114 protein-coding genes and 1 tRNA gene are annotated in these 112,985 nt (G+C 63.7%); 66 read left to right on the forward strand and 49 right to left on the reverse strand.

Annotation, left to right across the window (positions count from 1 at the left end; genetic code table 11):
* From NDN01_RS00005 to NDN01_RS00105, 21 genes are all read left to right on the forward strand, one after another.
* Nucleotides 1-888, forward strand: a complete 888-nt coding sequence (locus NDN01_RS00005) for a replication initiator protein A (protein ID WP_336298335.1) — start codon at nucleotides 1-3, stop codon at nucleotides 886-888.
* 208 nt (nucleotides 889-1,096) lie between these two features.
* Nucleotides 1,097-1,735: a ParA family partition ATPase gene (gene parA, locus NDN01_RS00010; RefSeq protein ID WP_272625096.1), complete on the forward strand. Its 639-nt coding sequence runs from the start codon at nucleotides 1,097-1,099 to the stop codon at nucleotides 1,733-1,735.
* The gene (locus NDN01_RS00015) at nucleotides 1,732-1,986 is read left to right on the forward strand and encodes a hypothetical protein (protein WP_272625097.1); all 255 of its coding nucleotides are present in this window, start codon (nucleotides 1,732-1,734) and stop codon (nucleotides 1,984-1,986) included. The genes parA and NDN01_RS00015 overlap by 4 nt, the downstream gene beginning before the upstream one ends.
* Entirely contained in the window at nucleotides 1,983-2,504 is a 522-nt protein-coding gene (locus tag NDN01_RS00020; RefSeq protein WP_272625098.1) for a DUF2840 domain-containing protein, read from the forward strand. Before NDN01_RS00015 ends, NDN01_RS00020 begins: the two co-directional genes overlap by 4 nt.
* Complete coding sequence (locus NDN01_RS00025; protein ID WP_272625099.1) at nucleotides 2,501-3,046, forward strand: S26 family signal peptidase; 546 nt, start codon at nucleotides 2,501-2,503, stop codon at nucleotides 3,044-3,046. The genes NDN01_RS00020 and NDN01_RS00025 overlap by 4 nt, the downstream gene beginning before the upstream one ends.
* Before the next feature lie 46 nt (nucleotides 3,047-3,092).
* Nucleotides 3,093-3,440 carry a DUF736 domain-containing protein gene (locus NDN01_RS00030; RefSeq protein WP_272625100.1) on the forward strand — a complete coding sequence of 116 codons (348 nt, stop codon included), beginning with the start codon at nucleotides 3,093-3,095 and terminating at the stop codon, nucleotides 3,438-3,440.
* A 3-nt stretch (nucleotides 3,441-3,443) separates the two neighbouring features.
* Entirely contained in the window at nucleotides 3,444-4,205 is a 762-nt protein-coding gene (locus NDN01_RS00035; RefSeq protein ID WP_272625101.1) for a lytic transglycosylase domain-containing protein, read from the forward strand.
* A gap of 244 nt (nucleotides 4,206-4,449) precedes the next feature.
* Nucleotides 4,450-6,189 carry a relaxase/mobilization nuclease domain-containing protein gene (locus NDN01_RS00040; protein WP_272625102.1) on the forward strand — a complete coding sequence of 580 codons (1,740 nt, stop codon included), beginning with the start codon at nucleotides 4,450-4,452 and terminating at the stop codon, nucleotides 6,187-6,189.
* Between the two features lie 25 nt (nucleotides 6,190-6,214).
* Nucleotides 6,215-8,203: a conjugal transfer protein TraG gene (locus tag NDN01_RS00045; protein WP_272625103.1), complete on the forward strand. Its 1,989-nt coding sequence runs from the start codon at nucleotides 6,215-6,217 to the stop codon at nucleotides 8,201-8,203.
* An 8-nt stretch (nucleotides 8,204-8,211) separates the two neighbouring features.
* Entirely contained in the window at nucleotides 8,212-8,646 is a 435-nt protein-coding gene (locus tag NDN01_RS00050; RefSeq protein ID WP_272625104.1) for a CopG family transcriptional regulator, read from the forward strand.
* A gap of 169 nt (nucleotides 8,647-8,815) precedes the next feature.
* Complete coding sequence (trbB, locus tag NDN01_RS00055) at nucleotides 8,816-9,799, forward strand: P-type conjugative transfer ATPase TrbB (RefSeq protein WP_272625105.1); 984 nt, start codon at nucleotides 8,816-8,818, stop codon at nucleotides 9,797-9,799.
* Entirely contained in the window at nucleotides 9,799-10,128 is a 330-nt protein-coding gene (locus NDN01_RS00060; RefSeq protein ID WP_427745423.1) for a TrbC/VirB2 family protein, read from the forward strand. Before trbB ends, NDN01_RS00060 begins: the two co-directional genes overlap by 1 nt.
* Complete coding sequence (locus tag NDN01_RS00065; RefSeq protein WP_109856073.1) at nucleotides 10,128-10,409, forward strand: VirB3 family type IV secretion system protein; 282 nt, start codon at nucleotides 10,128-10,130, stop codon at nucleotides 10,407-10,409. Before NDN01_RS00060 ends, NDN01_RS00065 begins: the two co-directional genes overlap by 1 nt.
* A gap of 12 nt (nucleotides 10,410-10,421) precedes the next feature.
* Nucleotides 10,422-12,878, forward strand: coding sequence for a conjugal transfer protein TrbE (gene trbE, locus NDN01_RS00070; protein ID WP_272625106.1), 2,457 nt, complete (start codon nucleotides 10,422-10,424; stop codon nucleotides 12,876-12,878).
* A complete protein-coding gene (gene trbJ / locus NDN01_RS00075) occupies nucleotides 12,875-13,645 on the forward strand; it encodes a P-type conjugative transfer protein TrbJ (protein WP_272625107.1) in 771 nt (256 codons plus the stop codon). The genes trbE and trbJ overlap by 4 nt, the downstream gene beginning before the upstream one ends.
* A gap of 10 nt (nucleotides 13,646-13,655) precedes the next feature.
* Nucleotides 13,656-14,021, forward strand: a complete 366-nt coding sequence (gene trbK-alt, locus NDN01_RS00080; RefSeq protein WP_272625108.1) for a putative entry exclusion protein TrbK-alt — start codon at nucleotides 13,656-13,658, stop codon at nucleotides 14,019-14,021.
* Between the two features lie 4 nt (nucleotides 14,022-14,025).
* Nucleotides 14,026-15,390: a P-type conjugative transfer protein TrbL gene (gene trbL, locus NDN01_RS00085; RefSeq protein ID WP_272625109.1), complete on the forward strand. Its 1,365-nt coding sequence runs from the start codon at nucleotides 14,026-14,028 to the stop codon at nucleotides 15,388-15,390.
* On the forward strand, nucleotides 15,390-16,073 hold the full coding sequence (gene trbF, locus NDN01_RS00090; RefSeq protein ID WP_272625110.1) for a conjugal transfer protein TrbF: 684 nt from the start codon (nucleotides 15,390-15,392) through the stop codon (nucleotides 16,071-16,073). The genes trbL and trbF overlap by 1 nt, the downstream gene beginning before the upstream one ends.
* Nucleotides 16,070-17,119, forward strand: a complete 1,050-nt coding sequence (gene trbG / locus NDN01_RS00095) for a P-type conjugative transfer protein TrbG (protein ID WP_272625111.1) — start codon at nucleotides 16,070-16,072, stop codon at nucleotides 17,117-17,119. The genes trbF and trbG overlap by 4 nt, the downstream gene beginning before the upstream one ends.
* An 80-nt stretch (nucleotides 17,120-17,199) precedes the next feature.
* Nucleotides 17,200-18,342: a TrbI/VirB10 family protein gene (locus NDN01_RS00100; protein WP_443025270.1), complete on the forward strand. Its 1,143-nt coding sequence runs from the start codon at nucleotides 17,200-17,202 to the stop codon at nucleotides 18,340-18,342.
* A complete protein-coding gene (locus tag NDN01_RS00105) occupies nucleotides 18,339-18,581 on the forward strand; it encodes a DUF2274 domain-containing protein (RefSeq protein WP_272625113.1) in 243 nt (80 codons plus the stop codon). The genes NDN01_RS00100 and NDN01_RS00105 overlap by 4 nt, the downstream gene beginning before the upstream one ends.
* 238 nt (nucleotides 18,582-18,819) lie before the next feature.
* Here NDN01_RS00105 and NDN01_RS25925 read toward each other — a convergent pair whose 3' ends face one another.
* On the reverse strand, nucleotides 18,820-18,987 hold the full coding sequence (locus NDN01_RS25925) for a TetR/AcrR family transcriptional regulator C-terminal domain-containing protein (RefSeq protein WP_443025177.1): 168 nt from the start codon (nucleotides 18,985-18,987) through the stop codon (nucleotides 18,820-18,822).
* The gene (locus tag NDN01_RS00110) at nucleotides 18,962-19,483 is read right to left on the reverse strand and encodes a GNAT family N-acetyltransferase (RefSeq protein ID WP_336298336.1); all 522 of its coding nucleotides are present in this window, start codon (nucleotides 19,481-19,483) and stop codon (nucleotides 18,962-18,964) included. The genes NDN01_RS25925 and NDN01_RS00110 overlap by 26 nt, the downstream gene beginning before the upstream one ends.
* Before the next feature lie 113 nt (nucleotides 19,484-19,596).
* Here NDN01_RS00110 and NDN01_RS00115 point away from each other — a divergent pair, with 113 nt between their 5' ends.
* On the forward strand, nucleotides 19,597-19,794 hold the full coding sequence (locus NDN01_RS00115) for a DUF2274 domain-containing protein (RefSeq protein WP_272625114.1): 198 nt from the start codon (nucleotides 19,597-19,599) through the stop codon (nucleotides 19,792-19,794).
* A gap of 31 nt (nucleotides 19,795-19,825) precedes the next feature.
* Here the strand turns inward: NDN01_RS00115 and NDN01_RS00120 are convergent, their stop codons facing one another.
* Together NDN01_RS00120 and NDN01_RS00125 are read right to left on the reverse strand one after the other, a co-directional pair.
* Complete coding sequence (locus NDN01_RS00120) at nucleotides 19,826-20,737, reverse strand: LysR family transcriptional regulator (protein ID WP_272625115.1); 912 nt, start codon at nucleotides 20,735-20,737, stop codon at nucleotides 19,826-19,828.
* Nucleotides 20,738-20,881: 144 nt separating this feature from the next.
* Nucleotides 20,882-21,547 carry a TetR/AcrR family transcriptional regulator gene (locus NDN01_RS00125; RefSeq protein WP_272625116.1) on the reverse strand — a complete coding sequence of 222 codons (666 nt, stop codon included), beginning with the start codon at nucleotides 21,545-21,547 and terminating at the stop codon, nucleotides 20,882-20,884.
* Nucleotides 21,548-21,668: 121 nt separating this feature from the next.
* Here NDN01_RS00125 and NDN01_RS00130 point away from each other — a divergent pair, with 121 nt between their 5' ends.
* From NDN01_RS00130 to NDN01_RS00140, 3 genes are all read left to right on the forward strand, one after another.
* Entirely contained in the window at nucleotides 21,669-22,280 is a 612-nt protein-coding gene (locus tag NDN01_RS00130) for a GNAT family N-acetyltransferase (RefSeq protein ID WP_272625117.1), read from the forward strand.
* Nucleotides 22,281-22,627: 347 nt separating this feature from the next.
* The gene (locus NDN01_RS00135; protein WP_272625118.1) at nucleotides 22,628-23,164 is read left to right on the forward strand and encodes a GyrI-like domain-containing protein; all 537 of its coding nucleotides are present in this window, start codon (nucleotides 22,628-22,630) and stop codon (nucleotides 23,162-23,164) included.
* Nucleotides 23,165-23,247: 83 nt separating this feature from the next.
* Nucleotides 23,248-24,036 (forward strand): TetR/AcrR family transcriptional regulator, encoded by a 789-nt coding sequence (locus NDN01_RS00140; RefSeq protein WP_272625119.1) that lies wholly within the window; start codon nucleotides 23,248-23,250, stop codon nucleotides 24,034-24,036.
* A gap of 7 nt (nucleotides 24,037-24,043) precedes the next feature.
* On the opposite strand, the gene NDN01_RS00145 is transcribed toward NDN01_RS00140, so the two are convergent.
* The 3 genes from NDN01_RS00145 to NDN01_RS00155 form a co-directional block, all read right to left on the reverse strand.
* Nucleotides 24,044-24,787 carry an SMP-30/gluconolactonase/LRE family protein gene (locus NDN01_RS00145; protein WP_443025178.1) on the reverse strand — a complete coding sequence of 248 codons (744 nt, stop codon included), beginning with the start codon at nucleotides 24,785-24,787 and terminating at the stop codon, nucleotides 24,044-24,046.
* A gap of 102 nt (nucleotides 24,788-24,889) precedes the next feature.
* Complete coding sequence (locus tag NDN01_RS00150) at nucleotides 24,890-25,858, reverse strand: alpha/beta hydrolase (RefSeq protein WP_272625121.1); 969 nt, start codon at nucleotides 25,856-25,858, stop codon at nucleotides 24,890-24,892.
* 112 nt (nucleotides 25,859-25,970) lie between these two features.
* A complete protein-coding gene (locus tag NDN01_RS00155) occupies nucleotides 25,971-26,969 on the reverse strand; it encodes a quinone oxidoreductase family protein (protein ID WP_272625122.1) in 999 nt (332 codons plus the stop codon).
* 91 nt (nucleotides 26,970-27,060) lie between these two features.
* Here NDN01_RS00155 and NDN01_RS00160 point away from each other — a divergent pair, with 91 nt between their 5' ends.
* Nucleotides 27,061-27,432: a winged helix-turn-helix transcriptional regulator gene (locus NDN01_RS00160; protein WP_272625123.1), complete on the forward strand. Its 372-nt coding sequence runs from the start codon at nucleotides 27,061-27,063 to the stop codon at nucleotides 27,430-27,432.
* Here NDN01_RS00160 and NDN01_RS00165 read toward each other — a convergent pair.
* On the reverse strand, nucleotides 27,421-27,723 hold the full coding sequence (locus tag NDN01_RS00165; protein WP_272625124.1) for an Lrp/AsnC family transcriptional regulator: 303 nt from the start codon (nucleotides 27,721-27,723) through the stop codon (nucleotides 27,421-27,423). The genes NDN01_RS00160 and NDN01_RS00165 overlap by 12 nt on opposite strands.
* A gap of 291 nt (nucleotides 27,724-28,014) precedes the next feature.
* Nucleotides 28,015-28,842 carry a helix-turn-helix domain-containing protein gene (locus NDN01_RS00170; protein WP_272625125.1) on the reverse strand — a complete coding sequence of 276 codons (828 nt, stop codon included), beginning with the start codon at nucleotides 28,840-28,842 and terminating at the stop codon, nucleotides 28,015-28,017.
* A gap of 97 nt (nucleotides 28,843-28,939) precedes the next feature.
* Between NDN01_RS00170 and NDN01_RS00175 the strand changes: the two genes are divergently transcribed.
* The 12 genes from NDN01_RS00175 (at nucleotide 28,940) to NDN01_RS00230 (ending at nucleotide 37,797) form a co-directional block, all read left to right on the forward strand.
* Entirely contained in the window at nucleotides 28,940-29,938 is a 999-nt protein-coding gene (locus tag NDN01_RS00175) for a threonine dehydratase (protein ID WP_272625126.1), read from the forward strand.
* Nucleotides 29,935-30,570, forward strand: coding sequence for a rhomboid family intramembrane serine protease (locus NDN01_RS00180; RefSeq protein ID WP_272625127.1), 636 nt, complete (start codon nucleotides 29,935-29,937; stop codon nucleotides 30,568-30,570). Before NDN01_RS00175 ends, NDN01_RS00180 begins: the two co-directional genes overlap by 4 nt.
* Before the next feature lie 207 nt (nucleotides 30,571-30,777).
* On the forward strand, nucleotides 30,778-31,263 hold the full coding sequence (locus NDN01_RS00185; RefSeq protein ID WP_272625128.1) for a hypothetical protein: 486 nt from the start codon (nucleotides 30,778-30,780) through the stop codon (nucleotides 31,261-31,263).
* A gap of 197 nt (nucleotides 31,264-31,460) precedes the next feature.
* Nucleotides 31,461-33,398 carry an elongation factor G gene (locus NDN01_RS00190; protein WP_272625129.1) on the forward strand — a complete coding sequence of 646 codons (1,938 nt, stop codon included), beginning with the start codon at nucleotides 31,461-31,463 and terminating at the stop codon, nucleotides 33,396-33,398.
* A 96-nt stretch (nucleotides 33,399-33,494) separates the two neighbouring features.
* A complete protein-coding gene (locus tag NDN01_RS00195) occupies nucleotides 33,495-33,971 on the forward strand; it encodes a hypothetical protein (RefSeq protein ID WP_272625130.1) in 477 nt (158 codons plus the stop codon).
* 72 nt (nucleotides 33,972-34,043) lie between these two features.
* Complete coding sequence (locus NDN01_RS00200; protein WP_272625131.1) at nucleotides 34,044-34,412, forward strand: nuclear transport factor 2 family protein; 369 nt, start codon at nucleotides 34,044-34,046, stop codon at nucleotides 34,410-34,412.
* 9 nt (nucleotides 34,413-34,421) lie between these two features.
* Nucleotides 34,422-35,042 carry an SGNH/GDSL hydrolase family protein gene (locus NDN01_RS00205; protein WP_272625132.1) on the forward strand — a complete coding sequence of 207 codons (621 nt, stop codon included), beginning with the start codon at nucleotides 34,422-34,424 and terminating at the stop codon, nucleotides 35,040-35,042.
* A gap of 142 nt (nucleotides 35,043-35,184) precedes the next feature.
* On the forward strand, nucleotides 35,185-35,724 hold the full coding sequence (locus NDN01_RS00210) for a TetR/AcrR family transcriptional regulator (RefSeq protein WP_443025179.1): 540 nt from the start codon (nucleotides 35,185-35,187) through the stop codon (nucleotides 35,722-35,724).
* On the forward strand, nucleotides 35,721-36,614 hold the full coding sequence (locus NDN01_RS00215) for a haloalkane dehalogenase (protein ID WP_272625134.1): 894 nt from the start codon (nucleotides 35,721-35,723) through the stop codon (nucleotides 36,612-36,614). The genes NDN01_RS00210 and NDN01_RS00215 overlap by 4 nt, the downstream gene beginning before the upstream one ends.
* Before the next feature lie 34 nt (nucleotides 36,615-36,648).
* Complete coding sequence (locus NDN01_RS00220; protein ID WP_272625135.1) at nucleotides 36,649-36,888, forward strand: Rdx family protein; 240 nt, start codon at nucleotides 36,649-36,651, stop codon at nucleotides 36,886-36,888.
* Between the two features lie 26 nt (nucleotides 36,889-36,914).
* Nucleotides 36,915-37,304 carry a cupin domain-containing protein gene (locus tag NDN01_RS00225; RefSeq protein ID WP_272625136.1) on the forward strand — a complete coding sequence of 130 codons (390 nt, stop codon included), beginning with the start codon at nucleotides 36,915-36,917 and terminating at the stop codon, nucleotides 37,302-37,304.
* Between the two features lie 106 nt (nucleotides 37,305-37,410).
* On the forward strand, nucleotides 37,411-37,797 hold the full coding sequence (locus NDN01_RS00230; RefSeq protein WP_272625137.1) for a hypothetical protein: 387 nt from the start codon (nucleotides 37,411-37,413) through the stop codon (nucleotides 37,795-37,797).
* Between the two features lie 719 nt (nucleotides 37,798-38,516).
* On the opposite strand, the gene NDN01_RS00235 is transcribed toward NDN01_RS00230, so the two are convergent.
* From NDN01_RS00235 to NDN01_RS00270, 8 genes are all read right to left on the reverse strand, one after another.
* The gene (locus NDN01_RS00235; RefSeq protein WP_272625138.1) at nucleotides 38,517-38,942 is read right to left on the reverse strand and encodes a LysR family transcriptional regulator; all 426 of its coding nucleotides are present in this window, start codon (nucleotides 38,940-38,942) and stop codon (nucleotides 38,517-38,519) included.
* A gap of 28 nt (nucleotides 38,943-38,970) precedes the next feature.
* Nucleotides 38,971-40,185, reverse strand: coding sequence for a chloramphenicol/florfenicol efflux MFS transporter FloR (gene floR / locus NDN01_RS00240; protein WP_272625139.1), 1,215 nt, complete (start codon nucleotides 40,183-40,185; stop codon nucleotides 38,971-38,973).
* A 475-nt stretch (nucleotides 40,186-40,660) separates the two neighbouring features.
* A complete protein-coding gene (locus NDN01_RS00245; protein WP_272625140.1) occupies nucleotides 40,661-41,824 on the reverse strand; it encodes an alpha/beta fold hydrolase in 1,164 nt (387 codons plus the stop codon).
* 292 nt (nucleotides 41,825-42,116) lie between these two features.
* Entirely contained in the window at nucleotides 42,117-42,533 is a 417-nt protein-coding gene (locus tag NDN01_RS00250; protein ID WP_272625141.1) for a hypothetical protein, read from the reverse strand.
* Between the two features lie 324 nt (nucleotides 42,534-42,857).
* A complete protein-coding gene (locus NDN01_RS00255) occupies nucleotides 42,858-43,802 on the reverse strand; it encodes an alpha/beta hydrolase family protein (RefSeq protein WP_272625142.1) in 945 nt (314 codons plus the stop codon).
* Nucleotides 43,799-44,356: a sterol desaturase family protein gene (locus NDN01_RS00260; RefSeq protein ID WP_272625143.1), complete on the reverse strand. Its 558-nt coding sequence runs from the start codon at nucleotides 44,354-44,356 to the stop codon at nucleotides 43,799-43,801. Before NDN01_RS00260 ends, NDN01_RS00255 begins: the two co-directional genes overlap by 4 nt.
* Nucleotides 44,357-44,448: 92 nt before the next feature.
* Entirely contained in the window at nucleotides 44,449-44,874 is a 426-nt protein-coding gene (locus NDN01_RS00265) for an EF-hand domain-containing protein (protein WP_272625144.1), read from the reverse strand.
* 67 nt (nucleotides 44,875-44,941) lie between these two features.
* Nucleotides 44,942-45,427 carry a hypothetical protein gene (locus tag NDN01_RS00270; RefSeq protein WP_272625145.1) on the reverse strand — a complete coding sequence of 162 codons (486 nt, stop codon included), beginning with the start codon at nucleotides 45,425-45,427 and terminating at the stop codon, nucleotides 44,942-44,944.
* A gap of 171 nt (nucleotides 45,428-45,598) precedes the next feature.
* On the opposite strand from NDN01_RS00270, the gene NDN01_RS00275 reads away from it, so the two are divergent.
* Both NDN01_RS00275 and NDN01_RS00280 read left to right on the forward strand, forming a co-directional pair.
* Nucleotides 45,599-46,315 (forward strand): response regulator, encoded by a 717-nt coding sequence (locus NDN01_RS00275; protein ID WP_272625146.1) that lies wholly within the window; start codon nucleotides 45,599-45,601, stop codon nucleotides 46,313-46,315.
* On the forward strand, nucleotides 46,312-47,670 hold the full coding sequence (locus tag NDN01_RS00280) for a sensor histidine kinase (protein ID WP_272625147.1): 1,359 nt from the start codon (nucleotides 46,312-46,314) through the stop codon (nucleotides 47,668-47,670). Before NDN01_RS00275 ends, NDN01_RS00280 begins: the two co-directional genes overlap by 4 nt.
* Before the next feature lie 47 nt (nucleotides 47,671-47,717).
* Here the strand turns inward: NDN01_RS00280 and NDN01_RS00285 are convergent, their stop codons facing one another.
* The 9 genes from NDN01_RS00285 to dapB all read right to left on the reverse strand — a co-directional run bounded on the left by NDN01_RS00285 (nucleotide 47,718) and on the right by dapB (nucleotide 55,987).
* Complete coding sequence (locus tag NDN01_RS00285; protein ID WP_272625148.1) at nucleotides 47,718-48,161, reverse strand: RcnB family protein; 444 nt, start codon at nucleotides 48,159-48,161, stop codon at nucleotides 47,718-47,720.
* A 137-nt stretch (nucleotides 48,162-48,298) separates the two neighbouring features.
* Nucleotides 48,299-49,441 carry a DUF1624 domain-containing protein gene (locus tag NDN01_RS00290; RefSeq protein WP_443025180.1) on the reverse strand — a complete coding sequence of 381 codons (1,143 nt, stop codon included), beginning with the start codon at nucleotides 49,439-49,441 and terminating at the stop codon, nucleotides 48,299-48,301.
* Between the two features lie 65 nt (nucleotides 49,442-49,506).
* The gene (locus tag NDN01_RS00295; RefSeq protein ID WP_272625150.1) at nucleotides 49,507-50,019 is read right to left on the reverse strand and encodes a hypothetical protein; all 513 of its coding nucleotides are present in this window, start codon (nucleotides 50,017-50,019) and stop codon (nucleotides 49,507-49,509) included.
* A gap of 1,197 nt (nucleotides 50,020-51,216) precedes the next feature.
* A complete protein-coding gene (locus NDN01_RS00300; protein ID WP_272625151.1) occupies nucleotides 51,217-52,410 on the reverse strand; it encodes an aspartyl protease family protein in 1,194 nt (397 codons plus the stop codon).
* A 92-nt stretch (nucleotides 52,411-52,502) separates the two neighbouring features.
* On the reverse strand, nucleotides 52,503-53,348 hold the full coding sequence (locus tag NDN01_RS00305) for a helix-turn-helix domain-containing protein (RefSeq protein ID WP_272625152.1): 846 nt from the start codon (nucleotides 53,346-53,348) through the stop codon (nucleotides 52,503-52,505).
* A gap of 429 nt (nucleotides 53,349-53,777) precedes the next feature.
* Nucleotides 53,778-53,854: transfer RNA gene (locus NDN01_RS00310), tRNA-Arg, on the reverse strand.
* Nucleotides 53,855-54,199: 345 nt separating this feature from the next.
* On the reverse strand, nucleotides 54,200-54,580 hold the full coding sequence (locus NDN01_RS00315; protein WP_272625153.1) for a hypothetical protein: 381 nt from the start codon (nucleotides 54,578-54,580) through the stop codon (nucleotides 54,200-54,202).
* A gap of 2 nt (nucleotides 54,581-54,582) precedes the next feature.
* Nucleotides 54,583-55,245, reverse strand: coding sequence for an endonuclease III (gene nth / locus NDN01_RS00320; RefSeq protein WP_272625154.1), 663 nt, complete (start codon nucleotides 55,243-55,245; stop codon nucleotides 54,583-54,585).
* Between the two features lie 13 nt (nucleotides 55,246-55,258).
* On the reverse strand, nucleotides 55,259-55,987 hold the full coding sequence (dapB, locus tag NDN01_RS00325; protein WP_272625155.1) for a 4-hydroxy-tetrahydrodipicolinate reductase: 729 nt from the start codon (nucleotides 55,985-55,987) through the stop codon (nucleotides 55,259-55,261).
* 422 nt (nucleotides 55,988-56,409) lie between these two features.
* Between dapB and NDN01_RS00330 the strand changes: the two genes are divergently transcribed.
* Nucleotides 56,410-57,387: a hypothetical protein gene (locus NDN01_RS00330; protein ID WP_272625156.1), complete on the forward strand. Its 978-nt coding sequence runs from the start codon at nucleotides 56,410-56,412 to the stop codon at nucleotides 57,385-57,387.
* Nucleotides 57,388-57,412: 25 nt separating this feature from the next.
* Here NDN01_RS00330 and NDN01_RS00335 read toward each other — a convergent pair whose 3' ends face one another.
* From NDN01_RS00335 to NDN01_RS00345, 3 genes are all read right to left on the reverse strand, one after another.
* Nucleotides 57,413-58,102, reverse strand: coding sequence for a phosphatase PAP2 family protein (locus NDN01_RS00335; protein WP_272625157.1), 690 nt, complete (start codon nucleotides 58,100-58,102; stop codon nucleotides 57,413-57,415).
* The gene (locus NDN01_RS00340) at nucleotides 58,102-60,417 is read right to left on the reverse strand and encodes a TonB-dependent receptor (protein WP_272625158.1); all 2,316 of its coding nucleotides are present in this window, start codon (nucleotides 60,415-60,417) and stop codon (nucleotides 58,102-58,104) included. The genes NDN01_RS00335 and NDN01_RS00340 overlap by 1 nt, the downstream gene beginning before the upstream one ends.
* Before the next feature lie 382 nt (nucleotides 60,418-60,799).
* Nucleotides 60,800-61,225, reverse strand: coding sequence for a hypothetical protein (locus NDN01_RS00345; protein WP_272625159.1), 426 nt, complete (start codon nucleotides 61,223-61,225; stop codon nucleotides 60,800-60,802).
* Nucleotides 61,226-61,305: 80 nt separating this feature from the next.
* Between NDN01_RS00345 and NDN01_RS00350 the strand changes: the two genes are divergently transcribed.
* Nucleotides 61,306-62,028, forward strand: coding sequence for an NAD-dependent deacylase (locus tag NDN01_RS00350; RefSeq protein ID WP_272628425.1), 723 nt, complete (start codon nucleotides 61,306-61,308; stop codon nucleotides 62,026-62,028).
* 24 nt (nucleotides 62,029-62,052) lie between these two features.
* Here NDN01_RS00350 and era read toward each other — a convergent pair whose 3' ends face one another.
* Nucleotides 62,053-62,955 carry a GTPase Era gene (era, locus tag NDN01_RS00355; RefSeq protein WP_272625160.1) on the reverse strand — a complete coding sequence of 301 codons (903 nt, stop codon included), beginning with the start codon at nucleotides 62,953-62,955 and terminating at the stop codon, nucleotides 62,053-62,055.
* A 58-nt stretch (nucleotides 62,956-63,013) separates the two neighbouring features.
* Complete coding sequence (locus tag NDN01_RS00360) at nucleotides 63,014-64,096, reverse strand: hypothetical protein (protein WP_272625161.1); 1,083 nt, start codon at nucleotides 64,094-64,096, stop codon at nucleotides 63,014-63,016.
* Between the two features lie 151 nt (nucleotides 64,097-64,247).
* On the opposite strand from NDN01_RS00360, the gene NDN01_RS00365 reads away from it, so the two are divergent.
* The gene (locus tag NDN01_RS00365) at nucleotides 64,248-65,423 is read left to right on the forward strand and encodes a GGDEF domain-containing protein (RefSeq protein WP_272625162.1); all 1,176 of its coding nucleotides are present in this window, start codon (nucleotides 64,248-64,250) and stop codon (nucleotides 65,421-65,423) included.
* A gap of 33 nt (nucleotides 65,424-65,456) precedes the next feature.
* Here the strand turns inward: NDN01_RS00365 and NDN01_RS00370 are convergent, their stop codons facing one another.
* Together NDN01_RS00370 and NDN01_RS00375 are read right to left on the reverse strand one after the other, a co-directional pair.
* Entirely contained in the window at nucleotides 65,457-65,690 is a 234-nt protein-coding gene (locus NDN01_RS00370; RefSeq protein ID WP_272625163.1) for a hypothetical protein, read from the reverse strand.
* Nucleotides 65,691-65,956: 266 nt separating this feature from the next.
* Entirely contained in the window at nucleotides 65,957-67,099 is a 1,143-nt protein-coding gene (locus NDN01_RS00375) for a CapA family protein (RefSeq protein WP_272625164.1), read from the reverse strand.
* Nucleotides 67,100-67,257: 158 nt separating this feature from the next.
* On the opposite strand from NDN01_RS00375, the gene NDN01_RS00380 reads away from it, so the two are divergent.
* Genes NDN01_RS00380 through NDN01_RS00395 form a run of 4 tightly spaced genes read left to right on the forward strand, consistent with a single transcriptional unit; the run spans nucleotide 67,258 to nucleotide 74,422 of the window.
* On the forward strand, nucleotides 67,258-70,173 hold the full coding sequence (locus NDN01_RS00380) for a TonB-dependent receptor (RefSeq protein WP_272625165.1): 2,916 nt from the start codon (nucleotides 67,258-67,260) through the stop codon (nucleotides 70,171-70,173).
* A gap of 44 nt (nucleotides 70,174-70,217) precedes the next feature.
* Nucleotides 70,218-71,630, forward strand: coding sequence for a YfcC family protein (locus NDN01_RS00385; protein ID WP_272625166.1), 1,413 nt, complete (start codon nucleotides 70,218-70,220; stop codon nucleotides 71,628-71,630).
* Nucleotides 71,631-71,632: 2 nt separating this feature from the next.
* Complete coding sequence (locus NDN01_RS00390) at nucleotides 71,633-73,489, forward strand: CocE/NonD family hydrolase (protein WP_272625167.1); 1,857 nt, start codon at nucleotides 71,633-71,635, stop codon at nucleotides 73,487-73,489.
* A gap of 9 nt (nucleotides 73,490-73,498) precedes the next feature.
* Entirely contained in the window at nucleotides 73,499-74,422 is a 924-nt protein-coding gene (locus NDN01_RS00395; RefSeq protein ID WP_272625168.1) for a LysR family transcriptional regulator, read from the forward strand.
* 155 nt (nucleotides 74,423-74,577) lie between these two features.
* Here the strand turns inward: NDN01_RS00395 and rnc are convergent, their stop codons facing one another.
* Together rnc and lepB are read right to left on the reverse strand one after the other, a co-directional pair.
* Complete coding sequence (rnc, locus tag NDN01_RS00400; protein ID WP_272625169.1) at nucleotides 74,578-75,267, reverse strand: ribonuclease III; 690 nt, start codon at nucleotides 75,265-75,267, stop codon at nucleotides 74,578-74,580.
* Complete coding sequence (lepB, locus tag NDN01_RS00405; protein ID WP_443025181.1) at nucleotides 75,264-76,115, reverse strand: signal peptidase I; 852 nt, start codon at nucleotides 76,113-76,115, stop codon at nucleotides 75,264-75,266. The genes rnc and lepB overlap by 4 nt, the downstream gene beginning before the upstream one ends.
* Before the next feature lie 209 nt (nucleotides 76,116-76,324).
* Here lepB and pgi point away from each other — a divergent pair, with 209 nt between their 5' ends.
* The 4 genes from pgi to NDN01_RS00425 all read left to right on the forward strand — a co-directional run bounded on the left by pgi (nucleotide 76,325) and on the right by NDN01_RS00425 (nucleotide 79,832).
* Nucleotides 76,325-77,821, forward strand: coding sequence for a glucose-6-phosphate isomerase (gene pgi, locus NDN01_RS00410; RefSeq protein WP_272625170.1), 1,497 nt, complete (start codon nucleotides 76,325-76,327; stop codon nucleotides 77,819-77,821).
* Between the two features lie 103 nt (nucleotides 77,822-77,924).
* Nucleotides 77,925-79,271, forward strand: a complete 1,347-nt coding sequence (gor, locus tag NDN01_RS00415) for a glutathione-disulfide reductase (RefSeq protein ID WP_272625171.1) — start codon at nucleotides 77,925-77,927, stop codon at nucleotides 79,269-79,271.
* A 35-nt stretch (nucleotides 79,272-79,306) separates the two neighbouring features.
* Nucleotides 79,307-79,549 carry a ribbon-helix-helix domain-containing protein gene (locus NDN01_RS00420; protein WP_272625172.1) on the forward strand — a complete coding sequence of 81 codons (243 nt, stop codon included), beginning with the start codon at nucleotides 79,307-79,309 and terminating at the stop codon, nucleotides 79,547-79,549.
* On the forward strand, nucleotides 79,536-79,832 hold the full coding sequence (locus NDN01_RS00425; RefSeq protein ID WP_272625173.1) for a type II toxin-antitoxin system RelE/ParE family toxin: 297 nt from the start codon (nucleotides 79,536-79,538) through the stop codon (nucleotides 79,830-79,832). The genes NDN01_RS00420 and NDN01_RS00425 overlap by 14 nt, the downstream gene beginning before the upstream one ends.
* 3 nt (nucleotides 79,833-79,835) lie before the next feature.
* Here the strand turns inward: NDN01_RS00425 and NDN01_RS00430 are convergent, their stop codons facing one another.
* Complete coding sequence (locus tag NDN01_RS00430; protein WP_272625174.1) at nucleotides 79,836-80,903, reverse strand: AbrB family transcriptional regulator; 1,068 nt, start codon at nucleotides 80,901-80,903, stop codon at nucleotides 79,836-79,838.
* A gap of 165 nt (nucleotides 80,904-81,068) precedes the next feature.
* On the opposite strand from NDN01_RS00430, the gene NDN01_RS00435 reads away from it, so the two are divergent.
* Both NDN01_RS00435 and NDN01_RS00440 read left to right on the forward strand, forming a co-directional pair.
* Nucleotides 81,069-82,499, forward strand: a complete 1,431-nt coding sequence (locus tag NDN01_RS00435; protein WP_272625175.1) for a DUF6880 family protein — start codon at nucleotides 81,069-81,071, stop codon at nucleotides 82,497-82,499.
* A 148-nt stretch (nucleotides 82,500-82,647) separates the two neighbouring features.
* Nucleotides 82,648-84,135, forward strand: coding sequence for a class I SAM-dependent methyltransferase (locus tag NDN01_RS00440; protein ID WP_272625176.1), 1,488 nt, complete (start codon nucleotides 82,648-82,650; stop codon nucleotides 84,133-84,135).
* Between the two features lie 57 nt (nucleotides 84,136-84,192).
* Here NDN01_RS00440 and NDN01_RS00445 read toward each other — a convergent pair whose 3' ends face one another.
* Together NDN01_RS00445 and acs are read right to left on the reverse strand one after the other, a co-directional pair.
* A complete protein-coding gene (locus NDN01_RS00445; RefSeq protein WP_443025182.1) occupies nucleotides 84,193-86,235 on the reverse strand; it encodes a M13 family metallopeptidase in 2,043 nt (680 codons plus the stop codon).
* Nucleotides 86,236-86,308: 73 nt separating this feature from the next.
* Nucleotides 86,309-88,249, reverse strand: coding sequence for an acetate--CoA ligase (acs, locus tag NDN01_RS00450; protein ID WP_272625178.1), 1,941 nt, complete (start codon nucleotides 88,247-88,249; stop codon nucleotides 86,309-86,311).
* A 110-nt stretch (nucleotides 88,250-88,359) separates the two neighbouring features.
* On the opposite strand from acs, the gene NDN01_RS00455 reads away from it, so the two are divergent.
* The gene (locus tag NDN01_RS00455; RefSeq protein WP_272625179.1) at nucleotides 88,360-89,376 is read left to right on the forward strand and encodes an SDR family oxidoreductase; all 1,017 of its coding nucleotides are present in this window, start codon (nucleotides 88,360-88,362) and stop codon (nucleotides 89,374-89,376) included.
* Here NDN01_RS00455 and NDN01_RS00460 read toward each other — a convergent pair whose 3' ends face one another.
* The 9 genes from NDN01_RS00460 to NDN01_RS00500 form a co-directional block, all read right to left on the reverse strand.
* On the reverse strand, nucleotides 89,377-90,081 hold the full coding sequence (locus tag NDN01_RS00460; RefSeq protein ID WP_272625180.1) for a Stf0 family sulfotransferase: 705 nt from the start codon (nucleotides 90,079-90,081) through the stop codon (nucleotides 89,377-89,379). It abuts the gene before it with no gap.
* A 3-nt stretch (nucleotides 90,082-90,084) separates the two neighbouring features.
* Nucleotides 90,085-90,723, reverse strand: coding sequence for a 2OG-Fe(II) oxygenase (locus NDN01_RS00465; protein WP_272625181.1), 639 nt, complete (start codon nucleotides 90,721-90,723; stop codon nucleotides 90,085-90,087).
* Nucleotides 90,720-91,439, reverse strand: coding sequence for a hypothetical protein (locus NDN01_RS00470; RefSeq protein WP_272625182.1), 720 nt, complete (start codon nucleotides 91,437-91,439; stop codon nucleotides 90,720-90,722). Before NDN01_RS00470 ends, NDN01_RS00465 begins: the two co-directional genes overlap by 4 nt.
* Nucleotides 91,436-92,320: an ATP-grasp domain-containing protein gene (locus NDN01_RS00475; protein ID WP_272625183.1), complete on the reverse strand. Its 885-nt coding sequence runs from the start codon at nucleotides 92,318-92,320 to the stop codon at nucleotides 91,436-91,438. Before NDN01_RS00475 ends, NDN01_RS00470 begins: the two co-directional genes overlap by 4 nt.
* Nucleotides 92,317-93,138, reverse strand: a complete 822-nt coding sequence (locus NDN01_RS00480) for a hypothetical protein (RefSeq protein ID WP_272625184.1) — start codon at nucleotides 93,136-93,138, stop codon at nucleotides 92,317-92,319. The genes NDN01_RS00475 and NDN01_RS00480 overlap by 4 nt, the downstream gene beginning before the upstream one ends.
* On the reverse strand, nucleotides 93,122-93,631 hold the full coding sequence (locus tag NDN01_RS00485) for a hypothetical protein (protein WP_272625185.1): 510 nt from the start codon (nucleotides 93,629-93,631) through the stop codon (nucleotides 93,122-93,124). Before NDN01_RS00485 ends, NDN01_RS00480 begins: the two co-directional genes overlap by 17 nt.
* An 11-nt stretch (nucleotides 93,632-93,642) precedes the next feature.
* Nucleotides 93,643-93,954 carry a pentapeptide repeat-containing protein gene (locus NDN01_RS00490; RefSeq protein ID WP_272625186.1) on the reverse strand — a complete coding sequence of 104 codons (312 nt, stop codon included), beginning with the start codon at nucleotides 93,952-93,954 and terminating at the stop codon, nucleotides 93,643-93,645.
* A 210-nt stretch (nucleotides 93,955-94,164) separates the two neighbouring features.
* A complete protein-coding gene (locus NDN01_RS00495; RefSeq protein WP_272625187.1) occupies nucleotides 94,165-95,091 on the reverse strand; it encodes a DMT family transporter in 927 nt (308 codons plus the stop codon).
* A 225-nt stretch (nucleotides 95,092-95,316) separates the two neighbouring features.
* Nucleotides 95,317-96,705, reverse strand: a complete 1,389-nt coding sequence (locus NDN01_RS00500; RefSeq protein ID WP_272625188.1) for a helix-turn-helix domain-containing protein — start codon at nucleotides 96,703-96,705, stop codon at nucleotides 95,317-95,319.
* Nucleotides 96,706-96,918: 213 nt separating this feature from the next.
* Here NDN01_RS00500 and NDN01_RS00505 point away from each other — a divergent pair, with 213 nt between their 5' ends.
* The 12 genes from NDN01_RS00505 to NDN01_RS00560 all read left to right on the forward strand — a co-directional run bounded on the left by NDN01_RS00505 (nucleotide 96,919) and on the right by NDN01_RS00560 (nucleotide 111,378).
* Nucleotides 96,919-98,445 carry an acyl-CoA carboxylase subunit beta gene (locus tag NDN01_RS00505; RefSeq protein ID WP_272625189.1) on the forward strand — a complete coding sequence of 509 codons (1,527 nt, stop codon included), beginning with the start codon at nucleotides 96,919-96,921 and terminating at the stop codon, nucleotides 98,443-98,445.
* 80 nt (nucleotides 98,446-98,525) lie between these two features.
* A complete protein-coding gene (locus tag NDN01_RS00510; RefSeq protein ID WP_272625190.1) occupies nucleotides 98,526-99,059 on the forward strand; it encodes a hypothetical protein in 534 nt (177 codons plus the stop codon).
* Nucleotides 99,056-99,481 carry a methylmalonyl-CoA epimerase gene (gene mce / locus NDN01_RS00515; protein ID WP_272625191.1) on the forward strand — a complete coding sequence of 142 codons (426 nt, stop codon included), beginning with the start codon at nucleotides 99,056-99,058 and terminating at the stop codon, nucleotides 99,479-99,481. The genes NDN01_RS00510 and mce overlap by 4 nt, the downstream gene beginning before the upstream one ends.
* Entirely contained in the window at nucleotides 99,481-100,263 is a 783-nt protein-coding gene (locus tag NDN01_RS00520; RefSeq protein ID WP_272625192.1) for an enoyl-CoA hydratase-related protein, read from the forward strand. Before mce ends, NDN01_RS00520 begins: the two co-directional genes overlap by 1 nt.
* Nucleotides 100,264-100,351: 88 nt before the next feature.
* The gene (gene scpA / locus NDN01_RS00525) at nucleotides 100,352-102,493 is read left to right on the forward strand and encodes a methylmalonyl-CoA mutase (protein WP_272625193.1); all 2,142 of its coding nucleotides are present in this window, start codon (nucleotides 100,352-100,354) and stop codon (nucleotides 102,491-102,493) included.
* Nucleotides 102,490-103,617, forward strand: a complete 1,128-nt coding sequence (gene bioB, locus NDN01_RS00530) for a biotin synthase BioB (protein WP_272625194.1) — start codon at nucleotides 102,490-102,492, stop codon at nucleotides 103,615-103,617. The genes scpA and bioB overlap by 4 nt, the downstream gene beginning before the upstream one ends.
* Complete coding sequence (locus tag NDN01_RS00535; protein WP_272625195.1) at nucleotides 103,608-103,964, forward strand: lysozyme inhibitor LprI family protein; 357 nt, start codon at nucleotides 103,608-103,610, stop codon at nucleotides 103,962-103,964. Before bioB ends, NDN01_RS00535 begins: the two co-directional genes overlap by 10 nt.
* Before the next feature lie 150 nt (nucleotides 103,965-104,114).
* On the forward strand, nucleotides 104,115-106,136 hold the full coding sequence (locus tag NDN01_RS00540) for an acetyl-CoA carboxylase biotin carboxylase subunit (protein ID WP_272628429.1): 2,022 nt from the start codon (nucleotides 104,115-104,117) through the stop codon (nucleotides 106,134-106,136).
* A 267-nt stretch (nucleotides 106,137-106,403) separates the two neighbouring features.
* Nucleotides 106,404-107,822 (forward strand): efflux transporter outer membrane subunit, encoded by a 1,419-nt coding sequence (locus NDN01_RS00545; protein WP_272625196.1) that lies wholly within the window; start codon nucleotides 106,404-106,406, stop codon nucleotides 107,820-107,822.
* Nucleotides 107,823-107,824: 2 nt separating this feature from the next.
* Nucleotides 107,825-109,216, forward strand: a complete 1,392-nt coding sequence (locus NDN01_RS00550; protein WP_272628431.1) for an efflux RND transporter periplasmic adaptor subunit — start codon at nucleotides 107,825-107,827, stop codon at nucleotides 109,214-109,216.
* Nucleotides 109,182-109,946, forward strand: coding sequence for an ABC transporter ATP-binding protein (locus NDN01_RS00555; protein WP_443025271.1), 765 nt, complete (start codon nucleotides 109,182-109,184; stop codon nucleotides 109,944-109,946). Before NDN01_RS00550 ends, NDN01_RS00555 begins: the two co-directional genes overlap by 35 nt.
* A 223-nt stretch (nucleotides 109,947-110,169) precedes the next feature.
* On the forward strand, nucleotides 110,170-111,378 hold the full coding sequence (locus NDN01_RS00560; RefSeq protein WP_272625198.1) for an ABC transporter permease: 1,209 nt from the start codon (nucleotides 110,170-110,172) through the stop codon (nucleotides 111,376-111,378).
* Between the two features lie 28 nt (nucleotides 111,379-111,406).
* On the opposite strand, the gene NDN01_RS00565 is transcribed toward NDN01_RS00560, so the two are convergent.
* Nucleotides 111,407-111,991, reverse strand: coding sequence for a nucleotidyltransferase family protein (locus NDN01_RS00565; RefSeq protein WP_272625199.1), 585 nt, complete (start codon nucleotides 111,989-111,991; stop codon nucleotides 111,407-111,409).
* Nucleotides 111,988-112,926 (reverse strand): XdhC family protein, encoded by a 939-nt coding sequence (locus NDN01_RS00570; protein WP_272625200.1) that lies wholly within the window; start codon nucleotides 112,924-112,926, stop codon nucleotides 111,988-111,990. The genes NDN01_RS00565 and NDN01_RS00570 overlap by 4 nt, the downstream gene beginning before the upstream one ends.
* Between the last annotated feature and the right edge of the window lie 59 nt (nucleotides 112,927-112,985).

The raw sequence follows: 112,985 nt of genomic DNA on the forward strand, positions 1-112,985 counted from the left end.
ATGTCGTCCCGCCACCATCATCACGACGAGCGCGCGCAACTCGATCTGTTCCGGGCGCTGCCCGGCGATCTTGCGCCGCGCGATGCGCAGGACCTGATGGCCTATCCGTTCTTTTCGCTTGCCAAGTCGAAGCGCCTGGCGCCGATCGATTTCAAGGCGGGCTCGGTGAAAATCCGTGTCGAAGCCGTGCCCGAGCACGGCATGGCGACGATCTGGGACGCCGACGTCCTGATCTGGGCCGCCTCGCAGATCGTCGAGGCGCGCGACGTCGGGCTACGCCCGTCACGCCTGATGGCGACCACGCCCTATGAGATCCTGAAGTTCATCGGACGCGGCGTCTCGCTGCGCGATTACGACCGCTTGAAGGCCGCTCTGGACCGCCTCCAATCCACCACCATCGCGACCTCGATCCGCCAGCCCACCGAGCGGCGGATGCACCGCTTCTCCTGGATCAACGAGTGGAAGGAGCGCGCCGATCACCGCGGCCGACCGCTCGGGCTCGAGTTGATCGTGCCAGACTGGTTCTACGGCGCGGTTCTCGACGACGCGCTCGTACTCACCATCGACCGCGACTATTTCGGGCTGACTGGCGGCCTTGAGCGCTGGCTCTACCGCCTCGTGCGCAAGCATGGCGGCAAGCAGGAGTTCGGCTGGAGCTTCGATTTCCTGCATCTGCACGCGAAGTCCGGCAGCCTCTCGCCGCTCAAGCATTTCGCATACGACCTGCGCGACATCGTTCGCCGTCAGCCGCTGCCCGGCTACCGGCTGACCATCGAGCAATGCGTCGGCGGTCCCGAAATCCTGTCCTTCGTACCCACCGATCCCGACGCGCTCGGCATCCCGCGCCGCCGTCGCCGCTCGACAACTCGCCCTGGGGATAAGCTGTGAATCATCTCGTGCTATCAGGGACCGGCACTATCGTGCCATCGGGGACCGGACCCTCGTGCTATCGGGGACCGGAATCGTCGATTCGTCGCGCTGAATCAGCAGCTTGCGAGCCCCGTAACTTATCTAACCTAGATTCCTACGGAATCTTTCTAACGCGACCGCGTTTTTCGGCCGCTGTGGACGAGACCCCTTTTCCCGGGCGACCGTCATGATCGTCGCGCTGCTCAACCAGAAGGGCGGCGTCGGCAAGACGACGCTCGCCTTGCACCTCGCCGGCGAATGGGCTCGCCGTGGACAGCGTGTCACGCTGATCGACGCCGATCCCCAAGGCTCGGCGCTCGACTGGTCGCAGCAGCGCAGCCGGGAGGGACTGGAGCGGCTGTTCGGTGTCGTCGGCCTGGCCCGCGACACGCTCCACCGGGAAGCGCCGGAGCTGGCCCGCGACGCCGAACACGTCGTCATCGATGGCCCGCCGCGCGTCGCCGGGCTGATGCGCTCGGCGCTGCTCGCCGCCGATCTCGTGCTGATCCCGGTGCAGCCGTCGCCACTCGACGGCTGGGCGACAGCCGAAATGCTGACCTTGCTCGGCGAGGCGCGCATCTACCGCCCGGACCTGAAAGCCCGGTTCGTGCTGAACCGCTGCGCTGCGCGCACCGTGCTCGCCCGGGAGACCGCCGAGACGCTCGCCGACCATGATCCGCCGCCGCTGGCGACGACCATCGGCCAGCGGATCGCCTTCGCCGATGTCGTGCAGACCGGGCGGCTCGCAGCCGAACAGGACGATACATCGCCCGCCGCGCGCGAGATCGCCGCGCTCGCCACCGAAGTCGCGAGGATATGCTCATGAGCGAGCGGTCGTCGAAACGCAGCTTCGCCGCTCGTCCTGCCGATCCGGAAAACTGGATCAAGTCGCCGGACCGTCCATCGCCACGAGCCGAGCCGCCCGCGGACTTCACTGCCAGGCTGACGATCGACGTCACCGCCGACATGCGCGGGCGGATCAAGATCGCCGCCTTTCAGCGCGGCCAGACCGTCGCTGACATGCTGCGCGCGCTGTTCGAGCGCGAATTCCCACCCCCGTCAGGAGAAGGACAATGACCGGCCTTGTCGCCGCGCCACATCGCGTCGGTGGTCCTACCGCCGAGCCGCCGCCTGAAGCGTTCACTCAGGTCGAACTCGTCTGGATCGAGAAGCAGACGGAGCACTGGGTCCGCTTCGGCCGCGAGCGGCGCGAGCAGATCCTCGACCGTCGCCGCCGCATCCTCTTCTTCCCTCCCGGCAGCGTCCTCGCGCTCGTGCGCTGGGCGGCGAACGAGCACGGAACTGTCCTCTCGCGACTCGACATCCTGCGCACGGTTGAGCGCGACGCAGCGTGCCAGACCGTTCCAACGGTCACGCCCGGCGCAGAGGTTCTGCTGCATGTCGATGGGTGGCCGAAGGTTGAGCGCGTGCTCCAGCTCATCGACGCCATCGAGGAGCGCGGCATAGATCCGAGCGAAGTTTCGCCAGACCATTGGCGCCACGTCCACAACCGAATGACCGTCGGCGAAACACCGCGTGCCTATGGTCCACAGCAGCACCGCGCCTTTCTTCTGCGACGGGAGATCGGCGCATGACCCGTCTCTCCTACGCCATCGTCACGACAGCGGCCGTGTCGCTTCTCGGCGTCGCCTCGATCGCTTCTTTTGCGCCGCGGCTGATCTGGAACGCCTCCGCCAGCACGCCGGTCGGCTTCTACGCGATCGGCGATGTGGGCGCGCTCGATGTGACCGATCTCGTGGCCGTCGACGCGCCCGAGCCGCTCGCAACCTTCCTGTCCGATGGCGGCTACCTGCCGCGCGGCGTGCCGCTCTTGAAGCGCGTCGCCGCGGTCCCGGGTCAGCGCGTTTGCCGCACCGGGCTCGCCATCACTGTCGACGGCGTGCCGATGGGCAATGCGCTTGATCACGATCGTCGCGGTCGCCCGCTCCCGGTGTGGCAGGGCTGCCAGTCGGTCGCGAGCGGCGAGCTGTTCCTGATGAACTGGCAAGTCCGCGACAGCCTCGACGGTCGCTACTTCGGGCCGCTTCCCGCCACCGCCGTGATCGGCCGAGCCACCCCTCTCTACACCGACGAGGACGGCGATGGCCGCTTCGTCTGGCGCGCGCCGACGCGGTGACGGCGCGCCCATGACCCTATCCACCGCAATATGAAGGAGACGACCCATGCCCGTGATCGGTCAATTCATGCGTGAAAATGATGGCTTCATCGGCCACCTGACGACGCTGTCCTTGCATCAGGACATCATCATCGTCGCGGCCGAGCCGTCCGATGCCGAGAACGCGCCGGACTACCGCGTCCATGTGCTCGACACCATGAGCAACGAGACCGGCGCGGAGATCGGCGCGGGCTGGAAGCGCACCGGCGAGAAGGCCGGCGACTACGTCTCGCTGCAACTCGACGATCCGACCTTCGACCATCCGATCCGCGCCAACCTGTTCCAGTCGGCTGACGACAAGTCCGCCTGGGGTCTGCATTGGAATCGCCCGCCGAAGCGCGGCGAGCGGGACTGAACGATGCCCGCCCCGCGCCGTCAGCGTGCCGTCGGAGGGAGGATCGCCCTCCGACGTGCAGCCCTTTTTCTCCTTGCCGGCCTGATCCTCGCCGCGCCGGGTGCGACCCCTGCCGACGCACAGGAGGTGCCGGCCGAGCGGCCGTCGCGCAACGATCCCTACGGCGCTTTCATCGCCGAGGCGGCGCAGAGGTTCGGCGTTCCGGAAGCATGGATACGCGCCGTCATGCGCGTGGAAAGCGCCGGCGATGTGCGCGCCATCTCGTCAGCCGGCGCGATGGGCCTGATGCAGGTCATGCCCGCCACCTGGGCTGAACTGCGCGTGCGCCATCGGCTCGGCGGCAATCCCTACGACCCACGCGACAACATCCTGGCAGGCGCTGCGTATCTGCGTGAGATGCACGATCGCTACGGTTCGCCCGGCTTCCTGGCGGCCTACAACGCCGGTCCGGGCCGGTACGATGAATATCTCGCAGGCCGCCCATTGCCGGCTGAAACGCGCGCCTATGTCGCGACGCTCGCCCCCATTGTCGGCGGCGATGAACTCGCCGGCCCCGTCAGCGTAGCCGCCGCCGATCCGCTGGCCTGGACGCGGGCGCCGCTCTTCGTCGTGCAGTCGGCTCGCAGCGGACCTGCTGCGCCGGTGCAGTCCGAAGGCGCGCCGGATGACACCACCGCGGCAGGCCCGGAACGCGATCAAGGCCCGGTGGCTTCGCGCACCGATGGCCTTTTCGTTGCCCGCAGCGTCTCTGGTGGCCCGCGATGATCGCGTTCGCACCCGTTCGCATTGTGGCGTGTTCTGGCGGATGGAAGGCGGTCCGGAGAGGAGGAGCAGTCAGCACAACCGCACGATGGCGAGATAAAAGCCGGCGAGGTGCGGCTTGGTGCGGTCGTGTGTTTTCAGGGACTTATGGCGCATTTGCGCGAGGTGCGCGTGATGGGCGCAGCCTGCGCATTTGCTATTTCGCCAAGGCTTTCCGCGCGATTGCGCGATGTGCGGGGCCTCGACCATGAGCGGCGAGGACGATTTCCGCATTCGGCCTGGCCGTATCCGCTCCACCCGCTCACAACAGGCACGGCCCTTCATCGCCCAGGCTCTCGCGGCCGCTCAGCGGGCCGGCGGACGCGTCTCGCGCTCCGGTCAGATCAGCAAGGGCAATCGCTCGCGGTTCGGGCGCGGGCAACGGGCGACGGTGCAGGCCAACCGGCTTCTGACCAGCCGATCGCGCAACACGGTCATCAAGACGCGCGTCGTGCGCCATACCGCGCGCGCCGCGCCGCTCTCTGCCCACCTCAGCTATCTGCGGCGCGAGGGCGTCACCCGGGACGGCGAGAAGGCGAAGCTGTTCGGGCCGGAGACAGAGGACGCCGATCCGAAGGCCTTCGCCGAACGCACCCAGGACGACCGGCATCACTTCCGCTTCATCGTCTCGCCGGAGGACGCGACGGAGATGTCCGACCTCAAGACCTTCGCCCGCGATCTGATGGGGCAGATGGAAAAGGACCTCGGCACCAAGCTCGACTGGGTCGGCGTCGATCACTGGAACACCGACAACCCGCACGTCCATATCATCCTGCGCGGCCGCACCGAGGATGGCCAGGACCTCGTCATCTCCCGCGACTATATCAAGGAAGGCATGCGCGCCCGCGCGCAGGACCTCGTCACCCAGGAGTTGGGGCCGCGCACCGATCACGAGATTCGCCGCAACCTCGAACGGCAGGTCGAGGCAGAGCGCTGGACCAATCTCGATCGCCAGATCGCCCGGGACAGCTATCGCACCGGCGTTGTCGATCTCGCGCCGCACCCCGATCGCCAGCCCGACGAATTCCACGCGATGAAGGTCGGGCGGCTGCGGAAGCTGGAAACGCTTGGTCTCGCCGATCAGGTTGGCCCCGGCCAATGGGTCGTATCGGAGAACGCCGAGGCGACCCTGCGCGAGTTGGGCGAGCGCGGCGATATCATCAAACGCATCCATCGCGGCCTGACCGAGCGCGGCATCGAGCGCGGCGCCGCGAGCTATGTGCTGGCCGGCGAGAGCCTCAACGATCCCGTTATCGGCCGGTTGGTTGATCGTGGCCTCGACGATGAACTGAAGGGCACGGCCTATGCCGTGGTCGATGGCACCGACGGTCGCACCCATCACATCAAGCTTCCCGACCTCGATGCTGCCGGTGACAGCGCGCCAGGCTCGATCGTCGAGCTGCGCAAGTTCGACGACGCGCAGGGACGACGTCGCGTCGCGCTCGCCGTGCGATCCGATCTCGATATCGAACGGCAGGTCCATGCGACCGGCGCCACCTGGCTCGACCGGCAGGCGATCGCCCGTGATCCTGTCGCGCTCGGCGGCGGCGGCTTCGGCGCGGAGGTACGCCAGGCGATGGACCGGCGGGCCGATCATCTCGTCGGCCAAGGCCTCGCCGAGCGGCAGACGCGCGGCGTCAGTTTCTCACCTGGGCTGATCGACACGCTCCGGCAGCGCGAGGTGGAGGCCCTCGGGGAGAGGCTCGCGGCCGAGACCGGCCGGTCATTCTCGAAGGCCGGAACGGGCGAGTATGTGACGGGCACTTATCGGCAGCGCTTCGCGCTCGCCTCCGGCCGCTTCGCCATGATCGACGACGGCCTCGGCTTCCAGCTCGTGCCCTGGTCGCCCTCTCTCGAACGCCAGCTCGGCCAGCACGTCTCCGGCGTCTCGCGCGGCGGCGGCGGCGTCGACTGGAGCTTCGGCCGCAATCGCGGCCTCGGCATGTAGCCCACCAAGAAAGGAGTGCCCCGCCATGTCGGCGACGAAAATCCTCTGGGGTCAGATCCTCACCGTCTTCCTGATCGTGTTGATGACGACCTGGGGCGCGACACAATGGACGGCCTATCGTCTCGGCTTCCAGCCTCAGCTTGGGCTGCCTTGGTTCGAACTGGCGGGCTGGCCGATCTACTATCCGCCCGCCTTCTTCTGGTGGTGGTATTTCTACGACGCCTATGCGCCGCCTATCTTCGTCGAGGGCGCCTATATCGCTGCGTCCGGCGGCTTCCTCTCCATCGCCGTCGCGATCGGCATGTCGGTGTGGCGCGCGCGTGAGGCCAAGAACGCCGAGACCTTCGGCTCCGCCCGATGGGCCGGCGCCGGCGAGGTCCGTGCTGCCGGCCTACTGGGCGCGGATGGCGTGGTCCTGGGGAAGTTCGATCGCGAATATCTTCGCCATGACGGTCCCGAGCATGTGCTGTGCTTTGCGCCGACGCGCTCCGGCAAGGGCGTCGGCCTGGTCGTGCCGTCGCTGCTGACCTGGCCGGGGTCGGCCATCGTCCACGACATAAAGGGAGAGAACTGGACGCTCACGGCCGGCTATCGCGCCCGCCATGGCCGCGTGCTGCTGTTCGATCCGACCAATACGCAGTCGGCAGCCTACAATCCGCTGCTCGAGGTGCGCCGCGGCGAATGGGAGGTCCGCGACGTACAGAACATCGCCGACATCCTGGTCGATCCGGAAGGCTCGCTGGAGAAAAGAAACCACTGGGAAAAAACCAGCCATGCGCTGCTGGTCGGGGCGATCCTACATGTTCTCTACGCGGAGGCCGACAAGACCCTGGCGGGCGTTGCCGCCTTCCTCTCCGATCCCAAGCGGCCGATCGACTCGACGCTGGCCGCGATGATGAGGACGGCCCATCTCGGCGAGGCCGGCCCGCATCCGGTAATCGCCAGTGCGGCCCGCGAGCTGCTGAACAAATCCGACAACGAGCGGTCGGGCGTGCTGTCCACCGCGATGTCGTTCCTCGGCCTCTATCGCGACCCCGTCGTCGCTGAGGTCACGCGCCGGTGCGACTGGCGCATCGCCGATATCGTCGGCGACAAACATCCGACGACGCTTTACCTCGTCGTGCCGCCCTCGGACATCAACCGGACCAAGCCGCTGATCCGCCTCATCCTCAATCAGGTTGGCCGGCGCCTGACCGAGGATCTGCAGGCGAAAGGAAACCGGCATCGCCTGCTGCTGATGCTCGACGAGTTTCCGGCGCTCGGCCGCCTCGACTTCTTCGAGAGCGCGCTGGCGTTCATGGCGGGCTACGGCCTGAAAGCGTTCCTCATCGCCCAGTCGCTGAACCAGATCGAGAAGGCCTATGGGCCGAACAACTCGATCCTCGACAACTGCCATGTGCGCGTCAGCTTTGCTACCAATGACGAGCGAACCGCCAAACGCGTCTCCGATGCGCTCGGCACCGCGACCGAGATGCGCGCCATGAAGAACTATGCCGGTCATCGCTTGTCGCCCTGGCTCGGCCACATGATGGTGTCCCGCTCGGAAACCGCCCGGCAACTCATGACGCCCGGCGAGATCATGCAGCTTCCGCCATCCGACGAGATCGTCATGGTGGCGGGTACGCCGCCCATCCGCGCGAAGAAGGCCCGGTATTATGAGGATCGCCGGTTTCAGGAGCGCATTCTGACGCCACCGGCATTGGTGAAACCGACCACCGCACGACCCGACGACTGGAGCACGCTACCGCTTCCAACGATACCGCCCGCGGCGACTGCCACCGGCGCCGGGAGCGGTTCGGAGGATGAGGACACAACCGACTCCGAGCGCCGGCACCAGCCCGAGCTGAGCCGCGCGAAACCAGTCGAGCGGAAGGTGCCCATCGAAAACGAATTCGAGATCGATCCCCGCGACGACGCCGATGAGGACGCGGCACGTCTCTCGCGCATGAACCAGACCATGCGCCAGGTCGCACGCCAAGCGTCGCTCGATCCCGGCGACGGCATCGATCTCTAGGAGGCACCATGACAAAGCCCCCCAAAAAGCAACGGCTATCCGTGTATCTCGAACCGGATGTCATGAAGGCGCTCGCCGCACATGCCGCCCGGCGCGATCAATCCCTCTCGCTGATCGCGGAAGCCGGCATCGCCTCGTTCTTGTCGCCCGACGCCGCGGAGCGCCAGGAAGCGGCCACGACCAAACGGCTCGACCAAATCGACCGGCGAATGGCGCGTATGGAGCGCGACCTCGGCATAGCCGTCGAGACGCTCGCCGTGTTCATCCGCTTCTGGTTGGCGACGAACCCGCCGCTGCCCGAGCCCGCTCAGGCTGCAGCACGCTCGAAAGCCGGCGAGCGCTATGAGGCGTTCGTCACCGCGCTCGGCCGGCGACTCGCTCACGGACCGAAGCTTCGCCAGGAAATTTCGGAAGACATCGCGCCCGCGCACGACGCGGATTAATCACATCCACATCCACCGCAAGTATTCCGGCATTCCGCCGTTTCCCTGTATTTGTACGCCACAGTACGACGACCACATTATGATTGTTGTCAGGCCATGATTTCTGCCTCCTCTACTCATCCCCGATCCAGGGCCGCATGTCGCGGACCCACAAAAGAACGGGGACGACGTGGCGGCAACTCACCAGAAATCCGAGGCGATCCTTCGCGGCGCGCGCATGCTGCGCACCGCGCTTGGCCCCGCAATCGCCCGGTTTCTGGAAGACCCCTCGATCGTCGAGGTGATGCTCAACCCCGATGGGCGGCTCTGGATCGACCGGCTTTCCGAAGGACTTTCTGACACGGGCGAGCTGCTGTCGCCGTCGGACGGCGAGCGCATCATTCGCCTGGTCGCCCATCATGTCGGCGCGGAGGTCCATCCCGGCGCCCCGCGTGTCTCGGCCGAGCTGCCCGAGACGGGTGAGCGGTTCGAGGGGCTGTTGCCTCCCGTGGTGTCCGCACCGGCCTTCGCGATCCGCAAGCCCGCCGTCGCGGTCTTCACGCTCGACGACTATGTCGCCGCCGGCATCATGGTTGCGGATCAGGCCGAGACCTTGCGCCAGGCCGTCGCCGATCGCCGCAACATCCTCGTCGCCGGAGGCACCTCGACCGGCAAGACCACGCTGACCAACGCGCTGCTGGCCGAAGTCGCCAAGACCTCGGACCGCGTCGTCCTCATCGAGGACACCCGTGAGCTGCAATGCGCCGCGCCCAATCTGGTCGCGATGCGGACGAAGGACGGCGTCGCCTCGCTCTCCGATCTCGTCCGCTCGTCGCTCCGCCTGCGCCCCGACCGCATTCCGATCGGCGAGGTTCGCGGCTCCGAGGCGCTGGACCTGCTGAAGGCCTGGGGCACCGGCCATCCCGGCGGCGTCGGGACCATCCACGCAGGCACCGCGATCGGCGCGCTGCGGCGGATGGAACAGCTCATCCAGGAAGCCGTCGTCACCGTTCCGCGCGCGCTGATCGCCGAGACGATCGATCTCGTCGCCGTGCTCTCCGGCCGGGGCGCATCGCGACGCCTGGCCGAACTCGACCGCATCGAGGGCCTCGGCCCCGATGGCGACTACCGCGTCATCCCCGCAAGCCAGCCCCTCACAGGAGACCCGTCATGATCAAGCATGCTTTGCGCATCCGCCGCCACATCGCGACAGCGGTGTCCGTCACCTTCGTATCGCTGGTGCTTGCGCCGGCCGCCCACGCCTCCGGTTCCTCCATGCCGTGGGAAGCGCCTCTGCAATCGATCCTCGAATCGATCGAAGGTCCGGTCGCCAAGATCATCGCCGTGATGATCATCATCATCACCGGCCTGACGCTGGCCTTCGGCGACACATCGGGCGGCGCCCGCAAGCTGATCCAGATTGTGTTCGGCCTGTCGATCGCCTTCGCCGCGTCGAGCTTCTTCCTCTCCTTCTTCTCGTTCGGCGGCGGGGCGCTCGTCTGATGGTCGACGGCGCAGATCATGGCGGCGGACTGCCGGGTTTCTCCGTCCCGGTCCACCGGGCACTGACAGAGCATATCCTGCTCGGCGGCGCGCCGCGCTCACTCGCCATCCTCAACGGCACGCTTGCCGCCGCGCTCGGCCTTGGCCTGCGCCTCTGGCTGGTCGGCCTGGGGCTTTGGGCCGTCGGGCATTTCGCGGCGGTCTGGGCCGCCAAGCGCGATCCGCAGTTCGTCGACGTCGTGCGCAAGCATCTGCGCATTCCCGGCCACCTGTCCGTCTGAGGAGCGACGCCAATGATGAACCTCGCCGAGTATCGCAACCGCAACACCCGGCTCGCCGACTACCTCCCCTGGGTCGCGCTGGTCGGCGAAGGCGTGGTGCTGAACAAGGACGGCAGCCTGCAGCGTACGGCGCGCTTCCGCGGTCCCGACCTCGACAGCGCCGTACCGGCCGAGCTGGTCGCCGTCGCTGGCCGCCTCAACAACGCCTTCCGTCGCCTCGGCTCCGGCTGGGCGATCTTCGTCGAGGCGCAGCGCCATGGCGCCGCGACCTATCCGGCCAGCATGTTCGCCGACAGCGCTTCCGGCCTGGTCGATGCCGAGCGCAAGGCCGACTTCGAGGAAGCCGGCGCGCATTTCGAGTCGAGCTATTTCCTGACATTCCTCTATCTGCCGCCCGCCGAGGATGCGGCGCGCGCCGAGACCTGGCTGTACGAAGGCCGCGACCACGCCGGCGTCGACGCGCATGAGATCCTGCGCGGCTTTGCCGATCGAACCGATCGCATCCTCCAGCTCATCGACGCTTTCATGCCCGAATGCGCGTGGCTCGATGATGGAGAGACGCTCACCTACCTGCATTCAACCGTCTCGACGAAGCGGCATCGTGTCCGCGTCCCCGAGACGCCGATGTATCTCGATGCGCTGCTGGCCGATCAACCGCTCACCGGTGGCCTCGAACCCCGGCTCGGCGACGCGCATCTGCGCATCCTCACCATCGTCGGCTTTCCGACCGCGACCACGCCCGGCATCCTCGACGAGCTGAACCGCCTGGCCTTTCCCTATCGCTGGTCGACGCGCGCCGTGCTGCTCGACAAGACCGACGCGACCAAGCTGCTGACCAAGATCAGGCGGCAATGGTTCGCCAAGCGCAAGTCGATCGCCGCCATCCTCAAGGAGGTGATGACCAACGAGGCTTCGGCGCTGGTCGACACCGATGCGGCCAACAAAGCGGCCGACGCCGACATGGCATTGCAGGAGCTGGGCGCCGACTACGCCGGCCAGGCCTATGTGACGGCGACGATCGCGGTTTGGGATGACGATTCCCGCATCGCCGCCGAAAAACTCCGCCTCGTCGAGAAGGTCATCCAGGGCCGCGACTTCACGGCAATGCCCGAAACCATCAATGCCGTGGATGCCTGGCTCGGGTCGCTGCCCGGTCATGTCTACGCCAATGTCCGGCAGCCGCCGATCTCGACACTGAATCTCGCCCACATGATCCCGCTGTCAGCGGTGTGGGCGGGACAGGAACGGGACGAGCACTTCGATGCACCCCCACTGCTTTACGGCAGAACCGAAGGCTCGACCCCGTTCCGGCTTTCCATCCATGTCGGCGACGTCGGCCATACGCTGATCGTCGGCCCGACCGGCGCCGGTAAGTCCGTGCTGCTGGCGCTGATGGCACTGCAATTCCGGCGCTATCCGCTATCCCAGGTCTTCGCCTTCGACTTCGGCGGATCGATCCGGGCCGCCGCGCTCGCCATGCGCGGCGACTGGCATGATCTCGGCGGCGGACTGACTGAAGGCGCTGACGGCAGCGTCTCGCTCCAACCGCTGGCCCGCATCGACGATGTCGCCGAGCGGGCCTGGGCCTCCGACTGGCTGATCGCGATCCTAGGGCGCGAGAGCGTAGCGGTCACGCCCGAGGTCAAGGAGCACCTCTGGTCGGCGCTGTCTTCGCTGGCCTCGGCGCCCGTCAGCGAACGGACCCTGACGGGCCTGTCCGTTCTTCTTCAGTCCAACGACCTGAAGCAGGCGCTGCGACCATATTGTGTCGGCGGCCCCTATGGCCGGCTGCTCGACGCCGAGGCCGAGCATCTGGGCGAGGCCAATGTTCAGGTCTTCGAGACGGAAGGGCTGATCGGCACCGGGGCTGCCGCCGCCGTTCTCGCCTATCTCTTCCACCGCATCGAGGACCGCCTCGACGGACGCCCGACTCTCCTGATCGTCGATGAAGGCTGGCTCGCGCTCGACGACGAGGGCTTTGCGTGCCAGCTCCGCGAATGGCTGAAGACGCTGCGCAAGAAGAACGCCAGTGTCATCTTCGCCACTCAGTCGCTCTCCGATATCGACGGCTCAGCGATCGCGCCGGCCATCATCGAGAGCTGCCAGACGCGCATCCTGCTCCCCAACGAACGCGCGATCGAGCCACAGATCACCGCCATCTATCGCCGCTTCGGGCTGAACGATCGCCAGATCGAGATCCTCGCGCGGGCGATGCCCAAGCGCGACTATTACTGCCAGTCCCGCCGCGGCAACCGGCTGTTCGAGCTGGGTCTGTCGGACGTAGCGCTGGCGCTTTGCGCCGCCTCTTCCAAGCAACATCAGGCGCTGATCGCCGCGGTCCACGCCCGTGCCGGCACGGACGATTTCCTCGCCGAGTGGCTTGCCGAAAACCGGCTCGGCTGGGCCGCCGACCTCATCGCCGACCTCACCAATGTCACCCCCCAAACCGATCCGGAGGCACGCTCATGACCCGTTCCGTTCGTTCCCGCACGCGCGCGCTGCGCATCAGCGCCGCTCTCCTCGCCGCGCCGCTCGCGCTGTCGCCGATCTTTGCGCCGCCCGCGGCCGCGCAGTGGATCGTCTACGATCCGACCAACTACGCGCAAAACGTCCTGACGGCGGCCCGCACACTCCAGCAGGTCAATCAGCAGATCACCCAGCTTCAGAATGAAGCCACCATGCTGATCAACCAAGCCCGCAATCTGGCGAGCTTGCCATATTCCTCGCTCCAGCAGCTTCAGCAGTCCGTGCAGCGGACGCAGCAACTCCTGGCCGAGGCGCAAGGCATCGCCCTCAACGTCCAGCAGATCGACCGTGCGTTCCAGACCACCTACGGCAACGCGTCGATGTCGGCCTCCGACCAAGCGCTCGTGGCAGGGGCTCGCGAGCGCTGGCAGAACACCGTGGGCGGCTTGCAGGACGCCATGCGCGTCCAGGCCGGTGTGGTCGGCAACCTCGACGCCAATCGCAGCGAGATGTCGGCGCTGATCGGCCAGAGCCAGGGTGCGACCGGCGCGCTGCAGGCGACGCAGGCCGGCAACCAGCTTCTCGCCCTGCAAGCACAGCAGCTCGCCGACCTCACCGCCGTCGTCGCTGCCAATGGCCGCGCACAGAGCCTGTCAGAAGCCGAGCGGGCGGCAGCGGCCGAACAGGGCCGCGAACAGCGCCGCCGCTTCCTGACGCCGGGGACCGGCTACCAGCCCGGCAACGCCCGCATGTTCCCGAGCGGCAACTGAGGACATGGTCATGGACGGCAAGATGCTCGCGCGGCTTGGCGCCGTCGTGTTCGTTGCGGTCGCGGTCACCGCGACCGCCATCGAGATGACCCGGAAGGAGGAAGCGCCGGCGGCTTGGCCATCCGGCCGTTCCAACGAGACTCAGGCCGATCCGCTGCGCGACGAATTGATCCGCTGCCAGTCCCTTGGCGAGGCGGGGCCACGCGATTCCGGGTGTCTCCGCGCCTGGGCGGAGAACCGTCATCGCTTCCTCGCCCCCGGCGCCCGACCGATGGAGCGGCTTCCCGAGCCGCCGCCACCTCACGCCGTCCCGAGCGAGATCCCGGAAAACCCAATCCGCCGCGAGAGCGCGCCCCAACTCGACGAAGCGAGATAGCACCATGGGCGGCACCGGCGTCATCGATCATTTCCTCGAGGTCTTCACCCGCTACATCGATAGCGGCTTCGGTCTGCTCAGCGGCGAGGTCGCCTTCATCGCCACCACGCTCATCGTCATCGACGTGACGCTGGCGGCGCTGTTCTGGTCATGGGGCGCCGACGACGACATCATAGCCCGCCTGGTGAAGAAGACGCTGTTCGTCGGCGTCTTCGCCTACATCATCGGCAATTGGAACAATCTCGCCCGCATCGTCTTCGAGAGCTTCGCCGGCCTTGGACTCAAGGCCAGCGGCACCAGCTTCACGACGGCCGACCTCATGCGCCCCGGAAAGGTTGCACAGACCGGGCTCGACGCCGGCCGCCCACTGCTCGATTCGATCTCCAGCCTGATGGGCTATTGGTCGTTCTTCGAGAATTTCATCCAGATCGCCTGCATGTTCCTCGCCTGGGCGCTGGTGCTGCTCGCCTTCTTCATCCTCGCGATCCAGCTCTTCGTCACGCTCATCGAGTTCAAGCTGACGACGCTCGCCGGCTTCGTGCTGATCCCGTTCGGCCTGTTCGGTAAGTCCGCCTTCATGGCTGAACGCGTGCTCGGCAATGTCATCTCATCCGGCATCAAGGTCCTGGTCCTCGCCGTCATCATCGGCATTGGCTCGACGCTGTTCTCCGAGTTCACATCGGGCTTCGGCGGCCAGAACCCGTCGATTGACGAGGCGATGGCGATCGTGCTCGCCGCTCTGTCGCTGCTTGGCCTCGGCATCTTCGGTCCCGGGATCGCGAGCGGCATCGTCTCAGGCGGTCCCCAACTCAGCGCCGGCGCAGCCGTCGGCACAGGTCTCGCCGCCGGCGGCATGGTCGCGGCAGGCGTCGGCGCGGTCGGCGCAGCCGCGTCCGGCGGCGCGGCGCTCGCCGGTGGCGCAGCAGCGGCGGCCCGCGGCGGTGCTGCGGTCACGGGCGGTGCTTCCACCGCCTATAGCCTTGGCTCAGCCGGTCAGTCCGGCGCGGCTGGTGTCGCTTCCGGTCTCGGCGGCGTTGCCCGCGCTGGCGGAAGTGCGGCTGTCTCTCCGTTGCGTCGAGCCGCATCGCGCGCCGCCGAAAGCATGAAGTCCAGCTTCAACGCCGGTGGCAAAGCAGCTTTCGAAGCAACCGGCGGAACTTCCACCATGGGTTCGATCGGCGGTGATGCCGCCGGCGACGGTGCTGCGCCGGCCGGTCCCGCCAATGCCGGCGGGCCACCCGCTTGGGCGCAGCGGATGCGCCGCTCCCAACACATGACCCATGCCGTGCAAGCCACGGCCCATGCCGTCCGCTCCGGCGACGCCCACGGCGGCGGCTCCTCCGTCAATCTGTCCGAAGGCGATCGCTGATGTTCAAACGACCCTCTACCCATTACGGCAAAGCCGCCGAGCCCGAAACGCCGTATCAGCGCGCCGCGCAGATCTGGGACGAGCGCATCGGATCCTCGCGCGTCCAGGCGAAGAACTGGCGGCTGATGGCCTTCGGCTCGCTGATCCTCTCGGCCGGTTTCGCAACTGCGCTCGTCGTACAGTCGGCGCGCGGAACGATCGTGCCGTGGGTGGTGCAGGTTGATCGGCTTGGCCAGGCCCAGGCCGTCGCGCCGGCCGAGGCAGACTATCGTCCGACCGATCCGCAGATCGCCTTCCACCTGGCTCGCTTCATCGAACAGGTCCGCTCCATCCCCGCCGACGCGATCATCGTCCGCCAGAACTGGCTGCGCGCCTATGATTTCACGACCGATCGGGGCGCTATGGCGCTGAACGACTACGCCAGGTCCAACGACCCGTTCACACGGGTCGGCCGTCAGCAGGTCGCCGTCGATGTCTCCAGCGTCATCCGCGCTTCGCCGGACAGCTTCCGCGTCGCCTGGGTGGAGCGCCGCTACGAGAACGGCCAGCTCGCCGAAACCACTCGATGGACCGCGATCCTGACGATCGTGGTGCAGATACCCCGCAATGCCGACCGTCTCAGGGCCAACCCGCTCGGCATCTACGTCAACGCCATCAACTGGTCACGGGAGCTTGGGCAATGAAGCCGTCTTTCCGTAAAGCCGGAAATCCGGCTTCGCAGATACTTGTACTCCCGGCTCTCCGCAGAGCCGCAATTCCGATGGTCCTGCTGGCGACAACCGCGCTTGCCGGCTGCGCCACCACGAACCCGCCGCCCGAAATCTCCTACGACAACGCAGCGCCCGCGGTACAGACCGTTGATCCGCCTGCGCCCGTCACCGTGGTCGAGCTGCCCCGGCCTCTACCGCTTCCCGGTCAGTTGCAGCGGGTGCCCGAAACGCGCCGCGCGCCCGAGCCGGCCAACCCGGCGGCGCGCGTCAATCAGGCAAATGAGGCGGCCCGCGTCCAGCCGGTGCGCGACGGCTTCATCAACTCGATGCAGGTCTATCCCTGGACACAAGGGGCGCTCTATCAGGTCTATACCGCCGTCGGGCAGATCACCGACATTGCGCTTCAGCCCGGCGAGCAGCTTGTCGGCTCCGGCCCCGTGGCTGCGGGCGATACGGTGCGATGGATCATCGGCGACACCGAGAGCGGATCGGGCGCGACGCGCCAGATCCACATCCTCGTGAAGCCGACGCGGGCCGACCTGATGACGAACCTCGTCATCAACACCAACATGCGCACCTATCACATGGAGCTACGCTCAACAGAGCGGACCTACATGGCATCCGTATCCTGGCAGTATCCGCAGGACCAGCTCATCGCGCTCCGCCGGCAGAATGCCGAGGTGCAGGCCGCACAGCCGGTGGCGAGCGGCGTCGATCTCGCCAACGTCAACTTCCGCTACGCGATCGAGGGTGATCGCGCACCCTGGCGGCCGCTGCGTGCCTTCGACGACGGCCGCCAGGTCTTCATTGAGTTCCCGCGCGGCATCGGCCAGGGCGAGATGCCTCCACTCTTCGTCGTCGGCCCCGAGGGCAATACCTCCGAGCTGGTGAACTACCGCGTGCGCGGCCATCACATGATCGTCGATCGGCTATTCGCCGCCGCCGAACTGCGGTTTGGCTCCGGCCGCGATCAGAAGCGCGTCAGAATCGTCCGCACCGACGGGAGGCCGACCTCGTGAGCCAGAACCCTCCCCGGAATGAGGAAGTGCCGGGCGACGATGCGCAGCCCCTGACCGGCGAGCCGGTCGGGCCTGCGCCGATGCGGCTGCGGGCCGAGCCACCGCGCGTCACCCGGTTGTCGCGGAAGGTTCTAGCAGGCCTCGGTCTTGTCGCCAGCGTGGGGCTCGGCGGTGCGATGATCTACGCGCTTCAGACCCGCGACGCCGGTCGGCCGAACGACGAACTCTATTCGACCGAGAATCGCTCGACCGCTGACGGGCTCGCCGGGCTACCGCGAGATTACAGTGGGGTGCCGCAGCTTGGTCCGCCGCTTCCCGGCGACCTTGGCCGACCGATCCTCAGCACTCAGGATCGCGGGCAGCCGGTGCCCACACCCGGTATCGCCGCGCCCAATCCTGGCATCAGCGCCGAAGAGCAGCGCCGCCTTCAGGAGATTGAGACCGCGCGGACCAGCCGCCTTTTCTCCGGATCGGAAAGCCGGGGGGCGCCCGTTGCGGCGGGAGGCGCCCCAGCACTCCCGCCAACGCCGGATTTGGCGAGCCTTGGCCTTGCGCCACCGCCCGCCACGCCCTCCGCACAGGATCGCCAGAACGCCTTCCTCAACGCAGCGGCCGATCGACGGACGGTGTCCCCCGATCGCGTCTTTGCTCCAGCGTCGCCGAACATCCTTCAGGCCGGAGCCGTGATATCCGCCGCACTCATAACCGGCATCCGATCCGACCTCCCGGGCCAGATCACCGCCCAGGTGACCGAAAACATCTACGACAGTCCGACAGGGCGCATTTTGCTCGTGCCGCAGGGCACGCGCGTCATCGGCCAGTACGACAACAATGTGCAGTTCGGGCAAAGCCGGGTGCTGCTTGTCTGGAACCGGCTCATCTTTCCGAATGGCCGCTCAATCGTCCTCGAGCGCCAGCCTGGTGCCGACGCCGAGGGATATGCCGGCCTGCAGGATGGCGTCGACTACCATTGGTGGGATCTTGCTAAAGCTGCAGGTCTCTCGACGCTGCTCAGCGTCGGCGCCGAACTTGCCGTGGACAATGATGACCGCCTCATCCAGGCGATCCGCAATGGCGGCCAGGACACCATCAATGACGCTGGGCAGCAAATCGTGCGTCGCCAACTAAACGTCGCGCCGACACTCACTATCCGACCCGGCTATCCGGTGCGCGTGATTGTGACGCGCGATCTCGTCCTTGAACCATATGGAGGGTCATCGTGACCAAGCTGAAACTCGGACGAATTGAAGTCGACAAGCCGGTGAAGGTCACAATCGAGCTATCGGGCGCGCTCCACAACGACCTCATCGCTTACGCTGAAGCTCTCGCTCGCCAGACAAACCAGGAGATACGTGACCCGTTGAAATTGATCGGTCCCATGCTAATGCGCTTCATGCAGACAGATCGCGGCTTCGCCAAGGCACGAAGAGCGGATCCGCAAGTGAAGGCTCAAGTTTCATAGTGTCAGAAGGTCTTAGCGGCGACCGTTTAGGCGGATGATCCCGACGCGCATTTCGCAAGTAACTGCGCGGTCTGCAGAAATCGCAAGAAAGCAGGGTTGCGGTTCTCCGCCGACCAGACAACGCTGAAAGGCGCGATGTCGGCCCTAGCGGTCAGTGGTATCAGCACCAGCCCCGGAACCTTGAGAGCGGTCCATGCTGCCGAAACCAGAGTAATACCTTGGCCAAGGCTAACGAGGTTCATAGCCAGTTGAACTGCGCAGCAGCGACTTGAGCATCGTCGATGTCTAGGTGGCCTCGACTTGACAGTCCCTGAAATAGCGTCGTCAGCGAACCGATAGTTCGGGCCGGCACGTCGTCGTAGAACGTCTTGGCTACACGATCACAACATCGAAGGAATGAACTCATCTCTCAACATGGCCATGATCGCAGTATCCCAACGCTCCCCATCGACTAGAGTCGATTCCCGACGTGTGCCTTCCAATCGGAAACCTAAACCTTCGTACGTCCGGATCGCGGGGGTGTTCCACGTAAATACGTTGAGCTCTAATCGGTGAACGACTTGGTATGAAAAGGCCTCTTGCACGACCAGTTGCAGCATTGGACGTGAGAGCCGACGGCCCCGAGCCTTTGGGGCGATGGCCACTCTGGATAGCAGCGCATTTCCATTCCTCCAATCAAAGGAGAGCTGTGCGTGCCCAAGAAGCGCGCCAGCTTCCTCTAACATCCAGCATAGCCTTGCCGGCGGCGTGGACTGACCACCCTCTAGCATTTGGCTTAACTGTTCATTGGATATCGGAAATCGGACTAGCGGTCCGCCCCACTGGACCACATTTCTCTCCGAAGAAAACCAACTCGACAGCACGGAGAAATGCTCAGGCGCGAATGGCATCAAACTCAGCATAATTGGCTACACTCCACCTTTGAGAGGCATTATCGAGACGCTTCGATCACCGCACACTTTCCTACGACCTTGGATGCGGAGCAGACCCCCCGCAATTGAAGCAGTGGGGAGTGATGCTGTTCGCAAAGCCGATCAAGCTCACGATTGAATTGCCGGCACTGCTGCATCGCGAACTCGTAGCGTATGCCGAGGTCCTGACCCGCGAAACTGGGCAGCCAGTTACAGATCCGGCAAAGCTGATCGCGCCGATGGTCCAGCGTTTCATCGCCACCGATCGCGGCTTCGCTAAGGCGCGGAGATCACGACCTTAGGCGAAGGTGCAGTTTCATTGTGTCAGCAAGCTCACCGAACGCCGTTAAGCATGGTTGATCCCGGAGCGTAATGCGCAAGTAGTTGCGCAATTTGCAGAAATCGCAAGAAAGCTGGGTTACTGTTCTCCGCCGACCAGACCACGCTAAATGGGACGATGTCGGCTCGAGCAGTTAACGGTCTCAGCACCAGCCCCGGAACCTTGATAGCGGTCCACGCTGCCGAAACTAAAGTAATTCCTTGACCAAGGCTGACTAGATTCATCAGAGTTTCTTGAAACGCCGCTTTCTCTTCAACGTCGGGGTACGTGCTGAAGTCGGCCGATCGACGGACAATATAGTCATGCACTTCGGGGCCGGGCTCGCCTCGGCTTACTATGAAGTGTTCTGCCTTGAGGTCGGACCAGTCGAGCTCACGTCTTCCGGCGAGCGGGTGGCCTTCGGAAAGAGCAACATGGACTCGTTCGCGCCAGAGCACTCGCGTTTCGCATCCTCGGACGGCGTCCGATCCCGGGACAAGGGCGGCATCCAATCGCCGAGCCCGTACGGCTCCGAGATGTTCCCGCCGGCCGCCATCGAGAACGTCGATTCTGACCTGCGGATGCCTTTCCGTGTAGTTCTTAACGAGGTGACGCAAAAACCCGCCCGCCAAAGAGGTCAGGATACCAATTCGCACAAGTCCCACTTCCGCACGGCGCGCCGCACGCGCGGACCGTTTTGCAGATTCGAGCTGCTCAAGAGCCGGAGAGACTTCAGCCAGGAATCGCTGCCCGGCCGGGGTGAGCTTCACGCCACTGCGTGCCCGTTCAAATAGCGCGACGCCAAGGGTGTCCTCGAGCTGCCTCAAAGCACGGCTGACGTTTGACTGATCGACTTGGCACATCTCCGCCGTACCTCTGAAGCTGCCTACTTGGGCCGCCACTGCAAGGTAGTGCAGTTGTCGCATCGTATGTCTCATATCGCCGCCCCCCGGCCAGCGCGGCACGATAGGAGGACCAGTAAATGATCCAGCGGCGCCCTATCCGCGTCTCGTCGCCTGTTAACCATCGAACCAAACTATCCTCCAGGAAGCTCGTCGGGGACGCCTAGATCACGCAGCCTTCGCCCGGTATGCGGCGAGAAACATTCGAACGCCTTGCTCCGCGTCCTTCCGGAGAGCCTTCCCGGTTGGGATCGCGTCGTCGCCGAGGAAGAGCGCTCGGTTCAAAGGGCTCGACATGACGAGCCAATTGAACTGCGCAGCAGCGACACGAGCATCGTCGATGTTGAGGTAGCCGCGAATCGACAGTCGCTCAAATAGTGCTGTTAGTGAATCGATAGTTCTTGCCGGTCCATCTTCGTAGAACGTCTTGGCCAAAGCGGGAAAGCGAGATACTTCTCCGATCACCAGTCGGCGGAGCTGTATAATGGCCGGCGTCATCACAATCTCTAGTTGTCGAACGGCTAAGTCGAATAAGCTGCTTTCAATATTCCCATCAAAGTCGAAATTCTGCATTCCGGCCTCAACCGTGTCAGCAGCAGACGCCACAAGGATAACTATGAGCTCTCTGAACAGGCTCTCTTTGTCGGAGAAGTGCTTGTAGACAGTTTGCTTCGAGACTCCCGCGACACCGGCAACCTCGTCAACACTAGTGCCGAGATATCCGTTTCTAAGAAAGACTTCAGCGGATGCGCGCAGGATCGCCTTTCGCTTGCGGGGAGAGCGCAGCTCGTCGTCCGTTTCCGAGAAGGCTGCTAGTAGGTTCGCAGAGCGCATCGCACAACCTAGGTCAAAATGAAGTGTCTCGACAGATCATACCATACGGTCTAGTTTGCATCAACATACTATACGGTTTAGTTCCGAAGGCGTCTGTACCTACGGGGCGATGGGAGACGACGTGGACAACCTCAGTTTAAAATCACTTACAGGCCCTCGCGTTACGCTTTGTCCCTTGGTCCCCGCGCACTGCCGCGCACTGCTAGCCGCCGCCGCAGACGGTGAGCTCTGGAACCTCAAGGTCACGAACGTTCCGGGGCCCGAGACGATTGCCAATTACATCGCTTCCGCGGTTGTAGACAGAACTGCGGGCACCGCTTTCCCGTATGTTGTGGAGGTTGGATCAACGGTGGTCGGAAGCACGCGGTTCTGGAAGTACGACCGGATCAACCGCAAAGTGGAAATCGGCCAAACATGGATTGCCTCGTCCTGGCAAAGGAGCTTCGTTAATACCGAGACCAAGCTGTTGATGCTCAGTTTCGCTTTCGAAACGCTTGGCTGCATCAGGGTGCAGTTTACCACCGATGTGCTGAATGAGCGCTCTCGCGCCGCCATTCTCCGCTTGGGCGCCTTGCAGGAGGGCATTGTCCGGTATGAGCGAATAATGCCGGACGGTAGAAAGCGGGATTCGGTGCGTTTCAGCATCATTGATGCTGAGTGGCCGGCTGTTCAGTCGAAACTCGAAGCACGGCTTGGAGAGTGTTTGGCCCCAGACGCCGACTGCGAATCCTAAAGGTTAGTCGCTGCATCGCCGTTGATAAATAGCTCACGCCTATTCGCCAAACATCAGGCTAGAAAAGAGTCGTGTTTCCGAACCGACCGTGCCCCCCAGCGCAAAAAGTGAGGTCGACGTGCTTGCCACTCCTTCGGATGCGACATAGCGGTCCCTTACAATCTGCATTCCTCTTCTTCGCTGGCGAGCTGCAATAAGGCGGCGTCACCGAGCCGTGCTCCGGGCCAGGTTCCTTCCGACCTAATTTTGCTTTGCAAGTCGAAATCGTCGCCCCTCATTCGTCTAGTTGTAGTCGGGCCGGACTTTCGTAGCACCGCTGGCACCGTCAGATTGTTCGCAACCACAATATGGAGATCGACCACATGCTTTCCTTACCCCAAATCGTCCATCGCACCACGACCCCCTACGTTGCCATTAAAGCGCAACTGACACTTCCCTTCGGTAACGAAGTGTCGACAATAATAGGTAGGTTGTTTGGTCTTCTTGAGCAGGAAAGACTTGCCGAAGAGGGTCCTATATTTTTCCGGCATAATTTGGTGGCTATGCCCCTCATCGAAATGGAGATTGGCGTGCCCACAAATCGAGTTATCGAGCAACGCGGCGACATTGTAAGCGGTCTGCTTCCCGCAGGACGTTACGCTGAGGTCACCTATTTTGGCCCGTATGACGACCTCGTAACGGTGAATGGCGTTTTGATGGGGTGGGCTTCCCACGTTGGCCTAGAATTTGATTCGAAGTCTCGGCGGGACGGTGAATGGTTCGCAAACAGGCTCGAGATTTACCACAACAGCCCGGCTGAGGAGCCGGACGCCAGGAAGCTCAAGACGAGCATTGCCATCAAGCTCGTAGATGAGCAGCAACATGGTGGGGAGATCGCTAAATAAACTGATCTTCGGCGCGCCGCCACTGTGTGTCACAGCGCAACGACATCGCTAGCTGGCAGCATTCTCCACCAAGCTTTCCCGAGATGGCGTTGAAGCTCTCGGGAACGCCGCCTATGGTGCACGGAATGTTGGCAGACCCCATGGATGCGATGAGAGACGAGAATAGCGATACAGCCCGCTCGAACGCGCTGATGCACGCGTGGGCTTCGGACACGCAAGCTGTCCGCCCCGGGCCGCGCAAGACGTTTTCCACCGGGGCGGTGGTGCAGGCGGGCGTCGTACTCTACGACATCAACGGACATCAAGGGTTCTCGCTAGCTAAGCTGGCCGCATCGCTTCGTCTCACAACCAATGCCCTTTACCGTTACGTGTCGTCGCGTGAGGAACTCGAAGCGCTGATCCGTGACGCCGCGCTGGGGCAGCCGGATCTTGAGGACAAGGGGGACTGGAAGGACCGTGTGCGGGCATGGGCGCATGCGCTCGTCCGCCGATACAGCCAGCATGCTTGGCTGGCGCAGCTACCCGTGCGAATTCCGTTTACGCCAAATGCGGTGGCGTGGCTCGATGCGCTTCTGTTGGATCTCCAGGCCGCCGGGTTCGATCGGCAGACTCAGTTGTGTGCAGCCGCGTTTCTCGACAGCCATGTACGGGCTTGCGCTATTACCGCATCGGACCAGAAGCAGGCCCGCGGATTGGCACTCCCTGATGAGTTTGAACGGCTGCTCAATGAACGAGGCCTCCACGCGGTCGCCGACCTGGTGGGTCAGGGAGAATATGTCGAGGTTGAGATCGATGCCTCCCAAATGCTTGCCTTTGGCCTCGAGACATTCCTGGCAGGGCTTGAGGTCCGAGCCGGCGCGACAACGGCCTGAGTTATTCCTAGCGAGGAAAGCCTCCCCGCTTCTCCTGCACCTCCACCGCGAAAAGCCGCCCTGAGGGTTTGCGCACGTCCACGCTGCCAGTCCATTCGTTGGCGCAGATGAAAAGGGTTCGGCCATCCCGTCCACCGAGCATGCAGGCGAATGCCATGCGGTCGAGCGGGACTTCGTCCAGCACCTCCCCACCTGCGGCAAGTCTGAGGCATCGTGGGCCGGACGTTGCCCAGATCGCGCCGGTCTCGTCGAGACATATGCCGTCGGCACCCTGGCCGTCGATCTTTGCCCAGAGACGCCGATTGGTCAGGGTGCCGTCCGGCTGGATGTCGAAGGCCGTGAGGTTCCCGTTGAAGGACTCGGCGCAAATCAATGTCTTGCCGTCGGGGGTGATCACCATGCCGTTCGGGAAGGCTAGGTCTCCTGCTTGGCGCTCCACGGAACCGTCTGGCCGGACGAGCGCGATGAAGCCCGGCCTGAAATCGCCGCCTGGGAAGGCGAAGTTGATGTTGTTGAGATAGATATGACCGGCATCGTCAACGACGATCTCGTTGTATCCATATTCGGCCTCATCGAGACTTGCGACATCGACCAGAGCGTCCGCATCTAGGGTCTGAAGACGCTTTGCGGCGGCGTTGACCACATAGCACTGCCCGTCCGGACCGAAATCGAAGGAAAGCGGCAGGGATTTCAGGCCGACGACGTCTCGCGCCGCGCCAGCCTCCGATACCGCTACGATCTTGCCGGCCACCCAGTCAGCGAACCACAACTCATCACCATGCCAGCGGGGGCATTCTCCGAGATAAATGTCGTCCAGGATGGTGCGTAAAGTCATGATCGGCTTTCCTTGGTGCTAATTGAGGGTCGACGCGAGAAAGTCCCTCACGCGTTGCTCGAATTCGTCTCGATTGGCGTTCCAGACGGCACCATGGTCGCCCCGCATCGGGAACCAAGTTGACGCGGTGCGGCCTGCCGCCTCAGCCAGGACTTCGCTGTGGGCGAAAGGTACCACCTGGTCCGACTGGCTGTGTATGAACAGCAATGGCGGTCCGTCGTAAGCCCGCATCACCTCCTCGGCCTGTGGCACGCTGGGAAACTTCCCGCGCCACGTCACAAGGTTCGCCAGCAGGCTGACCGCGAATGGCGGCATGCCTTTTGACTGCTGGGCATCGCGAAGCAGCGGCTCGAGGCCCAACATCGGATTTTCAAGAACGACGCCTTGAACATTCCTGAGTTGCGGCAAGGCACGGATGATGGAGAGAGCGCCCATGGAACTGCCCATGACCACCACCTCTCCGTAGATTCTATCCAGCGTCGCAACTGCGGCGGCCACGTCCATCGACTCTCGTGCACCGTAGGACAGGCCAGGAACGGGGCAAGGGGATAGGCCCTGACAAACGGGATCAAAGACTGCGAGATCCAAGCCAAGTTTGTCCGCAAGCGGCAGGTACCGGCTGGCTTCGCGCCTATCGCTGCCACCGCCGGGCACATAGAGTATCACCGCCGCTGCCGGCGCATCAGCGCGGCGAACAATCCACCCGGCGAGGACGTATCCGTTTGGAGACTGGATTTCGAAATCCACCCGCCGCTCCGGTGCGAATTCCGTCAATCGCCCACAGTCGTCCCCCCACATTTCGCGGGTGAGCTCGCGGCAGCCATCAAGTGAGCCGACATCCCCGGGACCCGGTGGGTTGAGGATCGTCGAACTGGCGCTCCATAGCGTAAACCCGATCATCCCAACCCCTGCGATGAGAAGAACGATGATCACTGCTGCGGCCCACCGGGCGAGTATTCTCAGTTTTAGTGCAGCCACGCGCATCATTCCGTCCAACATCTGTTTATGGAATGCACAGTTATGTGATACGGTTGTGACTTGCAAGGCGGTTCGTTGGGACGCCAGCCTGCATAGGTTGGACTGCCCCAGGGTCTCGCATTCAGGGCTTGAGGATGATCTTGCCGTTAGAGCCCCGGCTCTCAAGGAGACGATGGGCGCCGGCCGCTTCGTCGAGGGAAAAGCGATGACCGATATGGACCGTAAGTGAGCCGTCGATGATCAGGTTGTGGAGCGTCGCAAAGTGAGTGCGCAGAATGTCGGTTGTGTCTGCTCGGCTCAACATCGGCACCATGGAATAGCCGACCAGCGTCTGACCTGCCATCACGAAGGCCGGCATGGCGTCCTTCGAAACCTCTGCATAGTCGCCGCTGGCACCGCCATAGGCAACGAAATGACCGCCTCTGGCTAGTGCGGCGAGACCTTCCTGGCTCACCGTGCCCCCGATCGCGTCGAAGATAACGTCAGGAGACTTGCCTTCGGTCATTGCCATAAAGCCGGCCACCCAGTCAGAGTGCGTGCTGACCACGGAACGAATTCCTATGGATGCGAGGGCCTCGGCCTTTCGAGGATCACCGACCGAGGCGACCAGATGGGCCGGCGCTTGCGGCGCTACCAATTGGGCGAGCAAGTGACCGACGCCACCCGCGGCCGAGTGGATCAGTACGGACCGCCCTGCTACCGGCACGGCTTTCGAAAGCTCAAGAGCAGCGAGCCCTGCCACACCCACGGCGACGGCCTGGTCGAAGGCGATAGCGTCGGGTAGAACGAACACGCCTTCTGCAGGCAGTACGAGATGGCTTGTGTAGCCGCCTGTAATGCGCCCAACTGCAAACGGGGCGGCAAACACGCGCTGGCCAAGAAGGGCGGTATCGACACCAGTGCCCACGGCCGCGATCCATCCAGCGGCTTCCGACCCCAGGACCAGGTTCTCCGCGCCGGGAAGACCGGCAGCGCCGGACCGGATCATCACGTCACCGAAATTCACGCCGGCGGATTCTACCTCCACGAGCGCTTCGCCCGCAGCGGGAAGCGGCTTAGGCAGCTCTCGCAATTGCAGTTGTTCCGGGCCACCGAACCGGTCAATAATTACAGCCTTCATTCGAGGTCTCCTAGTCGAGATCTCGTTTGACTCAGAACTATTCGGCGCATCCACAGACTTCTTGGTGGGTCGCACACCGCGGGGTGAGTAGATGAACCGCCTGTCCTCATTGCCGATCGAGCGCGCACTTCAAGTCATCGGCGGCCGATGGAAGCTTTTTATCGTGTTTCACCTGCTAGAGAGGGCGCAGCGGCCAGGGCGGTTGGAGCGGCTCATCCCGGGCATCTCGCAAAAGGTGCTGCTCCAGCAGCTCCGTGAGCTCGAAGAGCATGGGCTGGTAAGCAAGACCATCTTCGCGGAAAGCCCGGTGCGCGTCGAATATGCCCTCACGCCCCTTGGCGAGACGGTGGCGCCGGTGATCGACATGCTCCATCGCTGGGGAATCGAGCAGAGCCGCGCCGTCGGCGAATTGCACCGGCTCACGCTCTGCGACAACTCGTTGGATGTGTCCTCAGCTCAATAGATCTGGCTGCCGGCGGGAAGCGATCTTTCGCTTGACGATCGCCGAGCTGGTTTCCGCCTTCTTGCCGATCTTCTCGAGCTGTTCGTCCAGATGCTCGATGGAGCGGGACAGGATTCGGGCGACAAAGCCGTCGTCTCCCGTCACCTTGTCGCATTCGGTTACCTCCGGCATCTCCCGCAGCATTTGCTCGACGACGTGTAGCTTGCCGGGCAGCGGCCGGATGCGGACGATAGCTTCCACGAGATAGCCGAGCGCCTTGGTGTCGAGGATGGTGGTGAACGCGTCGATCACCCCTACCTCCTGGAGCTTCCGCCGCCGTTCCGCAGTTGCCAGTGCCGAAGGGCCAGCTTTCCCCGCAAGCTCTTTTGTGGAAAGTCGGGCATTGGCCTGCAGTACGTCGGCGGCGCGATAATCTTGATGGCAATTGTCGGCGTTACCGTCGTTTCGGGCCGGCAAAAGACGCAGGACGCGGCCGGGAACCAAGCGCGTTGACCACCGAAAAATTCGACCGTAGACGCTAAAGAGGAGCAGGTTCGCGCTAGGTTTGAATGTTCATTCTTGCCGCTTGTGGGCCGTTTCCGATCAAGCCGTTTCTTTTGTGAAATCCCGGTTCTTCCGCAATTTCCCGGGCGCCAGTCCGAATCGACGGCCGAAAAGTGTCGTCATGTGCGCCTGGGATGAAAAACCGCATTCGGCAGCAATCATGGCAAGCGAAGTATTTGACGTCAGAACCAAGTCGCGCGCGCGTTGTAGGCGGCGCTGAATGATGTGCTCCTGAGGGGAGCGACCGGTGGCCTCACCGAACGCCCTTGAGAAAAACGGTGTCGAAAGGCCCAACTCCGTTGCGAGATCTCTCACCAGCAAGGCGCTGCCCAGCCGGGCCGCAATTATCTCCTCGACGCGGCGCATACGCACGGCGGTAATCCATCCCTTCCCGGGCCCGATCTTTGCGGTCCCCAACGAGTACAGTCGAGACGCGATTGAAGCAGAGAGGCTTTCGCAGATCAGGGGATCCATCCCGGACAACATCTCGGCCCGGAGTGCCAAGATCATTCGTAGCAAGTTTCGGTCCTCAGATTCCCCAGAGGTGATCGCCATCGAGTTGGCGCTTGACGAAACCAGCCTCAGATAATCTCCCCCTTGGTCAGATGCGGAATAGACGTCACAGCCTGCCGGAATGAATCCCACCATTCCGACCCGCGCGCGAAAGGCCTGCCGACGATCAGTGCCAATGGCGTGAACCCCCATCTGGGGGTCGACAGCCAAGCCGATGGAGGCGCGCTCGGCCCGGTACCTCACTTCATAGGGGCGGGCAGGGAGGAACTCGATGTCCCAGTCACCGGCGAAAACTGTGCCGGAAAGCGATTCTGGCGGGAGGGGCTTTTGAAAGCCGGACATTTTCGGCACCATTCGACATCTGCGTAGTATATGCACAATTCATGTGCGATGCATGAAAGTCAATTGGATGCCGCAGAGGGATAGGTACGCGTCCGCGCGGGAGGTTAAAATGAAATTCGACTGGGCCGAGATCGACAATGCTCTTGAGGTGGTGCGCCGAACGGTGCCACCCACGCCCGCGTATTTTTGGCCGCAACTGCGCCGCAAGACGGGCGTCGAGCTCGTGCTCAAGCATGAAAATCATACACCCACAGGGTCATTCAAAGCCCGCGGTGGCCTGGTGTACGTCGATGCCCTGCGTCAGTCCTTGGAGATCGGTGGGCTTGTCACCGCAACGCGGGGCAATCATGGCCAGTCCATCGCAATGGGGGCATCAGCGGCCGGGATCGAGACCCTGATCGTGGTCCCGCGCGGCAACTCCATCGAGAAAAACCGGGCGATGGAAGCCTTCGGTGGCACCTTGCTTGTCGCGGGAGACGACTTCGACGACGCGCGCCGCATCGCCGCTGAGGAAGCTGCGGAACGGGGTTGGACTTTGGTGCCCTCATTTCATCGGGACATCGCTCGTGGGGTGGCCACGTACGCGCTGGAACTGTTCCAGGGCATCGGGGAACTGGATGCGGTGTTCGTGCCGGTCGGCATGGGAAGTGGCATCTGCGCCCTGATCGGCATGCGCGACTTGCTCGGTCTCAAGACAAAAATCATCGGGGTTGTGGCCGATAAAGCGCCAGCCTTCGCCTTGTCCTACGCCGGCCGCAGCGTAAGGCTCGCCGCCGCTACCACCTTTGCTGACGGTCTCGCGTGTCGCGAGCCCCACGAGGAAGCACTGGCAGCCGTAATTGCCGGGGCTGAGGACGTCGTCCGCGTGACGGAATGGGAGATCGCTGAGGCCATCCGTGACATCTATGAAATGACCCACAATCTAGCGGAAGGAGCAGGTGCGGCTGCCTATGCCGCGGTGTTTAAGCATCGGAGCGCCTATCGCGGTAAGCGAGTCGCCGCGATCCTCACAGGTGGCAATATCGATCGAAGGGCAATGGCAACTGTATTGTCTGGTGCCACGCCGCAACCGGGTGCCCAAACGATGTCACTGGAGCCAATCGCATGAGTTACCGAACGTCCCGACCCGAATCGCTGGAGACACCCTCCGCGCGAATTCTGGGCGTTTCCCTGCTGCTGGCTGCCGCCACGGTCGCGACCTCGATGGGAGTGGCATTCGCCGCTAAAGGGAGTGTGCTGGCCACCGTTAGTGTCGACGAGTTGCACCGCTACGGTGGGTTGGCCATCGCCGATATGTCTCGGTTCGAGGTATGGCGACTGGCCTCAGCGCAGCTTGTCCACGCCAAAATGGGACATATGCTGCTCAATGTAATCACCCTGTTTATCGTCGGCAGGGAAGTCGAGCGGGTTGTCGGCGGAACGTGGGTACTTATCGTCTGGCTGGTCGGTGGGGGGCTCGCCACACTGATAAGCCCAGTTTTGGTAGAGGCACCTTGGGACATCGGCACGGGTGCCTCACAGGCGACATTTGCGTTCGCCGGCTGCGCAGCAGTCCTTGTTCTTGGCCATGCGATACGGCCCTTGCGGGGTTGGGTGCTGGTGGCGTTCACGCTCATCCCGGGGCTTGTCCTCGACTTCATGTCCGGAGGCTATCCAAAGCCTGGCCACGTTGCAGGCATGTTGCTTGGTGCCCTTTTTGGGGTGTTGTCACTGTCGCTATCGCGTCGCGCCAGGAGCTAAGGTCCACGCCCCAAAACCCGATGCATCTCTGGAGCATTTTCTGACAGGACCCCACGCGGTTACAGCCGATTAAAGGAGGTAAGAGCGTTGTCCATCCAGCTTTCCGACTGGACACCCGCGATCAGGCGGTTGGAGACGGGGTAGGTCTATATAGCCATTGGTGATGTCCATGGCCGAGCCGACCTTTTTGAGGAACGGCAAGACGCTTTGCAATCGATGCTGTCGTGGCTGGCGCCCGCACAGGCCACTGGAGTGTATCTGGGCGATCTGATCGACAAAAGACCAGAGAGCCGTCGCGCGCTAGATTTCGCCCGACGTGGTCTGGCCGGAGCGCAAAACCACCGTTTGCTCTGCATTCACGAAGACCGGCTTCTGCGTCTTCTCGATGCAGAGGATCCTCCCGCATTCAGCCGCTGGATGCAGCATGGTGGACGCGCGCTTCTCGATGAATTTGGCGTTTCCGATCTTGCAGAATGGTGCGAAGGGGTTCGAGATGGACTTGATACCTCGACCATCGAGCGGCCCCTACGAAGACAACTTGGCCTTCATCCACGGCCACGCCGGTCTCGCGGGTCGATACTGAGAACAACCACCGGATCAATTTTGACACATGTGCCGGTCGAGACGGGGATCCTTTCTGCGCTGGTCATCCACGAAAATCGGATGCGTCTCGTCCAGACCATACCGGCGTAGTCCTTTCACACCCACGGCTCTTACCAGGACTTGATTTCTGTGCATGGTTTACACAATATCGCAAAGCGCTCGGTGATGGATCGCTGTGCTGAGCCAGGCCCGCCGTCGTATGCCCCTCGTTCATATCAAGGAAAATGACATGCCCCGCGTCTCTTCTCGTCTGAGCACCCCCTGTGATTTTGAGAAGATGATGAACGATGCGCGTGTTGAATCTGGGCATTCTGGCCCATGTGGATGCTGGCAAGACCAGCCTGACCGAACGCCTACTCTTTGACGCTGGCGTTATCTCCCGCCTTGGAAGCGTCGATGGCGGGGATACGCAAACCGATTCACTTGAGTTAGAGCGTCAGCGCGGCATAACCATCAAGTCCGCGGTGGTGGCGTTTACGATTGGTTGCACCAAGGTCAACCTTCTCGATACGCCCGGACACCCCGACTTCATCGCAGAAGTTGAGCGCGCCTTATTGGTGCTCGATGCCGCGATAGTGGTGGTATCCGCAGTGGAAGGCATACAGGCGCAGACACGTCTGCTTGTGCGCGCCCTACGGCGATTGGGCGTCCCTTTCCTTTTCTTTGTGAACAAGATCGATCGCAGAGGGGCGGACTTCGCTGCGGTGGTCGAGGGTATCGGTTTGTTGTCGGGCGCGCGCCCGCTCGCCATGTGTTCCGTTGAACATGCGGGCACGGGCGCCGCGGCTGCGATTGGGCATGACTTTACGGCGCTCGACGCGCAGCAGGCACTGATAGATGTGCTTTCGGAGCAGGACGAAGACCTGCTCCACGCCTATGTGTATCGTCCTCAGGACATGACTGACCAATTCCTGCGGGAACACCTCGTCAAACAGGTCCGTCGAGGTGACGTTATTCCCGTGTTTGCCGGCTCAGCTCGCGAGGGTTCCGGCGTCCCCGCCCTGATGACTGCCATTGAGCAAATTCTGCCATCTCGAGAACCGGACGCGAATGGCCCCGTGGCAGGGCAGATATTCAAGATTGACCGAGGGTGGGGCGGGGAGAAGCAGGCCTATCTCTCGCTCACCTCAGGCACCATCGGCACCCGCGACGTGGTGGCTCTGCCCCGTGGCCCTGAACGGGTGACCGCCATACACGTTTTTGCCGGGGGCCGAGTGGAGCCCGCCAGCCTTCTGCGAGCCGGCGAGGTTGGACGCATCAGCGGCCTTGCCGGCGCGTCCATCGGGGATGTCGTCGGCCAGGACAAGGCCGACGACAGGACGCACTCTTTCGCACCGCCCACTCTGGAAACGGCGGTTGCGCCCAAGCGACCTGGCGACCGCCAACTCCTGTGGAGCGCGCTCTCACAGCTCGCAGAACAGGATCCGCTCATCAATCTGCGCCACGACGAGGAGCGAGAGCAGATGTTCATCTCGCTCTACGGCGAGGTGCAAAAGGAGGTTATCGCGACGACGCTAGAGCAGAGCTTCGGCGTGGCCGCGGAATTTGATGAAAGTACCGTCGTCTGCGTGGAGCGGTTGCTAACGACAGGCACGGCCACCGAGATCGCCTTCAGGGATGCAAACCCATTCGTCGCCACCATTGGTCTGCGCGTTGCGCCCCGCCCGGTCGGAACTGGCAATCGCTTTTCCTTCGAGGTTGATAGTGGACTTATGCCGGCCGGGTTCTATCGGGCCGTCGAGACTGCCGCGCGTGATGCACTCAAACAGGGGATGAATGGCTGGCCGGTCATCGATGCTCAAGTCACGATGGTTCTCGCGGGTCAAGTCGCTCCGATCAGCACCGCGGCCGATTTCCGGCATCTGACACCACTCGTCCTGGCAGCGGCCCTGTCCCAAGCCGGAACCGTCGTCTGTGAGCCAATCAGCCGGTTTCGCGTCGAGGTGCCGTCGGACGTGATGGGGGCCCTCATCGTGTTGCTCGGAAGAAATGGGGCGGCACTTTTGTCGACCGAGGTCCTGTCGAGTGCCGCGATCCTTCAAGGAACGCTGCCTACCGGTCGGCTCCAAGCGGTACAAAAGCAGCTTCCAAGCATGACGGGAGGCAGTGGCAGCATCGAGGCGGAGTTCGATCGCTACGACCCTATGTCAGTGCCTATTGCCCGAATCCGGACAGGACCGAACCCCTTTGTTCGAGCGCAGTACCTCACCTCAGTCCATCGGTAAGCAGGATCACGGCCGACAGAATCGCCAAGCCGACCAAGCTTGTATTCAACTCGACTCGGGGCTATCTGTGTATAGTATGAACAAATAGGAGAATTCATGAGCACCAAGCTCCAAGCCGCCGTTCGACCGGCGGTTCTTTTCATCATCGCCTACCTTCTGACAAACATCGTGAACTCCGCGGTCACGCTCTCCTACCAAGCCATAGTCAGGTTGCCGAGCGCTGACGAGATCGGCCTCTCTTGGCTCAAAGATCCCGCTTATCAGGCCACCGTGCCCTGGCATGCTCTCATCTCGTTCGTGATCTTTGTCTGCACGGCCCTCTGGTTGAACCATCACCATGCCAAGGCAAGCGCCTGGCGTGTCGGGTCGGCGTGGGCGCTGACGGCCATCGTGATCGACGCAATCGTCTACGTGGGCATTCTCGGTTCGACACGTTGGGGTCTGCCACCTTCCGACTACTATATCGGCAATCAGCCGTGGATCACGCTGACCTATCTCGGTCTATTGCTAGCGCCCGTGACTGCCCGGTTGATCAAATTGCGCGGCACGACACAGCGTCCGTCGCTGACATGAGTATGTGGGAGCGATTTTGCGTCGCTCCCATTCTGCCGGCTTTTCAATCGCAGAATGGAACGGAGAACAGTTATGGACCTGCTGGCTTATGCCGACGAATGGCGTGCTTCCTGGAATGCGCATGACCTCGAGCGCCTCTTGCAGCGCTTCGATGACTCAGTGGTGTTCAAGTCGCCTGCCGCAGCAAAATTGGTCCCGGGGTCGAGTGGGACGGTTATCGGAAAGACGGCACTCCGGGCTTACTGGAGCGAGGGCCTTCGCTTGATCCCTAACCTGCATTTCGAGGTCCTCGCGGTCTATGAGGGCGTGGACTGTATGACCATCAATTTTGTGAACCAGGACGGTCGCGAGGCGAATGAGGTTCTGATTTTTCACCGGGCGATGATCGTTCAGGGGTTTGGTACTTACCGTATCGACCCTTCCAGAATGGCATCGATTTAGGAGAGAGACATGCTCAAGCGCGCAAATCCCTGGGCTGCCAGCCTCGCCTTCGTTCTGGTCGCCTCCTTCAGCCTGACTGCTGCGGCGCAGGAGATCGTCATCTTCGGGGACAGCACGGGTAAGGGTGATGGGGCCGTAACCCGCTGGTTCGACCGGATGCTGGAAAAACTGCCAGCAGGACCGGTTATCGAAAATCACTCGCGCAGCCGCTTTTCTATCACTGCCATCCTCAAAAGCATGGAAAGCCCGCAGACAAAGTCGGCTCAGTTGGTGATCATCTATGATCGCCGAAACGCGGGGGAAACGGTAGACGCGTATCTGGAGCACCTTCATCGCATTGCCGAAACGGCCAGCCCTGCCAAACTCTTGATCCTCCCGCAGGTGCCCGTTTCAGGGGGGCGGGAAGATGGCCTGACACTGGCGGTGCTCCAGTCGATCAACACGCGGATTCTAGCGGAATTTCCTGACAATACTTTCGACCAGGCAACGCAGGAAAGCTTTCTTTCCGATCTCTCCGGCGACGACACGCGGTCGGACCACATTCATCGCAACGACAAAGGTCAGGAGATCGAGGCGGAATACATCGCTCGATGGCTGTCCACGCATCCACTCCAAGTCACGTCGAACTAGTACGCCTCGCGCTTATCTAGTTGCGCCTCCTTTCTCGGGGACGAGGAGCAAGCGGGTTGACTTTCAATACGGACGTCCGTATTAATTGTGCATGCCAAGAACATCTCTCCGTCCTGACATCGTATCCGCCGGCTTGAGGGTCATGCTGGTCAAAGGCTACTCCGCCGCAAGCGTTCGCGACGTCGTTGCCGAAGCTGGTGCCCCCCAAGGGTCCTTTACTAATCACTTCGCCTCAAAGGAGGCATTCAGCATTGCTGTACTCGATGCCTATTTCGACCACGTCATGGCCTTGGTCGGCCAAGCGCTGGACGACCGGAGCATCTCGCCGCGGGAGCGGCTTGAGCGCTATCTCGACATAATCATCGAGCAACTCGATCGAGACGGGTTGAAGCGTGGGTGTCTCATCGGCGACTTCAGCGCCGAAGCGACACAGCTCAACGAGACCATCCGGTTGCGGCTCGAAACGATTTTCCTCGAGTGGCGTGCCCGGTTCTCGGCCTGCATCGCAGAAGGCCAGGCGCAGGGCCAGATCGCCACGGCATTCACCCCGGATGATCTTGCCGACTTCCTCCTGTCTTCTTGGGAAGGCGCGATCCTCCGCATGAAAGTGGAGCGCCGTCCCGATGCCCTGGAACGCTTCAAAAAAATCGCATTCGCCACTATTTTCATGGAGCCAAAATGACGCTTGCTGATGTCACCTTGCCGCAACTGCCTGTCTTGGGATCGCATATGGCGTGTCGGGAATGCGGACGTCACACAGACGCCGTCGCTATGTTCCTTCACGGCAATCCGACTTCGTCTTTTATCTGGCGGGATATTATGCCTCTCGTCGCGCCGGTTGCCCATTGCATCGCCCCCGACCTCATCGGGTTCGGGCAATCTGGAAAACCGCATATCGCGTATCGCTTTGCCGACCAAGTGCGGTACCTCGATGCGTTTATTGAGGCTGCTGGTATCAAGTGTGCCTATATCGTTGCCCAGGATTGGGGAACGGCACTGGCTTTCCATCTCGCAGCGCGTCGCCCTGATTTCGTTCGTGGACTGGCGTTCATGGAGTTCATCCGGCCCTTCGCGCGTTGGGAAGACTTTCATCAATCTCTGACGGCGCGCGAGGCATTCAAGATATTCAGGACACCTGGTCAGGGGGAGCAGGCAATCATTGAGCGCAACGTCTTCATCGAGACGGTATTGCCCGGTTCGGTGCTGCGTCCACTAAGCGACGCCGAGATGGCGGTTTACCGCGCGCCCTTTGCCAAGCCGGACGATCGCCGACCGGTCTGGCGCCTTCCCAACGAGTTGCCCATCGAAGGCCAGCCCGCCGACGTCTCGACCATGCTTGAGCAAGCGCATGAAGCTCTCAAAGCGTCGGTATATCCCAAGATCCTCTTTACCGGCGATCCCGGTGCACTCGTCTCGCCAGCTTTCGCGCAGACATTTGCCGCGGGGCTCACCAACTGCCAACTGATAAAACTGGGTCCGGGAGCCCACTATCTCCAGGAAGACCACCCCGAAACCATCGGCCATGCGGTGGCAGACTGGATTGCCCGCAATGAAGTTTCACGAGCGGCCTGAGCCAGCCGCGCTAGCTCACAGAAAGGAACACGAAATGACCAAAGTGGACATCACCTTCTGCCGTCCATGCGGCTATGAGAAGCGCGCCCGCAGCGTCGCCCAAGCCCTAAAGCAGTCTCTTGGGCTTGACGCAGAGATTCACGCCGGAGGAGGAGGCATCTTCGAGGTACGCGTAGACAACGCGATTGTTGCAAAGCGCACCCGCGAACACTTTCCCGACGCTGCCGAGATCGTGGGCGTCGTGTCCGAGCGGCTAGCCGTGAACCAAGCGTAGTACATTGCTCGATCAGGGAGATATCGATGACGTTCGAACCCTTCGACACTGAAAGCGCGCCGCCGGATGGCCGGCGGGCTGCAAAGCTCAGGCTGTTCGACGCGATGACTGATGGTGCCTGGCGCGGGCGTGTATTCGGCGACACCCTGGGCACCAGTGTCACAGTGCTGGCCTACGGTAATGACGTGATCGGTCAGGGGCCGACGTTGCATGTCCATCCATACGACGAGATCTTCGTTGTACTCGAGGGTCATGCGCGCTTCTTTGTAGGCGACGACATTGTTGACGCCGAAGCCGGGGATGTTCTCCTCGGACCAAAGGGCGTACCGCACCGCTTTGAGAATCTGGGGCCGGGTCGGTTGCAGACCTTGGACATCCATTTGGCGTCGCGCTGGTATCAGAATAGCCTCTCGTAACGGTAGTTCGCTCACGGGGTTCAAAATGTCGACACAGACGAACGACAAAAATCAATGCAGATATGCGCAAGTTTATCTACGAAATGGCATGTGCTACGCTCACAGCTTGTCAGAGACTGACCAAGGCATCTCAGTAGCACACGCACCATTTATCGCCGTCAAGGATAGCGAAATCGAAAGCCTCGGCACCGCGATTCAGCAATGCTTGCTGGCGTCACAAGTGAGGATGCGCCAACCTAGCAATCTACGAAACCTGCTGAGCCCCTTGCTGTCTCAAGCGGGATTGAAGTCCTATACGGCTTTTGCCAGAATGGCGAAGCTCATAGAGGTTTCGACTTCAGACAATTCCAACATCTCATTCATGCCAACCAGAAACGGTGGTTCGCGGGAAGGATACTGCGATTTAACTGAAAAGATGCTCACGTCAACCAACGCAGTACACGAGATGGGCAATGCTGCTCTGAGAGCATTGGCAATATCTACGCTACCATGACGCGACAGCACGGAACCATCTCTTCGATGTCCCCTTGTGAGGTAGGTAAGTCTAGAAGCCACATCGTGTGGGATGGTCGCAGCGCGTCGCTTTAACTCGCAGCAAACAAGCGATCACAGTGGTGGGCATCGCGGCGGCGGAAGCAGAGGTGTCGCCCCGTGCTTAGCGTGTGCTGCCTCCCGCGCGCGCCTTTCGTTGCTGTGTCCAGTTTCCAGTGTCCAATAGTTCCATTTGTGCGAGCGACGCGCCGTTGATCAGTCTCCGCTATCGGGTGAGCGGGCGCATCCGCGCTGCTGTGCGTCGATGGCACGAGGCGCATGTGCAACCCCTAGCCTGGTGCCGTTCACACCTACAACATCCGACAATATTGCAAGCCAAGGGGTGAGTTCAGAGGTTTCCAAGCGCGCCGCGTTTGCTGCCATGCGCTCGTGGCGTTTCAACTGTGAAAAAGGATACCGTCAGAGTTTGAGGACGAGGCGAAATCGGTTCCCGTTCACACGGTCCCTTCTGCATTCCTTTCGCCGATCAACGCTACATTTAACGCGCGCCCCGCTTCGCGCATCCACTCAAGCCCAAGCGATAGGACGGGGTGATAGACGGTCGTGATGGGCACGGAGTATGACGGGGCCGCATAGACGATATGGCTTGCGGCCACCCGTCCCACGTGTCCCGCCAAAACGGCACCGCACCGCGCCGAGCCAGAAAGGTAGCCCACAATCTTAGCGGGTTGGCGGATTGGAATTGCGACTGGAACGGGGATGTCGCGTTCCGGGACGTATCCGCCTGTCGACGGCTTCATGAATGCCGATGTGCAAACTGCAGTGCTCGCCGCGCGCCACCATGCCAGCGGTCCTGACGGCGTGGTCGAGATGGTCGATGCCAGTCGTCACCCGCTCGACGAAATGCCGGCCGGCTTCCGTCAGTCGAACACCGCGCGCGTGACGCTCGAACAGGAGGACGCCAAGGTTTTCCTCCAGCGCCTTAATGCGCGCACTGACGCTGGATTGCGCTACGCCGAGAGCATTCGCGGCGTGACGGAAGTTCAGATATTCGGCGACGGCAATGCACTGAACAAGGGAAATGAGCGGTATCCTGCCGGACAGGATACCGCCATTCACGAGGCCGCGATGGCGGGTGCGCCGCATGGGTGCCAGCCGTCCTGCCAATCGCCGGTCAGACGACTGGCGACCTTTCGGCAGGAACGTCACGGGATCGAAGCAGCACCAGACCCGTCAATACCAGCACCGCCATCATCATCGCGTAACAGATCACGGGCCATGCCGTGTCGCCGTTCAACAGCGTTACCGCCAATGTGCCGACTATGCTGACGATCAGGCTTTGGATGCAGAAGTAGAACGCCACTGCCGATCCAGCGATGTCGTCGAACTGTGCAAGCGCGCCATTGGCGGTAACGGACACTGTAAAGACAATGCCGACCGCCATAACCCACATCGGCACGATGAAGCTGAGGAATGACGGCGAACCGAAGAGTTCGCCGATCCCCAACAGGACCGCTCCGCAAACGAGCAGGGCCATCCCGCGCGCTACGCATCCCGCGATGCCCCATCTGGTGGCAAAGGACTTCGCGAAACGGGTTGTCACGATCATGGCCAACGCGACGGTGGCGAAGGCCAAGCTGAAGCCGATTTCGGAATAGTCCGCTTGACCTATGAGCACACGGGGGGCTGTCGAGAAGAAGACGAAGAAGGTGCCCATACCGGCGCTGAAGCCGACCGTGTAAACCCAGAAGGCCGGGCTCGTGAAAATCGGCAAAATGGACCGGCGCGTCTTCGCTTCATCCAACGGGCGGGTTTCATGCCACCTGATTCCGGCATTCAGAAGCGCAAGCAATGCCAGTGCAGCCAGCGTGATGAATATCGCCCGCCATCCGAAAAACTCGCCGATCAACGCTCCAGCGATGGGGCCAAGGGCGGGGACGAATGCGAGCATCGAGCTCAAGAGGCCGTAGATGACGACACCTTCTGGCCGTTTCCCATAGACATCCCGCACCGTCGCAAACATCGCAACCAGCATTGCCGACGCACCAATGGCTTGTACGATTCGGAATGCGACGAATGCTGTAACAGTCGAGGACCAGGCTGCACCGAACGACGCAACGATGAAGAACATCGCACCCGCAAGAAGCACGGGCCGGCGACCGATCCGATCCGAGAGAGGACCAAAGATCACTTGACCCACGCCGAGCATCACCATGTAGAGGCTCAACGTAAGTTGGATCATTTCGGGCGTGGTGTTCAGGATGCTGGGCATCGCTGGAACAACCGGGAGATAAATATCCATCGCTAGTGACGCGAGGATATCGAAGGGGGCCATTAGCAGGAGCGCTGCCGGCAGCGTGTAGGCCCACGCGGGGCGTGTGGTGGTCATGACAAATCAACCGCTCGATTAGGGAATACCGGGCGGCGTCTGCTCGTCAGCAATCAAATGGGATTGGTCTTACAGAGCGCCGCAACAACAATTCAGGTTGTTGCGGCTTACTTGTCTGCTGACTTGGAGCTTCCCATGGCTGATGTTCCAAAAAAATTGAACAATGGATGCTGCCTTTATATTAAAGCGCTGCCCGCTTCGCAATGCGGAATGGGAGCCGTCAGCGTTGGAGCCCCTTCTTTCGCACTATCGCGAACTTGGCACAGGATTCCTGAGCGTTCCCTGCGACCCTGCCGCTGACGCTCTCGCCGCTGAGCATGGAATACGACCCGGCAAGAGAGACGGAAAGGTCGGAATTCTAAACGCGGCGAAGTCTGGACGTCTCGGGTGGCAAGGACAATACGGGCAAGCCGCGCCCGGTCGTGAGCGTTAGCATTCAGACCGGGTTGGCGGGTTGTTGAGTGACGGGAAGTAATCACTTCCGCCCCAGACCCATGCCGGCTTCGCTAAATGCTAGACCCTCCGGCGCTACGTCCCCGGATCGCTCAGCGAATGGTCGAGCATACCGTAGCAGCGACGCCAGCACCTTCGCTGGCTCCTCGCTCATGACCTCATGGCCGGAGTGTTCAAACCATACGAAATGCTTGCTCGGCGCTCGCAGTCGGTCGAACCATTCGTACGCGACGTCCGAGTTTACGGTGCGGTCGTGTCGACCCTCCAGCAAAATCAGCGGGCATTGCAGCCTGGTGATTCCGCTGAGGTCGATTCCTAGAACCACGCTGAGCAAATATTGTTGAGAATAGCCGTTGCCATCATAGACATGAGCCGCGTCCTCATCAGAATAGTCTGGAGAGAGGCGGCTTGCGATGCCATTTACCTGGCCCTCCCGATAGGCCATCACTCCGCCAAAATGGTCGGACCAGCGCCGCTCAATGACTATCTTTTCGAGCGGTATGGATTGACCCGGCACCGCGTAAGGAGCGATCGACTCTAGCTGTGAAACAGCTTCGGCGTTGCCCGCACGCCGCGCGGCAGCCAAGGTAAGGGCATAACCGCGCCGCTCACTTTCCGGAGTATTTGTGGCTTGTCCCACGCCGATATAGGCGTGTAACCATTCTGGGCGTCTTTTGGCGAATTGAAGACCGACATAACTTCCCCAAGAATGACCCAGTAGGAATATCTTGTCCCTCCCGAATTCATTGCGGAGCCAACTCACTAGCTCTTCAGTATCGGTGATGAATTGTTCAGGCCGCATCGTCGGCGCGACCGCTTCGGCATCGTTTATAAGGAATGTCTTCCCCGACCCGCGCTGGTCCCAATGCACAACGGTAAAGTATTCCTCAAAGTCGCGCGTGTTCCACCAAGCCAGCGGCGTTTCAGGAAAGCCGGGGCCGCCGTGCAAAACGAGCAGGATAGGGTTGCGACGATCGCGGCCACGGACTGAGACGAATTGGTCGATGCCTCCGATGCGCAGATGCTCAGATCGATCCACTCCGTTTGGAGTTACGATGCGGCGCAATTCTCGGACAACCGCGGTTGCGTCGGCACGACTGGTCGCTTGCGAACTAGGTGTCGACATGGCTGGCATAGCGGCCGAAAACGTGAAGATCGCAATAATAGCACTTGTAGTCTTTTTCATACGCATCCTGTTCTTAGAATGGGCTCACCGGCACTATGTATGCCAGTATCTGTCGCATCGGATGCGCCTGTAATATCGGGCGAAAGGGCTCCACAAATATCAATATTACTGCCGTTCTGCAAATAGAAGCAAATATCGATTGGTCGCACATATGGGCAAGCATTGCTCCGTCATGAGCGTCGCAGCCTACAACGCTATAAGAGGTAGTACTTCAGGGCATCTGAAATTTGCGCGGGGGTCATTGGCGCCATGTTAGGATTAAGGACGCGCCAACTACCTTCGATTGAGCGCCTCATCTCGACCAAAACGCTCGGGCTGCAGACGGCAGCATCAAGCCCAGAGCATGCTCAATGTCGAGCAAAGAAAGTGCTTCGCCTCTCCCGAGGCGGCAAACGATATCGTCTGCCAATTCGTCAGGGTCGCACGATTTTACGGCGTCCGGATTCACGTCGGCGCTCGGCCACGCCCGCCGGCTTTCCGGACCACCGATTTGTGCGGGTGCTTCACCTGCATCGAGATTAGCGAGACGCCAAGGTGATTCTCGTAGCTGTTGCGGCGCATTGAGAAGAGCAACCATAACCTGCCGCGCAAAGTCATCCCCGTTGGACGGAGAAGCGTGTGTGTTCGCTTGCGGCGGCAGATTTAATCCTGTGTCCGAACCCCGCTGTGCATAGCGCGCAATAGAGGCGATGGCGGTGAAGATTTGCATTGAATACCTCGTTCAATTTGGTTCACCGATCCGTGATCGTGCGATCTGCTAAACCTTGAATGAAATATCCATGCGCAGGGTGAATTCCCCTCGATTTACGCGCATAATATGACATTATTCGCGCGGATGAGCGTTATGAGGATGGCGATAGCCGCCATGCGCCGGACGGGGCATCGCCGCCTTTCGAGTCATAAGTCGCGAACTGCTTGTCGATAGATGCCCAACTCTCGTGAGCTCGCGCTCCGTTCGGGGTACGATCGACAGCTGATGGCTGCTCTACCACAAGGGAGGTTCACGCCGCTAACTCGCTAGCGCTTAGCTTCTTCAGCGTCGCTCCCATCGGTCACCCTCGCGCAGCGTGGTGTTGAATCGATCTAGTTCGGCTAGGGCAGCATGATCATCGCGCAGGGTTGCTCTCCAAAATAAGGTCGTCGACCGGGCAACCACACTCCGTATGTGGGGAACGCGAGTACTCTCCGGCAATGGGATATTGTCCTGTCCGCCGAACATCCGGTGGTTTCCACCTTGCATAACCAATAGGTATTTTTCCCCCGGGGCCATGGCCCGGAACGGTCGCTCGCGGTCCTTTGATGTCACCTCGGTTAGCCAGGGCAGGACATCCTCCGTGCCGGTGATGATCAAAAACGGCATGGTGATACCGCCGAAGGCCACGTGGTCGGGCTGGGCCAACGCTTGTTGCGGACTCAAGGCGACGCCCGCCTTGATACGGGGATCGGCGAGTTTCACGTCTGCCAGAGGATAAACCTGGCCGGCAACGGCGAGCGTAGTCTGAGCGCCGAAGCTGTGACCCGACATGCCAATCCGGTTCAGATCGATCCGCGTGAGATCGCAGGCACCCTGATGTGGGTGCCGACCGATCTCATCGATCACGAACGTCACGTCGAGTGCACGAGCGCGCAACTGACCGATCGACATCGCGCGACGAAGTCCGCCGCCACCGATGATCCCGCTGTCGCTCCCGGCATGCTGAAGGTGAATCACGGCGTTGCCGTCCGCAGTCCAGGCCTCCGCCCAAAGCGTGCCGGCGTCGAGATTGCCGCCGAGACCATGGCTGAACAGGATCAGTGGCACCTTTCCGGCTCCTGTCGGCATACGGATGCGGAGCGGTATGATGCGATTCCGTGCGACGTCGCGCAATTGCGCCTCACAGACGCGTACTTGCGCCGGTGAGGCGATTGGATCCGGTGACGCGGCGGAGAACCCAATGAAACTTGCTACGACCAGTATCGCGCCAAGCAAAGTGTTCATCTCGGATCTCTCAGAATGCCCGGCGGCGAGAACAACGCGCGTGCGATCCCTCCGGCCGTGCGCACGGCGAATACTTCGGCGAAGATGCCGACCCATTCCCGGAACGCCAGACGGACACGATTTTGGGCCGGCCGCCGCTGCGAGAGGCCATAGCAGATAGCTACGTCTAGACGTTCGATCGCGAGCGTACCGAACAACCGATCGAAGAGGATTAGCACACCCCAATAGTTCCGATCGATATACGCATTGTTCGACGCATGGTGCAGCCGATGGTGCGCCGGTGTGTTGAAAATCCATTCGAGCGGACCGCGTCGTCCGACAGCCTCAGTGTGCAAGAAAAACTGATAGCGCAGATTAAGCATGAGCAGTGTGACCAACACGAAAGGAGGCAGCCCCAGCAGCACCAGCGGAATATAGATGAGCCACCCGGCCGAGAAGAGACTTGTCCAGCCGAGCCGCAGCGACGCCAGCAGCGTCATCTGTTCGGCGGAATGATGGACCGAATGTGTTGCCCAACACCAGGCCGAGCGTTGTGAGCGCGGCACGGCCGTCATAGCCGCGCCTGCTCGTCAGCCTCCAGGCTAATTCCGTCAGCACCAGCAGAGCATGGTAGCGAGCCAGAGAGGTGAGCGCGCGAACTCCACCCTCAGCGCTGCTGCCGAAACTCGGCGGCCTTAGCCTTAAAGGCAGCGATTTCGGCCTGATCGATTCTGCCGTCTTGATTGGTGTCGGCGCGATCGAACATTGGCATAGGCGCGTTTGCCATCTCATCGCGCGTGACCCGCCCGTCGCCGTTTACATCAGCCTCAGAAATCAGGGCATTGAGCCGCTCGACCGCACCCGGCCGGAGTCGAGCCAGCCGTTTGAAATCGTCACGGCCGACCGCACCGTCCCGGTTCCGGTCGGCTTTGTCGAAACGAGCGGCGCGAGCTTGCTGGAACTCGGCGCGAGTGATCACACCGTCAGCATTGACATCGGCATTATCGAAGATGGCGCCGACGTCCCGCTTCATCTGGGCGTGGGCGGGGCTCGTTGCGATGAGCGCTGCTATAAAGATCAGGGACTTCTTCACTGGACTAACCTCAAAAGGGGGTGCGGCCGCGCCGGGGCGATGGCGCGGCCGCCGTTGGGGCGACAAGTTACCGATGACGCGGGACTGTGCCGCTGACTGTCCGGCTGCCGCCCCTAGGGCCGGTTAGGGTGGTCGAATAGCTCGCAGTCCCGTCGGCGTTTTTGACTGCGCTGGTGTTGCGGCCAAAGCTATTGCCGTTGTTGAGGGTGGTCGTGCGGCTACCGTTGAAGCCGCCGTCTCCCCAATTCGCGTCGCGGCCGGTGGTTGCGCCTCTGCCGTTGTTGAACTGGGTGCTACGGTCCGCCGAATAGTGGCCTTGTCCATAGTCGCGGCTGCGCTCGTGGCGATACCCATGACCATTGGAGGTTTGCAGGCCGCGACGGACGGTCGCCGACCCCGGGTCTCGCGACGCCGAGCGCCATTGCGCGAACCCATGGCCTGCGGCTCCGCGGCCCGCGACCACATGACCGCGGCGCGCCTGGGCGTCGGCGGGCGACGTGGCCACTACCAGCCCGACAGCGAGCGCTGCCAGGCTCAGAACATGTTTGTACATCTGGTCACTCCTTGTGGTCGGTACTCGCGATGTCGATTGTTCACCATCGCTCAAAGCGCTTATGGAGCGATGTTGTAAGCCTGCTGCGACCGCGAGGTGACGAAGGGTAACAAAGTGTAACTCTGAATCATTACGCTTCATTCAGCGGCTCAGCCGCGCTATTTTTTTATCATGGAAAACAGTTGCATTGCCGTCGTCGAAGACGATCGGGAAATTCGTGCGCTCGTCGTCGACCTGCTGAATCGCGAGGGATTTGACGCGGTTGGCTGCATGACCACCCGCGAGTTCGATCACCTCAATGAGCGCCGGCGCATCGATTTGGCGGTGCTCGATGTGATGTTGCCGGGCGAGGATGGCTTTTCACTGTGCCGGCGGCTCCAGACATCAGGAAACATCCCAGTGCTGATGGTCACCGCCAAAGGCGATGATGTCGACCGGATCGTGGGCCTGGAGATCGGCGCCGACGACTATCTTCCCAAGCCGTTCAACCCGCGCGAACTGCTCGCGCGGGTGCGAGCCATCCTGCGACGAACGCGCGGGCAGCACCGCGTAAGTCCTCAAATTCCAAATGAGCGTTATGGCTTTGGCGGCTGGCGGCTGGATGTTGGGATGCGCGCCGTCGCGTCTCCCGATGGCGGCGATGTCGAATTGACAGCCGGCGAGTTCGACCTGCTCCACTGCTTCGTCACCCATCCGCAGCGGGTGCTCAACCGCGATCAGCTGCTCGACTGGACAAGGGGGCGAAGTGCGGGCCCATTCGACCGGGCAATAGACGTTCAGCTCGGTCGACTTCGTCGCAAGCTCGCCCATGCCCCAGGCGGCAGGGCGATCATCAAGACCGTTCGAGGCGGCGGCTACCAGTTCACCTTACCCGTAGATCGTGCATGACCATCGGCTCCAACCTTTCGCTGCGCCTTGCGGCCATCATGCTGGGGGGCTTCATCCTGATCCAGGCGCTGATTGCCTCGTCGGCTTTCCCAACGCCCGCCAAAACGGAAGGCAGATACTTGGGCCTGCCGCTGCCTGAACAGGCCGCCGCCCTTGCCAATGCGGTCGAGCGTACACCTCCCGATCAACGTTTGGTTCTGGTCGATGCGCTGGATGGCGGCGCACTCTACTCACTTCGGCTGGCAAATGCATCCGCGGGCGCGCAAACTTCGATGAAGCTCGATGAGGTCGCCGAAAGCTATCGTGCTGCAGCACCAGGTCGGCCAATCCATGTAGAAGGTCGACGCCCCGGGCTGAGTCGATGGATCGGCAGCGATGCGCGGCTGGTGCGCTTCCTCGCGCCGGTACAGGTCACGATTGGACTTAGGGACGGCAGCATTCTCGTCATTAGGAGCGTGCTCTCTGACGAGTTGCGCGCATATCAGCAACGGCGTGCAATGGTCGCTGGATTAGGCGGTCTCGCCTTGCTGATCGCATTAATGCTTGCAGTACGTCAGACGACGCGCCCTCTCGGCGCGCTTTCAGGAGGCGTGAGACGGTTCGCTGCCGACTTGAACGCGCCAGATCTACCGGTGCAAGGGCCAAGTGAAATCCGCGATCTGGCGGTCGCGTTCAATGACATGAAGTCGCATCTTCGGATGCTGATCGCTGAGCGCACCCGAGTGCTCGGGGCGATCGCGCACGACCTGCGCACCTACCTTACGCGGCTCAGACTTCGCGCGGAGTTCATCAATGATACGGAGCACCGGGATCGAGCGGTCCGCGACCTCGACGAGATGACCTCGCTGGTGAACGATACGTTGTTCCTTGCCGATCGTGACACGGCCCCGCCAGCGGAGACCGAGCCGGTGCCACTCGCCGAGGTTCTGGGCGAGATCGTCGATGCACATCTCGAACTTGGCGATATTGTCGAACTGCAATCTGTTTCTGACGATCTTTGGATCGTGGCGACCCCACTTGCGCTTCGTCGAATTCTCGACAACCTGATTACCAATGGAGTTCGCCATGGGTCGCGGGTAAAAATAACGGTTCATGCCGGGAGGGAGGGCGTCGACATTGCCGTCGAGGACGATGGCCCCGGGATCCCAATGGAGGCTCTGTCCGAGCTTGGAGCGCCGTTCCAGCGCTTTGACCCATCCCGCAGCCGGGAAACCGGGGGTGCTGGTTTGGGGCTGGCGATCGTGCGGGCGCTTGCGGCGCGTGACCAAGCCGAAGTGCTGTTCGAGCAGGCCTCGCCAAGTGGGCTGCGCGTCATCTTACGCTATCCGCTTGCTGCGGATCAAGCAGTGCAATAAAACAGAGGAGCCGGTGAGCCTACTCCTCTGCCTGGTGGCAGATCAACCTACCAACCTGCAAGCACGGACTCAACGATGATGCCGGTCGCAACTGCGGCAAGCACGATCCGATCGCCGGCATAATACCAGCGATAGCCCGGTGCGGGGCGGCGCAACCCGTAGATCAGTGGATCGACAACAACATATTGGCGCATTGGCACAGGGAGAGCGACACCCGCCACCCAACGGAGACCGTACACCCCACGTGGAGGTAAGTAATAGCCATAGCCCGGCGCGAAATAATGCCTACGACGGGGGCCATGGTAGCCAATGAAATCAGGGTGACCGCGCCACCAGCCAAGGCGGGTGCGGTCGACCAGCACCACGCGAGGCACAGGACGGTAGACCTGTGCATGGGAGTAGGCGGCAGGCATGAAAAAAAGCGTCGGCGATAGCAACGCGACTACCAATGCTGCGCTAGTATGTCGGTTAAAGAGCTTCTTGATAAGCATATGCAGTACTCCAAAATGGCGCCGCATTGTTTGTGGGGTACGCAACTCGCGCATGTGCGAACGTAAGTTTTTGTAACTCTTGCTGAGCGGCTTCGCCTGTCACAAATGTCCAGCAATGTGCGTTCAAGCTTTATCGTTCATAAGTAACTGAGCCACCATTGTTGCCGCTCGGATCGTGCACGAGCGTATCGGCGACACACCGGATAGCACACCGTGAGTACAATAATCCAAACCATATAGACCGCCCACAGCGAGTGACCGAAGTCTTTGGGAAAGAGCCCTGCGGGACCGCCAATAGAAGGATAGGGCAGGAAGATGAAGGTTGAGGCCGCAGCGCCGTAGATAATGAAAGCCCAGGCGGTCGCGATGATATGCGCCGCTAAAAAATGGAGCACGTAATAAAATAGCGGGGTGCGCCCGAACGTCGCGACCACCTGGTAAATTCGCCCGTAGCGTAGTTGATTATCAAGCCAAGCAAGCAGCAGCGCTGCCACTCCCAAAGTCAGTAGCAGAAATTGTGGAGATGCCGGATACTTGGTTAGGTTGAGCAGCGACAACAACGTTAGCATCGGGTCATTCTGATTGGTCCAGGGAACTGGATCACCGAAAAGATTTGGCAAGCGCAGCGCCGCCAAACCTGAAAGGGCCGTCACGCCGCCGATCGTCAGCCATCGCACCCGCTGTTGCTTGTCGCCGGCAAACAGGGGGCCGATGGCAAAGCCCAAGGCCATCACTGCCGCCCAAGGAATCATCGGATAGGGTGCAATCAACGTTATCTGCCCCACCCGCACTACGCCGGCCTGATGAATAATCGTCCAAAGTCCCGCCCAAATTCCGGAGGACGCCGGCGCTACCATCTCTAACATTGGATGCAGGGCGACGATCGTGGCAGCGAGCACGCCTAGAAGAAGACGAGGTATCCATATGAACGCCGCCAGCGCGACCATGCCCAACCCAAACGACCAAAGAACAAGAAGGAGGATAGGATATTCGGCGGACCAATTGAAACCATAGATTAAGCGCATCAGTGTTACTTCTAGGAACATCAACCAAGCCCCGCGCGCCAATAGATGACGCGATAATGCAGCGCGCGATCCGCTTCTCTGGAGCGAAAGCGATGCACTAATACCTGCACAAAGAGCAAAGGTGGGTGCGCAGAAATGTGTAATCCACCTGGAAAAAAATAGCAGCGGCGTGGTGGTAGACAGATCTGTCGGTAAACCGGTCATGGCGCTGTGATGGATAAGGTCACGAACGTGATCGAGCGTCATAACGATCATTGCTGCTCCACGCAGCAGATCGACAGACGCAACGCGTCCGACCTCAATTATCGGCTGGCAGTTCCTCAACTTGCGAAATACCTGGCACGCCTTGCAGTCACCAGCGCGATGGGTAGACCCACGAGCACCACATGGACCAACAGTGCCTCGCTCAGGCCGCCAACGCCTGTATAGATAGGGCGGCCCACCATCGAGAGGGGCAGGATGACATAGTTCATCACGACCAGGAGCGCCGCCCCGAAAGCTGCACCCGATAGCACCGGATATCGTACAATCCACGGCAGCCTACTTGCCGAACCGACGAATGCCGCGGCGCCTCCTATCGCTATAAGAAAGTGAATGGCGACCCCGAGAGCGACCATCGCGTTGCCTCCGGCCATTGCGGGAGCACCGAGAAGTGCGCCGGCCACACCTTTCCATGGTCGAAGCGCATCACCACCCCACAGAACGGTGCGGGCTGTTGCGTAAATCAGGTCGAGCGCCCCAGCTATCGCACCCCCAAGGATGGCCGTTGCCGCTATACCCATAATATCTGGACGTGACGTCTCTATAGTGGTTTTCAAGTTCGCGCGCGTCATTGGACACTCCAGATAAGCATGAATACTTGCGTTGCGACTTCACACCTCGAATGTAAGCGGATGGCCATGCTCTCGCATCGGCGTTCAATGAAAGAGCCGCTCCCGTTCGATGGAGCATGAATCGCATATATGTTGAACGGCTGCGCTTCGGCCTGGCACTAATCACTAGGCTGCGCGAACTTCGTCAGAGCCATTACGGTGAGTAACGTCATCAGGATGCACGAGCCTGAAACTACTAACAAAGCGGCGACTTTCGGGAGTGGGCTTGGCGTGCCCAGCGCGAGCCCAAAGGCGAGCATATAGTGCGAAAGCCAGAGCCCTGTGGCCAGCCATGGTGGAGTTGGTGCCATGTACTGTCGCCATATGAATGCGAGAGCCATCAGGAACGTGCCACTCCCTAAAGCGGATTCGTGAGCAGTCAGGATCGCTCGTGATCCCGGCATCACACTCACGGCGAAACCGAGCGCCAGACCGATGATAAAAAGTAGTAATCCCATGCGTGCGAGTTCGAGGTCAGAGCGACACCGGCTGTTCTCTAGTGCCAACGCTATCTCCTTTCTATCGCTAAGCTGGCCAGATCGGGAATCCAGCTTTTCTATTCATCTCCTATGTCACAACGTCGCGCGCCCTGCCTCCAATCTAACCGACTACTCGCACATTAGCGGATTTGATGATATTCTGGGCTATGGAGGGCCTGGGTGTGCGCAAGCGCGCGACGCTCTAGCCTCAGTCCGGTCAAGCCAAGTCACAAACCGAATGTCGGTGCGGCGAGCGGATCAAGGATACGATCCGCATGAGATCCTTATTCAATTGGGTTGCTTGAAGTTCATGGCTGTGACGCCGCCAAGGGAAATACCCCATCCCGCATTGCATGATCGCGTGAAGTGCCGCTGTGTACGCACATTGGAAACCTGATGCGATTGAAGAATTAGGCGGTGGACCGCTGGCCGTGAGTGCAAGTCAGCGCTCTGCTGATGCCAGTGCGGTACGAAACCTGTTACCGTTTTGCAAAGGCGCCTTTGCGTTCTTTTGTAGACGAAGTTGAGGGGTGGCACAGGTTGAGCGCGTTCGAGAAAGACTAGCGGCGCTTCCACAAGGTAAGCATCACAATCGGACAGATGGTATGGTGATGAGGCTGGACTAGCCCGCACTCAGTGAACATTTTGCGCACGCCAAACTAAGGCCCGATTGTGACCGCTAGTAAAACCTAGAGGGTTGAAGGGTTAATATGTTTCCCATCTTCGTCTCGAAGGTAATGGTAATCCCAGGCCGATGACCCATGATACGTCGAAGATCACTCATGTCCAGATTTGTTGCCGCTACGCCATTTATAGCGCGATATTCTTCTCCCTCCAGCCATCCAGCGGCCTCCGCGGGCGAATTTGGCATAACGTAAAGCGATCTTACGACGTCACCCGACCGCTGGAGCGACAGTCCAATAGTGTTTCTCCAGAAGGGCGGGGCCAAGGCCGGCAGGTCGGGTAAGAAGGCAATCTGGTCACCTCCAAAATCAGCGATCATTCGGAACCGGGCGATTATTGCCATCCCTATTGCTCCGGCGACTGGGTGCTCAGTCTGCGCAGCGCCCGCGTTTCCGAGCATCGCGGGCACGTCGGAAAGCGCCGTGCAGCCGATAGTCACCGTCCTTAGGGAAAGTATCACCTCTGGGTGTAACCCACCTACTCCCCCCGTGAGGATAGCCGATGACGGCCGTTCATCCGGGAGCGACAATTCTCGCGCGAATGCGGGGTAGATCGTTAAGGCGGCACCACTACCAGTGTCGAGATGAAATTGTACGTCTTTACCACCGATCGTCACCGGGATGGCTCTGAGCGGTCCAACTTCCGGGAACGACCGAAACATGCCTTCGGCGGCCATCTGCCTTTCGCCCGACGCATGGAAGGCAAGTCGTCTATTTGGCAGATCTAGGTCAAGAACGCGATTTTTCAGAAGATCTTTTCCAAGCAATAGAGTGAGCGGATGCCCCAGCGCTTGGCTTACGGCGCTAAGGTCTATTACTGCTACCGGTTGAGATATCGCCCCTAAACCTGCGACTTCAATTGTCACCTCATTTACAAATCTTACGCTAGAGGAGCCGCCAGTTCCAATCGCCGATCCACTGCCTTGCAGCTTGAAGCCTAGGTTGGATGCCAACTTTGCATCGACAACGGTCATTTCGGCCCCAGTGTCCAACAGCGCCCGCACGAGCGTACCATTGATGGTAGCGGGCACAAACACTCGGGTGTCGTCATACAGTTCGATCGGCGCGCTGGTGTCCCGGGTGGTGAATGGCTTGGTCGTAGAAGCCGAAAAAGCGGGGCGCGCCGCGCAAGCAGCGCCCAGGCCGTAGAGCAGATTTCTACGAGAAAGAGAGCGAGAAGAATAAAGCACACCCACACTATGGTGGGCGCGAAGCGTCAGGGTAATACCAAAAGGCCGGTGGCAGCTTTTGCGCGGATTTCATGACACCGCCGGAGTTAATATCAGCGATTCCACATGCGTTGCTGCCGCCATCGCCCAGGCGTCATCCCCTGGCGTGCGCTGAAAATACGAACCAGATGCGAAGCGGACGCGAAGCCCATCGAAGCAGCGATTTCGGCCACCGAAAGCTCGCTTTCACGCAGAGCGCCAGTCACTAAACCGATCCGCACGTCCAATGCGAAAGCGACCGGCGTCGTACCCGTTGAACCGCGAAAAGCGCGCACGAAAGCACTGATCCCGAGCCCTGCCTCCTGCGCCAGTTTTGAAAGTGAAACGCCAACCGGATCTGCTGTGATGGCTTCGATTACCCGGATCAATGCTTTGGGATGCAGCCAGCCGTCGTCTCTGCGTTGGATGGCACCGCCGTAGATCGTTCCAACGCGCCGCGCGAACGCTAATGCCAGCATGTCGCACGTCAGCGTGGTCGCGCGTTGACAGCACGCTGCTCCTAGACTCTCGGCCAACACAAAGGCTTTGTTGTCTGGGTCGCTGCGCCGGTGACGAGAGTCAAAATTCATTGATTGCTCGCACGCAGCCTCAACGAACGTAGGTACGAGCCCAATTTCTAGCCCGAGTATATGGCGCTGCTTTATCGCGCCCGCCCGATCGTGCAGCGCGCGGGAGAAGGAAAGTGCCCCGCGTCGCACAGATTGCTCTCGTTGTCCGCCCGCCAAAGAGCGCTCATTGAGCGTCGCGTGAACAAGGTGACGGTCGCAATGCTGCGTATAGGCGACATGCTCATCTATAACTACATCGGCGACCATTAAAGAACCACCATGGAATGTTTTGATGATTGCTGGCACGCGCGCTTCGGCCCGCCCGCTGAGAATGATCGTCTCCGCCGTCACGCGTAAATTCCCACCGCATCCAATTGACTAAAGACCGACTATGAAACCAAAATATTCAGAAGCAAAGAGCGAAATGATCGCTCTCTGAGACCGCGTAAATCAGGTATTCTTTGCGTTATCACATCCGACGCGGCGAGATATTTTTGCGAGGTGTCTCAAGATGAGCTTCCCGCCGGCGAGCTTTCGCGTCTATATCAAATGAGTTCAGCGGCCGTTCGGAGCACCTCGACTATCGAGGAAGCTGGTCTACAATTGCATGAGGGGCGCTTTCAATGGCGACCGCGCTAGCTTGAAGCCGCGTCGTTAAGCCGGCGCTTGAGTCGCTACGTGCTGTTTTGGGAGCGTGGCTTCGACAGCGTCTGCTCCGAACGCAAACTGCCGTCTGGGTTAGATTTGGCGGCGCTAGGCGTTCGTGCCTTTGAAGCGAAATGGCGCACCCGACAGGATTCGAACCTGTGACCTACGGCTTCGGAGGCCGTCACTCTATCCAGCTGAGCTACGGGTGCAGCTCTATGTTGGCCTAGCCCGACCGACCTCTGAAGGTCAACGGGTTTGGCCGTCTTCAACCTACCTCACCATCGGATCGAACTGTGCCCGCCTAAGCGCGCCATTCGTATCCATTTCCCGCCGTTCTCCAGAGACAAGCTGCTTACGCGGTGCTTACGTGGAGAATTCCGACATCTCGGACGAGAATAGTGAACCCTCTATCTTCCTGTATTTTATCACTCTTTCCAACGCGCGTCTGGCCCATTCCCCCTTGACGGCTGCCTTCGGAGGGCAGCGCTCTATCCAGCTGAGCTACGGGTGCCTGGTCGCAGGCGCCTAGCAAAGCGCGGCGGGCTACGCCAGCCCTATCGCTTCTTCTTCGCCAGCGTCACGGGCTGGAACATGCCCAGGCCGCAGGTCGGGCCCCGAACGGGGCCGCCTCCGGTCCGAAGCACGGCGATCGTATCGACCGAACATAGCTGGCCGATCGAGGTCTTGTAGGAAAAGGCCTCGTCGAAACCCAGGCCGGGGCAGCTCTGCGGCAGCGTGTTGCGATAGATCTGGCCGCCATTCATCTCGAAATCGATGATCGAGTCGTTGCGCACATGGCTCGCGCGGATTCGGCTCGTCATGATGCAACTCTGCGGCTTGCCGGCGGGCGTTGCCTCCGGGACCCGGTTCTTGTCCTTCGCGACCCCGGGGGCGGCGGTTGCGGCAACGGCGAGGGCGATCAGGATCATGCGCATGGTCAGGCCTCCTTGGCGGCGCCGCGGGTCGGCGCCGGCGTCTTCGGTTTATAGGCGCACAAGTCCCATACCACGCATCGCCAGCATTCGGGAGTGCGTGCCTTGCAGACATAGCGGCCGTGGAGGATCAGCCAGTGATGGGCGTGGAGGCGGAAGGGCTGCGGCACCGCTTTCTCCAGGCCCAGCTCGACCGCGAGCGGCGTCTTGCCACGCGCCAGGCCGGTGCGGTTGCCGACACGGAAGATGTGCGTGTCGACCGCGAAGGTCTCGGCGCCGAAGGCGGTGTTCATCACCACGTTCGCGGTCTTGCGGCCGACGCCGGGCAGCGTTTCGAGCGCGTCGCGGTCGGCCGGCACCTCGCCGCCATAGTCGGCGATCAGCTTTTCGGAGAGGGCGATGACGTTCTTCGCCTTGGTGTTGAACAGCCCGATCGTCTTGATGTGCTGCTTCAGCGCCTCCTCGCCAAGCGCCACCATCTTCCCGGGCGTGTCGACCTCCGCGAACAGGCGCCGCGTCGCCTTGTTGACGCCGACATCGGTTGCCTGCGCGGACAGGGCAACCGCGACGAGCAGGGTATAGGGGTTGGTGTATTCGAGCTCGGTCTCGGGATGGGGATTGTCCGCGGCGAGCCGCGCGAAGAACTCGACGACATCCGCCTTTTTCAAAGTCCCAATCCCTTCAAAGGCCCAGCACCTCCGCCATCTGGTACCGTCCGGCGGGCTTGTCGGCGAGCCACAGCGCGGCGGTGATCGCGCCGCGCGCGAAGATCTCGCGGCTCTCGGCGCGGTGGCCGATCTCGATGCGTTCGCCCGACCCGGCGAACACCACCTGGTGATCCCCGGCGACCGAGCCGCCGCGCAGGCTGGCAAAGCCGATCGTGCCCTCGGCCCGCGCGCCGATCAGCCCGGCCCGATCGGTCACCTTCGCTTCGGCAAGCGGGATGCCGCGACCAGCCGCCGCCGCTTCGCCAAGCAGGAGCGCGGTGCCGGACGGCGCATCGACCTTGTGGCGATGATGTGTCTCGACGATCTCGATATCCCAGTCGGTGCCGAGTACTGATGCTGCCTCGCGCACCAGTCGCGCGATCAGCGTGACGCCGAGCGACACGGTGCCCGTCTGGAGCACGGCCACGCGTTTTGCTGCCTCGTCGACCAAGGCGTGATGAGCGGGTGACAGCCCGGTGGTGCCGACCAGGATCGGCGTGCCCGCCGCCACCGCCGCGGCAAGATTCGCCTCGAGCGCCGAGGGCACCGAGAAATCCACCAGCACGTCGGCGGCGCGCGCCAGCGTTGCGGGATCGCCCCCGGCGTCGATCCCGCCGGCCAGGGTCCCGCCCAGGTCGGAGACGACGCCGGCCAATGCCTGCCCCATCCGTCCGGCGCTGCCGATGATGCCGATCATGGTCATTTGCCTGGTCTCCCGGGAATGCCGCGATTGCCGATGCAGTGGATCACGCGACAGGCCCATATTTTCGATGTCGGCGGGCAGATGCCACAATGCGACGCGGCGCGACAGGGGCTTCGCCTTCACGAATGTTTCGCCATGTCACGCAAGATACGACGTATTTCATGTGGCGCACAATTGTGTGGTGTGTCAATGAATGTGAAATTCATTCGACTTTCTATTCTGAGAAATAACAATTCTGGATATATTTGATCAAGTATATCATGTGACTGCGGGATCATAACTACTGCGGATATTGTTACTCTTTCCGATGGATGGTGTCGATAGTAGGATCATCCCTCAGTTGCACGGTGAAGACGGACGTGATTTCCGGGCGTGTCCACGGGAAGAGTGCGTCGCCGTGTCTGCCTGTCAGGAGCGATGCGATGAGCGATCCGGTTTCGACGACGATCTTCGGCCCCAACCAGTTCGTCACGGGGGTTCGCGGTTGGAGCGGATCCGACGTGATCCTGACCGGGACGACCAATAGCGATGGCCTGACCACCGCCTTGCTCTATCTTGGTCCGCTGACACCGACCGACGGAAACGGGCTCTATTCCAGCCCGCCGGTCTTTCCGGGGCAGAGCGTGACAGGCTCGACCTTCTACGGACCCGATACCTTCGTGTTCAATCCGGCGCTGGGCGAGGGTAATGTCCGGGCGGTCGGCAATTACCAATATTCGGAAAGTGCCGCGCACAGCAACGGCATGATGTATCAGGGCCCACCCCAGGGCGGCGGCACCTGGAGCCAGATCGACGTGCCGGGCAATCTGGTCGGTGGCCAGGCGGTGTGGAACACGATCCCGCACAGCACCATGGGCGATCTCGTCGTCGGCGACTATGATCTGAAGGGCGTTCCGCTTTCCGCCAACGCCTTTCTCTACGATATCGCGAAGGATCGCTGGACGATCTTCGACATACCCGGCTGCACCCTGACCACCGCTTACGGCATCTGGCAGCACGGCATCGGCAGCAGCAGCTATACGATCGTCGGCGGCACGCGGAACGGGCATGGCATCAACCAGGGCATGGTGATCGGCTATGATTCGGCGACGGGCGCCTTCAGCAACCTCAAGCTGTACAGCTATCTCGACCAGCCGGCGCTGGTCACGCATTTCGAGGGGATCGTCGCGACGCCGGCAGGGTTCAACCTGGCCGGCGGCGGCAGCGGCTCATCGGCCCTGCTCGCCTCGATCTCGATCAATCCCGACGGATCGTACAGCGATGCGACCTGGATTCCCTATGCCTATCCCGGCGCGGTCGTTACCACGGGCAATAGCATCTACCGGAATGCGTTGATGGGCGTCTTCGCGATATCAGGGACTCCGGGCGTGCAAAGTTACGTCGCGACTTTCCCTGTTTGACGCATGCCCCAAGCCGGGATCGGACTCAGGCAGTGGCGATTCCGACGGCGACCAGCTCTTTCCGCGCGGCATCGAAGGCAGCCCGGAACGCCGGCTCGGCCATCAGCCGTTCGGCGATCAGCAGGCCGAGCATCTGGCCGGCGCTCACGTCGCTGCGGAAATGCTGGCCGCAGACGATGCGGCTTTGCCCATAGCGGGCGGCGCGGGCGAGGATCGGACCGGCCTTTTCAGGCACCAGCCGCGCCAGCACCTCGCCCATGGAAAAGGCCATCGAGGTATGTCCGCTCGGGTAGCTCGACAGTGGATCGTCATTGCGCTTGCAGCTCTTGAGCGCCGGGTCGACGATATAGGGGCGGGGCCGCTTGAACTCGTCCTTGCCGCGGTCGACCGTCGCCTTCTCGGTGGCGCGGACCATGCCGAGCAGCGCGCTGGTGGCGGGCAGTGCGGCAAGGTCGAACCTGGAACCCAGCGCCACCGCGAAGATCGAGCCGTTCTTGGTGTCGCCATCGGCGCGGGCATCGGCTTCGTCGGTGGGCGACCGCGCCGTCTCGATCGCATGGAGTTCGGCAAGCTCGGTCAGGGCCTGCGGGCTGCCGGCCACGGGCGGCGGCGGCAGGACAAGAACCGGATCGATGTTGCGGAGCAGGGCGGGCGCCTTGTCGGCAGCGGGGGCCGCGGCGGCAAGCGCCACCGCGGCGAGGAGCAGGCGCTTCATCAGAAGGTCAGCGTGATGTCGCCGGTGAAGGACCGGCCGGTCTGGTAGAAATACTGGTCGAACGGCGTGGTCTTGCCCGTGTTGATGTTGGTCACCCGCCGCGAATCGAGCAGGTTGTTGATCTCGAAGCCGACCCGCACCGGCCCGATATCGTAGCGTGCTGACAGGATCGCGCTGTTGTAGCCGTTGCTGCGATAGCTGTTGTAGACGGGGAGCGTGGTGCCCGCGTTCGCGTTGGTGATGCTCGACGGATCGGTGAACCATTGCCGGCCCGTATATTTGTCGATCAGCGAGAAGCGGATCGGGCCGCTCTTGTAGAGAATGCCGGCCGCGGCGGTCCATTCCGGTGCATTGGCGACTTGAAGGTTGGGCGAGCCGTCATTGTTGGTCTTGGCATAGTTGCGCGACCCGTTGGCGAAGACGGCGAGGCCGTGCGGCAGGGCATAGGTGACCTGGCCCTCGATGCCCTTGTACTGGACTGAACCCTGGTTGATCCAGATCACCCCGTCGCTGGCGACCGGCGCGTTGATCGACGCGAACTTGTTGGTGAAGTCGATCTTGTAGACATCGGCGTCGATCGAGAGATTGCCGCCATGATAGACGACGCCGGCCTGATAGTTGGTCGAGCGCTCCGGCTCGACCGTCGAGAGGCTTGGCTTGGCGACATAGAGCACCCCCAGCGAGGGTGCGAGGAAGCCGCGCGCATATTGCGCATAGACCGCCAGCCGGTCGTTGACCGCATAGTTGATCGTCGCGAAGGGCAGGTTGGCGCTGTAGGTGTTGCTCAGCTTCTGCGGAATGCGTGTCGTCTGGTTGTAGAGCGCATCGATCTGCCGGTTGAAATCGACATGCTTGAAGCCCGGGGTGATCTTCAGCCCCGCGATCGGACGCAGTTCGAGCTCGACGAATTCCTCGGTGTGGTTGGTGTGCGAATTCTGGTCGAACTTGATGTTCTGTGGGGTGGCCAGGCCTGAAACCGGATCGATGACCTTCTTCTCGACATAGTTGGGCGCGCCGGTCACCAGGTTGACGTCGCGCTGCTGGCGATAGGTGTTTGACCATTCGATCCACGCGCCCGCGGTGATCGCGCCGAAGCCGAAGTCGATCCGCGTCTTGGCGATGTCGCCGAACATCCGGTATTTGTTGGTCTTGGTATAGCCCGGCACGCCGGGGGCGGTCGTGGCCACGCCGTTAACCGGTGTGTAGACGTTGGCCTTGGCGATGTCCGCTGCGCTCGCGGTCGCGAACAGCGTCACATCGTTGCCGCTCAGCGTCTCGTTGTCATAGCTGTAGGTATAGGCGCGGTTCTCGAAGATCGAATTGGGGGCGATGTTCGCCTCGAACTTCACCAGCTCGAAATCGGTCGTCTTGTGAGTATGGTTGTACCCGTAATAGGTCTGCGAGTTCGGATCGTTGTTCAGGCTGAAATATTTGCCGAACTGCGCGATCTGCGACAGCGTCGCGCCGTCCTTGTCGGGCTGGTTGAACGTATTCTCGTTGTAGGTGGCGAGGATCGTCAGCTTCGCGTCGGGCCCGATCGGGATCATCACCTTGCCGAAAACGTTGTTCGACCGGAACGGGCTGTAGGTGCGGGCGCCGTCAGATCCGATATGCTGGCCGCTCAGGACGATCTCGGTCCCGCCGAGCTTGTCGATCGCGCCGCTCTGCGCGACGCCGCGCAGCATCCAGGTGTTGAAGCTGCCATAGGTGGCCTTCGCTTCGATGCTGGCATCCTCGCGCGTCGCGCGGGAAAAGAGGTTGATGTTGCCGCCAAAGGTCGCCTGGCCGAGCTGGCTGGCATTGCCGGGGCCGCGATCGACGATCAGCGTCTCGATCGTGTTCGACGGGAAGAAGGTATTCGAATGATGCGTCGGATCGTTGGTGTCGCCGAAAGGAACGCCGTCATAGGTGACATTATATTCGCCGTCCTGGAAACCGCGGATCTGCGCCTTGGACTCGGACAGGCCCGGCCCGTTGGCATTGCCATAGCCGGAGACGCTGGGTCCGATCAGCGCGATCTGGTTGAAGTCGGAAGTTGCCGGCAGCGAATCCTCGATGAAGGAGCGCGAGATGATGGATTGCGGCTGAGTCGTCTGCAGGGAGGCGGTGACGGGCGCGATCTCGTTCGCGCGGGTCGCGGTCACGACGATGTCGGAGCCTTCGGCCAGGTCGGTCTTCGGCTTCTGGTCGGGCGCTGCCTCGTCGGCCGGCGCGAGGGCCGGGGGCGTTTCGGCATAAGCGGCGGAGGACAGAATCGAGAGCGCAAGCATGCTCACGCCGAGCAGCAGCCGCTGCGGCCTGGTTGAGGTCGACATTGATCTGGTTTTCCCTGGCGCCCCGATCGGCGCGGGGTCGGCCTATGGAGAGCCTGTGACTCTTTCGCTGCCGTAACGTTACAGAAATACGTCAAACGCCAACATGACAAATAATCAATATTCCGGTTAGGAAATGGCGATATTCGGCACGGTGGCGCGGGCCTTCGCAGCCGGATAGGAGCGCCCCATGACCAAGCTTCGCAACATCGTGATCCTCACCGGAGCCGGCATCTCGGCGGAAAGCGCCTGCTGATCGCCGCCGACTGGATGCCGATGGACATGATCCTGATGCAGGAGGCGCACAAGATCGACGAGTTTGTCGCGGCCTGTCAGCGCATCGAACTACAGGCTTACGCAGGCGCAATGGGACGCCGTTAGCGTCCTATCGCCTTTGGGAAGCCACCGCCTTTGCGTAGATGATTTGCGCGCCGAAAACGACAGCCAGCAACCCACCAACGGCCCTGACAAGCCCGCTGATTGTTTGAAGTTCAACAAGCCCCGACAGGGCTAACGGAACGCCGAAAAGGAATGCTATCAATGCCATGCTGATCGGCATCGAAGCCAGCAACTTTTGCTGTGCGGGGCGAAAAGAACGCGGAGGCGAAGTCGGGCGACCGGCGATGCTGCGCCGCCAAGCACGGCGCGAACCCAAGGCTGGGATTGCGAGATATGCGTCGCGTTCTTCGGCTGATACGGGAATGCCCCGCGACCAGCGCCAATGATAGTAGAGATAGCCTTGGTTGATAGGCTCGAAGCTCAATGCGAGAATAGATCGCTGCTGTTCCGATTTATCACGCCCCCAGACCATTCGCCGAGATTTATCGAAGAAGCAGCTTGGCGCAAGCACTCGTTATTGGCGAGGCCACGATGACGATCTATTCTGCTGGTATGAGTGGCATCCATAACATCGTCGTCCTGACCGGCGCAGGCATCTCCGCCGAGAGCGGCGTCCCGACCTTCCGCACGAAGAACGGCGTGAATTATTGGGACATTGGCGATGGTCACGACGATTATAGGGTCGAGGATGTCTGCACGCCAGAAGCGCTCGCGGCCGACCCCGATCTTGTCCACCGTTTCTACGATGCGCGCCGTGCGGCGCTGGCGACGGTCGAGCCTAACGCGGCGCACCGTGCGCTGGCGCGGCTCGATGCGGCGTGGCCGGGCGCGCTGCTGATCGTCACCCAGAATGTCGATGACCTGCACGAGCGGGCAGGGGCGTCGCGGCTGCTCCATATGCACGGTGAACTGAACTCGGCGCTCTGCGCCGCCTGTGGAGCGCGGGTGCCCTGGGCTGGCGACATGCCGCCCGGCACGCGGTGCGATGCGTGCGGCGGGGCGGCGATGCGGCCCGACATCGTGTTCTTCGGCGAGATGCCCTATGCGATGGACCGGATCGAGCGCACCCTGTCGGATGCCGACCTGTTCGTCTCGATCGGCACCTCCGGGGCGGTCTATCCCGCCGCCGGCTTCGTCCAGACCGCGCGCTATCACGGCGCGACGACGCTTGAGATGAACCTGGAGCCGTCAGCCGGCAGCGCCTATTTCCACGAGACCCGGCTCGGCCCGGCGAGCGGGCTGGTGCCGGCCTGGGTGGAGACGCTGCTCTCCTGAATCCGCCCGTCCCGGAAGGATCGATCACTCCACCCAGTCGAGGCCCATCTCGCGGTAGATGTCGCGTTCGTCGTCCCAGCCGGGCTTGACCTTCACGTGCAGGTAGAGATGCACCGGGCGGCCCATGATGTTGCTCAGCTCGGTCCGCGCGCGCGCACCGATCTCCTTGATCCGGGCACCGCCCTTGCCCAGCACGATCGCGCGCTGGGTGGGGCGCTCGACCAGGATCTGCTGGTGGATCTCGACTGAGCCGTCCTCGCGTTCCTTATATTGCTCGGTCTCGATCGCGCTGGCGTAGGGCAGTTCCGCGTGGAGCTGGAGATAGAGTTGCTCGCGCGTGACCTCGGATGCAAGGCTGCGTTCGGTCGCGTCGGAAACCTGGTCCTCCGGGAAATGCCACGGCCCATCGGGCATGGCCTTGGCCAGCACTCTCTTCAGCTCAGGCAGGCCGTCGCCGGTCGAGGCGCTGACGAAGAAGGTCTCGGCGAAATCGACAATGCCGTTGAGCTTCTCGGCATGGAGCAGCAGCTTCGCCTTGTCGGCCAGGTCGACCTTGTTGAGGATGAGGTATTTCGGTTCCGGCCGCGAGGCGATCGATTCAGCGATCGGGATCACCTTCGGGCCGAGTCCGCCCTTCGCGTCGACCACCAGGGCGATCACGTCCGCCCCCTCGGTTCCGCCCCAGGCGGCGGAGACCATCGCCCGGTCGAGCCGACGCTTGGGCTCGAAGATGCCCGGCGTGTCGACCAGCAGCAACTGGGTCTCGCCCTCGATCGCCACGCCCATCAGCCGCGCGCGCGTGGTCTGCGCCTTGGGGCTGACGATCGCGACCTTCTGGCCGACCAGGGCGTTGACGAGGGTGGATTTGCCGGCGTTGGGCGCGCCGAGCACGGCGACGAGGCCGCAATGGGTTTGGGAGTCAGTCATGATAGCCTCATTCAGGTGATCAACGCCCCGGCAGGCCGGGGCGAACTAGCCGGAGCCCCTACACCCTTTGACCGGCTCTTGTCGAAGCCCGGGCCTTGCCCTGCCGCTTCCGTGTGTCTTTGGGCGCGGCCGGGGGTGTCGGCCGGAACAGCGACGCCAGTTCCCGCCCGATCCCGGCGAAACTCTGATGGTTCAGGGGCAGCTCAAGCATGACGTGCAGCACGCTCAGCGAATAGAGCACGACGAAACCGGTGATGTAGCTGTGCCAGTAGAGTGCCAGCGCGCCGAGCCACAACGCCAGGATGACGCCTGCCCGCACGGTCGATATCCGGTGCCAGCGGATCACCGAGGTCTTCGAGAACCAGTTGAGATAATGATAGGTGTAAGCGAAGGCGATCAGGCGCATCACGACCACGCCGGCCGGCGATTCATAAATCTCCCACAGGGCGGTGCCCGGTCCGAGCCCCAGCACCTGGATGAGCTGCATGTTGAGCGTCTCGAACGGGGCATAGACCTGCCGCACAGGCGCGCCGATGGTCGGGTCGAACCCCCCGCTCGAGAACAGGAAGATGCCGGTGGCGCAGAGCAGGAACGCGGCGAAGGCGATCCCGCCGGACCGGCTGCGCGTCTTCAATGCCCCGAGCAACAGGAACGCCCCGGTGAACACCAGCACATGCACGATGGTGATGATGAAGAAGGCGACCAGCCCGTACCAGGGCGAATGGCCGAACAGCAGCACGCCAATCCCGGTCAGCACGATCACGCCCGCCGCTATCCAGGGCCGTGGGGTGAAGATGAGCAGGGCGGCCGAAACGAACACCAGGTAGAACAGCCCGATCTCCCATTGGGGGGAGGCGGCGCGATGAAGCAGTTTTTCCGCCACCACGCCGTACAGCATCACCGCAAGCGCGATGCCGACCAGGGCGAGCCAGCCAAGCGTGAACTGCCGCGCCCGCGCGGACTGACCGCTGTCCAGGAAATAGCGCCGGTCGTGAAGCCAGGATATCTCCGTCAGATAGTGTAGCGGGCCGAGCACGGCATAGGCCAGCAGGAACAACTCGAATGGCAGAAACCAGGCCACCGCGCAGGAGACCGCCATCAGGCCGATGTTCAGATAATTGAGTCGGTCCTGCGCGGTCATGCGACGTGCCTGCCCCAAATCCACGGGTTCCGCCATATCGATCGAACCGGCGCGTGCCGCTCTGCCTTACGTCCTTTCCCCAAGCCGATGCTTGCCCGTTGTTAACGAATTGGGCGCAGCATCGGGTCGGGCGCGGCGAATGGAAGAGGACGTGGCGACGACGCGAGGCGGGATGCGGGCTGCTCCCCTGGGCAGGGCGGCGACGGCCCTCGAAAGCGGGTTCGAACTGCTGACGCGCCCTGATGCCCCGCGGGATCGCGATCTGCGGCCCGAACTGGTCGGCACCATCCTCGGCACCATCGGCATGATGACGTTCGGTGCGGTCTGCATCGTGCTGACGATCCTGCTCTATGCCTGGCTGGCCGATCCGATGGCTGGCATGGCGCTCCTGCTGGTCGCCGGGCTTGGCCTGGCATCGCGGCTGTCGGTGCTGTCGCAGGCGGGCCGCGCCCGAAGTGCGGGCGACCGGTTCCAGGCAGAGCGCGGGGTGATCGCGACCGGCCTGCTCTGGGCCCTGATCGTCGGCGTGGTCGGATCGGCCTGCGCGCTGACGGGCGACCCCATCCTGCTTACGCTTTCGGCGCTCGTGGTGACCGGACTCACCTTCGGCATGGCCTTCGCCAATGCTGGCGCGCCGATGTTCGCCCGGGTGCAGGTGTCGCTCATCCTGGTGCCCTTCATGATCGCGGTCGCCTGCTCTGGCGTGCCCGGCATCAGCCTGGTTGCGTTGCAGGCGCCGCTCTGGCTGATCGGCATTCTCGGCATCATCGGACGCAGCCATCGCCTGCTCGCTGAACTGGCCCGGTCGCACCAGACCAACCGGGAACTCGCGTTCAGCGACTCCCTGACCGGCCTCGCCAACCGTGCCCGGATCATGGAGACCCTTGCCGCGCGGTGCGCCATGCCTGCCCCGCGGGATATCCGGTCGAGCTATCTGCTTTATCTCGACCTGGACGGGTTCAAGGCGGTCAATGACAATTACGGGCATGGCGTCGGCGACGACCTGCTGCGGGAGATGGCGATGAGGTTCCGCGGCGTGGTGCGGTCGGGCGACGTCATCGGCCGGATCGGCGGGGACGAATTCATCGTCATCCTGATCGAGGTGACGGCGGTGCAGATCAGGTCGGTGGCTGAACGGCTTGTCATTGCCGCGGGCTTGCCCGTCGAGGTGCTGGGTACGTCGGCCAGGATCCAGATCGGTGCCAGTGTCGGCGGGGCCCCCATTGTCCCGCACGATCCGCAACGATCGATCCAGGCGGCCGACGCGATGCTCTATCGCGCGAAGCAGGCGGGCAAGGGCAGGCCGTGCCTTGCCGACCTGGGGTAACGGCACTCTCTCGCGATCTTTTTTCTTCCCCTGTTATGTTGGATTTTCGAGCTGAAAATCATGCGTTTTTTCAATAGTTTGAACAGCGTTTTCGCTGTTATTGAATAACAGCGGAAAAAAGGCGCGAAACAGCGGGCGCGCGGCTGTTTTTTCCGCTGCACCACGCAGAAGTCGCCCATGGCGGATCGCCGTTCGAACCGGCCCGCCGGCGGTATAAAGCGATGATAGTTCGCGCGGAGGACGCTGAGAAGGTCCGGCCAGCGGCACTGGCGGTCTGCGATGACAACATGTCCGCAAAGAGGCTGTTTGCCAGCGCGTGATGATGGGGGCCGGAATGACCTCCGCGTTCGCTGCGCTCTCCGCGCGAACCTGGCTCCTTGCTGCCCGCGCCGATGATCTGAATGCCGATCCGCCCAATATTCATGCGACGATGAGAAACAGCAGGCGGGAAACGGATGACCGCCCCAAGATTTAACGCTGCAACCAAAACGGTCTGGGTTGAATCGAGGGTCAGCGATCTGGTGCGGCCATCGTCACAGCATTATCGAGTCTCCGCGCATCACGATCTCGCAGTTCATTCGCGCGCTCATCTCAGCGACGTGCCGGCAGATAGACCGGCCATCGTCCCCCCGCGCGATCGCCGGCATGCCCTTTGTATATTCCGCCCCGGGCGTCGCGCGGGATTCGTCGAGCAGCACCGGGGTGATCTGCGCACCGACGAAGGCCCGGTTGCGGAAACGCGCGTCGACGATCAGCGACTGCCAGTTGGCCGGGCCATAGGCATCGCCGGTCTTGCGCGTCTGGAAGATCAGGCTGCCCAGCCCGTGCAACAAGGGCGCCCCCTTGTAGCGCTCGATCCCCTGAAGCAGCGTCGGGCCGTGGGCGACGAAGATCGCCGCGCCGGCATCGATGCATTGCCGGGCATAGGCGCGTTGCCATTCTGGCGTCGCCGCCGGGTCCTTCTCCCAATAATGATTGTGGAGATAGGCGATCACGGTGTTGCCCTGGCGACGGGCAGTGCTGATCGCGTCAAGCGCGCGGGCCACGTCGGTCGGCTCCAGCGCGCCGTCGGCGGCGCGCCGCAGTTCGTTGACCCCGGCGCGGGCCGGTGTCGCCGCGGCCCCGTCGCGGATCGCGCCAGCCGCCGCCGCGACCAGCGCGACGCCGCCGTGCCGGGTCGGCTGCACCGCTGCCATGGAGGCCGAGGCGAGATCCAGCCCGCTGCCGGCGTGGAATATGTGCCGCGCGTCAAGCTCGGCGAGGGTCGCGCCGATCCCTGCCGTGCCGAGATCCCAGGCATGGTTGTTGGAGGTGGCGACGATCGAGACGCCCAGGCCGCACAGGCAATCGATCACCACGGGCGGCGCGGCATGGAGCACCTCGCCCTGCCGGGTCGGCGCGCCGGCCGCGGGGCTGAGGATCGCCGTCTCCAGATCAGTGAACACCGCGTCGGCGGGCTTGAGGAGTGCCGCGATCCCGGCCCGGCCCGGCCAGGGCGCAGCGCAGACATCCTGCTGGATCAGCGACTGGCCGAGCAGCGCAATCCGTAGGTCGGGCCGCGGATCGGGCCGCAGACCAGTGCCGGCGCGCCGCGCAAGCGATGCGGCGGGGGCAAGCGCCGACAGCGCGATTCCGCCCGCCAACATCGTCCGCCGATCGATCATCCTGCTGGTCATCGCAACTCCTTCGGAGGAAGGGCATACGCCTATTGGCTGTCACGCTGAAACTTCATACCAAAACTGATATGGTCGAATGAAATACAGCCATCATGTTTCGGCAACCGGATTGCCACCCTAGGGTCCACCCGAATCGATAAAAAATGGGGGACCGGGCAATGCAGCATCATAACATGCGGGCCAGAACATCAGCACTTCGGGCGGGTTTTTGCGGCGCGAGCCTGCTTGCCCTTGCCATCGCCCTTCCGGCGCACGCGCAGCAGGCTGAGCCAGTAGCGAGCCAGGTGGCCGCCGCCGACGCACAGGCAGACGAAGCCGATGTTGCCACGGCGGAAATCACGGTCACCGGGTCGCGCATCCGCCGCCGCGACGCCGACAATGTCGGCCCGCTGCTGACCATCACCAGCGAGGATCTCGCCAAGTCAGGCTCGACCTCGGTCGGCGACGTGCTGCAGAAGCTGCCATCGGCCGGCGTCAGCCTCAATTCCAACGGCACGCAGGGCACCTCCTACGGTGCCAGCTCGATCAACCTGCGCTATCTCGGCGGTGCCGAGGGCAGCGGCAACCGCGTGCTCGTGCTGGTCGATGGCCATCGCTGGGTCGATGCGGTCGGTCAGCGCGGCTTCCGCGACTTTGTCGACCTGAACACCGTGCCCGCCGGCATGATCGACGGGATCGAGATACTGAAGGACGGTGCCTCGGCGATCTACGGCGCTGACGCCATCGCCGGCGTGGTCAACATCAAGACGCTCCAGCCGTTCGACGGCATCCGCGCCAGCACGAAGGTGGGCGTGACCGACAAGGGCGACGGCGCCGAATACAGCGGCACGCTGAACGTCGGCAAGCGTATCGGCCGTGCGTCGATCATCCTGTCGGGCAGCTATTTCAAGTCGCAGCCGATCCTGACCGCCGACCGCGCTCTGACCGCGCGCACGCTGGTTCCCACCACCGCGCCGGGCACCAGCCCCAACGGCCTGTTCATCCTGCCCGGCCTGGCGAACAACGCCTATTTCGGCACCGCCGCCGGCTTCGCGAGCAGCGCCAACCCGGTCGCGTTCAATGGCGGCGCAGGCTATGGCGCGGGCGCGCTGGCCGACAACAGCTATCATGTCGCGACCTTGCCGGGCGACGACTACAACACCCAGGCGCAGGGCATCTACAGCGCCGGCCCGTCAGAGCGCTACGGCTTCTACGGCCGTTTCGGCTATGAGCTGACCGACAGCATCAACCTGCATGTCGAGGGCATGTACAACCGCCGCAAGTCGGACCAGCTCTTCTCGCCGGTCCTGCTCGATATCGGCGGCACCGCCGGCACGGTGCGCGGCTTCTCGATCCCGAACAACCAGGCGTTCAACCCGTTCGGCACGGCGAACGGCGTGCCCGGCGCCAATGCGCTCGCCTTCGGGGCGAACTCGGCCTTCCGTATCCGCAAGGTGCTGACCGATGTCGGCAACCGCGACAATATCCAGGATGTCGAGACGATCCGTTTCGCCGGCGGCCTGGACGGCAAGTTCAGCCTGTTCGGCAACAACTGGCACTGGGACGTCTATGGCGCCTATTCGAAGAACAAGATCGAATCGACCGCGCTGAACGGCGTCAATTACGACAATCTTTTCCTCGGCCTCGGCTCGCCCGCCACCTGCGCGGCGACCCCGGGTTGCGTGCCGATCAACCTGTTCGGCCCGATGACGGCGGCGCAGGCCAATTATATCCGCTTCACCACCCGCGAATCCAACTATACCGAATTGTACAACGCGACCGCCAACGCCACCGGCTCGCTGTTTCAGCTCCCGGCCGGCGCGGTCGACCTTGCTGTCGGGTATGAATATCGCCGCAACAAGGGCGTCGACAATCCCGATCCCATCGCCAACGCCCCGTCGCTTTATCTGAGCTCGGCCTATACCAAGACCACCGCGCAGACCCGTACCCCGACATCGGGCAGCTACGACCTGCATGAAGTCTATGGCGAACTTTCCATCCCGATCTTCAAGGACCAGTCCTTCGCGAAGAGCTTCGATGTGGATCTCGCGGCGCGCTATTCGCGCTACTCGACGGTCGGCGGCAAGCTGACCTTCAAGGCGGGCGCCGGCTATCGCCCGTTCGAGGGGCTGCTGGTTCGCGGTACCTATGCCCAAGGCTTCCGCGCGCCGTCGATCCTCGAGCTTTACCAGGGCGCGCGCCAGACCAGCTTCCAGGGCAGCGATCCCTGCAATGGCGGCGCCGCGACCAACCCGAGCCTGCCGGGCTGCGCCGGTGTGCCGACCGGCTACAACCAGGCCAATTACAATCTCAACGGCCTGATTCCCGGCGTCATCAGCGGCAATCGTGCCCTGAAGCCGGAAACGTCGGACAGCTACAGCGCGGGAATCGCGATCACGCCGGTCCAGGTGCCTGGCCTGTCGCTGACGGTCGATTATTACAAGATCATCGTGCGGAACGCGATCGCCTCGCAGTCGGCCACGCAGATCCTTCAGCTCTGCGCCGCGCGCGGCGGGGTGTTCTGCGATCTCGTGACGCGCGATGCGGGCACGGGCGCGATCACCGAATTGCTGCAGGGGTCGCAGAACCTTGCCTCGATCACCACCGACGGCGTCGACGCGACGCTGCGCTATGACTTCACCACCGGCATCGGACGGTTCAGCGCCGTGGTCGATGCGAGCTATCTGGGCAGCTTCCGCACCGTATCGCCCAACCCCGCGGGCGGCGCCGCGATCGTCGACAACCGGGCGGGCAAGGGTGACCAGCCGCGCGCGACCTATCCGCGCTGGAAGGGCCAGACCTCGCTGAGCTGGACCAACGGGGCGATCGATACCGTCCTGCGCGGCCGCTATATCGGCCCGACCACCGACATCGCCAACCCGGTCAAGGATTCGCGCACCGCGTCGATCCTCTACACCGATGCTGAGATCGGCTTCGCGGTCGACCATGATCGTGCCCGCTTCACCCTGGGCGTGAACAACCTGTTCGACCGCATGCCGCCGGCATCCTATGCCAATGCGCCGATCAACTACGATATCTACACCTACGACGCGCGGGGCCGTTACATGTACGCGCGCTTCTCGGTGAAGATGTAAGCCGGAAATACGGCACGAGGCGGACGGCACGAGGCGGGGGCGACATGGCGAAAGACGAAACCACGGCGCCACCCGCCGCCGAGCGGCGATCCCACGGCGCGCTCGATCCGGTGATGATGATGCTGGCGGCGATGCTGCTGGCGATCGCGCTGACCTGGATCATCCCCTCGGGCAAGCATGACCGTGTTTCCGACAAGGACAATGCGCCCGTCATCGCCGGCACCTACAAGCAACTGCCCAAGCCGATCGGGCTTGACGGGCTTGTCCCCAGGGCGCGCGAGCCGGGGGTGGCGCGCCCGGTCAGCCCGCTCGCCATGGCCACCGCCATCCCGGAAGGACTGAAGCGCTCCGCACCCTTGATCTTCATGATCCTGATGCTCGGCGGGATGTTCGGCATCCTGCGGGCGAGCGGCGCGCTCGATGCCGGTATCCAGCGGCTGATCGGCGTGAGCCGGGGCGATGTGCGCATCCTGGTGCCCGTGCTGATGCTGGCCTTCTCCGCCGGCAGCACGTTTCTTGGCATGATCTCCGAATATCTGCTGCTGATTCCGGTGATGATCGCGCTGGCCGATCGCATGGGGCGCAGCCGCATGTTCGGCTTCGCGCTGCTCACGCTTGCCGCCAAGATCGGCTATCTCGCCTCCGTCACCAGCCCGGTCGCATTGCTCATCGCCCAGCCGATCGTCGGGGTGCCGGTGTTCAGCGGCCTCGGTTTCCGCCTGACGATCTGGCTCGTCTTCCTCGGCATCGCCATGCTCGTCGTGCTGCGCGCCGGCCGGGTGACCCATGCGCCGGCGCCGATCACGGTCGAGCATCTGTCGCCGCGCCATCTCGGCATCCTGCTCATCGCCGGTACGGCCATCGCCGCGCTGGTTTATGGCTCGATCGTGCTTGGATGGGACGACGGCGAATTCTCCGCCCTGTTCATCCTCGCGGCGGCCGGCATGGCGGCGATGGCCCGGATGCGCCCGGCCAGGGCAGCGCATCTCTTCGTCGACGGCATGAAGATGATGATGCTCGCCGCCTTACTCGTAGGCATGGGCCGCGCGGTCGAGGTGATCCTGCGCGAAGGCCAGATCCTCGACACGATTATCGAGGCCGTGTCGGTGTGGATCCACGGCCTGCCGCCGGTGATCGTCGCGCCGATCGTGATGGGGGTGGAAATGGTCCTCACCCTGCTGATCCCGTCGACCTCGGCCAAGGCAGCGCTCAGCATCCCGGTGCTCGGGCCGATCGCCGCCTCGGCCGGCGTTTCCGGCCAGACGACGGTGCTCGCCTTCCTGCTCGGCAACGGGCTGGTCAACATGCTCGCGCCCACCTCGGGCATGCTGCTCGCCTATCTGGCGGCGGCGGGCATCCCCTATAACCAATGGTTCCGCTTCGCGTTGCCGGTCTTCCTGCTGTTCACCGTCCTGTCGGTGGCAGCGATGATGATCGCCGTCCTGATCGGATATTGATCGTGGTGACGACGATGACGACGAACGGGACGACGAACGGGACGACGAATGGGCCGACAAAAGCGGCGACGGAATTGACTGGCCTGATGGTGGCGATGCGCGACGGTGTCCGCCTGGCGACCGACGTCTATCTGCCCGAGGGCCATGTCGCGGGCGACCGGTTGCCGGTGCTGCTCGAACGCACGCCTTACGACCGGCAGGGTACCAACCATGGCGATTTCACCGTCGCCGATCCGGAGCCACGATCGAAGCCGGAGATCGCGCGGGCCTTCGCCGCCGCGGGCTATGCCTATGTGCTGCAGGATTGCCGAGGCCGCTACGGGTCTGAAGGCACCTTCACCAAATATCTCAACGAGGCGGAGGACGGCGCGGACACGCTTGCCTGGCTGCGCGAACAGCCCTGGTGCGACGGCAGGATCGGTACGCTCGGCCTGTCCTATGGCGCGCATGTGCAGAGCGCGCTTGCCTGCCTCGACCCGCCCGGGCTTGGCGCGATGTTCCTCGATTCAGGTGGTTTCTCCAGCGCCTATCATGGCGGCGCGCGGCAGGGCGGGGCGTTCGAGCTGAAACAGCTCACCTGGGCGCGCAAGCATGCGCTGCTCGCGCCGGAGACCGAGGCCGATCCGAAGCGCAAGGCAGCGCTTGAGGCGGAGGATATCAATGACTGGATCGGCCGCCGCTGGTCGCGCGGCTATTCGCCGCTGAGCGCCGCCCCCGAATATGAGGATTATATCCTCGAACAATGGGACAATGACGCGTTCTCGCCTTTCTGGCGGCGGCTCGGCATCTATGCGCGCGGCTGGTACGATCGCTATGCCGATGTGCCGATGGTGCACATGTCGAGCTGGTATGATCCCTATTCCCAGACGGCGATCGACAATTTCACTGGCCTCGCGCCGATCAAGCGCGGCCCGGTCAAGCTGGTGCTCGGCCCATGGACTCATGGCCAGCGCTCCGCATCCTACGCCGGCGATGTCGATTTCGGGACGGCGGCGCCGCTCGACGGCAATCTCGCGCCCGATTACGTCACGCTGCGCCGCGACTGGTTCGACCGGCATTTGCGCGGGCTCGACGCGCCGGAGCATCTGGCATCCCCGGTGCGCATTTTCGTGATGGGCGGCGGCAGCGGCCGGCGCACCGCCGATGGCCGGCTCGACCATGGCGGCTGCTGGCGCGATGAAAGCGCCTGGCCGCTTGCCGACACGGTGTCGACCAGCCTGTATCTGACCGCCGACCGCCACCTCTCGGTGATGCCGCCCGAGGACAGGCGCGCGCCGCTGTCCTATGATGCCGATCCGGCGAACCCGGTGCCGACGCTGGGCGGCGCGATCACCTCGGGTGCGCCGGTGATGTTCGCCGGCGCCTATGACCAGGGCGCCAGCGCGGGGCGCGCCGATGTTTTACTGTTCGAGACCGAACCGCTGGCGGAGGATATCGAGGTCACCGGATCAGTGGTCGCGCATCTCCATGTCAGGTCGTCGGCGGTCGACACCGACTTCACCATCAAGCTGATCGACGTCTATCCGGCGAACGCCGATTATCCGGGAGGCTTTGCGATGAACCTCGCCCATGGCATCCTGCGCACGCGGTTCCGGAATTCCTTCGAGAACCCCGAGCCGATGGAGCCCGGTGCGATCCATGCCATTGCCGTGCCCACCTTTCCGACGAGCAATTTGTTCCGCCGCGGGCACCGTATCCGTATCGAGATCGCCAGCAGCAACTTCCCGCATTTCGACGTCAATCCGAATGTCGACTGGCGCGTGCCCGGCATGGCGCCGCAGGTCGCGCGCAACAGCGTGCATGTCGACCGCGACCATCCCTCGCGCATTGAGCTACCGGTCATTCCGCGGCGCGGCTGAGGTGCCGCGATGACGCCCGTCGGCCGGATCGCCAGCGACGCAATCGGCCTGCGCGCGCTGCGCAGCTTTGCCGAGATCATCCGGACCGGATCGGCCACCGCCGCCGGCCGCAACCTCGGCATGACTCAGCCGGCGGTCAGCCGGATCATCGCGCAGCTGGAAAGCACCGTCGGGTTCGAGCTGTTCTATCGCGATCGCGGGCGGCTGGTGCCGACCAAGGACGCCCTGCTGCTGGCGGAAGAGGTCGAGCTGGCGCTGGCCGGGATGGAGCGGGTCAGCAGCCTGGTCCGCGATATCGCCATTTCCGCCACCGGCGAGTTGCGCGTCGTCGCGCCGCCCAGCTTTGCCGAAGGGCTGCTGCCCGACATGGTCGCCGGGTTCATCGCGCAGAATCCGGGCGTCCGCTTCAACCTGGATTCACGGACGATCGACACGACCAAGGCGCTGATCGCCACCCGCGTGGTCGATTGCGGCTTCATGAAGCTGCCGATCGACGAGCCGGATCTCGAGGCTGAGACGATGGTGTCGAGCGGGTCGGTCTGCGTCATGGCGGAGGGGCATCCGCTGGCGGCGCATGACCTGCTCACCCCGACGGAGCTGCATGGCTATCCGCTGATCCTGCTCGGGTCGGGCCGCCAGTGGCGCGCCCAGGTCGACCATGCCTTTGCCGAATACGGCCTGCGACCGACCGTCGCGATCGAGACTCATACGCATGGTTCGGCCTGCGCACTGGCGGCGCGCGGCGTGGGCATCGCCATCGTCAACGCGCTGCTGGCGCGGCGCTATCTCCGCGCGCCATTGCTAGCGCGCCCGTTCGCGCCGCCGATCGTCCACGAATATGCCTTCGTCACCTCGGCCCTGTCGCGCCCGTCCCGCCTGACGACCGAGTTCCGTGACGAGGCGCGGCGGTATCTGGCGGCGCTTGCGTCATAGGGACGAAAGGCGTCTTTCCGTTGGTGTCGACCCATGTCGAGACAGGGCGGGACGCAGGTTTCTCGACTACGCTCGAAACGAACGGTGTTGGGGTGTTTGGCTGGCTGAAACCGCCGGAGAGCGTGGCACGGACCCGCGTTCAGAGCGCAGCCGCGTTACGCGCCTTTTACCTTCTCCAGCAAGGCTGCCGCCGCTGCGGTTTCGGCTTCCTGCTTTGAACTACCCGTGGCGCTCGCCTCGGCCAGCGCGCCGATCGAGGCCTTCACGGTGAAGCGCGGCGCGTGGTGCGGGCCGGAGCGTTCGATCACCTCATAGGCCGGCGTGCGGCGGTTGTTCGCCGCCGCCCATTCCTGCAGCGCCGATTTCGGATGCTGCGGCGCGGCCGATCCCTGGGTCTTGACCCGGTCGCCCCATGCCTTGCGGATTGCCGTGCGCGCGGGTTCGAGCCCGGCATCGAGATAAAGGGCACCGATCAGCGCCTCCATCACGTCGCCGAGCACATTGTCGCTGTCGGCCGCGCCATCGTCGCGCGCCTGCTTGCCGAGCTTGAGCTGGTTGCTCACGCCGATATCACGCGCGACGTCGGCGCAGACGGCGCCCGTCACCAGCGCGTTCAGCCGCTTTGACAGGGCACCCTCGGGTTCAGCCGGGAAGGTCTCGAACAGCCATTCGGCCATGGCGAGGCCGAGCACGCGGTCACCGAGGAATTCAAGCCGCTCGTAATTCGCCGCCGCCTGGCTGCCGTGAGTCAGCGCGCGTTCGTATCCGGCCAGGTCGCGGGGTTGGTGACCGAAACTTTCCCTGATCCAGTCCGAGAGATCATTCCTGGCTTTCTGCCCGCTCAAAAGCCTTCCCCGATCCTCGACCAGCGCGCGGCGGAGAACCAGGTCCAGGGCAGGAACCAGTTGGCTGTGCCGTCGGTCGAGAAGAAGGTGACGACGGCCTTGCCCTCGATCCGGTCCATCGGGACATAGCCCATGCCCGCCGGCGGATCGAACCGGCTGTCGCCGCTGTCGTCGCGATTGTCGCCCATGACGAAGACGGTGCCTGTCGGTACCGAATAGACCTGGGTTTCGTCAGCGGCGACATTCTCGCCCCGGTCGAGCACCATGTAGGACTTGCCGTTGGGCAGCGTCTCGCGGAACTGCTGGTAGCGGCAGATCTGCTTGCCGTCGGCGCCATTGTCGAGGAAGTCGGAAGGACACTCAGTGCCAGCCGGGTAATTGGGCGTGATCGGCAGGGTGAAGTCGGCCACGCGCTCCTTGGGAATCGCGGCGCCGTTCAGGATAAGCTGGCCGTGGCGCATCTGGACGGTGTCGCCGGGCAGGCCGATCACCCGCTTGATCACGTCATGGTCGCCTTGCGGCGCGCGGAATACCACCACGTCGCCCCGCGCCGGATCGCGCCCGAAGATCCGCCCCGGGATCAGCGGCAGGCTGAGCGGCAAGGAATGGCGCGAATAGCCGTAATTCCATTTCGACACGAACAGATAGTCGCCGATGTACAGCCTGGGCAGCATCGATTGCGACGGGATGTTGAACGGGGAGAAGAGGAAGCTGCGGAAGATCAGCACCGCGAGGATCAGCTTCACCAGGAAGATGATCGTGTCGCGCGTCTCCGACCGTGGTTTGGGCGGCTTGACGGTCGCGCCGGGAGCGGGCTCGGATGCGGGCATGTCTTGGGTATCGGCCATGCGCGGCGGTTTGCGGTGGCGCGGGCGGGGCGTCAAGCCGTCGCGCGCCATGGTGTGCAGCGGGACAAGCGGGCGCCGGGAAAATGGGGGCTGGTCGCGCCTGGCCGACCATGGCCCGACAAGTCCGCGGTGCCGGATGATTGCAGGTTCGAGGTGGCATATTGGCCAACGCGCGCCTACCTGTCGCCCACGACTAGCGGAGATTTTCCATGCCTGCCGACTGGACCTCGATAGAAGCCCTGCCCTCGCCCCAACTCGAGGCGCTGTTCGCCGACGAGCCGGACCGGCTGAAGAAGCTCAGTCTCGATGTCGCCGGCCTGCATTTCGACTGGTCCAAGACTCATCTGACCGCGGGCGCGATCGCCGCGTTCGAGGCGCTGGCCAGGGCGCAGGACCTTGCCGGCAAGCGCGAGGCGCTGTTCGCGGGCGAGATCGTCAACGTTACCGAAGGGCGCGCGGCGACCCACACCGCCGAGCGGGGTGAGGGCAAGCCGGAGGATGTCAGCCTCGCGAAGACCTTCCATGCCCGCATGCGCGCGCTGATCGACGCGATCGAGGCCGAGGCGCTCGGGCCGATCCGCCATGTCCTGCATGTCGGCATCGGCGGATCGGCGCTTGGCCCCCACCTGCTGGTCGATGCGCTTGGCCGCGAATCCGGCCGGTACGACACGGCGATCGTCTCCAATGTCGACGGCGTCGCGCTGGAGGAGGCGTTTGCCCGGTTCGATCCCGCCGCGACCCTGCTCGTTATTGCTTCCAAGACCTTCACCACCACCGAGACAATGCTCAACGCGGAAAGCGTGCTGGAATGGATGGAGGAAGGCGGTGTCGAGGACCCCTATGGCCGGGTCGTCGCGCTGACCGCCTCGCCCGACAAGGCTGTCGAATGGGGTGTCGACGAAACGCGCGTGCTGCCGTTCATGGAAAGCGTCGGCGGGCGCTATTCGCTCTGGTCGTCGATCGGCTTTCCCGCGGCGCTCGCGCTTGGCTGGGATTGTTTCGAGCAACTGCTCGACGGCGCGGCCGAGATGGACCGGCATTTCCGCCTCGCCTCGCTGAGCGAGAATGCCCCGGCGCTCGCTGCCTTCGCCGATCTCTATTACACGCAGGTCCGCCATGCCGAGACGCGCGCGACCTTCGCCTATGACGAAAGACTGCGGCTGCTGCCCTCCTATCTCCAGCAGCTCGAGATGGAATCGAACGGCAAGGGCGTGACGGTCGACGGCAAGCCGCTTGGCCGGCCGAGCGCGGCGATCACCTGGGGCGGGGTGGGTACCGACGCGCAGCATGCGGTGTTCCAGCTTCTTCACCAGGGCACGCATCTCGTGCCGGTCGAGTTCGTCGCGGTGATCGAGCCGGGCGACAGCCTGGCCGAGGACCATCACCGCCAGCTGCTGCTCAACGCCTTCGCGCAAGGGGCGGCACTGATGAAGGGCCGCGCCAACGACAAGGATCCGGCGCGCGGCTATTCGGGCGACCGGCCCAGCTCGACCATCCTGCTCGACGTGCTCGACGCCCGCACGCTCGGCGCCCTGATCGCCTTTTACGAGCACCGCGTGTTCGTGAACGCCACGCTGCTTGGCATCAACCCGTTCGACCAGTTCGGGGTTGAGCTCGGCAAGGAAATGGCGAAGGCCGCCGGGGAAGGCGGGCAGACATTCGATGTCTCGACCGAGGATCTGATCAGGCGCGCCTTCGGCGAATGATGTCGTCATGCCGGTTTCGCTCCGGCATCCACCGTGCCGCAACCTGCGGCGATGATTGTTGAACCGTGGACCCCGGCAAATCCGGGGTGACGAAGGAATGAAGATGGCAAGCTACGACTACGACCTTTTCGTCATCGGCGCTGGTTCCGGCGGGGTGCGCGCGTCGCGCGTGGCGGCGGCGCATGGCGCGAAGGTCGCGGTGGCCGAGGAATATCGCGTCGGCGGCACCTGCGTGATTCGCGGCTGCGTGCCCAAGAAGCTGCTCATCTACGGCGCGCATTTCGCCGAGGACCTGGCTGATGCGCGCCGCTTCGGCTGGAACGTCCCCGATTGCGACTTCGACTGGAAGGTGCTGATCAAGAACGTGCTCGACGAGGTCGACCGGATCAACGGCGCCTATACCGACACGCTGAACAACAATGGCGTCGAGATCATCCAGGAGCGCGCGACGATCACCGGGCCGCACGGTATCCGGCTGGCGAGCGGGCGCGAGGTGACCGCGAAGACGATCCTGGTCGCGGTAGGCGCAACGCCCTCGGTGCCGAAATGTCCGGGCCACGAACATGGCATCACCTCGAACGAGGCGTTCCATCTCGAGAGCATCCCGAAGCGAATCCTGATCGCGGGCGCCGGCTATATCGCCAACGAGTTTGCCGGCATCTTCCACCAGTTCGGCGCGCATGTGACGCTGATCAATCGCACCGACGTGATCCTACGCGGCTATGACGAGCAGATTCGCGACCGGCTGCTCCAGATCTCGATGATGAAGGGGATCGAGTTCCGTTTCCATGCCGATTTCCAGGGGATCGAGAAGCTGAAGGACGGTAGCCTGAAGGTCAGCATGTCGGGCCATGAGCCGATCGTGGTCGATTGCGTGATGTTCGCCACCGGGCGCGACCCCAACACGGCCGATCTCGGGCTCGAGACGGCCGGCGTCGAGCTCGATGCGAAGGGCGCGATCGTGGTCGATGACGATAACCGCTCGACCTGCGCCAGCATCTATGCGGTCGGCGATGTCACCAACCGGATTCAGCTCACCCCGATCGCCATCCGCGAGGGCCAGGCTTTTGCCGACACGATGTTCGGCAACAAGCCGACCCGGGTCGATTACGAGAATGTCCCCTCGGCCGTGTTCAGCCACCCGCCGATTGCCGGCGTCGGCCTGACCGAGGGGCAGGCGAAGGCGAAGTTCGGCTCAGCCAAGGTCTATACCTCGGACTTCCGGCCGATGAAGAACGTGCTGGCCGGGCGCAACGAGCGCTCCCTCTACAAGATGGTCTGCGACAGCGAGACCGACAAGATCCTCGGCCTGCACATGATCGGTCCCGACGTGCCGGAGATCCTGCAGGCGGCGGCGATCGCGGTGAAGGCCGGGCTGACCAAGGCGGCGTTCGACCAGACGGTGGCACTGCATCCGACCATGGCCGAGGAACTGGTGCTGCTGCGGTAGTTGTCCGCCGCCTGTCCGAATGATAGGATTTGGCGATGGCGCAGATGAAGATCGATCTGACCGACGAGGAACTCGCTGCGGCGACGGCGCGGGTCGCAACAGGCGATTTCGCGAGCGTCGAGGATTATATCCAGGAGTTGATCCAGCGGGATCAGAACCGCGCGGAGAAGCTGGCCAGGTTGCAGGCCGCGATCGAGATAGGCCGCGCCTCCGGCATGGGGACGAGGTCGTTACAGGAAATCTACGACGACAACCGGAGACGGCGTGACGCGGCTTGAGGTCAGCACCGCTGGCGAGAACGACCTCGATGAGATCCTGACCTACAGCACGATCCGCTTCGGCGATCCTGTGGCGAGCGACTATTTTTTCGGTTTCCAAGACAGCTTCGACAGGCTCCTGCAGAATCCGCGTCTGGGTCGGCTGGTGGAGGAGGCAGGCAAGGATGTCAGATGCCTCTCCTATCGCCGGCATCGCATCTTCTACGAGATCGATCGCGATATCGTGCGGGTCTTGCGCATCCTGCATCACTCCATGGATGTGGATCGCGACCTGTTCGGTTGAGTCTCAACCGGCGGCGACGCCTTGTCGCCGCACCGCGAATGTCGCCAGTGCCGGCCCCAATATCACGCAGGCGAAGAAGCGCAGCGCCTGCAGCGCCATGACATAGGGCACGTCGACTTTGGTCGAGGCGGCGATGATCGCGACTGAATCCATGCCGCCCGGGCTAGTGGCGAGATAGGCGGTGATCGGGTCGACCCCGCCGAAATGCGACAGCAGCGCGCCGATTCCGGCCGAGATCGCGATCAGCAGCAGGATCGACGCCAGGATGCGGGGCAGGGCGCGGGCGGCCGCGTTCACGATATCGCGTGTGAAATGCAGCCCGATCCGCCAGCCGACGATTGCGTAGCTCGCCGCGAGCAGCCAGCCCGGCAGGTCGAACCGCATCAGCCCGGCGACGTTGAGCGCCGAGCCGAGCAGCAGCGCGCCGATCATCGGCCCGGCCGGCAGCTTCAGCCTGACGCCCAGCCAGGCGCCCGCCGCCGCGACCGCCAGCGTTTCGGCAAAGGCGACCGGGTCGATCGGCGGAAACCAGTCGGCCGTCGGGCTTTCCATTCCGCCATGCGCGCCGACCAGCGCGGCGACGACCGACGCAGCCCCGGCGACGCACGCCACGCGGCTATAGGTCATCACCGCGACCAGTCGCCATTCGGCGCCATAGGATTGCGCCATCAGCACCATCGCCGCCGCTCCACCGGGCATGCAGCCCCACACGGCGACACTGCCCGGCAGCCAGCCGAGCCGTCCGATCAGCAGGCCGATGCCGACGCCGGCGGAAAGCGTCGCGGCGGTGACCGCGAGGAAGACCGGCCAATGCTCGATCACCGTGCCGATGGTGCCGGCGTTGAACGATCCTGCGATCAGCAGGCCGACAAACGCCTGCGCCGCCTGGAAGGACAGGGGCGGGACCGTGACGCCCTGGCCCCGGATCGCGAGCAGGATCGCCGCGATCATCGGGCCGAGCAGCAGACCGGCTGGCAGCCTGAACGCCTCGAACACCCCCGCGAACGCCGCAGACAGGCCAAGCAGCAACGCCCAGCGAACCAGCGGCGGACGCGCCCCGGCCTCAGCCATGCCGGCTGATCGGCACGCGGGTGGATTGGAGCGAAGGCATGCGGGCCTCATGCGGTACGGGAGTGACGCGGTCCTCTCGCGCCGGCGGGAGCGTTTGTCCAGCCGGGTCGCGCCTAGTCCGAAGGAGCCTTGCTCGACTTCATATGCCTCCTTTAGATTGGGCATATGGCATCGACAAAGACATTGACGGCGAAGAATCTCGAAGCGCTTGGCGCCCCACGCCTGGCTGAATTGCTGATCGACCTCAGCATGGGCGACGCGACCGCGAAGCGGCGCCTCAGGCTGGAACTGGCTGGGCAATCGGGCAGCGCCGAGGTCGCGCATCAGGTGCGCAAGCGCCTTGCCACGATTGCCAAGTCGCGTTCCTATGTCGATTGGGACAAGGTCAAGCCGATCGCCGCCGATCTTGAAGGCCAGTATCGCGCGATCATCGACCATGTCGCCAAGGCTGACCCGCGCGAGGCGCTCGATCTGCTCTGGCGCCTGACAGCTCTTGCCGAGTCAGTTCTCGCGCGATGCGATGACAGCAACGGCCGGTTGATGGCGGTGTTCGAAACCGCGCTGCCTGATCTCGGCCGGTTGGCCGGGATGGCGGGTGGCGACGCGAAAACGCTCGCCGACCGCGTGTTCGATGCGCTGTGTGACAATGGCTATGGCCAATATGACGCGCTGATCAAAGTTCTCGCCGAGCCCCTTGGCCGTGACGGCCTTGGCCATTTGAAGGAACGTCTCACCGCGCTTGGCAAGGAGCCACCGACACGGCCGCCCGACGAAGAGCGCGAGGTGATCGGATGGAGTTCGCGCGGGCCGATCTATGCCGATCTGCTCGCCGAGCGCCGGCACGCGCGCGTCGTGACCACCGCCCTGCGGGACATCGCTGTCCTGCAGGAGGACGTCGATGGCTTCATCGCGCAATATGGTGAGGACGAGCGCCGGAGGCCGGGCATCGCGGCGGATATTGCTGATCATCTGCTGGCTGCCGGACGAACCGAGGAAGCCTGGCAGGCGATCGAGGCGGCGGATCGGCAGCGTGCCGGCTGGGTCCCGTTCGAATGGGAACAGACCCGCGCAGTGATCCTCGATGCGCTTGGGCGCGGGGACGAGGCTCAGGAGTTCCGCTGGTCCTGCTTCGCCCGCTCGCTCAACGCGGCGCATCTGCGCGCCTATCTCAAGCGACTGCCTGATTTCGACGATATCGACGCCGAGAACCGCGCGATGGCGCATGTGTCTTCCGCCCCCGACGTCCATCAGGCGCTTGGCTTCCTAGTCGACTGGTCGGCGATCGAGCGCGCCAACCGCCTCGTGCTCGATCGCTTCGCCGAACTGAACGGCGATCATTATCACGCACTGGGCGTTGCCGCGGATGCGCTGGAGCAGCGCTATCCGCTTGCCGCCACGCTGCTCTACCGGGCGATGATCGATTTCGCGCTGATCAAGGCGCGCTACAAACGCTATCCGCATGCTGCCCGCTATCTTGAGCAATGCGAAAGCCTGGCGAGGCGCATCGAGAATTATGGGTCTCACGCATCGCATGAGGAATATCATGCAAGCCTGAGAGTGGCGCACGGCCGCAAGACGGGCTTCTGGCAAGCGTGATCCGTCGTAGTGGTGTCCTCTCCCGGGAGGTCGAATCAGCGGTACCCGTGGGGCGTGCCGCATCTGAGGTCTGTATCTGGTCCGCGAATGACGCCGCGCGCGCCGTGCCTATCGCTCGTCGCGCCGATTTGCGCTATCCTCACTGCCCATGGATCAAGCCGCATCGGGAATTGTGTCCGACTTGCGTGCAGACGCGCTGCGTCACGAGGCCACGGGCGATGTGGAACTGGCGATCGAAGCGGCCCTCGCTTCGCTTGCCGCTGCGCCCGGGGATGTTCATGCCAAGCAGCTTGTGGCCGGCCTGCTTGCCCTTCCGCACGAGCCGCTGGCGTCGAAGCATCAATCGGTTCTGCTGGCGCTCCTCACTGACCCTGATGTGAATCCGCGCGAGATCGAACGCGCAGGCTGGAAAATGCTGGCCGCCTCGGACCGGATACCGCGCGCTGAGTCCGATAGGGAAGTCGCCGCCGGGGCACTTGAGCGGGACGTCTTCGTTTGTGCCTTGTTGTCGGAAACTGAGGTCACTCTTGCCGAGATAGAGCGCCCGCTGCGATCGGTTCGCCGATGGATGTTGTTGTCCGGCCGATCGTGCAAATTCCCCCGCCTCGCCGCGGCGCTGGTCGACCAGGCGCGCCACAATGGGGGGGCGTGGTCGTTCGACGCTGAAGAACGCGTGCGCCTGGGCCAGGCCGATGCAGCGTCGTTTGCAGCCGCCTATCTCCCGCCGCTCCCGGTATTGTCAGGAAGCCCGGCGCCCTGTGAATCGCCCGTCACCGCTGAGGTTGCGGCGCAATATGACCGGTGGCCCTATCCCGTCTGGCAACGCGCTGCGGCCGGGACCGGTCAATCCTTCCGGAAGGTCGTCAGCGCGCTCGGCCCCGATGCACCACAGGATATGCCGGAAGATGCGGAAGTCCTGGTGGCGGGATGTGCCACGGGCAAGGATCCGATCAGTCTGGCGCGCCGCTTTCCTGGTCTCAGGATAACCGCCATCGATATTAGCGCGGGTGCGATCGCCTTTGCAACCGTTCGAAGGGCGGAAAGCGGCGTCCGTAACGTCGATTTCCGGCAGCTCGACATCTACAATGTGACGTCACTGAACAAGCAGTTCGATTTCATTGTCTCATCCGGTGTCCTGCACCATCTTCCCGACCCGGAGCTCGGCTGGGCGAGGCTGGCTGACGTGCTGCGTCCCGGCGGTGTGATGCGGCTCATGCTCTACAGTAAATTCGCGCGGCTTCCGGTGCAGGCGGCTCGACGCAATATCGAGCCCCTGCTTTCGGACGCGACCATCGACGACGATCTGCTGCGTGCGGTGCGCGCCTATTTTCTGGAGCGGCCGCCCTGCCCGATAACGCATTCTCCCGATTTCTATCATCTGGCCGGGGTGCGCGACATGTTGCTGCACAGGCATGAAGATTTATTCGACATACCGCGCGTTCGCGACGCGATCGAAAGACTGAAGCTTCACTTGCTTGGGTTCGTTCTACCGACCGCGGCCAGAAGGGCGCGCTATCGTGTCGACAATCCCGACGACCCGTGGTTCCGCGACTATGACAAGTGGTTTCAGCTGGAAATACGCGAGCCGTATCTGTTCAGCCAGATGTACGACTTCTGGTGTCTCAAGCCTGGCTGAGAGGCATTCGTTTCCCCCCTTTCCGCAAGGAAAGGGGGGAAACGGAAGGGAGACCGTTTACCAGATATGTACGCGCTGCTCGGGCGGCAGGTACAGCTTGTCGCCCGGCTTCACGTCGAATGCCGTGTACCAGGCGTCGACGTTGCGAACGATGCCGTTGACTCGGTAATAAGGCGGGCTGTGCGGATCGGTCAGCAGCCGCTGCAGTGCGGCGCCCTCGCGCACCTTTGTCTGCCACGCCTGGGCAAAAGCGAGGAAGAAGCGCTGATCGCCCGTCAGGCCGCCGATCACCGGCGCCGGACCATGGACCGCGAGATATTTGTGATAGGCGGCATAGGCGGTCTCAAGCCCGCCGAGATCGCCGATATTCTCGCCCATCGTCAGCGCGCCCTTGATGTGCGTGCCCTTTACCGGCTCATAGGCGTCATATTGCTTGCCGAGCGCGGCGGTGCGCTTTTCGAACGCGGTTTTCGATGCGGGCGTCCACCAATTGGCAAATTTGCCGGTGCCGTCGAACTGGCTGCCCTGGTCGTCGAAGCCGTGGCCGATCTCATGGCCGATGACCGCGCCGATCGCGCCATAGTTCACCGCCGGATCCGCCTTGGGATCGAAGAAGGGCGGCTGGAGGATCGCCGCCGGGAAGGTGATCTGGTTCAGCAGCGGGTTGTAATAGGCATTCACCGTCTGCGGCGTCATTTCCCACAACGACCGGTCGACCGGCTTGCCGAGGCGCGAGAGCTGCAGATTCCAGTCGAACTGGTTCGACCGGATCACATTACCGAGCAGGTCGCCCCGATCGACCTTGAGCGATGTATAGTCGATATAATGTACCGGATGCCCGATCCGTGGCTCGAACGCGGTGAGCTTCGCGACCGCGGCTTTCTTGGTCGCATCGTCCATCCAGGCACTGCCCTTCAGCCGCTCCTCAAGCGCGGCGCGCAGATTGACGATCAGCTCGGCCATCTTGGCCTCGCTCTCCGGCGGGAAGTGCCGTGCGACATAGATCTGCCCGACCGCTTCGCCGAGCGCGCCATTGACGAGTTGAACCCCGCGCTTCCACCGCGCGCGCTGCTGCTCCACGTCGTTCAGCGTCTTGGAATAGAAGCCGAAGCGGGCGTCGTCGAAGGCCTTTGGCAGGTAGGTCGCGTGGTCGCTGATGAAGCGGAACGCCATCCAGTCCTTCCACGTTTCGAGCGGAACGGTATCGAGCAGCTTGCCCGCGCCGGTGATCGCGGTGGTCTGAGTCATGATCACGGTGGGGAAACCCTTAAGCCCCGCCGTCGCGAGCATCGCATCCCAGTTGAACTGGGGGGCGAGCGCCTTCATCTGCGCCCGGTCCATCGGGTTGTAGATCGCCTTCATGTCGCGCGAGCGCTCGGGCGTCCACTGCTCGGTCGCCAGCGCGGTTTCGAGCGCGATGATCCGATCGGCCTTGGCAGCGGCATCCGGGATGCCGGCCATTTCCTGCATATGGATCACATAGTCGCGATAGGCCTTGCGGAAAGCGACATATTTCGCGTCCGGCAGCAGGTAGTAATCGCGGCCGCCCATGCCGAGACCGCTCTGTCCGGCGGCGAGGGTATAGCGCGTCGGATCGGCGAAATCGGGCAGCGGCTCGATATCGACCGGGGTAGCGTAGCCGACCGTCGCGAACAGCGTCTCCAGTCCGGCGCGGTCCTTCACCCCGGCGATCGTCGCGAGATAGGGCTTGAGCGGCGCGGTGCCGCGTGCCTCGATCCCGGCCTCGTCCATCCAGCTCGCGTAGAAATCGCCGATCTGTTTGCCCTTCACGCCATATTCGGCGGGGTTCTTCGCCAGATCGCTGACGATATCGCGCACCTGCGCCTCAGCCTCGTCGACCAGCAATACGGACGGGCCGGCAGAGGTCCGATCGGCTGCGATCTCGGTGCGCTTGTCCCAGGCGCCGTTCGCATGAGTCCAGAAATCGTCGCCCGGCTTCACCGTCTTGTCGGCAGCGGTCAGGTCGACCCCGAACGTGCCGAAGCGCGGACCGGCGGGGGCCTGCTGCGAAAAAGCAGGAAGGGCAATGGCGAGGGCGGCGGCAGCCGCTGACAGACGAACGAGGACAGAGACGCGCACGGGCAACCCCTAAATATGAGTGTATTGCCGCTGGATAGCAGTGCGCCTGAGGGGTCGCAATCTCGATGTAATATTATTTCACACGGTTCGCGACCAGATCGTCGACCACCGCGGGATCAGCCAGCGTGCTGGTATCGCCGAGGCTGGATACGTCACCCTCGGCGATCTTGCGAAGGATGCGGCGCATGATCTTGCCGCTGCGTGTCTTCGGTAGGCCGGGCGCGAATTGCAGCGCGTCGGGCGCGGCGATCGGGCCGATCTCGGTGCGGACCCATTTGACGAGGTCCTTGCGCAGCTCGTCCGACGCCGTCTCGCCGGAGTTGAGCGTGACATAGGCGTAGATGCCCTGGCCCTTGATGTCGTGCGGCATGCCGACCACCGCTGCCTCGGCGACCTTGGGGTGGAGCACCAGCGCCGATTCCACCTCGGCGGTGCCCATGCGGTGGCCCGACACGTTGATCACGTCGTCCACCCGGCCGGTGATCCACCAGTAACCTTCCTCGTCGCGGCGTGCACCGTCGCCGGTGAAATACTTGCCCGGATAGGTGGTGAAATAGGTTTGGAAGAAGCGGTGATGATCGCCCCACACCGTGCGCATCTGCCCTGGCCAGCTCTTCGCGATGACGAGGTTGCCCTCGGTCGCGCCGTTCAGCACCGTGCCTTCGGTATCGACAAGCTGCGGGTCGACGCCCGGCATCGGCCTGGTCGCGCTGCCCGGCTTCAGGTCGGTCGCGCCCGGCATCGGGGCGATCATCGCGCCGCCCGTCTCGGTCTGCCACCAGGTGTCGATGATCGGGCAGCGACCCTCTCCGACCACCTCGTGATACCAGCGCCAGGCCTCGGGATTGATCGGCTCGCCGACCGTGCCGAGCAGCTTCAGCGACGCGCGGCTGGTCTTCGTCACATAATCGTCGCCCTCCTTCATCAGCGCGCGCAGCGCCGTTGGGGCCGTAAAGATGGTGTGGACCTTGTGCCGGTCGACCACCTGCCAGATCCGGCTTGCGTCGGGCCAGGTCGGCAGGCCTTCGAACATCAGGGTCGTCGCGCCGTTGGCGAGCGGGCCGTAAAGGATATAGCTGTGGCCGGTGACCCACCCAATATCGGCGGCGCACCACCACACGTCGCCCGGCCGGTAATCGAAGGCGAGCTCGTGCGTCAGACTCGCCCAGAGCAGATAGCCGCCGCTGGTGTGGAGCACGCCCTTGGGCTGGCCGGTCGAGCCGGAGGTATAGAGGATGAACAGCGGGTCCTCAGCGCCCATCACTTCGGGCGGGCAGGTGTCGCCCACGTCGCGCGCCGCGTGGTGATACCAGATGTCGCGGCCCTCGCGCATCGTCACGTCGCCGCCGGTCGCCCGCACGACGATCACGGTCTTCAGCGCCGCCGCGCGTTCGGCGGCGGCATCGACATTGGCCTTGAGCGGGATTCGCTTGCCGCCACGACGGCCTTCGTCGGCGGTGACGACAAAGGCGCTGTCACAATCGGTGATGCGCCCGGCCAGCGCCTCGGGCGAGAAGCCGCCGAACACCACCGAATGGATCGCGCCGATCCGCGCGCAGGCGAGGATCGCGAACGCCGCCTCGGGGATCATCGGCATGTAGATGGTGACGCGGTCGCCCTTCTTCGCGCCCTGCGCCTTCAGCACGTTGGCGAAGCGGCAGACCTCGGCGTGGAGCTCGCGATAGGTAAAGCGACGCGGTTCTTCCTTGGGCTCGTCGGGCTCCCAGATCAGCGCGGTCTGGTCACCACGCTTCGCCAGATGACGGTCGAGGCAATTGGCCGCGACGTTCAGCTTGCCGTCGGCAAACCACTGGATGTGGAAATCCTTCTCCCCGAACGACCAGTCGCCCGCGATCTCGGGCCGCTTGATCCAGTCGAGCCGCCGTGCCTGCTCAAGCCAGAAGCTGCCGGGATCGGCCAGCGAGCGGCCATAGAGCGTCTCATATCCGTCCGCGTCGAAGCGCGCGCGCTTCGCCCATTCGGGTGGTACGGGATAGAGCGTCTGATCGGACATGGCGTTCTCCTGCGCGCTCTCTTTGCCGGGGGGCGAAGCGATTGCAAGCCCGGCTTGGCGCGACTTCCGTTTCAATGTAAAACCCGTTCGAACGACGGTGGAGCGCGGCGATGACGGGCACGATCCTGGTGACGGGCGGCAGCGGCTATATTGCCGGATATCTGATCCGCGACCTGGCGAGCAAGGGGTGGACGATCAACGCCACCGTTCGCTCGCTGAAGCGGGAGGCGGAAGTGCGCGCCGCGCTCGGCGTGCCGGAAGCGTCGATCCGTTTCTTCGCCGCCGACCTGATGGACGATGCCGGCTGGGCCGAGGCAGTCGCCGGGTGCAGCCATGTCGCGCACGTTGCCTCGCCCTTTCCCCCGAATGCGGTGGGCCATGAGGACGAACTGATCGTACCGGCGCGTGAAGGCGCGCTGCGGGCGCTGCGCTTCGCGTCGGCGGCGGGGGTGAAGCGTTTCGTGATGACCTCTTCCGTGGCGGCCATTGCCTATGGCCGTCAGGGAATCGACCGGCCCTATACCGAGGCCGACTGGACAGATGTGACAGCGCCAGGCCTGGGCGCCTATGTCAAATCCAAGACGATCGCCGAGCGCGCCGCGCGGGATTGGCTAGCGATGAATGGCGGCGCGATGGAGTTCTGCACGGTCAACCCGTCCGCTGTGCTCGGCCCGTTGATGAGCGACGATTTCTCCGCCTCGATCGAATTCGTGAAGCGCCTGATCGACGGATCGATGCCTGGCTTCCCGCGCCTTGGCTTCGCGGTGGTCGATGTGCGCGATCTCGCCGACCTGCATGTTCGTGCGCTGACCGCGCCGGGCATGGCGAACGAGCGCCTCATTGGCGCCGGGCCATTCATGATGATGCGGGAGGTCGGGGAGATATTGCGCGAGCGGCTCGGCCCCGAAGCGCGCAAGGTGCCCAAGCGGGGGATTCCAGATTTCGTCATCAGGCTGATGGCCCTGTTCGACTCGAGCATCCGGCAGGTCACCGGGGAACTGGGCAGGAGCCGGGCGGTGGATTCGGGCCATGCGCTTGCGACACTTGGCTGGAAAACCCGCCCGGCGGCGGACTCGATCGCCGACACCGCGCGCAGCCTGATCGACCGCGGCATCGTCAGGGTCTGATCAGGCCGTATTGTCGATGGCGAAGCGATCGCGCCAGGCGCGCGACTGGTCGTCGGCCTGCCGCTTGAGCTGGGTGGCATTGGCTGGCCGATCCGGCGCCTCCACTCCCAGAAACGGGAACAACGCCGCGAGGTCGCCCTGCGCCACATCCTCGTAGGACAGGCGCAGCGGATCGATCGCGTGGCGGGCGAAGAAGCTTTCCCATTGCCGGCGATTTTCCCCGATCAGCTCGATGGCGTCGGCAATCGCGGTACCGCTATAGGCCAGTGGCGGCGGCGGGAGGGTCCGATGGGACGACCAGATGTTGGTCTTCATCGCCCGTACCAGCGATATCGCCTGCATGACGGTATCGCGTCGGTCGAGGAAGACGAGTCTGATCGGTCCGGTCATCGCCTCGATCGGCTCAAGGCCCTGTCCGTCGATGCGGGTATAGCGCCTGATGTCATGGCGGAGGCCAGCGAACTGCGACCACATCAGCTTGCAGCCGAACACCCCGTTGGGCGTCGAGCAGAAACGGAAGAAATCGTAGAAATAGGAAAGATGGCTGGCATGCCCGTGATGGCCGGACCATGTCGCCTCGTCTTCCGGCAGGCCATATTCCTGCGGATAGCCGACCGATCCCAGCCTCGCCAGCATGTCGCATAGCAGGAAGCTGCCCGTGCGGGGCAATGCCGCGATGATGTAGCCCCGGCTGATGCCGTACATCCTTCAGATCCAGCTGGTGAGGGCGAAGCGCCGGTCGGCGAAGCAGGCGGTGGGCAACGCCACCGGCAGGATCTCGTGCAGCGTGTTCGACGGGAAGATCGCCGCGACATTGTGGCGCGGTGCAATCGTCTGGACCGGACCGAAGCGTTGCCGCGCCGCATCCTGAAAGCCGTGCAAGGTGAGTTCCCCGCCGGCAAACCGGCAGGGGAAGCGATGAAGATAGACGACGATGGTGAACGTCCGGTGCGCGACCGGCGCGGCGCCGTCATCGCGGTGCGGGCCGAACCAGTCGCCGTCACCGCTCGCGGCGAGTTCGGATTCCTCGACCGCCGCCGTCACGATCCGGTCGCCGAAGCGTGCGCGAAGCGCATCGCCATGTCTCAGGGCGATCCTCGCCATCAGGTCGCGATGCACCTCGTGCTGCGCCAGCGTCTTGGCGCTGCGGTGTCGCCCGGCATGCAAGTGCAGGTGCGTCGACAAGGTCAGCGCATCGCCGAACATCGCCTCGCTGGCGATCGCGAAGGCGAGCAGTGCCGCCGCATCGGCTTCGGGCAGCGCGTTGGGCAGGACGAGTGCCGGGCGGGCGGGCATCGCCTCGGCCATTGGCCGCGCCGGATAGGCCGATTTGCGGAGGTCGCTCACCAGTAGAGGTTCCAGCGGCCGGCGATGCGCAACGCGTGCCCTTGCAACGTTATCCGGCGATCGTCTTCATTGATCGCGCCGGGCGACGATATCCGGTGAAGCCACAGCCCGCGATGAATCAGCAATCGCCCGACCGAATAGGGATGATAGGCAAGGGTCCGGCGTCGCGCCATGTCGTCGAGCGTCGCGACTCGACCGGCCTTGAACGCCCGGTCGAAATCCTCGACCGTGACGTCCCACAGGTCGAGGCCGCTGCCCTCCGCCGGCAGTTCGAGCGCCAGCGTGAACGATACCGGATCGTCCTCGACCGGGCCGGGCGGGAGGCGCAGGCTTTCATACTGGATATCGAAATGCCGGCCGCTTTTCCCGGCGCCAAGGATGCCGCTGCCCAGGAAGATGTGGAACCCGGGAAAGGCGAGTCCCTCGGCCAGCACCGCCTCGCCCCGCAATTCGGCGGACAGCCGGTCGAGCAGGGATGCATAGAGATCGCCGAACATCGCCCTTAGGTCGCCGTTCGTGGCGTCGATCTTGCCGTAATAGCTGTAGTCCGGATCGGCGTCCGGCGGGCAGGCGTCGAGATAGCTTGCCCGCCCAAGCGTGAAGAAGGTCGAATCGCCGCGCGGACTGCGGTCGATCCATTTGTCCCGGTTGCCGGTCACGCGCTCGACCACGGAGCGGCAGTCATCCGTATCGAGCAGGTCGGTGACGGCGATCATCGCCGCACCCCGGTCAGCAACGCGACGAGCGCGGCGGTGATGCTACCGTCCAGCCGCTTGTCGTAGGAATTATAGCCGGGCATCGGGTTTGCCTCGAGGAGCCAATATTGCCCGTCCCGGTCGACCTTGAAATCCCAGCCGGAAAAGATCAGCCCCATGTCGCGTGCCGTGCGCGTCATGCGTTCGATCAGCGCATCCGGCAGCGTGACCGGGGCATAGGTCGCCTCGCCATCGATGCGATAGTCGGTCGCCTCGCTGTCGATGCGTAGCGCGAGCACGCTATCGCCGACGACATGGGCACGCACGTCGGCGCCCTCCACCCGTCGCTGCAAGTGGACCGGCCCGCTTTCCGGCCGGAAAGTCGTGAAGTCGTCCGGCGTCACGCCCCAGCAATCGGCACGGGCGCCGGAAATGGTCTTCACGATCGACGGCGCTCGGGCAAAGGCCGATAATGTCGCCGCGTCCGAACTGGTCAGCGATGGGGGCACGAGGAAACCGCTGCGCGCCAGAAGCGCCTCGTGCAGCGGCTTCGACCCATTGTCCTGGAAATGGCCCGGCCGGTTGATGACGATCGCCTCGCGGATGCTTTCAAGCCACGCGTTCAGCGCCTGGACCATCGACTGCCAGGACAGGCCGTCGCGCCGCGATTCGACGACCGACGACAGGTCGATCGGGCGGACATAATAGCGGCCGCTGGCGGGCAGGTGGCGCTCCGTCTCGCCGTCACGCCAGATCGCGTCCTGGCCGGGCAGCGGGAACATCCACTCGGCCAGCGCCAGATCGTGCAGGTCGACAAGCTCCACCTCGGCGCCGTTCGCCCGGCATTGCGCCACGAAATGGCGGATGGTCGGATCAGTGCCCAGGCCGATCGCGGTGATCATCGGGCCAGATGCGCGACGGCAGCGGCGGCAAACGCGTCCCAGGCGAAATCGATGTCCTCACGGTGCGGCCAGGGTGTGATGCGGGCGAGATACGGATCGCGCAGATCCTCCGACAGCGCCCAGATGATGAGCGCCATGTCGAGCCCGAGCCGATCGGCCAGCGTCACGCTGTCCGCTGCCAGGTCATGGCCGGCCACCTGTTGTCCGCTCCGGCACCAGGCGTCCCGGCCGAGCACCAGCACGACCTCATATTGTTCGCCGGGCCTGACATAGCGTCCGCGTTGAGGCCCGGGATAGGCGGCGTGCTGATCATGGCCCAGCGGCTCGAGGGAGTCGGGTGATTTGAAATACCAGCCCGTGTCGCGTCGCGGCCATGTCGCGCCCTGCAGGAAGATTTCCATGCGATCGGTAGGCAGGCCGCCGCGCAGTTCGTTCACCGAGGCCGACAGGCTGCAGCCGCCGCCAAAGCCCATCGGCCCGGGGCGACCGAGCACCGGTGCGGTACTCAGCGCGCCGATGGCCCACAGCGCCGCCAGCGCCTCGCCCTGCAGGAAGCGCGCATCGGCACTTTGCGTCGCTGACAGGCGTGGCGCGCGGATGACCATCGGCACGCGCGGCACGACCGTCGCATCGCCGTCCCGCACCATGACCGAGAAGCGTCGTGCCGCTGCTGCCGCATCGAGGCGAACCGGGGTCCGGCCGGCCGCTGAAATCGGGCCGGCCAGCGCGTCGGCAAAACTGTCGCCCGGTTCGCTCACGATCAGCACTGCATTGTCGAGGGCGTCGTGCCCTTCCCCGGCTTCAGAACAGCTGGACACTCTTGACGAACCCCCGGACGGCATTGGCTTGCTGCTGCGCCACCCGGTTCATCAGCGTCCAGTTCAGCACCTCCACTTCGCCGAAGCGGCTGAACGGGTCCGACGCCTCGCTTCCCGCCATCTTGCCGCCGTCGGAGGTTTCCTTGCCGGCTTCCTTGGAATCCTTGGATTCCTTGCCCTCCTTGCCTTCCTTGGAGTCTTTCTGTTCCTTGCCTTCCTTGCTTTCCTTGCCCTTGGGGAATTTGGGCGGCTGCCAGGGGGAAAAGACCGTTTCGTCGGCGACCTCGATGCCGCCAAGGCTGACGGCGATGCCGTCCATGCCGCCATTCTTGCCGTCGAGCTTGGCCTTTTCCGGGGCGCCGATTCCGTTGGCGACGGCGTCGTTAACGGCGCTGTCGAATGCACGGATACGGGTTCCCGCAAGTTGCGCCAGCAGGTCATGGCGATGCGTCGCGCCGATGAACGGGGTGGGCTCTGACTGTTCGTTGGACATTGTTTCGCTCCTTATTTCACGAGCAGAAGTTTAAGCAGCGAGCCAATGTTGATGCCGTCGATCACTAGCCCATCGACATCGCAATTCTTCAATTGCACGGCGCGCAACGAGCAATTCTCAATGACGGCGCCATCGAATTCGCAGGCGCTGAAATGGGTGCTTTCGAAATTGCTGCGATGAAAGGCGGAGTTGAAAAAATTGGATGCTCCAAAAATGGAGTGACCCGCCGTGATGTTGCTGAAGGTAGAGCTGGTTGCATCCTGTGCAATGCAGATCATATTGGGGGACAATAGCGGCTTTTGCCGGGTGTCGCTTTTTTGCATTCGAGCCTCCGCTGCCTCTGCGAACAGAGGCGATTGTTTGGCGCGGCCCGAATCGTCAGATCTACAAGCGGGTGATCTGTTGCGGGCCCAATGCCACAGGCGGATGACTGGAGTCCAGACTGTCAGGCTACCCGTAGGTGCCTGTACGAGCTGACAATTTGAACCATAGTGGTTTTAATCATGTCCTCGGCCCGATAGACTTCGGGATCGTCAGCCTTTGGCCGGGCGGCCTTGTCCGGCGATCGCCGAGAGCAGGATGCCGGCGACGATGAACGCCATGCCCCAGAAGTGGAAAGCGTGGAGCGCCTCGCCGAGAAGAAGGGCGGCGAGCAGGGCGCCGAACAGCGGCATCAGCGCGATCATCTGTCCGGCCCGGCCAGCGCCGAGCGTGCCGACCGCTCGATTGTAGAGGGAATAGGCGATCAGCGACGGCAGCACCGCGACATAGGCGAACGCGCCGATCGTCGAGGGGCGCCAGGTGACCGAGGCGCCGTTCAACCATTCCTGCGCCGCCAGCGGCAGCATGGTGAGCGTGGCGATGACGAAGGTGGCCGCCAGGAAGCTCAGCGGATCGACGCCGGGCCTGAGCCGTAGCAATACGGTATAGAGTGACCACGCCACGATCGCGCAGAGGATCAGCAAGTCCCCCGTGCCGAGCTGGAGATGGAGCAGGGTCGTGAGATCGCCCCGCGAGACGACCCAGCCTACGCCGACCGTCGAGGCGATGACCCCGAGCACCTGAAGCAACGCCGCCCGTTCACGAAAGATCAGGCGTGCGAACAGCACGACCATTGCCGGGATCCCTGCCTGGATCAACATCGAATTGGTCGCGGTGGTGTGGCGCAGGCCGGAATAGAGGAGGGCGTTGAACGCGGCGACGCCAAGCAGCCCGAGGAGCAGCACGATCCGCCAGTTCGCGCGTAGCACCGGCGCATCGGCGCGCAGCCGCCGCCAGGCGAACGGCATCAGGATCGCGGTGGCGCCAGCCCAGCGCACCAGCGCGAGGGTGAAGGGCGGGATATCGTCGCGCACGGCACGCCCGACGATCGCGTTCCCGGCCCAGAACAGCATGACGATGGCGAGGAAGATATAGGCGTTCAGGGTGGCGCGGGCAGTCGGGGCGGGGTTGTCTTGCATGCTGTCTTTCCCGCCCGGTCGTGAAGGGTGAGCGGGTTACCGCACGCAAGGCGGTTCGGCCAGCCATGGCGGCCGGAGTCGCTTTTTCGTGCTTTGCCTGGACGACATCGACCCAACGCCGTTCGTTTCGAGCGACGTCGAGAAACCTGCGCTGCGGCCAGTCCAAGTATCTCGACTTCGCTCGACACGACCAGAAACAGGGGAACGGATTTCGAAGCCGGTGCGCTAGACCACCCGGTATGGCACCGTCCCGCGGAGATCGGGGTCGACCGCGATGTCGCGGTCGGCTGGCGGGAAGGCGCGCTGGTCGCAATCGTCGCGCGGGCAGAGCCGGCAGGAGATGCCGATCGGGATCGGCGGTGCCGTCCGGTCGAGCGCGTCGGCATAGACGAAGTCGGCGGCGTGCTCCGCCTCGCAGCCGAGCGTCACCGCGTAGCGGCGCGGGCTGCGGGTGAAGCTGCCCGATGGCTTCACCAGGCCCTTCGCCATCGAGACGTAGCGCACGCCGTCGGGTGTCTCGGCATGCTGCACCACGATCCGGTCGGGAATGGCGACCGCTTCGTGCACGATCCACAACGGGCAGGCGCCGCCGAAGCGGGCGAACTGGAGCCGTGTCGCCGAATGCCGCTTGGTGATGTTGCCGGCCATGTCGACCCGGCAGAAATAGAAGGGGATCCCCTCGGCCCCCGAGCGCTGCAACGTGGAGAGGCGATGGCAGGCCTGTTCGAAACTGACGCCGAAGCGGCGGCACAGCCGGTCGATATCGTGGCGCATCTGGCGCGCGGTGGAGCGGAATCGGCCATAGGGCATGGTCAGGGCGCCGGCGGCATAATTGGCAAGGCCGATGCGCAGCAGGTTGCGCGCCTCCGGGCTTGATACCGATGCTCCGTCGACGATCTCCTGGATCGCGCCGGCGAACTCGATCGCGACGAGCTGGTGCGCGATCAGGAAGCGGCGGCTCTCGGGCGGCATCGCGCCGTTGAGCGACAGGGTGCCGCGCTGGCGGTCGAGCGCGCGGAGCGGCGCCGCCTCGTCGGGCGCGGCGACGATGGCGATGCCGTGGGTGGCGAGCCGTGCGACCAGCGCCACCTCGTCAGGGCCCAGTTGCTCCGCCAGCGATTCGGCCGCGCGGTCGAGCGGGTCGACATAATTGCCGGCGAAATGGAACCAGTCGCGCACCGCCTCCCACGGCATGCGGGCCCCCGCGCCGGAGATGCCCGATGTCATGCTCTCCTCGATGATTTGAAGCCGCTCCTCGGCCGCGCGCACGGCGGCGTGCAGCGTGATGATGCGGTCGGCGATCTCGGGCCGTTCCTCGGCGAGTCGCTCGATCGCCTCGGGCGGCGGGGCGGGGGGAAGAAGCGGGTCGGCCAACGCCGCGGTCAGGCCGCTCAGGCGCATGGCCGGCGCCTCGCTTTCGATCAGCGCGCCGGGATGGCGGCGACGCAGGGCGGCGGTCACCGAGGGCGTGAGCGGGCGGTCGCCGCTTTCGAGCTGGGAAAGATAGCTCACTGAAATGCCCAGCCGTGCCGCCATCGCCGCCTGGTTGAGCCCGGCGCTGCGACGGAGAGCGCGGAGTTGTTCGCCGGCGTAGAGGCGTGGGGTGCGGGGCATGCTGCTTATCCTGCTTCCCCGGCGAAGGCCGGGGTCGAGTTGGGACGGTCGAAGTGGTGATGCGCGCGGCTCCCCGAGCAAGGGCTCCCGACCGGACCGCGGCCTTTGTCCGGAAAGTACTTCACACCTCATCCCTTCGCAACTTCGCAAATTCACATTTGCAAAACGCCCCGCGGCTTGAAAGAGAAATGCTCCCCAGTACCGGAGTACCCCATGTCGTCGACGATCGAGGAGCTTGAGCGCCGCCGCGAGGCCGCCCGCATGGGCGGTGGCGAGAAGCGGATCGCGGCGCAGCACGCACGGGGCAAACTCACCGCGCGCGAACGGTTGCAGGTTCTGCTCGACGAGGGGTCGTTCGAGGAGCTCGACATGTATGTCGAGCACAATTGCGTCGATTTCGGCATGCCCGACCAGGTCATCCCCGGCGACGGCGTGGTGACCGGCTCGGGCACGATCAACGGCCGGCTCGTCTTCGTGTATAGCCAGGATTTCACCGTGTTCGGCGGCTCGCTCAGCGAGCGGCACGCGCAGAAGATCTGCAAGATCATGGACATGGCGATGAAGGTCGGCGCGCCCGTGATCGGCCTGAACGATTCGGGCGGCGCGCGAATCCAGGAAGGCGTCGCCTCGCTCGGCGGCTATGCCGAGGTGTTCCAGCGCAACGTTCTGGCCAGCGGCGTCGTCCCGCAGATATCGCTCATCATGGGGCCATGCGCCGGCGGCGCGGTATATAGCCCGGCTATGACCGACTTCATCTTCATGGTGAAGGACAGCTCCTACATGTTCGTCACCGGGCCGGATGTCGTGAAGACCGTTACCAACGAGATCGTCACGCAGGAGGAGCTGGGGGGCGCGGTGACTCATACCACCAGGTCTGGTGTCGCCGACATCGCCTTCGATGACGATATCGAGGCATTGCGCGCGGCCCGTGACTTCGTCGACTTCCTGCCCGCGTCGAACCGCGAGGCGGTGCCGGAGCGGCCCTGCTCCGATCCGTGGGACCGGATCGAGAACAGCCTCGACACGCTGGTGCCCGCCTCGGCCAACCAGCCCTACGATATGCACGAGCTGATCCGGAAGACGGTCGACGAGGGCGATTTCTTCGAAGTCCAGCCGACTCATGCCGGAAACATCATCATCGGTTTCGGCCGGATCGAGGGCCGCACCGTCGGCGTGGTCGCTAACCAGCCGATGGTGCTGGCCGGCTGCCTCGACATCAATTCGTCCAAGAAGGCGGCGCGCTTCGTGCGCTTCTGCGACGCGTTCGAGATCCCGATCGTCACCTTCGTCGATGTGCCGGGCTTCCTGCCGGGGACGGCGCAGGAGCTGAACGGCATCATCAAGCACGGCGCGAAGCTGCTCTTCGCCTATGCCGAGGCGACCGTGCCCAAGATCACCGTCATCACGCGCAAGGCTTATGGCGGCGCCTATGACGTCATGGCATCAAAGCATCTGCGCGGCGACCTCAACTATGCCTGGCCGACCGCCGAGATCGCGGTGATGGGCGCGAAGGGCGCGGTCGAGATCATCTTCCGCGGCAAGAGCCCGGAAGAGATTGCCGCGCGCACCGCCGAATATGAGGCACGATTCGCCAATCCGTTCGTGGCGGCGTCGAAGGGGTTCATCGACGAGGTGATCCAGCCGCATTCGACCCGCCGCCGGATTGCGCTAGGCCTGCGCAAGCTGCGCGGCAAGAGCATCGAGAATCCGTGGAAGAAGCACGACAACATACCGCTTTGAGGTGTGTCGTTGCGCGAGGCTGTTGCGCTCAATGCCGGCTTGGGCGCAGGTAAAGGCCCTCAACAGATGACAGGTGATGCATGATCCTTTTCCTGACCATGGCCCTTCAGGCAGCCGCGCCGGCTGCCGCTGCACCAGCACCCGCCGCTCCCTGGACGCCGCGCCTGCAGTCCGACCCCGCGACCGGCGCGAAATCGGGCAAGGTCTGGGCTGCCTCGCGGGAGGGCAATGGCCAGCTTGTCGTTCGCTGCGACCGCCGCACGGAGAATATCGTCTCGATCCAGTTCATCCCGAGCCTGCCGTTCGCCGCCGCGACGCCGCGACCGGTGTCGATCCAGGTCGATGGCGGATCGCCGCTCGGCACCAACTGGGAATTTCCGGGCAAGGGCACCTATGTCGCCGATGATCAGGTGGTGACCACGCTCGCCTCGGCGATCGCGCATGCCAAGGAGATCAAGCTGCGCGTGATCGATCCGATGAACAACGCGGTCGACGCGACCTTCGCCGGTCCGCCCAGCGACACGCCGATCAAGCAGGTGCTCGAGACCTGCGGCTATGTGCTCGGCCAGGTCCCGACGCGAACGCCTGCTCCCGCCCCGGCTGCGTCCAAATGATCATCGGTCGCCTCAACCATGTCGGCGTGGCGACGCCGTCGATCGCCGATGCGATCCCCTTCTATCGCGACGTGATGGGGGCGACCAGGATCCACGAGCCGTTCGATCTGCCCGCGCAGGGCGTGAAGGTATGTTTCGTCGACACGCCCAACACGCAGATCGAACTGATCGAGCCATATGACGCGACGTCGCCGATCAACGGCTTCCTCGCCAAGAATCCGGCCGGCGGGCAGCACCATCTCTGCTACGAAGTGCCCGACATCCAGGAGGCAAAGGCCTGGTTCGAGGCCAAGGGCGCGCGCGTGCTGGGCGAGCCGCGCATCGGCGCGCACGGCACGCCGATCTTCTTCGTCCACCCGAAGGACATGGGCGGGGTGCTGACCGAGATCATGGAAACGCCCAAGGGCGAGGGGAGCCACTAATGGCCTATGAGCATATCCTGAGCGAGCGGCGCGGCGACGTTCTTGTCCTCACGCTCAACCGGCCGGAACGTCTCAATGCGGCGCCCCCCGCGATGTTCGACCAACTGCGCGATGCGCTTGGCGCGCTTGACGGGGCGCGGGCGGTGCTGTTCGCGGGGGCGGGCCGGGCCTTCTGCTCGGGCGCCGACGTCGCGGGTGGCGCGCTGGGGTCCGACAATCCGGGCGAGGCGACCTATCAGGCGCTGACCAACCATTATAACCGGACGATCGAGGCGGTCGCCGATCTCGGCGTGCCGGTGGTCAGCGCGGTGCGCGGCCCGGCGGCGGGGATCGGGTGCAGCCTGGCGCTCGCCGCCGATTTCTGCGTGGCGAGCGAGACCGCCTATTTCCTCCAGGCCTTCGTCAATATCGGCCTCGTGCCCGATGGTGGCGCAAGCTGGATGCTGCCCCGGCTGATCGGCAAGGCCCGTGCGACCGAGATGATGATGCTCGGCGAGCGGGTTCCCGCGGCAAAGGCGCTGGACTGGGGCATGATCCACAAGGTCACGGCCGATGACGCACTCGATGCCGAGGCGTTCGCGCTGGCGGAGCGGCTTGCGGCGGGGCCGACGGTCGCGCTCGGCCTGATGCGGCGCGGCCTCGCCCATGCGCTCGAGGTCGATTACGCCACCGCGATGCTGCGCGAGGCCGAGAACCAGCGCGCCGCGCGCGGATCGGCGGATTCGATGGAGGGCGGCATCGCCTTCCTGCAGAAGCGCAAGCCCGAGTTCCGGGGGGCGTGATGACAAGCTATTCTTGTTCCCCGGAGAAGGCCGGGGCCCAGGCACGAGCGGCCCGATACTGGGCCCCGGCCTTCGCCGGGGAACAGGTATGACCGACAAACCCACCCTTGACGCCTGGAGCGCCGCCGCCGCGAAGGAGGTGAAGGGCAAGGACCTGACCTGGCACACGCCTGAAGGCATTGCGGTCAAGCCGCTCTACACCGCCGAGGACGTTGCCGATATCGACCCCGGCCTGCCCGGCTTCGCGCCGTTCACGCGCGGGGTACGGGCCTCGATGTATGCCGGCCGGCCCTGGACGATCCGGCAATATGCCGGCTTCTCCACCGCCGAGGCTTCCAACGCATTCTATCGCCGCAACCTTGCCGCGGGGCAGAAGGGCCTGTCGGTCGCCTTCGACCTCGCCACGCATCGCGGCTATGACAGCGATCATCCGCGCGTGACCGGCGATGTCGGCAAGGCTGGTGTCGCGATCGACACGATCGACGACATGAAGATCCTGTTCGACGGCATTCCGCTGGACAAGATGTCGGTCTCCATGACGATGAATGGCGCGGTGATCCCGATCCTCGCCTTCTTCATCGTCGCGGGCGAGGAGCAGGGTGTTTCGCAGGCTCAGCTCGACGGCACCATCCAGAACGACATCCTGAAGGAGTTCATGGTCCGCAACACGTACATCTACCCGCCCGAGCCGAGCATGCGGATCATCTCGGACATCATCGGCTACACGTCGCGGCATATGCCGAAGTTCAACTCGATTTCGATCTCCGGCTATCACATGCAGGAAGCCGGAGCGACGCAGCTCCAGGAGCTTGCCTTCACCATTGCTGACGGGCGCGAATATGCGAAGGCGGCGATGGCCTCGGGGCTCGATCTCGACGCGTTCGCCGGGCGGCTGAGCTTCTTCTTCGCGATCGGCATGAACTTCTTCATGGAGGTCGCGAAGCTGCGCGCGGCGCGGAAACTCTGGCACCGGGTGATGACCGATCTCGGCGCGAAGGACGAGCGCTCCAAGATGCTGCGCACGCATTGCCAGACATCCGGCGTGTCGCTGACCGAACAGGACCCGTACAACAACGTCATCCGCACCACGATCGAGGCGATGGCCGCGATGCTCGGCGGCACGCAGTCGCTGCATACCAACGCGCTCGATGAGGCGATCGCGCTGCCGACCGATTTCTCCGCCAGGATCGCGCGCAACACGCAGATCGTGCTGCAGGAAGAGACCGGCATGACTCATGTCGTCGATCCGCTTGGCGGCAGCTATTATATCGAGAGCCTGACCCAGGAATTGTACGACAAGGCCTGGGAGATCATCGAGCGGGTCGAGGCCGAAGGCGGCATGGCGAAGGCGGTGGCGGCTGGCTGGCCGAAGGCGATGATCGAGGAAGCCTCCGCCGGGCGCGCCGCGCGCGTTGACATGGGCGAGGACGTGATCGTCGGCGTCAACAAGTACAAGCTGGCCGAAGAGGATGCGATCGACATCCTCGACGTCGATAACGTCGCGGTGCGGGAATCGCAGATCGCGCGGATCAGGAAATCCAAGGCCGGGCGTGACGAGACGAAATGCCGGGCGGCGCTCGATGCGTTGCGCGAGGGCGCGGCGGGTAGCGAAAACGTCCTCGGCCTCGCGGTCGAATGCGCCCGCCAGCGCGCGACGCTGGGCGAGATCAGCCAGGCGATGGAGGATGTGTTCGGTCGCTACGGCACCAAGCCGACGCCGGTCTCCGGCATCTATGGCGGCGCGCATGAGTTCGACCGGCGCTGGCTCGGGCTGCTCGACGGGGTGAATTCGCTCACCCACCGCATGGGCCGCAAACCGCGCCTGCTCGTCGCCAAGATGGGGCAGGACGGGCATGATCGCGGGGCGAACCTCGTCTCATCGGCATTCGGCGATCTCGGTTTCGAGGTGGTGCCGGGGCCGTTGTTCCAGACGCCGAAGGAGGCCGCCGATCTGGCCATTGCGTCGGATGTCGACGTGGTCGGCGCGTCGTCGCTCGCGGCGGGGCACAAGACATTGATCCCGGAACTGATCGGCCATCTGCGCGAGGCTGGCCGGAGCGACATCAAGGTGATCGCCGGCGGGGTTATACCGGCGCAGGATTATCAATATCTGCGCGACGCCGGCGTGCAGGGGATTTTCGGCCCCGGGACCAATCTGGTCAACGCGGCCGGCGACGTGTTGAAACTGCTGGGGCATAACCTGCCTCCGATCGAGGAAGCTGCTGAATGAGTGACACTTTTGAACTCCCCTCCCGCTTGCGGGAGGGGCCGGGGGTGGGCTCGCGCGATCCTCAGACGGAAGATTCGTTGAAGCCGGGCGCCCACCCCCCAGCCCCCTCCCGCAAGCGGGAGGGGGAGCCGCTTCGTACCGACTGGACCCGCCAGGAAATCGCGGCGCTGTTCGATCTCCCCTTCACCGAGCTCGTCTTTCGCGCGGCCGAGGTGCACCGTGCGCATCATGCGGCGGGCGAGGTGCAGCTCTGCACATTGCTGTCGATCAAGACCGGCGGCTGTCCCGAGGATTGCGGCTATTGCTCCCAGTCGGCCTCGGCCGATTCCGAGCTCAAGGCCGAAAAGCTGATGGAGGTCCAGGCGGTCCTCGCCGCCGCCGCCGAGGCCAAGGCAGCGGGCTCGCAGCGTTTCTGCATGGGCGCTGCGTGGCGCAACCCCAAGGACCGCGACATGGGCGCGGTCGTCGCGATGGTCGAGGGCGTGAAGGCGATGGGCCTCGAGACGTGCATGACGCTCGGCATGCTGGAGCCGCACCAGGCGCACCAACTCGCCAAGGCAGGGCTCGATTACTACAATCACAATATCGATACCTCGCCCGAACATTATGGCGATATCATCACGACGCGGACCTTCCAGGACCGGCTCGATACGCTGGAGACCGTGCGCCAGGCCGGCATCAATGTCTGCTCGGGCGGCATTGTCGGCATGGGCGAGACCCGCGCCGACCGCGTCGGCTTCGTCCATGCGCTGGCGACCCTGCCGCGCCATCCGGAGAGCGTGCCGGTCAATGCGCTGGTGCCGGTCAAGGGCACTGTGCTTGGCGACATGCTGGCCGACACGCCGCTGGCGAAGATCGACGATATCGAGTTCGTCCGTACCGTCGCGGTCGCGCGCATCACCATGCCGCTGTCGATGGTCCGCCTCTCGGCCGGGCGTGAGAGCATGAGCGACGCGACCCAGGCGCTCTGCTTCATGGCGGGCGCCAACTCGATCTTCACCGGCGAGAAGCTGCTGACCACCGGCAATGCCGGCGGCGGTGCGGACGCCGCGTTGTTCGCCAAGCTCGGCCTGGTGCCAATGGAAGGCGAGGAGCCGATGCGGAAGGAAAAGACATGCTGCTGACCATCGCGCTCCTCATCGCAGCTCCGCAGACCCAGACGCAGATGACTCAATCTGCGGGGACCGCCTATGCCCGGGCTGATACCGAGATGACCCGGGTGTGGCGGGCGACCCTCGCTTATATGAAGGGCCGGGACGCGCAGAACGGCTCGCGCGGCGGTGGCTTCGGCTATGCCGCGGCGCTGCTGGAAAGCCAGCGCGCCTGGCTGAAGTTCCGCGACACCGAATGCGTCATCGAGGGCGGCGAGTTCGCCGGGGGATCGATGCAATCGATGACGATCGCGGGCTGCCGGACACGGCTGACCTCGGAGCGCACGGCGCAACTCAAGTCGCTGATGTGGCGAGGGTGACGTTGCGGAAGACGCCACGATACACACCGTCATGCTGAACTTGTTTCGGCATCCAGGCGCGGTCACCCGTCTGGAGAGCGACGATCCCGGGTCAACTGACCGCGCATGGCCCCTGAAACAGGTTCAGGGTGACGAAGGTTTTTGGGGTAGCTGATGTTCAAGAAAATCCTGGTCGCCAATCGCGGTGAGATCGCCTGCCGCGTCATGCGCACCGCCAAGAAGATGGGGATCGCGACGGTCGCCGTCTATTCCGATGCCGATGCCCGCAGCCCGCATGTGCTGATGGCGGACGAGGCGGTACGGCTCGGGCCGCCGCCGGCTGGCGAGAGTTATCTGCTCGCCGACCTGATCCTGCTCGCCGCGAAGCAGACTGGCGCTGACTGCATCCATCCCGGCTACGGCTTCCTGTCGGAGCGGGAGAGCTTCGCGAAGGCCTGTGCCGAGGCCGGCATCGCGTTCGTCGGGCCACCGCCCAAGGCGATCGCCGCGATGGGCGACAAGATCGAATCCAAGAAGCTGGCCAAGGCAGCCGGCGTCAATGTCGTGCCCGGTTTCCTGGGCGAGATCGCCGATACCGAGGAGGCGGTGCGCATCGCATCGGAGATCGGCTATCCGGTGATGATGAAGGCCTCGGCCGGCGGCGGCGGCAAGGGCATGCGGCTTGCCTATTCGGAGCAGGATGTCCGCGAGGGTTTCGAGGCGACCAAGCGGGAAGGACTTGCGTCCTTCGGGGACGACCGCGTGTTCATCGAGAAGTTCATCGAAAGCCCGCGCCACATCGAAATCCAGGTGATGGGCGACCAGCACGGGAACATCGTCTATCTCGGCGAGCGCGAATGCTCGATCCAGCGCCGCCACCAGAAGGTCGTGGAAGAAGCGCCATCGCCTTTCGTCACGCCGGAAATGCGCAAGGCGATGGGCGAGCAGGCCGTCGCGCTGGCCCGCGCGGTCGGCTATTATTCCGCCGGCACAGTCGAACTGATCGTATCCGGCGCGGACAAGACCGGCCAGGGTTTCTACTTCCTGGAAATGAACACCCGGCTCCAGGTCGAGCATCCGGTCACCGAGTGCATAACCGGCCTCGACCTGGTCGAGCTGATGATCCGAGTCGCGGCGGGCGAGCCGCTTGGTTTCACCCAGGACGATGTGACGCTCACTGGCTGGGCGATCGAGAACCGGGTCTATGCCGAGGACCCCTATCGCGGCTTCCTGCCGTCGATCGGGCGGCTGGTGCGCTATGATCCGCCCGAGGACGCACGGCCTGCCTACGGCCCGGTCGCGACCGACGGCGACGCCTATGTCCGCGTCGATGACGGCGTGCGCGAGGGCGGCGAGGTCTCGATGTTCTACGACCCGATGATCGCGAAGCTGATTACCTGGGCACCGACGCGCGAGGAGGCGATCGACACGCAGATCGCGGCGCTCGATGCGTTCGAGATCGAGGGGCCGGGCAACAATCTCGATTTCGTCTCCGCGCTGATGCAGCATCCGCGCTTCCGCGACGGCGCGCTGACCACCGGCTTCATCGCCGAGGAATATCCCGACGGCTTCCATGGCGCCCCGGCCTCACCCGATCTGATCCGCAGCCTTGCCGCCATCGCCGCTTTTGCCGCGACGGCCGAGGCCGATCGCGCACGACGCATCGACGGACAACTCGGCAAGCGGCTCCAGCCGCCGTCCGACTGGGTGGTGAAGATCGGCGATGCCGACCATGCGGTGGCGATCTCCACTGACGGCATCGTCGTCGATGGCGAGGAGCTTGATATCGCGCTCGAATATACGCCGGGCGACCGCGTGATCGAGGCGGAGATCGGTGACGCGCTGCTGATCGTGAAGATCGCCCGTGCCAGTGCCGGTTTCCGCCTGACCACGCGCGGCGCCTCGCATCGCGCCCGCGTGCTCCCCGCGCATGTCGCGCCCTTCGCGAAGCATCTGATCGAGAAGATTCCGCCCGACCTGTCGAAATTCCTGCTCGCGCCGATGCCGGGGCTGCTGATGCGGCTCGACGTCGCGGCGGGCGACAAGGTCGAGGCGGGCCAGCCGCTCGCCGTGGTCGAGGCGATGAAGATGGAGAATATCCTGCGCGCCGAGAAGAGTGGCAGGGTCAAGTCGATCAACGCGGCGCCGGGTGACAGCCTGGCGGTGGACGCCGTGATCCTGGAGATGGAATAGCTATTCGCGACGACCCGGCGAAGTCCCGGCATCATGCCGGGACTGTCCGGGCGTCGGCGGCTCCATAGTGTCGTGAATTCGTGATGCACCGTGCGCCCGATCCCGGAACAAGTCCGGCGGGCGGTCGCAACGGTACGAATTCATGTCGATTCTATTGCAGGAAGGGGCGGCGTTCAGCGTGTTTCGGCCTGCGAGATCGTACACGGACGACAAATTGCGACAATATTTCGGTGGACCGGCACAGGGTCCGCCGCCATTTGTAACGCTATGTTTCCCAAGCGCATCCTTCTGTTGTTCACCGCCGCCCTGCCGCTCCAGGCGTGCGTGGTCGGGCCGGACTACGCCCCGCCCGTGCCCGGCGCGCTGGGCGTGCCCGGGGGCTATTCGACCCCGGCGCCGCAGGGCCAGCCAGCGGATATCTCGGCCTGGTGGACCAGCTTCAACGATCCGCTGCTGACCTCGATCGTCGACCGCGCGCGCGACGGCAATCTGGATATCGCCCAGGCCGTGTCGCGGCTGCGCCAGGCGCGCGAATCCCTCGTTCAGGCGCGCACCCAGCGGTTGCCGACGGTGACCGGATCGGCCGGCTATCGCCGCAATGGGTTCGACACGATCGGCGCGCGGGACAATTTGTCGGTCGGCGCCGACGCTTCCTATCAGGTAGATCTGTTCGGCGGCATCAGCCGCTCGATCGAGGCGTCGCGCGCCAGCTATGCGGGCAGCGGCTACGATCTTGCCACGGTGCAGACATCGATCGCGGCGGAGGCGGCGCGGAACTATATCCTTGCCCGGCAAGCCCAGGCGAGTCTTGCCATCGCGCGAGGTTCGCTCGGCATCCAGGACGACAATCTGGAGATCGCCGGGTTCCGCGTGCAGGCGGGGCTGGTCTCGTCGCTCGACGCCGAACAGTCGCGAGCGCAGCGGGCGCAGACGGCGGCGACCATCCCCTCGCTTGAGCAGAATTATCAATCGGCGGTGAACCGGCTCGGCGTGCTGACCGGCCAGGCGCCGGGCGCGCTCAAGGCAGAGCTTGTGGCGACCGCGCCGATCCCCGCCGGCCCCGCGTCAGTGGCGGTCGGCATCCCGGCCGACGCGATGCGCCAGCGTCCCGATGTGCGGGCGGCGGAGCGTCGCCTCGCCGCCGCCACCGCGCAGATCGGCGTGAGCGAGGCGCAGCTTTACCCCGCGCTGAGCATCACCGGGAATATCGGCACCGCCGCCGCATCGTTCGGCGGCCTCGCCGATATCGTCACCGGCAGCCTGTTCGCCGGCCTGAGCCAGCTGATCTTCGATGGCGGGCGCGTTCGCTCGCAGGTCCGCGCGCAGCGGGCGGCGGCCGAGGGCGCGCTTGCCGCCTACAAGCAGACGGTGCTCACCGCGCTTGAGGATGTCGAGAATGCGCTGACCGCGCTCCAGTCGGCGAAGGACCGCCAGGCGCAGTTCGCCATCGCGCTCGACGCGGCAACCAACAGCGCGATCCTGTCGCGTAGCCAGTATCGAGCGGGCCTGACCGACATTACCACGCTCAACACCAATGAAAGCGCCCTGCTCTCAGCGCAGAACGGGCTTTCCAACGCCAGGGCCGATCAGGCCCAGGCGCTCGTCCAGCTCTATCTCGCCCTTGGCGGCGGCTGGGACAGCAACGCTGTTCCCCAGGCGCCAGCGGCGCAACTTCCCCGGGAATGACCATGGCCGATCCGAACAGCAACGATATCGACGAGTTCCTGGGCGTTAAGGCAACCCCGGCATGGCGCCGCTACGTCAAATGGGTGCTGGTCGGCGTCGGCGTGGTCTTGCTCCTGCTGCTGGCGAAGAGCTGGTTCGCCGGCCCGGCCAAAAACGTCTATGCTACTGACGAGGTGCGCCGCGGGTCGCTATCGGTCACCGTGTCGGCTACCGGCAAGCTTGCCCCGACCAATCAGGTTCAGGTCGGCTCGGAGCTTTCGGGTCTCGTCACCAAGGTGGTGGCGGACGTGAACGACCGGGTCGTGGCGGGCCAGCCGCTCGCTTTGGTCGATCCGTCGCGCTTCCAGGACAGCGTCAACCAGAGCAAGGCGGCGCTCGACGCAGCCGTGGCGACGGTCGGCCAGAACCAGGCGACGCTCGCCCAGTCGAACGCGCAGCTTGCGCGCCTGCAGGAGGTCAGCCGGCTGTCGGGCGGGCGCGTTCCCGCCAAGACCGAAATGGAGCAGGCGATCGCCGACCGTGACCGCGCGCTCGCCAATCTGCGCGCGGCCCAGGCGAATGTGGTGTCGGCGCGTGCGGCCCTGTCCTCGAACGAAACCCAGCTCACCAGGGCGGTGATCCGTTCGCCGGTCAATGGCGTGGTGCTTGCCCGCCAGATCGAGCCGGGCCAGACCGTCGCCGCCTCGTTCAACACCCCGACCCTGTTCGTCATCGCGCAGGACCTGTCGACGATGAAGCTGGAGGTCGCGATCGACGAGGCCGATGTCGGCTCGGTCAAGCAGGGCCAGCAGGCTAGCTTCACCGTCGATGCGTTCCCGGGCAAGACCTTCCCCGCCTCGATCACCCGGGTCGATCTCGGCTCGAACCTCAGCGCGCAGACGACAACGACCACCACCACGACGACGGCGCAGGTCGTTTCCTATGGCGCGACGCTCAGCGTGGCGAACGCCGACCAGCAGCTTCGCCCCGGCATGACCGCGACCGCGGATATCGTGACCAATGCGCGTGCCAATGTACTGCTCGTGCCGAACGCGGCGCTGCGTTTCAAGCCAGCGGCGACCAGCCCGAACGCGGCTGCCAGCGGCGGGATCACCGGTGCGCTCGTGCCGACCCGGCCTCGCCGTGGCGGTGGCGGCGCGCCACGTACGGCGACGCTCGGCGCGGGGGCGAAGCAGACTGTCTATATCAAGGGCGAGGACGGCCAGCCGAAGCCGGTCGAGATCACCACGGGCGTGACCAACGGCACCGTGACTGAAGTCGTCGGCGGCGACCTGAAGCCCGGCGATGACGTGATCACCGGCCAGCTCAACGGCGACAGCACGAAGAGCAGCGGCCAGCGGCGTCGCCCCGGTGCCGGCGGTGGGGCCGGGGGCGGGCAGCGCGGTGGCCAGTAAGCCTGTCCCGGCCGGGAGTTCGCAGCCGCTGATCCGGCTGCGCGACGTGACCAAGATCTACGGTGAGGGCGCGACTGCGTTCAAGGCGCTGAAGGGTGTCGACCTCGATATCCAGCAGGGCGATTTCGTCGCGGTGATGGGCGCATCGGGATCGGGCAAGTCGACCACGATGAACATCCTGGGTTGTCTCGACGTGCCGAGCTCGGGCACTTTTCTGTTCCGGGGGCATCATGTCGAACGGCTCGGCCGCGACCAGCGCGCGCTGCTCCGGCGCCGCTATCTCGGGTTCGTCTTCCAGGGCTTCAACCTGCTGGCGCGCACCACCGCGCTGGAGAATGTCGAACTGCCTTTGCTCTATCGCGGCGACCCGAAGAAGCAGCGCTACGAGGCGGCGATGGCGGCGCTCGACAAGGTCGGGCTGGCCAAATGGTGGGATCATACGCCGGCCGAACTGTCCGGCGGCCAGCAGCAGCGTGTCGCCATCGCCCGCGCGATCGTGACATCGCCCGACGTGCTGCTCGCCGACGAGCCGACCGGCAATTTGGATTCGGAGCGCTCGGTCGAGATCATGGAATTGCTCAGCGGCCTGAACCGCGATGCCGGGATCACCGTGCTGATGGTCACGCATGAGCCGGAGATGGCTGCCTTTGCGCGGACCATCGTCCATTTCAAGGACGGGCTGGTCGAGCGGATCGACACCAATCACCATGCAGGGGAGAGGGTGTCGTGAGGGTGAACCACCTTCGCCCTCTCCCCTCAAGGGGAGAGGGTTGCGCAGACTTGGTTCCGCTTCTTCAGCGGGACCTAGTCGAAGCTGGGAGAGGGGTGTGCGGTCCGCAGGACCGCGCGGCGCGAAGCGCCGCATCGGCCCCTCTCCCCACCTTCGCCAAGGCAGCAAGCTGCCAAGCTCCGGTACCCTCTCCCCTGTCCAGGGGAGAGGGCGGGATGATCTGATGCTCGCCACCACCTTCCTCCTCGCGATCCGGTCGATCCTGCGGCACAAGCTGCGGTCGTTCCTGACGACGCTCGGCATCATCATCGGCGTCGGCGCGGTCGTCACCATGGTCACGCTCGGCCAGGCCACCACGGCCGCCGTGCAGAAACAGATCTCCGCGCTCGGCACCAACGTGCTTCAGGTCCGTCCGGGCCAGGGCTTTGGCCGAGGTGGCGGCGGGCCGCGTCCGCCCGATTTCAAGCCCGACGACGTCCAGGCCATCGCCGACCAGATCGCCGGCGTCACCGCCGTCGCGCCCCAGGCCCAGTCGACCGCGACCGCGATCTATGAAGGCGCCAACTGGTCGACCACGATCAACGGCACCACCTCGGCCTATTTCCAGGTCCAGCCCTGGCCGCTGTCCGCCGGTCGCGGTTTCACCGGCCCCGAGGAACAGGCGGGCAAGGCAGTGTGCATCATTGGCAGCACCGTCGCGCAGAATCTGTATCGCGGGGGCGCGGCGGTCGGCACGCGGATGCGCATCGGCGGTATTTCCTGCGACGTCATCGGCGTGCTCTCGACGCGCGGCCAGGCCGGTTTCGGCGGCGACCAGGACGATGTCGTCATCATGCCGCTCAAGGCAGTGCAGCGGCGCTTCACGGGATCGACCGATATCCGCCTGATGCTGGTGGGCGTCGACGAGGCCTATTCGACCGCGACAGTACAGTCGGGGATCGAGGACCTACTGCGCGAGCGCCGCAACATCACCGGCAGCAAGACCGACGATTTCAACATCTTCGACACCAAGCAGATATCCGACACGCTGACCGGCACGACCACGCTGCTGACCAGCATCGTCACCGCGGTGGCGGCGATCTCCCTGCTGGTCGGCGGGATCGGGATCATGAACATCATGCTCGTTTCGGTGACAGAGCGGACGCGCGAGATCGGCATCCGCCTCGCCATCGGCGCGGTCGCGCGCGAGGTGCTGCTCCAGTTCCTGGTCGAGGCGGTGGCGCTGTCCTGCCTCGGCGGGCTGATCGGCCTGGTGGTGGCGCAGGTCGCGATCCTCTCGCTCGCGCCGCTGATGCAGGTGACGTGGATCTTCGTGCCGGAGATCAATATGCTCGCGTTCGGCATCTCGGCGGTGATCGGGGTGGTGTTCGGCTATTTTCCGGCGCGACGGGCTGCGTCGCTCAACCCGATCGACGCTTTGCGGCACGAATGAATCTCGCCCTCTCCTTCAACGGAGGGGCTCAAAGAGGTCGGACAAGTGCCCGCAGCCTTTCGAGATCCGCTGGCGTATCGATGTCGATCAGTTCAGCGGGCGACGTCACCACATGCCTGCCCGCGCGTACCAGGTCGCGCGCGCCGGCATCGCCTTCGAGGTTCAGCAGGAAATCGAATTGCCCCGCGCCGAACACGGCCGGCGGGCAGGGGTTCACCCCGTCGCTCGAGGCGACCACCGAATGGCGCGAATCCATCGCCTCGATCAGGTGATAGAGGTGGGAGGCGGTGACGCGCGGCATGTCTGCGAGGGCGATCACCACCGCTTCCGCACCATCGTCGCGCGCATTCTGCACGCCAAGCTTCACTGACCGCGACATACCGATCTGCGGATCGTCATTATGGATCACCCGGTATCCCCGGCTCCCGAAATCGAGATCGGTGCCGTTCTTCACCACGAAACGCGCCTGGAAGGGGATATCCTCGAACGCCGTCACCACATGCATCGCCAGCGGCTGGCCCAGGAAATTCTGCTCCAGCTTGTCGACGTCGCCGAAGCGTTCGGAACGCCCCGCCGCGAGCAGGATCAGCACGGTCTTCTCGACATGGATCATGATGCGTTCTTGCCGTCCCGGAAATTGAAGGCGCCCACCATTGCCGCCGCGATCGACAGCGCGATTTCGGCAGGGCCGACCGCGCCGATGTCGAGGCCGACCGGCGCATCGATACGGTCGAGCGCCGCCGCGCCAACCCCCTGCGCGGCGAGCCGTTCCCGCCGCGCGGCGTGGCTGCGACGGGAGCCGAGCGCGCCGACATAGGCGGTGGGCGCGGCCAGCGCGGCGATCAGGGCGGGATCGTCGATCTTGGTGTCGTGGCTCAGCGTCACCACCGCCGTCGACGGGCCGGGCGCATAGGCCGCGACCGCCTCATCCGGCCAGCGATCGTCGAGCGTGACGCCGGGGAAACGCTCCTCGGTCAGGAAGCGGGCGCGGGGATCGATCACCACCGTGTCGATGCCCAGTTCGCGCGCCAGCCCGGCAAGCGCCTGCGCGATCTGCACCGCGCCGACGATCAGCAGGCGGCGCGGCGGATCGTATCGGTTGAGGAAGGCCGACCCGGTCTCAAGCGGGCGTGCGTCGCTGTGTCCGGTATCGAGGCTGGTCGACACGGTCAGTGCCTTGCCCGCGTCGCGCGCCTCGGCGATCCGGTCGAACAGTTCGGGGTCGAAGCCTTCGGCCGAGACCGGCTGCACCATCACCGCGATCTCGCCGCCGCAGGGCAGGCCGACTTCCCAGGCGGCGGCATCGGCGACGCCATAGCTCTTCACCCGGAACGGCGCGCCGGCGATCACTTCTGCGGCGGTGGCGAGGATGTCGCTCTCGATGCACCCACCGGAGACGGAGCCTTCGAACCGTCCGTCGGCATGCACCAGCATATGGCTGCCGCGCGGTCGCGGCGCCGACCCCCAGGTGGAGACGACCGTGGCGATCGCCATCGGCGCGCCCTTCCAGGCCTGGGCGGCGGCGAGGACGGTGTCGTTATCGGCCATTCAAAAACACTCCGTCATGCTGAACTTGTTTCAGCATCCATGCGCGGACAGGTGCACCA

The organism is Sphingomonas sp. QA11 (assembly GCF_028473665.1).
In the GTDB taxonomy this organism is placed as follows: domain Bacteria; phylum Pseudomonadota; class Alphaproteobacteria; order Sphingomonadales; family Sphingomonadaceae; genus Sphingomonas; species Sphingomonas phytovorans.

Coding starts and splice junctions, on each gene's coding strand:
- NDN01_RS00005 (WP_336298335.1), top strand. CDS start 1: ATGTCGTCCCGCCACCATCATCACGACGAGCGCGCGCAACTCGATCTG.
- parA (WP_272625096.1), top strand. CDS start 1,097: ATGATCGTCGCGCTGCTCAACCAGAAGGGCGGCGTCGGCAAGACGACG.
- NDN01_RS00015 (WP_272625097.1), top strand. CDS start 1,732: ATGAGCGAGCGGTCGTCGAAACGCAGCTTCGCCGCTCGTCCTGCCGAT.
- NDN01_RS00020 (WP_272625098.1), top strand. CDS start 1,983: ATGACCGGCCTTGTCGCCGCGCCACATCGCGTCGGTGGTCCTACCGCC.
- NDN01_RS00025 (WP_272625099.1), top strand. CDS start 2,501: ATGACCCGTCTCTCCTACGCCATCGTCACGACAGCGGCCGTGTCGCTT.
- NDN01_RS00030 (WP_272625100.1), top strand. CDS start 3,093: ATGCCCGTGATCGGTCAATTCATGCGTGAAAATGATGGCTTCATCGGC.
- NDN01_RS00035 (WP_272625101.1), top strand. CDS start 3,444: ATGCCCGCCCCGCGCCGTCAGCGTGCCGTCGGAGGGAGGATCGCCCTC.
- NDN01_RS00040 (WP_272625102.1), top strand. CDS start 4,450: ATGAGCGGCGAGGACGATTTCCGCATTCGGCCTGGCCGTATCCGCTCC.
- NDN01_RS00045 (WP_272625103.1), top strand. CDS start 6,215: ATGTCGGCGACGAAAATCCTCTGGGGTCAGATCCTCACCGTCTTCCTG.
- NDN01_RS00050 (WP_272625104.1), top strand. CDS start 8,212: ATGACAAAGCCCCCCAAAAAGCAACGGCTATCCGTGTATCTCGAACCG.
- NDN01_RS00065 (WP_109856073.1), top strand. CDS start 10,128: ATGGTCGACGGCGCAGATCATGGCGGCGGACTGCCGGGTTTCTCCGTC.
- trbE (WP_272625106.1), top strand. CDS start 10,422: ATGATGAACCTCGCCGAGTATCGCAACCGCAACACCCGGCTCGCCGAC.
- trbJ (WP_272625107.1), top strand. CDS start 12,875: ATGACCCGTTCCGTTCGTTCCCGCACGCGCGCGCTGCGCATCAGCGCC.
- trbK-alt (WP_272625108.1), top strand. CDS start 13,656: ATGGACGGCAAGATGCTCGCGCGGCTTGGCGCCGTCGTGTTCGTTGCG.
- trbL (WP_272625109.1), top strand. CDS start 14,026: ATGGGCGGCACCGGCGTCATCGATCATTTCCTCGAGGTCTTCACCCGC.
- trbF (WP_272625110.1), top strand. CDS start 15,390: ATGTTCAAACGACCCTCTACCCATTACGGCAAAGCCGCCGAGCCCGAA.
- trbG (WP_272625111.1), top strand. CDS start 16,070: ATGAAGCCGTCTTTCCGTAAAGCCGGAAATCCGGCTTCGCAGATACTT.
- NDN01_RS00100 (WP_443025270.1), top strand. CDS start 17,200: ATGCGGCTGCGGGCCGAGCCACCGCGCGTCACCCGGTTGTCGCGGAAG.
- NDN01_RS25925 (WP_443025177.1), bottom strand. CDS start 18,987: ATGAGTTCATTCCTTCGATGTTGTGATCGTGTAGCCAAGACGTTCTAC.
- NDN01_RS00110 (WP_336298336.1), bottom strand. CDS start 19,483: ATGCTGAGTTTGATGCCATTCGCGCCTGAGCATTTCTCCGTGCTGTCG.
- NDN01_RS00115 (WP_272625114.1), top strand. CDS start 19,597: ATGCTGTTCGCAAAGCCGATCAAGCTCACGATTGAATTGCCGGCACTG.
- NDN01_RS00120 (WP_272625115.1), bottom strand. CDS start 20,737: ATGCGACAACTGCACTACCTTGCAGTGGCGGCCCAAGTAGGCAGCTTC.
- NDN01_RS00125 (WP_272625116.1), bottom strand. CDS start 21,547: ATGCGCTCTGCGAACCTACTAGCAGCCTTCTCGGAAACGGACGACGAG.
- NDN01_RS00135 (WP_272625118.1), top strand. CDS start 22,628: ATGGAGATCGACCACATGCTTTCCTTACCCCAAATCGTCCATCGCACC.
- NDN01_RS00140 (WP_272625119.1), top strand. CDS start 23,248: ATGGCGTTGAAGCTCTCGGGAACGCCGCCTATGGTGCACGGAATGTTG.
- NDN01_RS00150 (WP_272625121.1), bottom strand. CDS start 25,858: ATGATGCGCGTGGCTGCACTAAAACTGAGAATACTCGCCCGGTGGGCC.
- NDN01_RS00155 (WP_272625122.1), bottom strand. CDS start 26,969: ATGAAGGCTGTAATTATTGACCGGTTCGGTGGCCCGGAACAACTGCAA.
- NDN01_RS00160 (WP_272625123.1), top strand. CDS start 27,061: ATGAACCGCCTGTCCTCATTGCCGATCGAGCGCGCACTTCAAGTCATC.
- NDN01_RS00170 (WP_272625125.1), bottom strand. CDS start 28,842: ATGGTGCCGAAAATGTCCGGCTTTCAAAAGCCCCTCCCGCCAGAATCG.
- NDN01_RS00175 (WP_272625126.1), top strand. CDS start 28,940: ATGAAATTCGACTGGGCCGAGATCGACAATGCTCTTGAGGTGGTGCGC.
- NDN01_RS00180 (WP_272625127.1), top strand. CDS start 29,935: ATGAGTTACCGAACGTCCCGACCCGAATCGCTGGAGACACCCTCCGCG.
- NDN01_RS00190 (WP_272625129.1), top strand. CDS start 31,461: ATGCGCGTGTTGAATCTGGGCATTCTGGCCCATGTGGATGCTGGCAAG.
- NDN01_RS00195 (WP_272625130.1), top strand. CDS start 33,495: ATGAGCACCAAGCTCCAAGCCGCCGTTCGACCGGCGGTTCTTTTCATC.
- NDN01_RS00200 (WP_272625131.1), top strand. CDS start 34,044: ATGGACCTGCTGGCTTATGCCGACGAATGGCGTGCTTCCTGGAATGCG.
- NDN01_RS00205 (WP_272625132.1), top strand. CDS start 34,422: ATGCTCAAGCGCGCAAATCCCTGGGCTGCCAGCCTCGCCTTCGTTCTG.
- NDN01_RS00210 (WP_443025179.1), top strand. CDS start 35,185: ATGCTGGTCAAAGGCTACTCCGCCGCAAGCGTTCGCGACGTCGTTGCC.
- NDN01_RS00215 (WP_272625134.1), top strand. CDS start 35,721: ATGACGCTTGCTGATGTCACCTTGCCGCAACTGCCTGTCTTGGGATCG.
- NDN01_RS00220 (WP_272625135.1), top strand. CDS start 36,649: ATGACCAAAGTGGACATCACCTTCTGCCGTCCATGCGGCTATGAGAAG.
- NDN01_RS00225 (WP_272625136.1), top strand. CDS start 36,915: ATGACGTTCGAACCCTTCGACACTGAAAGCGCGCCGCCGGATGGCCGG.
- NDN01_RS00235 (WP_272625138.1), bottom strand. CDS start 38,942: ATGCGGCGCACCCGCCATCGCGGCCTCGTGAATGGCGGTATCCTGTCC.
- floR (WP_272625139.1), bottom strand. CDS start 40,185: ATGACCACCACACGCCCCGCGTGGGCCTACACGCTGCCGGCAGCGCTC.
- NDN01_RS00245 (WP_272625140.1), bottom strand. CDS start 41,824: ATGAAAAAGACTACAAGTGCTATTATTGCGATCTTCACGTTTTCGGCC.
- NDN01_RS00250 (WP_272625141.1), bottom strand. CDS start 42,533: ATGCAAATCTTCACCGCCATCGCCTCTATTGCGCGCTATGCACAGCGG.
- NDN01_RS00255 (WP_272625142.1), bottom strand. CDS start 43,802: ATGAACACTTTGCTTGGCGCGATACTGGTCGTAGCAAGTTTCATTGGG.
- NDN01_RS00260 (WP_272625143.1), bottom strand. CDS start 44,356: ATGACGGCCGTGCCGCGCTCACAACGCTCGGCCTGGTGTTGGGCAACA.
- NDN01_RS00270 (WP_272625145.1), bottom strand. CDS start 45,427: ATGTACAAACATGTTCTGAGCCTGGCAGCGCTCGCTGTCGGGCTGGTA.
- NDN01_RS00275 (WP_272625146.1), top strand. CDS start 45,599: ATGGAAAACAGTTGCATTGCCGTCGTCGAAGACGATCGGGAAATTCGT.
- NDN01_RS00280 (WP_272625147.1), top strand. CDS start 46,312: ATGACCATCGGCTCCAACCTTTCGCTGCGCCTTGCGGCCATCATGCTG.
- NDN01_RS00285 (WP_272625148.1), bottom strand. CDS start 48,161: ATGCTTATCAAGAAGCTCTTTAACCGACATACTAGCGCAGCATTGGTA.
- NDN01_RS00290 (WP_443025180.1), bottom strand. CDS start 49,441: ATGATCGTTATGACGCTCGATCACGTTCGTGACCTTATCCATCACAGC.
- NDN01_RS00295 (WP_272625150.1), bottom strand. CDS start 50,019: ATGACGCGCGCGAACTTGAAAACCACTATAGAGACGTCACGTCCAGAT.
- NDN01_RS00315 (WP_272625153.1), bottom strand. CDS start 54,580: ATGCGCATGATCCTGATCGCCCTCGCCGTTGCCGCAACCGCCGCCCCC.
- dapB (WP_272625155.1), bottom strand. CDS start 55,987: ATGACCATGATCGGCATCATCGGCAGCGCCGGACGGATGGGGCAGGCA.
- NDN01_RS00330 (WP_272625156.1), top strand. CDS start 56,410: ATGAGCGATCCGGTTTCGACGACGATCTTCGGCCCCAACCAGTTCGTC.
- NDN01_RS00335 (WP_272625157.1), bottom strand. CDS start 58,102: ATGAAGCGCCTGCTCCTCGCCGCGGTGGCGCTTGCCGCCGCGGCCCCC.
- NDN01_RS00340 (WP_272625158.1), bottom strand. CDS start 60,417: ATGTCGACCTCAACCAGGCCGCAGCGGCTGCTGCTCGGCGTGAGCATG.
- NDN01_RS00345 (WP_272625159.1), bottom strand. CDS start 61,225: ATGGTCTGGGGGCGTGATAAATCGGAACAGCAGCGATCTATTCTCGCA.
- NDN01_RS00350 (WP_272628425.1), top strand. CDS start 61,306: ATGAGTGGCATCCATAACATCGTCGTCCTGACCGGCGCAGGCATCTCC.
- era (WP_272625160.1), bottom strand. CDS start 62,955: ATGACTGACTCCCAAACCCATTGCGGCCTCGTCGCCGTGCTCGGCGCG.
- NDN01_RS00360 (WP_272625161.1), bottom strand. CDS start 64,096: ATGACCGCGCAGGACCGACTCAATTATCTGAACATCGGCCTGATGGCG.
- NDN01_RS00375 (WP_272625164.1), bottom strand. CDS start 67,099: ATGACCAGCAGGATGATCGATCGGCGGACGATGTTGGCGGGCGGAATC.
- NDN01_RS00380 (WP_272625165.1), top strand. CDS start 67,258: ATGCAGCATCATAACATGCGGGCCAGAACATCAGCACTTCGGGCGGGT.
- NDN01_RS00385 (WP_272625166.1), top strand. CDS start 70,218: ATGGCGAAAGACGAAACCACGGCGCCACCCGCCGCCGAGCGGCGATCC.
- NDN01_RS00395 (WP_272625168.1), top strand. CDS start 73,499: ATGACGCCCGTCGGCCGGATCGCCAGCGACGCAATCGGCCTGCGCGCG.
- lepB (WP_443025181.1), bottom strand. CDS start 76,115: ATGGCCGATACCCAAGACATGCCCGCATCCGAGCCCGCTCCCGGCGCG.
- pgi (WP_272625170.1), top strand. CDS start 76,325: ATGCCTGCCGACTGGACCTCGATAGAAGCCCTGCCCTCGCCCCAACTC.
- gor (WP_272625171.1), top strand. CDS start 77,925: ATGGCAAGCTACGACTACGACCTTTTCGTCATCGGCGCTGGTTCCGGC.
- NDN01_RS00420 (WP_272625172.1), top strand. CDS start 79,307: ATGGCGCAGATGAAGATCGATCTGACCGACGAGGAACTCGCTGCGGCG.
- NDN01_RS00430 (WP_272625174.1), bottom strand. CDS start 80,903: ATGGCTGAGGCCGGGGCGCGTCCGCCGCTGGTTCGCTGGGCGTTGCTG.
- NDN01_RS00435 (WP_272625175.1), top strand. CDS start 81,069: ATGGCATCGACAAAGACATTGACGGCGAAGAATCTCGAAGCGCTTGGC.
- NDN01_RS00440 (WP_272625176.1), top strand. CDS start 82,648: ATGGATCAAGCCGCATCGGGAATTGTGTCCGACTTGCGTGCAGACGCG.
- acs (WP_272625178.1), bottom strand. CDS start 88,249: ATGTCCGATCAGACGCTCTATCCCGTACCACCCGAATGGGCGAAGCGC.
- NDN01_RS00455 (WP_272625179.1), top strand. CDS start 88,360: ATGACGGGCACGATCCTGGTGACGGGCGGCAGCGGCTATATTGCCGGA.
- NDN01_RS00460 (WP_272625180.1), bottom strand. CDS start 90,081: ATGTACGGCATCAGCCGGGGCTACATCATCGCGGCATTGCCCCGCACG.
- NDN01_RS00470 (WP_272625182.1), bottom strand. CDS start 91,439: ATGATCGCCGTCACCGACCTGCTCGATACGGATGACTGCCGCTCCGTG.
- NDN01_RS00475 (WP_272625183.1), bottom strand. CDS start 92,320: ATGATCACCGCGATCGGCCTGGGCACTGATCCGACCATCCGCCATTTC.
- NDN01_RS00485 (WP_272625185.1), bottom strand. CDS start 93,631: ATGTCCAACGAACAGTCAGAGCCCACCCCGTTCATCGGCGCGACGCAT.
- NDN01_RS00490 (WP_272625186.1), bottom strand. CDS start 93,954: ATGCAAAAAAGCGACACCCGGCAAAAGCCGCTATTGTCCCCCAATATG.
- NDN01_RS00495 (WP_272625187.1), bottom strand. CDS start 95,091: ATGCAAGACAACCCCGCCCCGACTGCCCGCGCCACCCTGAACGCCTAT.
- NDN01_RS00500 (WP_272625188.1), bottom strand. CDS start 96,705: ATGCCCCGCACCCCACGCCTCTACGCCGGCGAACAACTCCGCGCTCTC.
- NDN01_RS00505 (WP_272625189.1), top strand. CDS start 96,919: ATGTCGTCGACGATCGAGGAGCTTGAGCGCCGCCGCGAGGCCGCCCGC.
- NDN01_RS00510 (WP_272625190.1), top strand. CDS start 98,526: ATGATCCTTTTCCTGACCATGGCCCTTCAGGCAGCCGCGCCGGCTGCC.
- mce (WP_272625191.1), top strand. CDS start 99,056: ATGATCATCGGTCGCCTCAACCATGTCGGCGTGGCGACGCCGTCGATC.
- NDN01_RS00520 (WP_272625192.1), top strand. CDS start 99,481: ATGGCCTATGAGCATATCCTGAGCGAGCGGCGCGGCGACGTTCTTGTC.
- scpA (WP_272625193.1), top strand. CDS start 100,352: ATGACCGACAAACCCACCCTTGACGCCTGGAGCGCCGCCGCCGCGAAG.
- bioB (WP_272625194.1), top strand. CDS start 102,490: ATGAGTGACACTTTTGAACTCCCCTCCCGCTTGCGGGAGGGGCCGGGG.
- NDN01_RS00535 (WP_272625195.1), top strand. CDS start 103,608: ATGCTGCTGACCATCGCGCTCCTCATCGCAGCTCCGCAGACCCAGACG.
- NDN01_RS00545 (WP_272625196.1), top strand. CDS start 106,404: ATGTTTCCCAAGCGCATCCTTCTGTTGTTCACCGCCGCCCTGCCGCTC.
- NDN01_RS00550 (WP_272628431.1), top strand. CDS start 107,825: ATGGCCGATCCGAACAGCAACGATATCGACGAGTTCCTGGGCGTTAAG.
- NDN01_RS00560 (WP_272625198.1), top strand. CDS start 110,170: ATGCTCGCCACCACCTTCCTCCTCGCGATCCGGTCGATCCTGCGGCAC.
- NDN01_RS00565 (WP_272625199.1), bottom strand. CDS start 111,991: ATGATCCATGTCGAGAAGACCGTGCTGATCCTGCTCGCGGCGGGGCGT.
- NDN01_RS00570 (WP_272625200.1), bottom strand. CDS start 112,926: ATGGCCGATAACGACACCGTCCTCGCCGCCGCCCAGGCCTGGAAGGGC.